The organism is Xanthomonas chitinilytica (assembly GCF_026107455.2).
Lineage (GTDB): Bacteria > Pseudomonadota > Gammaproteobacteria > Xanthomonadales > Xanthomonadaceae > Stenotrophomonas > Stenotrophomonas chitinilytica.
In genome coordinates, this window is sequence record NZ_JAPCHY010000003.1 from 168,089 (window position 1) to 279,579 (window position 111,491).

The following is a 111,491-nucleotide window of genomic DNA, read 5'->3' on the forward strand; positions in this document are numbered from 1 at the left end:
GGGCGGATTCGGCATGGGCGCGGGCGGCGTTGTGCTGGCGCGCCTGGCCGATGTTGTCGAATGCGGAAACCGCGGTCACGGCGAGCATGCCGAGCACGGCGACGACCACCGCCAGCTCGACCAGCGAGAAGCCGGCATCGGCGCCTGGCTTGATCGGTGATGGGGGAAACGACCGGCCACGCATGTCATTGCGCCCGTCCCGCTGCCGCGGCGGGCGGGGCAACCGTCACGTCGTAGCGCAGCTGGCCCTGCAGCTGCTGCAGTTCGTTGACGATCTCGGCATGGCGCTGGTGGCGCTGCGGGCTGTCCGGCAGCTGGGTGGATTCGGCCAGTTCGCGTGCCAGCAGCTGCGCGCGCTTGGCGACGACCAGGTTGTTGCGCAGGGCGTCTATCCGCATTTCCGGAGGCGCCTTGCCCGATTTTTCCAGCGCATCGAGCTGCAGCAGCAGGTCGTCCGCCATCCGGATGTTGTGCTGTGACTGCTGGCGGATATCGGCGATCGACTTGCCCACCTCGATCATGGCTGCCGGCGGCGGCGCCCCGCCGGCAACGGCTTGCGCCAGCGCCGTGCCGGTCGCCGCCGGCGCGGCGTCGTGCTGCATCCACGGCGGCGTTTCGGCAGCGGCGTGGGGAGCGGCCGCTGCCGGATCTTCGGCGGCGGCGGCGACGGCAGCAGCGGTGGAAAGTGTCTGGGGCGCAACGGCGCCGGCGTCGTCGTTGCCGACGCTGCGCACGGCCATGAGCACCAGGATGCCGACGGCGATGACGGCCGCGGCCCACAGCAGGGATCTGTATCCGGGCTTCATTGCACTGCTCCGGCGGCCGACTGGTACGGCGAAGGCACCGGGTGGACGACGCGCTCGCCATCCGGACTCTCGATGCGCACCCAGTCGGCACCGATGGCGCCCACGCGCGAGCCGTCGGTCAGCCGTGTGCCGGTGCGGACGTGGCGGCCATCGATGATGGCGCTGCGGCGGCCGTTGGCTTCCAGCACCACCGAGACGGAATGCGCCACCGGCTCGCCGGCGCTGCCGCCGACGTGGGCCGGAAGCGAGCCGGCACCGGCGGCAGCCGGCCGCGGGGAAAGCGCCAGCAGCGGCCGTCCGTCGTCGGAGAAACCGGTCTGGCGCAGCTGTGCGATCCGCTGCTGCATCTGCCGGTTGCGTTCGATGGCGGCGCGCAGTTCGACCATCGCCGCGGTTTCGTCGGCATCGATACCCAGGTGCAGCACCGCAGGCTTGACGATGACCATCGTCGCCAGCCAGCCGGTGACCGCCAACCAGACGGCCAGGGCGATGGCCGCGGTGAATTTCATCTTCATGGGCGGGCCTCCAACGGCTGCGCTGCCGGGCTCTTGAGCAGGTAGGAGAAGAACCCGCCGGCCGAACGGGTGTTGGCCCCGCCGGCCTGTGGATCGATCGGCTGCGGGTCGAACCCGGCCCGACGCAGGCGTTCGACGAAGGTCGGCACCTGCATCCCGGGCGTACCGCGGTAGGAATCGGCCACGCCATCGACGCGCAGGGTGTAACCGCCGTTCCCCGCCGGTTGCGGCTGTGGCGGCGGCATGCCCGGAACCGGGTTGGCGGGCGCTGGTTCCTCGAGGCGTACGCGCAGCACCCGCACCTGGCCGGCGGCGGCGTCGCGCACCAGCGCCAGGCTGGCGCTGGGATCGACGCCGGCCTGCAGCCGCGCGGCGCGTTCGATGAAGGCCTGCGTGGCGGCGAAGTTCTCGGGCATCGCCTCCCGCGTCCGCAGCGCGTCGATGCGCTGCTCGATCGCGGCGATCTCCTCGCCCAGTTGCGCCGAGCGGGCATTGGCTTCGCTGGCGCCCAGCGCCCAGCGCGTGCCCAGCGCACCCAGCGTGATCGCGAATACCAGCGAGGCCGCGCTGGCGATGGGCAGCGCCCATTCGGCGATCCAGGCGATGCGGCTGGCCAGCGGGTTGACCGCGATCGGGGCACCGGCCATCGACTGGATCCAGCCGATGCCGCTGCGGTACTCGTTGCCGTCCTCGTCCACGACCTGTCGCAGCGGGACGCTGGCGACCGGCAGGCCGCTGCGTGCGGAGAAGATCTCGCGCAGGACGTCGTCGGTCCATGGCTCGCCCTCGGCCGGGCGCGGAACCAGCACCGGGCACCACTGCATCGACAGCGGCTCCAGGTTGTCCTCGGCATTGCCCAGGTCCTCGGCGAACCGCTCGGCGAGCGCACCGGCGGTCATCGCCAGATCGCCGGGATCGTCGCTGTAGGCCAGTGCGGTGCGGTACACCATGTCGTGCTTGAGCATGGCCAGCACGCTGATCTGGCGGCCGGACTGCAGCACCATGCCGACGCCGGGCCTGAGCGACTTCCACAGCAGCGAGGTGAACGGGATCAGCAGGCAATGGTCCGGCTGCGCCTCGGCCCAGGCATAGGTCTGCTGCCACACGTCCAGCGGAACCGCGGTGAACAGGGTCTGGTAGCCGGCGCCGACGCTGCGCGTCTTGTGGATCAGGATCTTGCTTTCGCTGTCGATCAGGCCGTCCGAGCGCAGGCGTCTTTCGATCAGCGCCACGGCGTGCGCGGGGCTGCCTTCGAGCGAGATGACGTTGCTGACCGCGTTCTCGAAGTCGCTGACCACCATCGCCGCACGCGACAGCCGCGGTCGGCCGGGGCTGCGCGACACGGTCCGGCCGTCGAACACCAGCCACTGCCCCTGTTGCTGGATGACGTGGAGCAGGCTCATGGTGCGCTGGTTCCCTGGTAGGTGGCGGCATCGCCGGCGGTCTGGAACAGCAGGCTGCCGCGCAACGTCAGCGTCAGCGGCGCGGCCTTCCGGTCGACGCTGTCCGGCGGGTCGAACAGGCCTTCCTCGGGATGGGAGACGGACAGTTCGAACGCCTCGGCACCGAACATGCGGTCGTGGGCGCGCTGCACGGTGGCGAGCAGCGGCAGGGCATCCTCGCGGCTCATCTGGCTCTGCCGCAGGTTGATCAGGCGCTCGCCCCAGGCCTCCGGCGACAGCCCGTGGGAACGGGCTTCGGCCAGCAGCTGGCGCGCCCCCTCGGCATGATCCACGCGCAGCTTCGTCTCCTGCTCGCGCACCCGCATTTCCGACAGCGACTGGTTGCGGTCGCCCAGCCGCTGGTAGGCATCGGCCAGGGCAGAGCGCGCGTTGACGAACCAGATCGCCGCCACCACCAGCGTGGCCAGGGTGACGGCGAACAGCAGCAGCGAGGTGCGCCGCGATTGGCGCAGCCGCGCAAGCAGGACGGAGGGCATCATCGGCTTACTGGTTCATCTTGTAGTTGGCGACCACCGTCATCACTTGGTCGTCGTCGGTGGCGGTGCCGAAGGTCTGTCCGTCCGCGACGTTGGATGCCACCGAACCGGTGTTGTTGCCGCCCCATTCGTTGCCGATGCTGGCCGCCGTGGTTGCCCCGCCGGCGCCGGTGGCGGGACGGGTCTGGATGCCGTACTGGCGGAACGCGCCGTTGGCGGCATCGGCCTTGCCGTCGATCATCTGGTCCAGGGCGCGGGCCAGGTCGGGGGTGAGGCCGGTGATGATCATCGAGTTGCCCGACCCGTGCAGGCTGCCGGGCTTGTTCCAGCTGAAGCAGATGCGGATTTCCTGCGGATTGCCGTTGGTGTCCAGGTAGGCGTAGCGGTCTTCCTTGCCCTCGCCGCGACCGGGCGGCAGGGTGATGCCGGCGCGGCGCACCAAGTCGCGCAGGTCGAACGCGGCGTCGCCTTCCTTGGTGCGGTTGAGGCCGCTGGTGGTGGGCAGCGGGTCCGCACCGGAGCAGATCAGGCTGGGCTCCTGGGCATTGCTCATGTCGCCGCCGGAGAAGCCGGTGGTGTAGTGGGCACCATTCACCATCAGCTGCGGAGCGGACTGGTTGTCGCCGATGGGTGCGCCGTAACGCTGATGGAAACTGTTGTAGGCGACCACCCACTGGTCGACGAACTTCTGCTTGATGCGGGTGTATTCGGCGTTGCGCTGGACGTCGCGGCCGATCATCACCGCGCCCAGGATGACGCCGATGATGACCAGGACGACGGCCATTTCGACCAGCGTGAAGCCGCCTTGCCGGCGATTGGATGGTGCTCGCATGAGTGAAACCCCTGTGGATGAACGGGCGCGCGCCGGTCGCGGAGACCGGGCGGACGGATTGCATCGACATCAATACCCCGCCAACGTAAGAGGCCCGTAAGAGCGCGCTGGTGTTCTTCGCCCCGGCATCGGTATCGTTGGGGTTTCCTCCGGCCGCAGCCCATCGCCATGTCCCCGATCCGACGTACCTGCCTGCTTGCCTTGCCGTTGCTCGCGCTGTTCTGCGCCGCTGCCCCCGCCGCCGACCGCATCACCGGCCACGGCTTCGCCACCCGTTCGGAGGTGATCGCGCCGCACGCGATGGCCGCCACCTCGCACCCGTTGGCCACGCAGATCGCGTTGGATACGATGAAGTCCGGCGGTTCGGCCGTGGATGCGGCGATCGCCGCCAATGCCGCGCTCGGGCTGATGGAGCCGACCGGCAACGGCATCGGCGGCGACCTGTTCGCCATCGTCTGGGACCCGAAGACCAGCAAGCTCTACGGTTACAACGGTTCGGGGCGGTCGCCGAAATCGCTGACGCTGGCCGAGTTCCAGCGCCGCGGGCTGAAGGAGATCCCCGCCCATGGCCCGCTGCCGGTGTCGGTGCCCGGCGCGGTCGACGGCTGGTTCGCATTGCACGAGCGCTTCGGCCGCAAGCCGATGGCCGAGAACCTGGCGCCGACCATCCGCTACGCGCGCGAAGGCCATCCCGTGCACGAAGTGATCGCCTACTACTGGGACCGCTCGGTGCCGCGGCTGTCGCCGTACCCGGGCTTCAAGGAACAGTTCACCATCGACGGGCGCGCGCCGCGCAAGGGCGAGCTGTGGAAGAACCCGAACCTGGCCGACACCCTGCAGAAGATCGCCGACGGCGGCCGCGACGCCTTCTACAAGGGCGAGATCGCCCGCACCATCGGCGACTATTTCAAGGCCAACGGCGGCTTCCTGGGCTACGAGGACATGGCCGCCCACGAAGGCGAGTGGGTCGAGCCGGTGAGCAGCAACTACCGCGGCTACGACGTGTGGGAGCTTCCGCCCAACAGCCAGGGCATCGCCGCGCTGCAGATCCTCAACGTGCTCGAAGGCTACGACTTCTCGAAGATCCCGTTCGGCTCGCCCGAGCACGTGCACCTGTTCGTCGAGGCCAAGAAGCTGGCCTTCGCCGATCGCGCGCGTTTCTACGCCGACCCGGCGTTCCAGCCGGCGCCGGTGGCGAAGCTGGTGTCGAAGGAATACGCCGCCGAGCGGCGCGCGCTGATCTCGATGGACAAGGCCTTGAAGGAAGTGCAGCCGGGCACGCCCAGGCAGCTGGAGGAGGGCGACACCATCTACCTGACGGTGGCCGACGCCGACGGCATGATGGTGTCGCTGATCCAGTCCAACTACCGCGGCATGGGCAGCGGCATGGCGCCGCCGGGACTGGGCTTCATCCTGCAGGACCGCGGCGAGATGTTCGTGCTGCAGAAGGGCCATCCCAACGGCTACGCGCCGGGCAAGCGGCCGTTCCAGACCATCATCCCGGCCTTCGTCAGCAAGGACGGACAGCCGTGGATCAGCTTCGGCGTGATGGGCGGGGCGATGCAGCCGCAGGGCCATGCGCAGATCGTGATGAACCTGATCGATTTCGGCATGAACCTGCAGGAGGCCGGCGATGCGCCGCGCATCCAGCACGAGGGCTCGACCGAGCCGACCGGGCAGGCCACCGCCATGCGCGACGGCGGCGAGGTGAATCTGGAAACCGGCTTCCCGTACGAGACGGTGCGCGCGCTGATGCGCAAGGGCCACCGCGTGGTGTTCGCCGACGGCCCGTACGGCGGCTACCAGGCGATCATGCGCGACCCGCAGACCGGCGTGTACTACGGCGCCTCGGAAAGCCGCAAGGACGGGCAGGCCGCCGGCTACTGAGCCGGCCACCCGCATCGCCCATCAGTCGCGGTCCAGTGCCCGTGCCGCTTCGGCGCGGGTCTGTTCCTGCGCCGCCGTCTCGCGTTCGATCCAGGCCTCGATCATGTGCCGCGCACGCTGCGCCTGGCGGCGCTGGCGGTTGTATTCCTGGTCCAGCACCCGGTACAGCGAGACCATCACCAGCGCCATCAGCAACGCGAACGGCAGCGCGGCGATGGTGATCATGCCCTGCAGCGCATCCAGCCCGCCGGCCAGCAGCAGCGCCGCGGCGATCAGCGCGATCGCCATGCCCCAGACCAGCTTGCGCGCCAGCGGCGGATCGCCGGCCTCGTCGGTGGACATGCTGGCCAACACCAGCACCGCCGAGTCGGCCGAGGTGACGAAGAAGATCATCAGCAGCAACAGCGCGATGCCGGACAGCAGCAGCGGCGCCGGCAGGCTGTCGAACAGGGTGAACAGCACGGTTTCGTAGCCGTTGCCCAGCGCCTGCACCAGATCGACGTGACCGAACAGCTGCGACCACAGTGCGGTGCCGCCGAACACCGAGAACCAGAAGAAGCCCAGCAGGGTCGGCGCCAGCACCACGCCGACGACGAACTCGCGCACGCTGCGGCCGCGCGAGATGCGGGCGATGAACGCGCCGACGAACGGCGCCCAGGCGATCCACCACGCCCAGTAGAAGATGGTCCAGTCGGCGACCCAGGTGCTGCCGGAGAACGGCGACATGCGCAGGCTCATCGTCACCAGCTGGTTGAGGTAGGAGCCGAGCGTGGTGGTGAAGGTATCGAAGATGAAGCCGGTGGGGCCGAGCACCAGCACCGCCGCCAGCAGCAGCGCGGCCAGTGCCAGGTTGAAGTTGGACAGCCACTTGATGCCGCGGTGCACGCCGCTGGTGGTCGAGGCCATGTACAGCACGAAGGCGATGGCGATGATGGTCATCTGCACCGGCACGCTGGCGGTGATGCCGAACACGCGCTGCAGGCCGGCGGCGATCTGGGTCGTGCCGAAGCCCAGCGTGGTGGCCACGCCGATGGCGGTGGCCACCACCGCGGCGATGTTGACCGCCTGGCCGATGACGCCGCGATGGTGGCGGCCGATCACCGGCTGCAGCATGTCGCTGACCAGGCCGCGGCCGTTGCGGTTGAACTGGAACCAGGCCATCGCCAGGCCGATCAGCGCGTAGATCGCCCACGGGTGCAGGCCCCAGTGGAAGAACGCGTAGCGCATCGAGGCGCGGGCCGCCTCCATGCTCTGCGGCGCCAGCCCTTCCGGCGGCTTGACGTAGTGGGAGACCGGCTCGGCCGCGCCCCAGAACACCAGGCCGATGCCCATGCCGGCGGCGAACAGCATCGACATCCAGCTGGCGCGGGAGAAGTCCGGCTCGGCGTCCTCGCCGCCGATGCGCAGGCCGGCGAAGCGGCCGAAGGCCAGGTACAGCAGGAAGGCGAGGGCGAGGAAGACGACCAGCAGGTACATCCAGCCGGCGCCGCGGACGACCTCGGCCAGCACCGTCTGGATCACGTTGTTGAAGGGGCCGGGGGCGAAGCCGGCGATCAGCACCAGTACGGCGACCAGCGCGATGGAAACACGAAACACCATGGAGGAGCTTCTCCGATCAAGGGGGATGAGGGGAGCGAGCCTGGGCTTGCAAACGGCCGCCAGCGGCGCGAAGGCGATGGCTGGGGCAGCGATGCCGGTGCGACCGGCGGGGTAGGGCGGTCGGGACCGCACGAAGCTTGGGAATTTTACTGAACGGGGCGTCATGGTTCCGTTATGCGTGGCCCGCCGCGACGCATGGGCGAGCCCGCGCCTTTGTGGTCTAATGCCGCCCGAAGCGGGGGTACCGCGGTCGCATGGCCACGGTTGAGACAGACCCTTCGAACCTGATCCGGTTGATACCGGCGTAGGGAAGCTTCGCAGATTCAGCGGCATTCACCGGCAGCGCCGGGAAGCCGTGCATCGTGCGCCGCCGCTTCGTCCGCGTCGCGAGACACCTTCCGCCGTCCGGCCGTCCAACGCGCCGCCGTGCGTGGGGAGCCTCGCAAGCCGGGACACCCGCTTCGGGGATCCCATTGCAACCACAGGACGAATGCCATGAATGCCGTGCCTTCCACGCTGCAGCAACAGACCGAACAGCTTTCCGAATCCGTGACCCGGCCCATTCCCGGCTCGCGCAAGATCTTCGTCGAGGGTTCGCGGCCCGACCTGCGCGTGGCCATGCGCGAGATCGCGCAGTCGCGGACGCCGACCCTGTTCGGCGGCGAAGAGAATCCGCCGATCACCGTCTACGATCCGTCCGGCCCGTACACCGATCCGGACGCGCACATCGACCTGCGCGCCGGCCTGGCGCCGCTGCGCGCCGGCTGGATCGCCGAGCGCGGCGACACCGAACTGCTGCCGCAGCTCAGCTCCGAATTCGGCCGCGGCCGCCAGACCGATCCGCGGCTGGATGCGGTGCGCTTCCCGGCCCGCACGCTGCCGCGCGTGGCCAAGGCCGGCGCCAACGTCACCCAGATGCACTATGCGCGTCGCGGCATCGTCACCCCGGAGATGGAGTACGTGGCGATCCGCGAGAACCAGCGGCTGGACGCGGTGCGCGATGCCCTGCTGTCGAGCCAGCATCCGGGCGAGAACTTCGGCGCCAGCATCCAGAGGGTCATCACCCCGGAATTCGTGCGCGACGAGATCGCCCGTGGCCGCGCCATCCTGCCCAACAACATCAACCACCCCGAGAGCGAGCCGATGATCATCGGCCGCAACTTCCTGACCAAGATCAACGCCAACATCGGCAACAGCGCGGTGTCCTCTGGCATCGCCGAGGAAGTGGAAAAACTGGTGTGGGCGATCCGCTGGGGCGGCGACACGGTGATGGACCTGTCCACCGGCAAGCACATCCACGAGACGCGCGAGTGGATCGTCCGCAACTCGCCGGTGCCGATCGGCACCGTGCCGATCTACCAGGCGCTGGAGAAGGTCGACGGCCGCGCCGAGGAACTGACCTGGGAGATCTTCCGCGACACCCTGGTCGAGCAGGCCGAGCAGGGCGTGGACTACTTCACCATCCACGCCGGCGTGCTGCTGCGCTACGTGCCGCTGACCGCCAGGCGCGTCACCGGCATCGTCTCGCGCGGCGGCAGCATCCTCGCCAAATGGTGCCTGGCGCACCACAGGGAGAACTTCCTCTACACCCACTTCGAGGACATCTGCGAGATCATGAAGGCCTACGACGTGGCCTTCTCGCTCGGCGATGGCCTGCGCCCGGGTTGCATCGCCGACGCCAACGATGCCGCCCAGTTCGGCGAACTGGAAACCCTGGGTGAGCTGACGAAGGTCGCCTGGAAGCACGACGTGCAGACCATGATCGAAGGCCCCGGCCACGTGCCGATGCAGCTGATCAAGGAGAACATGGACAAGCAGCTGCGCGAGTGCGGCGAGGCGCCGTTCTACACGCTGGGGCCGCTGACCACCGACATCGCGCCGGGCTACGACCACATCACCAGCGCGATCGGCGCGGCGATGATCGGCTGGTACGGCACCGCGATGCTCTGCTACGTCACGCCGAAAGAACACCTGGGTCTGCCCAACCGCGAGGACGTGCGCGACGGCATCATGGCCTACAAGATCGCCGCGCATGCGGCCGACCTGGCCAAGGGCCACCCGGGCGCGCAGGTGCGCGACAACGCATTGAGCAAGGCGCGCTTCGAGTTCCGCTGGGAGGACCAGTTCCATCTCGGCCTGGACCCGGAGAAGGCCAAGGAATTCCACGACGAGACCCTGCCCAAGGATGCGCACAAGTTGGCCCACTTCTGTTCGATGTGCGGCCCGCATTTCTGCTCGATGAAGATCACCCAGGACGTGCGCGACTATGCCGCCGAGCACGGCGTGGACGAGACCGCGGCATTGGCGGCGGGCATGGCGGAAAAGTCCGAGCAGTTCCGGCGGCAGGGAGCCGAGGTCTACCGGCAGGAGTGAATCCCGCGGGCGGTCCGCTGGCCGGGGTGGGTGTTCTCCCGGCCTCTCCCCCGATCGCGACTGGTGGCCATAGGGCCACCAGTCGCGAGCTTTTCGGGCAGGTCCGGCAGACGTTCCTTCCGCGGATGGGCGATGGACTCCTTGTTCCCCCTGGTTTGACGCGGCGGCATGCAGGCGCGTGCTAGCGTGCTGCCGTCAACTGCCGCGGAGATCCGTCATGTCGCCTGCCAAGGTCGTTTTCCGGCTGTTCCTGCTGATCCTGGTCTGCCTGCCGGCAGCCTGCGCCACCGGGCCACGCATCAGTGCCGAAGCGGACCCGAGCGCCGACTTCCAGCGCTACCGCAGTTTCGCCTTCTATGACCCGTTGGCCATCGAACAGCACGGCTACAGCACCATCACCAGCAATCGCATCCGGGCGGCGGTGACGGCGCAGATGGAGGCGCGCGGCTACGTGTTCGACGAGGCCGATCCCGACCTGTGGGTCAACATCAATGCCTATCTGCAGGAGAAGACCAGCGTCACTTCCATGCCGGAAGTGGACTACGGCTACTACTACAGCTACCGGGCGCGTTCCTACGTCGCCGTGCCGTACTGGCGCGACCGCACCGACGTGCGGAAGTACACCGAAGGGACGCTCAACGTGGACCTGGTCGACGTGAGCAAAAGGCAGCTGGTATGGGAAGGCATCGCGGTGGGAACCGTGGGGCGCCTCGATCCGCAGCGCCGGGACCAGAAGATCGACGAGGCGGTGGCCGGCATCTTCTCCCGCTTCCCCTATCGTGCCGGCACCGGCGGTCCGTGAATGATGTCTGCCGGACAGCGCTGCTTTCCGGGCTATTGGTGAAGTCTGGGCGGAAGGTTGCGGCGACATGACGCCCGGGTAGCTGCCGACCGCAGCTGCCTGCAGCCGGGCCGGACGCCTGTTCCGGGTTTGCCGGTGTGTTCCAGGTTGTCCGTGGCGTAGGTGCTTTCATCACGCGCGGGGCATGGACTGCCGCGTGCGCGTTTCCCGGTGGGCATCGGGAGATCTCGAACCGGCATTCGCATAGGGCGCTTTATCCAAGCTTCAGCTTGCTGTCTGCGCACGTGCCGGAAGACGGGTTCCATCACGACTGCGGACGGGCGTGAAGCCCGGCTGGAGCGGCCTGCAGGTGCGATGTGCATGGCGGCGTCCGGTGCGTGGTGGAGCGCGATGACGCTGGCAAGTCGTCGAAAAGCTGAATGCCAGATAAAAAAATCGCGCCCGAAGGCGCGAATCTTGTCGCAGTTTATGTGAATTCGTCGGCGAGAGAGAGCCTGATGTCGTCCACGCGGGGGCGCAGTTAACAGGTCATAGGCTAGTATTCGCGCGCTTCGAATTTTTTGCCTTTTGCGCTGATGCCTTTTGCGGATTGTGGCGGCTCGTCCTCGGGGCGGGTCGTGGCGAAACGGCACCGGTTTTTTTTGCGCTCCAGCGTTCATGTTCCAGATGGAATGACCAGTATCGAAACAGAACAGCCGACATCCGACCGGGTACAGATCGGCGAATGCATGGTGGTGCTGTCGGCGCGCGAGGTCCATGTACCTGGCGCGCGGCGTCCGCGCCGACTCACGCCCAAGGCGCTGGGTGTGCTGATCGCGTTGATCCGCACGCCGGGGCGGGTGCTGACGCGCGATGAGCTGTTCGCCGAAGTGTGGCCGGATACGCTGCCCACCAACGATGTGCTGACACAGGCCGTCACCCAGCTGCGCAAGGCGTTCGCAACGGCGGACGGCGATGGCGGTACCGTCTATATCGAGACGATCGCCAAGACCGGTTATCGCCTGCTGGCGCCGGTGACTTGGCTGCGGGACGGCAGCGGAGGCGACGGCGAGGCTGCTGTCGAGGCCGGGAAAACACCCGATCCCATCATCGCGGAATCGACGGTTGTGGATATGCCTGCGCCGGAAGCATCAGCGGCGCGGATGTCGTCGATCCGGCGCAGGGTGCGCCGCTACGTGTTGATCGCCATCGGTGCGGTGCTGGTATGCAGCACGCTGGTGATGGCGCTGCTGCTGTTGCAGCGCGCACCACTCTCGGCCGCCGAGGCAGCCATCGACGAAGGTGTACGGGTGATCAGCAGTCCGGAGCGCCCCTACCGGCTGGTGACCGCCACCGCCGGTTTCGAGGTCTACCCGACGGTGTCGCCGGACGGTTCGCAGGTGGCCTATGCCGCCGAAGTACCGGGCCGCGAAGGCAGCGTTATCAAGTTCCAGACCACCGGCACCGCACCGGCACGCCGGTTGGCAACGCCGCCGGATGGTCATTCCGACCGGTTCCCGGCATGGTCGCCGGACGGACGCGAGATCGCGTTCGCCCGCTTCGGCCCGGAAGGAACATGCGAGGTGCTGATCGCCAGTGCCACCGGCGGTTCACTGCGGCGCGCCACACGCTGCGATGGCACCGACATGCTCAGCTTCGACTGGACCCCGGACGGGCACGGCCTGGTGTTCGGTTCGATGACCGGGGTCTACGCCAACCGCGGCATCCGCCGGCTGGACATCGCCACGGGGCGTTGGGAGCCGCTGCGCTACGCGGTGGGCGCCGACGATTTCGACTACGCGCCGCGCTATTCGCCCGATGGCCGCCGGATCGCGTTCGTGCGCAATCCGCAGCTGGGCGATCTGTGGTGGATGCCGGCCGAGGGCGGCGAGGCCGAAGCGCTGACCAACGACGCGGCGGAGATCCGTGGTTGGGCTTGGCAGCCGGACAGTCGCGGCATCGTCTTCGGCCGCCGTATCGACAGCGAATCGCGCTTGTATCGACTGGATGTCGAGACCAGGACGCTGCGCGACCTGGGGGTGGACGATGCACAGATGCCGGCGGTCTCGCGTTCGCACAATCTGCTGGCCTTCGTGCATCGGCGCCCGCAGTTCGGTCTGTACCGGATCGCGCTGGCGGATGCGTCGCAACCGCCGCAGGCGACCCGGTTGCTGGCGTCTTCCGGTCGCGACGGTCAACCAATGGTGGCCCCCGATGGACGGCAGCTGGTCTTTACTTCCGACCGTTCGGGCACCTTCTCGCTATGGTGGGTGGATCTGGAACAACCGGAGTCGGTGCGCCCGATCGAAGGAATACGGCCGGAGGCCCGGCAGGCGCCGGCCTGGTCGGCGGACAGCAGCCACTTGCTGGTGGTGGGGCGCGACGAGCATGGGGAGGCATCGATCCATGAGATCACGCCCGAAAGTGGCCAGGCCACGCGCCTGCCGGTGCCGTCGCGACAGCCGTTGCAGGTGCTGTATGGAGCCGACGACAACCACCTGCTGGTGATCGAGCGCGATGAAGACGAGCGTACGCGGCTGGTGCTGTTCGACCGCGGCGCGACACCGTGGCGCGAGCTGGCGGCGATCGAGGGGGTTTCGCAGGCGCGTTACGACGCCACCGGCGAGCGGGTACTGTTCACCCGGCTGTCCGGCGGCGGCCTGTGGGCGGCCGATCCCTCGCTGGCGGAGAACAGTGTCCGGTCGCTGGATCCGCAGGTGCCGTCGCGCTGGCGCTACCGGACCTGGACAGTGATGCCGGGGGGCGAGGTGGGCTATCTATCCACGCAGACGGACTGCGCCAGCGTATTCAGCCTTATCGGCAACGCGATGTCCGGGCGTTGCCTGGATGAGGATCGGCTCAGTTCCAGCAACGGTTTCAGCGCAGCGCCGGATGGCAGCGCCCTGTATGCCGCATTGGCGGTGGCCGATGGCACCGATATCGCGGTGATGGAGCTGCCGTCGGTCTCCCCGAAACAGCTGTTCGGCATCTCCAAGTTGTTGCCATTGCTGGAAAAAGACCCTTCGTGATTCCTTCGTTGCGGCCTCGGTGCGAATTCGTGGCTTTCTCGTGAAGACGTCCTGACCGCTGCTGCCCGATTTGGCAAAACCATCGGCCACTCATGGCAAAACGATGGTGTATGCAATGCGTCAGTTGTCCTGGGCCGATCGCGGCCAGTCGGTGTCTCTCGACAAGCCAGGCGAGGAAGGTCTGCTTCCTGCCTGCCTGGGCGTGGCGCGGCTGGGCAGCCTGCAAACGCCGGGAACCACGTTCACGGTGTGGATGCAGTTGCGCGGAAGCGCCTGGGTCGAGGCCAAGGAGGGCAAGTTCCGGCTGCGCCAGCGCGAATGGATCGCCTTCGAGAAGGAATCGAGGCCGCTGGTGCAGGCGGGTCGCGACGGCCTGTGCATCGGCCTGAGCCTGGATGCGCAGGCGCTGCGTGCGCTCGGCCAGCTGGCCGACTGCGGTCTGTATGCCGGCCACGGCCGCATGTCGCGTGGCGAAGCGCGGGTGGCGTTGCGGTTGTGGCGCGAAGCGTTGGACGACAGCCAGGCCATGCAGCGGCTGCGCCCGGTACTGCTGCACCTGGCCTCGCTGCAGCGCGAGCTGTCCGATGGCGTGCAGCGCTGCCCGGGGCGATCGCGCAGCCGCAAGCGCCAGGTATTCGGGCGCATGCAGCGTGCGCGCCTGTACCTGGAAGGCAACAGCCACCGCGTGGTGCGCATCGGCGAACTGGCGGAACTGACCAACTTCTCCAGCTGGTACCTGTCCAAGACCTTCCAGAGCCTGTACGAGGAAAGCCCGCAGTCGCTGTCGGCGCGGCTGCGGCTGGAGCGCGCCGCGCTGCTGCTGCGCGATACCGACATGATGATCGGCGAGGTCGCCGCCGCCAGCGGATTCGACAACTGCTGCAGCTTCGCGCGGGCGTTTCGCGCCCGTTTCGGTACTTCGGCCACGCGCTACCGCGAGTCGGCCGTGAACCTTCCGCCAGATTCGGCAAAGTCTCCGGGCGTGTCGCGCAAACCCATCGCTTCAGTGTGAACGTAACGTTCAGAGGCGTTTAACACGCCACTAACGTAACTGGAGAGATTGATGAAATTTCGTACTCCCGCAGTGCGGCTGGGCCTTCTGCCCGCCGGCATCGCGATCGCGTTGACGCCGGCATTTGCGTCGGCGCAGGAAGCAGGCGGCACCACCGATCTGGACCGTATCGAGGTCACCGGCTCGCGTATCCGCGGCGCCAACATGGAAACCCAGCAGCCGATCCTCACGCTGAGCCGTGAGAACCTGGAAAAGCAGGGCTTCACCAGCGTCGCCGACGTGTTGCAGAACCTGACCTCGGCCGGCTCGCCGGCGATCTCCCGTTCCGAAGCCCTGGCTTCGGGCGAGAACGTGGGTGGCTACTACATCGACATCCGCAATCTGGGCGCCACCCGCACCCTGGTGCTGATGAACGGTAAGCGTCTGGGCGCCACCACGGGCGGCTACCAGGACCTGAGCCAGATCCCGATGGCGGCGATCGAGCGCATCGAGATCCTGAAGGACGGCGCTTCGGCCATCTACGGTTCGGACGCCATTGCCGGTGTGGTCAACGTGATCACCCGCAAGCGCTTCGACGGTGCTGAAGCCAGCGTCTACGTCGGCCAGTACGGCGAAGGCGACGGCGACACCACGCAGTATTCGTTCACCCTGGGTGCCGAAGGCGAGCGTGGTGGCGTGACCCTGTCTGCCGAATACTCGAAGCAGGATCCGGTGTGGGCGAAGGACCGCTGGTACTCGAAGGATGGCGGCCTGGGCCCGAACAGCACCAGCGACAGCTGGAGCCCGGTCAGCCAGAACGGTTCGTGGTTCGGCCCTTGCGGTCCGGGCGGCGCCGATGCGTGGTGCACCCTGAACAAGGGTGGGGATCCGACCAATGTCGCCGATTACCACCCGATCACCACCGACGAGTACGCCAATTCCAACCAGCAGATGATGCTGCAGACCGGCATCGAGCGTAAGTCGGTCTATATCAACGGCAACTACGATGTCACCGATTCGGTGACCTTCAATGCCGACCTGCTGTACAACGAGCGCACCACCAACCAGCAGATCGCCGGTTATCCGTACCAGTCGGGTTCCTTCGAAACGCCGCTGTCGGCTGACAGTGCGTTCAACCCGATCGGTGAGGAAGTCGATTTCCGCCGTCGCCTGTGGGATGTGCCGCGCACCACCGAGAGCAAGCTGAAGACCTTGCGCTTCGCTCCCAGCCTGAGCGGCTACTTCGAGTTCGCCGGCAAGACCTTCGACTGGAACGTCGGCGCCCTCTGGAACCGCAACGAAGTCACCAAGACCAACCACGGCGACATGAGCCTGATCGCCGCGCGCCAGGCGCTCGGTCCGTCGTTCATCAACGCCGATGGCGTCGCTCAGTGCGGTACTGCAGCCGACCCGGTCGACCTGACCGCTTGCCGTCCGTGGAATCCGCTGCTGCCGTATGGCGTGGATGGCCCGGGGTCGCTGGCCGACCCGGATACCGCTGCGTTCCTGTTCCCGTACTACACCTCGACGGGTACCACCAAGACCACCAGCTTCAACGCCGACCTGTCGGGTTCGATCGTGACCCTGCCGGCGGGTGAGCTTGGCTTCGCCATTGGTGTGGAGCACCGCGAAGAAGAAGGCCGCTTCGTTCCGGATGCGTTCGCGCAATCGGGTGAGTACACCGGTCTGGCTTCGACCACCACCAACGGCAAGTACGACCTGGATGAGCTGTACCTGGAGTTGAACATCCCGGTGCTGGCCGATGTCGCTTTCGCCAAGGAACTGACCGTCAACATTGCCGGCCGTTACTCGGACTACAGCAACTTCGGTGACACCACCAACGGCAAGTTCGGCATTACCTGGCGTCCGGTGGAGGAGCTGCTGGTCCGCGGCACCTATGCCGAGGGCTTCCGCGCACCGTCGATCGACAACCTCTACGGCGGTATCGGCTCCTCGTTCGAGAAGTACGTGGATCCGTGCAGCGTGGGCGTCGCTGGCAGCGTCGCCGGCAATCCGGCCTGCACCGCCGCGGGCGTGCCTGCCGATTACCTGCAGCTGGGCCAGGGTCTGGAACCCTGCTCGGCGTGGCCGTGCCAGACGCCGGATCAGTTCATCTCCGGCTCGAACCCGAACTTGCTGCCGGAAACCTCCAAGAGCAAGACCGCCGGTCTGGTGTGGAGCCCGCGCTGGGTGGAAGGCCTGGACATCTCGCTTGACTGGTACAACTACCAGATCAAGAACATGATCATCTCCGACAGCGTCGACCGCATCCTGCGCGACTGCTACGTGCTGGGCAATTCCAGCCGTTGCGAAGGTATCGTGCGTGCCGCCGACGGCCATATCAGCCAGCTGTTCTACGGTCTGGCCAACCTGGGCCAGATGGAGACCGAAGGCTACGATCTGGGTATCAGGTACCGTCTGCCGGAACTGTCCATCGGCCAGTTCAGCATCGATTGGCAGACCAGCTATACCGCCAAGTACGATGAAGTGGGCGAGAACGCTGCCGGCGAGAGCATCATCATCGGCAACGTGGGTTCCCCGGGTATCTTCCGCGTCCGTTCGAACGTGGGCGTGAACTGGGAGCTGGGTGACTTCGGTGTGAACTACACCGCGCGTTACTACTCCGGCATGAAGGAAAGCTGCATCGATCTGGATCAGTTCTGGTGCGACAAACCGGATCACATCGCCAATGGCGAGACCGATCCGCTGCGCACGACCGGTTCGAACACCTTCCATGACCTGCAGGTCAACTGGAAGGCGCCGTGGGATGCCACCATTGCCATCGGTGCGAACAACGTGTTCAACCACCGTGCTTCGCTGCAGTACTCGGCACCGAACAGCGATTACGCCTACTACGGCGGTTTCGACATCGGTCGCTTCCTCTACATGAAGTACACCCAGCGCTTCTGATCATCGAAGCGTGAAGTGATGTAACCGGAAGGGCGGGCCGCAAGGCCCGCCCTTCTTGTTTGCGTGGTGCCTGGAAGAATGCGGTGGCGGGCGTCCCGTCGGCCAGGTCTGGAACGCAAACCATGTTTGCCGCCGCTCGCTGCAGTCTCGAACATATTTCGGCAGTCGCTCATCGACCGGGCCATCCATTGGCGATGGGCCTGGAATGTGCCGATCAAGCAGGAACTGCGGATGAGCGGAGCATCCGGGGGAATGGCCGAGGTGGCCGCGGCGACATCCGCAGCCGGCGACTGGCACTGCAACCGGGGGTGCCATCGGCAGGGAGGCATGGATCGCACGCACGACAAGGCGTACGCGCCCCCGTCTCGGACCGGCTGTCAGGCCCGAACCCGGGAAGGTGTAATCCTGTAGTTCCGACCAGGCGCGCCCTGGGCACGCCTACAGGAAACGGAAGCCGTCAGGCCTCGATGCTGAGGCCCATCAGCGCGTTGGCGTGCTCCCGCCAGCCTTCCAGCTTCGGCAGTGCACCCACCCTGGCCAGGTATTCCTCGTTCACCGGCGTGCCGCCGGCCAGCGCGGTGGCCACGTGCACGGCGCCGGTCACCCAGAAGCTGCGCAGGTTGGAGCGTTGCGGCTGCAGGTGGAAGCCGACCGCCTCGATGATCGGCATCGGCAGGCCCCACAGGCCCAGCAGGTAGGCGCCGGCCTCGGCATGTCCGGGGCGCTCGTCGCCCTCGAGCAGCGGCTCGCGCTCGTTGCGCACGCCGGGCAACAGCAGGCCGATATCGGCCAGCAACGCGGCGGTGGCGCCCAGTTCGGCGCTGGAGGCGGGCAGCATCTTGGCGGCCAGCCGCGAGGCGGTCAGCGCCCGCAGCTGCAATGCGTTGCGCTCGGCGTTGGACAGCGACTGGCCGGAAAACACTTCGCTGGCCAGCACCAGGTCGCGCAGGGTCGACAGCCCGAGCCGGGTCACCGCGCCGCGCAGGTCGGAAATGGAGCGTCCGCTGTTGAAGAAGGCCGAGTTGGACAGCTGCAGCACCTTGGCGGCGATGGCCGGGTCGCCGGCGATCAGCTTGGCGATGTCGGCGCTGTCGGCGCCCTCGTCCTCTTCCAGGGCGTGCTTCAGGCTCAGGTACAGGTGCGGCGGCGAGGGCAGCTTCTCGATCCGGCCGATGGCCGAACGCAGGCGCGGGCTGTCGAGCAGCTCGCGCAGTTCCTCGAGGCTGGTCAGCGCGTCCAGCAGCACTTCCGGGGTCAGCGGCAGCGGCAGGAAGCGATGCGCCACGCCGATGATGCGGGCCGGTGGCGGGCGATGGCTGGTATCGGCATCGATCAGCGCGATGCGGATCGTCTCCGGGCGCAGGGTACGGATCTGGCCGAGCAGGGTGGCCGCGGTCAGGTCGGGCAGCGCCGGTGCGGCGATGACCGCGTCGACCGGGCTCGAAGCGATCGTGGCGATGGCGCTGTTGCCGTCGCCGACGGTCTGGACCTGCCACTCGTCGCCCAGATCCCCGATGTAATCGACCAGCTCAGCCGGCAGGCTGGCCTCGTCCCCGACAAGCAGAATACGCAAGACACTTTCCCCGAGATCGTCCGGCCCCTGTTCCGGGCCGGAATGCAGGCTGCAATGTAGCCAATGCCCGTCATCGGGTCATCGGCATCACTCTTGAAACGTGACCGTCGTCTCCCCGAGGGCGGGCCGGTGGCCTGCCCCCGAAGCGCATCAGGCCTGGTTGGCGAGATAGGCGGCGGTGGCTTCGTTCAGGATGCGCTTGGCCTCCTCGGCGCCGCCCCAACCGTCGAGCTTGACCCACTTGCCCTTCTCCAGGTCCTTGTAGTGCTCGAAGAAGTGGCCGATGCGCTCCAGCCAGTGGCTGGACACCTGGCCGATGTCCTCGACATGGGCGTAGCCGTTGAAGATCTTGGCGACCGGCACGGCCAGGATCTTCTCGTCGCTGCCGGCCTCGTCGCTCATCTTCAGCACGCCCACCGGACGGCAGCGCACCACCGAGCCGGGTACCAGCGGCAGCGGCAGCACCACCAGCACGTCGGCCGGATCGCCGTCGCCGCACAGGGTGTTGGGCACGTAGCCGTAGTTGCAGGGGTAGCGCATCGGCGTGGAGAGGATGCGGTCGACGAAGATCGCTCCCGATTCCTTGTCCACCTCGTACTTCACCGGCTCCGAGTCCTTCGGGATCTCGATGATGACGTTGATTTCTTCCGGCGGGTTCTTGCCCGACGAAACGAGTTCCAGACCCATGCGCTAGCTCCGAATCTTGCAATTGGAAAAGTGCGCCATTCTACGCCGAGGAGTATTGCGGCGCACCAAAGCGGGGCCGGGGGCCAGGCCGGAAGGGCCGGCCGTGTTCAGCTTCGGCCGGCCCCGGGGGTCACAGCAGCGGTACCAGCAGCAGCGCGACGATGTTGATGATCTTGATCAGCGGGTTGATCGCCGGGCCGGCGGTGTCCTTGTACGGGTCGCCGACGGTGTCGCCGGTGACCGCGGCCTTGTGCGCCTCGCTGCCCTTGCCGCCGTGGTGGCCGTCCTCGATGTACTTCTTGGCGTTGTCCCAAGCGCCGCCGCCGGTGGTCATCGAGATCGCCACGAACAGGCCGGTGACGATGGTGCCGATCAGCAACCCGCCCAGCGCCTTCGGCCCCAGCAGCAGGCCGACCACGATCGGCACCGCCACCGGCAGCAGCGAGGGCACGATCATCTCGCGGATCGCCGAGCGGGTGAGCATGTCCACCGCGCGCGAGTAATCCGGCTTGCCGGTGCCCTGCATGATCCCGGGGATCTCGCGGAACTGCCGGCGCACCTCCTCCACCACCGCGCCGGCGGCGCGGCCCACCGCCTCCATCGCCATCGCGCCGAACAGGTAGGGGATCAGGCCGCCGATCAGCAGGCCGATGATCACGGTGTGGTCGGACAGGTCGAAGGCGAACGTCTCGCCGGGATTGGCCGCCTGCAGGTTGTGGGTGTAGTCGGCGAACAGCACCAGCGCCGCCAGCGCCGCCGAGCCGATGGCATAACCCTTGGTCACCGCCTTGGTGGTGTTGCCGACCGCATCCAGCGGATCGGTGATGTCGCGGATCTCCGGCGGCAGCTCGGCCATCTCGGCGATGCCGCCGGCGTTGTCGGTGATCGGGCCGTAGGCGTCCAGCGCGACGATCATGCCGGCCATCGACAGCATCGCGGTGGCGGCGATGGCGATGCCGTACAGCCCGCCGAAGTGGAATGCGCCCCAGATCGCCGCGCACACCGCGATGACCGGCAGCGCGGTGGATTTCATCGATACCCCCAGGCCGGCGATGATGTTGGTGCCGTGGCCGGTGGTGGACGCGGCGGCCACGTGCTGCACCGGCTTGTACTGGGTGCCGGTGTAGTACTCGGTGATCCATACGATCAGCCCGGTCAGCACCAGCCCGATCAGCGCGCAGACATAAAGGTTGGCGGCGCCATACGGCGAATCGGCCATCAGCCCGGTGGTGACCGGCCAGAAGGCGATGGCCGCCAGCACGCCGGAGACGATCACGCCCTTGTACAGCGCACCCATGATCGAGCCGCCCGCCTTCACCTTGACGAAGAATGCACCGACGATCGAGGCGATGATCGACACCCCGCCCAGCACCAGCGGGTACAGCACCGCGTTGCGGCCCACCTCGGCCACCATCAAGCCGCCCAGCAGCATGGTGGCGATCACGGTGACCGCGTAGGTCTCGAACAGGTCAGCAGCCATGCCGGCGCAGTCGCCGACGTTGTCGCCGACGTTGTCGGCGATCACCGCCGGGTTGCGCGGGTCGTCCTCGGGGATGCCGGCCTCGACCTTGCCGACCAGGTCGGCGCCCACGTCCGCACCCTTGGTGAAGATGCCGCCGCCCAGGCGCGCGAAGATCGAGATCAGCGAGCTGCCGAACGCCAGCCCGACCAGCGCATGCAGCGTATCGCCGCTGCTCAGGCCCAGCCGCAGCAGCAGCCAGTAGTAGCCGGCCACGCCCAGCAGGCCCAGCCCGACCACCAGCATGCCGGTGATCGCGCCGCCGCGGAACGCCACGTCCATCGCCGCGCCCAGGCCGTTGCGCGCCGCCTCGGCGGTGCGCACGTTGGCGCGCACCGATACGTTCATGCCGATGTAGCCGGCCGCGCCGGACAGTACCGCGCCGATCGCGAAGCCCACTGCGGTGTACCAGCTCAGGAACACCCCCACCAGCACGAACAGCACCGCGCCGGCGATGGCGATGGTCAGGTATTGGCGGTTGAGGTAGGCGCGTGCGCCTTCCTGGATGGCGGCGGCGATTTCCTGCATGCGTGCGTTGCCGGCAGGCTGCCGCAGGATCCAGCGTGCCGAAATGATGCCGTAGAGAATCGCGAGCGCGGCGCAGACCAGCGCCAGACCAAGACCGTAGTGTTCCAGCATGACCCCTCCCAAGGTTGATGGATGCCATCCAGCGAATGGATGAACGGGAGGACACGCCGGGCGGAGCGGAAGCACTGGAACAGACCCGGGGTCGCGTGGGCGGCCGTGGTACGTGTCGTGGTGTTCAACAATCCCTGGAGCGGCCCGAGTATGACCGGCGCATGCCCGCACCGCCACCGGCGCGTCTTGCCGTCCGGTTCAGGGCGGTGCTGGCAGCCTGCGTCGCACCTGCCTGCCGGAGTCCTGCAATGGCCCTTCGAACCATGCTTCCGCTGTTCCTCCTGCTGCCGCTGCCGGTTGCGCTGGCCGCGCCGCCCAGGGCCGAGATCGAGCGGCCGGCCGCCACGCCGCAGGCCGATGGCGCCGTCCACACGGTGCGGCAGATCCCCGAAGCCTGCACCCGCATCGAGGGCCGCTTCACCGGCGCGGCGGCAGCGCCCTACGACATGCAGCTGGTGCGCACCAGCCCGCAATGCCAGCCGCGCGCGGCGTTCCTGGACTACGCCAGGGTCGAGCCGTCCGCAGCCGCGGGCTGGAAACTCAACGAAGTGATCCGCATTCCTTCCGCCGCATGCAGTGGCCGGCAGGCGGTGGTCGAGGTATGGCGCAAGCCGGCCGGGCAGGCGGTGACGCTGGACGGGCAGGGCCAGAACCGGGTCTATCTGGAGGAAGCCAAGGCACAGGCGGCAGCGGGCAGGCTGGCGGCGCTGCCGGCGTTCGCCGCGCGGCTGAGGATGGAGGGCAAGGCCTGCCGTTGAAGCCGCTCGAAAAGCTCGCGACTGACGTCGCTCCTACAAGGAGTAGGAAGCCGTTGTAGGAGCGACGTCAGTCGCGACCGGTGGGGCGCCGGTTGCCATAATGATGCCGCAGGTCATGGGCGCTCCGGGACAATTCCTGGAAGCCGCCCACCACCAAAAGACAGAAGCAGTGACGGGGCTCCCAAGGGCGTGCATCTGGAAATCTCGATGCCGGTCGTTGCCGCCCGAAAAGCTCGCGACTGACGTCGCTCCTACAACGGCATCCTGGTCGTTGTAGGAGTCAGTTGCGACCGATGGGATGCCGGTTGCCATAGCGATGCCCCCAGGTCTTGGGCGCCCCGGAGCATTTCCTGGAAGCCATCCACCATCAAAGGCAGAAGCGGTGATGGGCCTTTCTGAGCCGCTCATCAGGCAACCGGCACCGGACTTCCGCACATCGAGGTGGTGCCTGCCGGAGGCATGATTGCGAGGTCACCGCCGCTGGTCAACATCGCCCCGTCAGCGCCGGTCCACGGTGACGAGCAGCGGCGATTCGAAGATGGCCGCGGGAGACACCACCGGCTCGTCCAGCGGCACCCGCTGGCCGTAGCGTTCGCGCAGCTTCGCCCGCACCGGCGCTGCATTGAGGTCGAAGCTGCCGAGCCGGGCCAGCGGCGCCAGTTCGATCCCCGCGGCCGACTTGTAGAGCTTCCAGACCAGTTCGGAGCAGTAGATGCGCTCGTCCGACCATTCGAACGTGAGGTCGTAGGGCTTGCCGACGTGGCGCGCCGCCTCCGCCTGGAGCGCGGCGGAAGCCTGCGTGGAGAGCGGGGAACGCAGGCGCTTCACGACGTAGTGCCCGTGCTTGCCGCGGTCGAGCCAGGCCTGCAGCGGCGTGTACTGGACCGGCTGCACGGCTTCGAGCACATAAGGGCTGCCGTTGCGGAACAGGACGATGCCCATGTGGCTGTAGCGCGAACGGGTAGCCGCCTGCACCGCCAGGCTCTGGCTGGACGTGGAGGTGTGGAAGACGATGTCCCCGGCTTGCGGCTCGTAGGCCGAAGCGAGCGGACTGAGCAGCAGCCCGAGGATCAGCGCGGTCATCGTTCTCAACGAAGACTCCTTGCGGCGCATCTGCGCTCCCTTCGCGGGAGCGCAGCGTGGAGAGTATGTGGCGCCAGGTGTCGCTGCGCTGCAGGGAAGGGGGCGCCGATGCCCTGCTGCGGAAACCCTATGCGCGGCATGAAGCGGAAGGACGGCAAGGCGGCGAACCTTGCAGGCGTCGCTGGCCGGGACTCCCGTTTCCCGGAGTCCCGGCGCCATCCGCAGGTTCAGGCCGGTGCTCAGCCTTCCCAGGCCGGCAGCTTCTTCTTCACCGCCACGTTCTTCAGCGTCACGTATTTCGGCAGTCCGTCGCGGCCATAGGGCAGCGGCGCCTCGCCGCGGATCAGCGGCTGCAGGTAGCGGCGGGCCTTGTCGGTGATGCCGAAGCCGTCCTTGCGGATGAAGCCGGCCGGCATCTTCTTCTCGTGGTTGGCCACCTTGCTCAACGGTGCCGCTTCGATCTTCCAGCGATAGGGCGCGTCGGAGGTGCGCACGATCACCGGCATCACCGCGTTCTGGCCCTTGAGCGCGAACTGCACCGCGGCCTTGCCGACCGCCTGCGCCTGTTCCCAGTCGGTCCGGGAGGCGATGTGGCGGGCCGAGCGCTGCAGGTAGTCGGGCAGGGTCCAGTGCACCTTGAAGCCGAGCTGGTCCTTGACCCGCCCGGCCAGGTACGACGCCACGCCGCCGAGCTGGGTATGTCCGAACGAATCGGTGCCGCCGCCGGCATCGGCGACGAACCTGCCGTCGGCGGTCTGGATGCCCTCGCTGGCCACCACCACGCACCAGCCGACCTTGGCCACCACCTGCTTCACCCGTGCCAGGAACGCGGCCTCGTCGTAGGCGCGCTCGGGCAGCAGGATCACCTGCGGCGCATCGTCCGCGCCTTCGCCGGCCAGGCCCGCCGCGGCGGCCAGCCAGCCGGCATGGCGGCCCATCGCCTCGTAGACGAACACCTTGGTCGAGGTCTCGGCCATGGCCGCCACGTCCAGCGCCGCCTCGCGCACCGAGACCGCGGTGTACTTGGCGGCCGAGCCGAAGCCGGGGCAGGTGTCGGTCACCGCCAGGTCGTTGTCGATGGTCTTCGGCACGCCGATGCAGGTCAGCGGATAACCGAACGCCTCGGCCAGCTGCGAGACCTTCCATGCGGTATCGGCCGAATCGTTGCCGCCGTTGTAGAGGAACCAGCGCACGTCGTGCGCCTGGAACACTTCCAGCAGCCGCTCGTACTTGCCGCGGTCGGCCTCCAGCGACTTGAGCTTGTAGCGGCAGGAGCCGAACGCGCCGCCCGGGGTATGCGCCAGCGCCGCGATCGCCGCCGCCGATTCCTTCGAGGTGTCGATCAGGTCCTCGCGCAGCGCGCCGAGGATGCCGTTGCGCGCAGCCAGTACCTTGACCTTGCGCGCGCGCGCCTGCCCGATCACGGCGGCGGCGGTGGCGTTGATGACGGCGGTGACGCCGCCGGACTGGGCATACAGCAGGGTGCCTTGGCTCATCGGGGTTTCCACGGGACAGGGGGACATTTCCGGGACAATATCCGGATGCGGTAAGCTGCGCTTATTGCGGTGCAGCGTGAATCGGCCCTGGAGTCTAACGCCGCTGGCCGTCCGGTTTTTTCAACATTGGGAGTCAGGAATGCGATTGGTTCTGTTGGGACCGCCCGGTTCGGGCAAGGGGACACAGGCGACCCGTCTTAAGGAAAAGCTGCAGATTCCGCACATTTCCACCGGCGACCTGCTGCGCGCCGAGGTGGCCGCCGGCACCGAGCTGGGCCTGCAGGCCAAGGAAGTGATGGCCCGCGGCGATCTGGTATCCGACGACATCCTGCTGGGCATGCTGGAATCGCGCCTGGGTCGCGACGACGTGGCCAACGGTTTCATCCTCGACGGCTACCCGCGCAACGTCGCCCAGGCCAACGCGCTGGACGGCCTGCTGGCCAAGATCGAGCAGCCGCTCGATGCGGTGGTGCAGCTGGACGTGGCCACCGAGCTGCTGGTCGAGCGCATCGCCGGCCGCGCCAAGGCCGAAGGCCGCGAGGACGACAATCCCGAGTCGGTGCGCAAGCGCCTGCAGGTCTACAACGACTCCACCGCGCCGGTGATCGGCTTCTACGAGGGCCGCGGCAAGCTGGCGCGCGTGGATGGCGTCGGTTCGCTGGACGAGGTGCTGTCGCGCATCCTGGCGGCGATCGGTCGCTGAGGGAATCTGGCCCGCGCCGCCGCAACGGCGGTGCGGGCATGGCGGCTGGCGGTGTCGCGGGCATATCCCGTCCGGGCCGCCCTGCGAGGGCGGACGCAGATCTTCCAGGTCCCGTGCGTTGACGGGACCTGGAAGAGGTGCATCTCTGCGTGATACCAGCAGTAGGGCTTGCTCAAGGCCCCGCAGCATGAGCTCCCGGGGGATGGCCTCTTGGGGAGTAGGACCGGCGGGATACTGCGGCTGGCGTGGGGAACATTGTCCATGACGCCGGAGAGGGCCGCCATCGGGTTTTCCCCGACATCGGGGCAGGATTATTCCTACCCGCCGCCGCATGCGGGACAGGTCGCGGCTCCCGTAATGGGCGTGCATCGGCGACAATCGCCGGCATGAGCAAGATCCACATCCTCGGCATTGCCGGCACCTTCATGGGCGGCGTGGCCGCCCTGGCACGCGAACTGGGACATCAGGTAGAAGGCAGCGACCAGGCGGTGTATCCGCCGATGTCGACCCAACTGGAAAAGCTGGGGATCGCGCTCGCGCAGGGCTACGCGGCGGAGAACATCTCGGCCGACTGCGACGAGGTGGTGGTGGGCAATGCGCTCTCGCGCGGCAATGCAGCGGTCGAGGCCGTGCTGGACGCGGGCCGGCGCTATACCTCCGGTGCGCAATGGCTGTCCGAGCGGGTACTGCCGGGACGCGACACGCTGGCGGTCGCCGGCACCCACGGCAAGACCACCACCACCACCATCCTGACCTGGCTGCTGCAGGCCGCCGGTCGCGAGCCGGGCTTCCTGATCGGCGGCGTGGCCGAGGATTTCGGGGTGTCGGCGCGGGTCGGCGGCGGCAGGGAATTCGTGGTCGAGGCCGACGAGTACGACACCGCGTTCTTCGACAAGCGCAGCAAGTTCGTGCACTACCGGCCGCTGGTGGCGATCCTCAACAACCTCGAGTACGACCACGCCGACATCTTTCCCGACGTGGCGGCGATCCAGCGCCAGTTCCACCACCTGGTGCGCACGGTGCCGCGTCGTGGCCGGCTGATCGTCAACGGCGAGGACGCGCATCTGGCCGAAGTGCTGGCGATGGGGTGCTGGACGCCGGTGGAGCGTTTCGGCTTCGACGCCTCGCTGGAATGGAGCGCGCAGCTGCTGCGCGAGGACGGCAGCGCCTTCGTCGTGCTGCACGACGGCCAGCCGCTGGGCGAGGTGCATTGGCCGCTGCTGGGCCGGCACAACGTGCTCAATGGCCTGGCGGCGCTGGCCGCGGCCCATGCCGTCGGCGTGGACGTGGCCACGGTGTTGCCGGCGCTGGCGCGGTTCCGCAGCGTCAAGCGGCGGCTGGAGCTGATCGGTCAGGCGCAGGGCATCACCCTCTACGACGACTTCGCCCACCATCCCACCGCGATCCGCACCACGCTGGAGGGCCTGCGCGCGCGGGTCGGCGACGCCCGCATCGTGGTGGCGATGGAACCGCGCAGCAACTCGATGCGGCTGGGCGCGCATGCCGATGCGCTGGCGCCCTCGCTGGACGATGCCGATGCGGTGCTGTTCCTGCAGCGGCCCGAATTGCCGTGGGATGCGGGCAAGGTGATCGCCGCGGTACGCGGACAGGCGCGGGCGGTGCCCGATACCGGGGCGTTGCTGCGCGCGCTGGGTGAGGTGGCGCAGCCGGGCGACCATGTGGTGTTCATGTCCAACGGCGGTTTCGACGGTGCCCCGCGCCGGTTCCTGGCGCAGTTGCAGGGGTAGCAACGCGGGGACGGACGGGCCGCGTCCGGCGCCGGTTCCGACGCTGTCCCGCCGCACGTGGCGAAAGCGGCCGGACAGGGCTGCGGTACCATCGCCGGCAGGATTCAGATGCGGGCGGCTGCCCGCCGTCACGCCACGATGACTTCGACCGTTACCCTGCCGTTGTTCCCCTTGCATGGCGCGCTGCTGCCCGGCGCCGCCGTGGGCCTGCGCGTGTTCGAGCGCCGCTACCTGGATCTGGTGCGCGAATGCGGCCGCCAGGGCTGCGGTTTCGGGATCTGCCTGATTCTCGATGGCGAAGAGGTGGGCGAGCCGGCCACGCCGGCGGCATGGGGCGTGGAAGCGCGGATCGAGGACTTCGACGTCGGTGCGGATGGCGTGCTGGTACTGCGCCTGCGCGGTGCGCGCCGCTTCCACGTCGAACGCACGCGGGTGCGCGACAACGGCCTGGTGGTGGGCGACGTGCACTGGTGCGAGCCGGACAGCGACGACGAGCTGCGGCCGGAGCACGCGCTGCTGGGAACGGTGCTGGAGCGGATCCTGGAACAGGCCGGTGGCGAGTTCGCCTCGGCCGGCCCGGCACAGCTGGAGCAGGCGGCCTGGGTGGGCTGGCGCCTGGCCGAACTGCTGCCGCTGGACGAAGAGCAGCGGCTGCTGCTGCTGCAGGAGGACGATCCGCACCAGCGCCTGGAACACCTGCTGGGGTGGATGCCCGGCTGAGCGCCGGGCGCGGCCGACCGGCGCGGAGCGGAACTCAGCCGGCCGGCGGCACCGGCTCGCTGCGGACCAGCAGCATCGGCATCCGCGTATCGGGATGGAGCTCGCTGCGATTGGGCAGCGGCCCCAGCGACTCCTTGACCGCATTGAGCGCAGGGTCGATGCCGCGCAGCGGTCGCCACAGTCCGAACAGGCGGAAGTGCCGCTGGTAGCGCAGGGTCTGGGCGCTGCCCAGCCACAGCGGCGCGGCCTGCGGCGCCAGCTGCGCCGGGGCCGGCCACAGCCGCAGCGCATGCAGTTCGCCCGGGGCATCGCCGGGGCGCAGCATCAGCAGCGACTCCACGTGGGTATCCAGCGTGGCCGGCAACACCGGCACCTCGTCGGCGTCGGCGCTCACGTCCAGCATCAGCAAGGCCTGTTCCCAGCCGGCCTGCGGCTGCGCCCGCCAGCCCCGGCTTTCGAGCTGGCGCTGCAACGGCGCCAGCGGGCCGGCCACCTGCACGTCCAGCGGCCAGCGCTGGTCGTCGTCGAATTCGTTGCGGCGCGAAGGCAGGTGGCGCCAGTCCTGCTCCCACCATTGGCTGGCGTCGAGCTGCATCATCACCGGCGGCGCCGGCTCGAACTTGGCCAGCTTCAGCGGAATGTTGCGCGGCGCATACCAGAACGCGGCCAGCGCGAAGCTGCCGTAGAACAGCCATGCCACCGGCTTGACCCAGAACGAGCGGTTGAAGCGGCGGCGGTAGGCGATGCCCAGCACCAGCAGCCAGAACAGGCCGAACAGCATCCCGCCGATGACGTCGCTGAGCCAGTGCGCGCCCAGGTAGATGCGGGCGAAGCCGATGCTGGTGACGATGATGCCCGAGACCAGGTAGGGCCATACCCGCGTGCGCCCGGGCAGTTCGCGCGCGATCAGCACTGCGAAGAAGCCGAAGGTGATGGTGGCCATGGTCACCGCCACCGACGGGAAGCCGAAGCCGCTGCTGGCCGCCGGCGGCCGCACCACGTGCATGGTGGCGCCGAGCAGCTTGGTCAGGGCCAGGCCGAAGGCCAGCGCGGCCAGCCAGTGCGCGGCGGCCATCCAGCGCCGCCGCCACATCAGGTAGCCCATGCCGGCGCCGATCGCCGGCAGCAGCACCTGCCAGTCGCCCAGCGAGGCCAGTGCGGCCAGCGGGTAGTCGGCCAGCGGGTTGCGCAGCGCCAGCATCGCCTCGTGCACCGCCAGGTCCAGGCGCAGCGGCTCGCCATGGGCCATCACTGCCATCAGCAGCGCGAACCAGCCCCAGCCCAGCAGCAGCAACATCGCCGCCAGCATCGCCAGCGGCACCGATTCGCGCCGCTGCGGGTCGAACACCGCCACCGAGTAGCGGCCCAGCAGCGGATGCCGCTGCGACCAGCCCAGCAGCCGCGCCAGCCAGATGTCGATGCGCGCGGCCGACCAGCGGTAGCCGTACAGCACCAGGGCCCATACCAGGCCCAGGATCACGCCCAGCAGCGCCACCACCACGAACAGGCGCCCGGCCACCGCGGCCACCGCGTCGTAGGCCTGGCCCAGCATCCAGCCGGGCAGCAGGAACAGCACCGCCCACGACAGGCAGGCCGCGCCGCTGGCCTGGGCGTAGCGATGCAGCGGCATGTGCGCCATGCCGGCGATGGCCGGCACGAACGGGCGGATGGCGCCGACGTAGCGCGCCACCAGGATGCTCTTGAAGGCGTTGCGGCGGAACATCGTCTCGCCGCGGTCCAGCAGCTGCGGGTAGCGGCTGAACGGCCATACCCCGCGCAGGCGGTTGCCCCAGCGGCGCCCGACCCAGTAGCTCAGGCCGTCGCCGACGAAGGCGCCGAGCGCCGCGCAGGCCACCGCGTAGGGACCGGAGATCTGGTCGAGCCCGATCAGCACGCCCACCGCGATCATCAGCGGCAGCGCCGGCACGATGGCGCCGAGCACGATGACCGCATCGCAGAAGGCGATGGCGAAGATGACCGCGCCGGCGAGCACGGGATGAGCGGCGATCCACGCGAGCGTGGCGTCGATCCAGGATGAATTCATCGGCGGATTATAGAGGGCGGAAAGTGCGCGATCGGCTATCGGGCAACGATCACCGGCGATGCCGGCGCAGTTGCGGTTCAGCGGCCGGCCCGGCGGCGCACGCCGGGATCGCGCCTAGAATGATGCGATGGAAGATACCCGCGATACCGGCAGCCAAGCGCTCAAGTCCGACAGTTTCGGCCGCATCCTGCTGGTGCAGCAGGCGGACGGCCGCTTCGTGCGGCGCGATCTCACCGCCACCCCGTGGTGGCTGCGGCTGCCGGCGTGGTGGCTGGCGCGGCGCGAGGCGCGCGCGCTGCGCCAGCTCGACGGCATGCCGGCCACCCCGCGGCTGCTGCGCTGGGACGGGCGCTGGCTGGACCGCAGCTTCATGGCCGGCGATGCCATGTACCAGCGCCCGCCGCGCGGCGACCTGGCCTATTTCCGTGCCGCGCGGCGGCTGCTGCAGCAGGTGCACCGGCGCGGCATCGCCCACAACGACCTGGCCAAGGAAGCCAACTGGCTGGTGCTGGAGAATGGCCGCCCGGCATTGATCGACTTCCAGCTGGCGGTGCGCGGCGATCCGCGCTCGCGCTGGATGCGGCTGCTGGCGCGCGAGGACCTGCGCCATCTGCTCAAGCACAAGCGCACGTACTGCCCGCAGGCGCTGACGCCGGTGGAAAAGCGCCTGCTCAAGCGGCACTCGTGGGTGCGCGACCTCTGGTTCCGCACCGGCAAGCCGGTCTACCGCTTCGTCACCCGCCGCATCCTGCACTGGGAAGACAACGAGGGGCAGGGCCCCAAGGCGTGACACGGCCCGCACAGCGGGCCGTGCCCCCAAGGTTTTGCGGAGCAAAACCTTGGGCCCCGACTTCTGCCTTGCCTATCCCCCGCGCCTTCGGCGCGCCCCCAGAGGCTGGGGCGGGGGTGTAGGAGCGACGTGAGTCGCGACCGGGCATTGCCGGGAAACCCCCGGTCGCGACTCACGTCGCTCCTACGAGGCGTTACCCTTCCATTCCCTGTCGCCACACTTTCCATTCCCATGTCCCTGACCGGCAAGACCCTGTTCATCACCGGCGCCTCGCGCGGCATCGGCCTGGCCATCGCCCTGCGCGCGGCGCGCGACGGCGCCAACGTGGCGATCGCCGCCAAGTCGGCGGTGCCCAATCCCAAGCTGGCCGGCACCATCCACAGCGCGGCCGAGGCGGTGAACGCAGCCGGCGGCCGCGGGCTGGCGCTGAAGTGCGACATCCGCGACGAGGACCAGGTCCGCGCCGCGGTGGCGGCCACCGTCGATGCCTTCGGCGGCATCGACATCCTGGTCAACAACGCCAGCGCGATCTGGCTGCGCGGCACGTTGGATACGCCGATGAAACGTTTCGACCTGATGCAGCAGGTCAATTCGCGCGGCAGTTTCCTGTGCGCGCAGGCCTGCCTGCCCTACCTGCTGCAGGCGCCGAACCCGCACATCCTGACCCTTGCGCCGCCGCCCTCGCTGGACCCGAAGTGGTGGGGGCCGCACACCGGCTACACCCTGGCCAAGATGGGCATGAGCCTGGTCACGCTGGGGCTGGCCGCCGAGTTCGGCCCGCAGGGCGTGGCGGTCAACGCGCTGTGGCCGCGCACGGTGATCGCCACCGACGCGATCAACATGATCCCCGGCGTGGACGCGGCCGGCTGCCGCAAGCCGGAGATCCTGGCCGACGCCGCGCATGCGGTGCTGGTGCGGCCGGCGGCTGGATTCAGCGGCCAGTTCCTGCTCGACGACGAGGTGCTGGCGCAGGCCGGCGTCACCGACCTGTCCGGCTATGCGGTGGACCCGACGCAGCCGCTGCTGCCGGACCTGTTCCTCGACTGAGGGCGCGCCCGCGGCCCGCCATGATCCCGCGCCGGCCGCCGCTGCCGCCGGCGCGGCGAATGCGCGAGAATGCGCCTTTCTTCCTCTGCGATGCCGCCATGACCGCTGCCGATCCCTTGCTGTCACTTTCCCACTACTACCTGCCGGTCTACCGCCCGCGCCAGCTGGTGCTGGAACGCGGCCAGGGCGCGCGCGTGTGGGACATCGAGGGGCGCGAGTTCATCGATCTTTCCGCCGGCATCGCGGTGTGCGGGCTGGGCCACAACGACCCCGACCTGAAGGCGGCGCTGGTCGAGCAGGCCGGCAAGCTGTGGCACACCAGCAACGTGTTCTACAGCGAGCCGCCGCTGCGCCTGGCCGAGGAGCTGGTCACCGCCTCGCGTTTCGCCGAGCGCGTGTTCCTGTGCAACTCCGGCGCCGAGGCCAACGAGGTGGCGATCAAGCTGGTGCGCAAATGGGCGGCCTCGCAGGGGCGCGGCCCCGACAAGCGGGTGATCGTGACCTTCCGCGGCAGCTTCCACGGCCGCACCCTGGCGGCGGTGACGGCCACCGCCCAGCCCAAGTACCAGGAAGGCTACGAACCGCTGCCCGGCGGCTTCCGCTACGTCGACTACAACGACGAGGTGCAGCTGGAAACGGCGATGGCCGCCGGCGACGTGGCCGCGGTGATGCTCGAGCCGGTGCAGGGCGAGGGCGGCGTGACCCCGGCCAAGCCCGGTTTCCTCAAGCGCATCCGCGAGCTGTGCGACCACCACGGCGCGCTGCTGGTGCTGGACGAGATCCAGGCCGGCATGGGCCGCACCGGTACCCTGTTCGCGTTCTGGCAGGACGACGTGACCCCGGACATCGTCACCCTGGCCAAGGCGCTGGGCGGCGGTTTCCCGATCGGCGCGATGCTGGCCGGGCCCAAGGTCGCCGGAACGATGCAGTTCGGCGCGCACGGCACCACCTTCGGCGGCAACCCGCTGGCGGCCGCGGTGGCGCGGGTGTCGCTGCGCAAGCTGTCCTCGCCGCAGGTGGCCGCCAACGTCACCCGCCAGGCGCAGGCGCTGCGCGACGGCCTGGCGAAGATCAACGACGAGTTCCACGTGTTCTCGCAGGTGCGCGGCCGCGGCCTGATGCTGGGCGCGGTGCTGCACAAGGACTACGCCGGGCAGGCGGCGGCCATCCTCGACCTGGCGGCCGAGCACGGCCTGCTGACCCTGCAGGCCGGCCCGGACGTGCTGCGCTTCGTGCCGGCGCTGAACATCAGCGACGAGGAAGTGGCCGAAGGGCTGAAGCGGCTGCGCGCGGCGATCGCCGCGTTCGTCGCCGCGCACTGAGTGATGGACGGCTGCGTCTTCTGCGCCATCGTGGCGGGCCGGGTGCCGGCCAGCGTGGTGTGGGAAGACCCGCTGGCCGTGGCCTTCATGGACCTGCGCCAGGCGGTGCCGGGGCACGTGCTGGTGGTGCCGCGCCGGCATGCCGCGACCCTGTACGACCTGGACGAGGACGCCGCCGCGCACACGATGCGCATCGCCCATCGCGTGGCCTCGGCGCTGCGCACCGCGCATGCCCCGGAAGGGCTCAACCTGTGGCAGTCCAACGGCGAGGCCGGCGGCCAGGAAGTGCCGCACTTCCACCTGCACGTGCATCCGCGCCGGCCGGGCGATGGCGTGCTGGCGCTGTACCGGGACGGATTGCCGGAGCCCGCGGCACGCAGCCGGCTCGACACCATCGCCGCCCGGTTGCGCGCGGCACTGGCCGGATCGCTGCCGGCTCAGGCCAGCCGGTAACGCTTCAGCACCTTGCGCAGCGAAGGCGCGTCCTTCGCGGTTTCGGCCTGCAGGCCGGCCGCGCGGGCGCCGCGCACGTTGGCGAACAGGTCGTCGACGAACAGCGTCCGGCCGGGAGCGGTGTCGAAGTGCGCCAGCGCACGGGCGAAGGCCTCGGCCGTGGGCTTGCGCGCCCCCAGCATTCCGCTGCACAGCACGCGTCCGTGCAGCAGCGGGAACAGTTCCGGCACGATCCGCGGCATCGCCTCGGCCATCAACGCGCCGTTGTTGCTCAGGATGCCGACCGGCATCCGTTGCGCCATCCGCCGCACCAGCTCCACCACCGGCGGCTGCGCGCGGCAGGAGGCCACGCGCGCGGCGATCCAGGTCTCGGCATCGAGCCGGCAATGCAGCGCCTGCCCGATCCGGTCCAGGTAGTCGCCGGTGTCGATCAGTCCGCTGTCGTAGGCCGTTTCCAGGCCGGAGGCGAAGACCGCCTGCGCCACCTGCTGCGGGTCGGCGTCGCAGCTGCGCGCCAGATGCGCGATCCGCACCGGGTGCGAGTAGCCGGCCAGCAGGCCGTCGAAATCGAGCAGCAGCAGACGGGGCGGGAGGGCATGCATGGTCAGCCGGGCCGCCCGCCCGGGACGTGGGCCAGCCATTGGCCGACGATGGCCTGGATTTCCGCGCGCCTGGCGGAAACCGGGCCGGCGTCGGCGAAATCGATGCAGGCGCGGTCGGGAGCGAGCCAGCTGAGCAGGCCGCCGGGGTCCTGGATGGCCTGCCTGGGCAGGGCGTGCTTGCTGGTGCCCAGATGCAGGATGAGTTGCAGGGTGGGCGCCTTCCCGAACAACCGCATCGTCGCGAAATGCTCCGACGTGAAGAAGCTGGGGGCGTTCCACTTGATCGACTCGCCGATGGATGCGTCCACCCCGAGGATGATCGCCCTCAGTTCGCGGATCTCGGCCAGCCGCGGGTGCTCGAGCGCTGCCAGGAAATCCTCGACCGGAACGGGGGCGGAAGCGGCTTTGCGGGCGGGCATGGGACGTTCCTCCGGCGGGCTGCCGACGATGCGATCATGTCGCGTCGAAGCCGGGCGTGGCTACTCGTGCTGCAGGATGTTGACGAGCCTGCCCAGCGGGTCCCTCACGTAGAACCGCCTGACCCCCCACGGTTCGCTGGCCGGGCCGTATTCCAGCGGCAGTTTGGCGTCCCGGACCCGGCGCAGGGCCTCGGAAAGATCGTCGACCTCGATCGAAAGATCGGGCACCGGCGTATCGGAGCCGCCCTGGCTGGCGAAGCTGACCTGGACGGCCATCGTGGCGGTGCCGGCGTAGCTGCGGATCCAGCCGTGGTCCATGGCAAGTTCCAGCCCAAGGATGTTCCGGTAGAAGTCGTCCGCCCGGGAAGGTTCCGGTGCCGGGATGTTGGCGACGATGCGTTTGACCTTCATGAGCCCTCCGGGCGTGTGGTGTGCGTGTTCCGGCATCCGGGGCGTGTCAGGCGCCTTGCCCGTACCGGGCCAGGGCCAGGAGAACCAGCGCCGCGGCGGCGGGGAAGGTCTGCACGAAGAGGATCTTCCGGTTCGCGGTGGCGGCGCCATAGATGCCGGCAATGGCGACGCAGGCGAGGAAGAACGCCTTGAACTCGGTGCCGTCGCTGCCCTTGATCAGGCCGTAGCAGAGCCCCGCTGCCAGGAATCCGTTGTAGAGGCCCTGGTTGGCCGCAAGGACCCGGGTCTGCTGCGCGAACTCCCGGGACAGCCCGAACGCCCGCATCCCGGCCGGCTTCGTCCACAGCGCCGCCTCGAGGACGAAGATGTAGACGTGTATCAGCGCGACCAGGCCGGTGACGATATCTGCGGCGAGTTGCATGGAGTTCTCCAGAAGGCGTTGTTGCCGGGGTGGGCCGATCCGCGAAACGGCATCGGCTTGAACGAAGCGTCAGTCCTTGTACCGCCAGCGATGGCCGCAGGCCGCGCAGCGCATCCGGGACGCGCTGGTGGGGAAGGGGGCCGACGCCAGCAGGAATGCGGCAGTGGTCAGCAGCCGTTGCCCGAGCGGGACGGAGCCGGCCACCTCCACCGACCCGCAGGCCGGGCACTGGTCGGCGGCTTCGGGATGCGCCGCGATCAGGTCCCGCTCGAGGGCGCCCGCACGGTAGGCGGCAACGATCTCCCCGGCCTGCTCCAGGCATGCATGGGGAACCTGCAACGCGGCCCCGCCCAGCGCCACGGACAGCGGCCAGTTGGCGATGATGTGCTGGTCGCCGGCGACGCTTGCGGGAATGCCCTCGGCTTCGAGGCGGGCGCGCAGGATATGCGCTTCCCAGGGGTCGAAATAGCGTCCAACGGTGGTGAGCATGGTCGAAAGGGCTTGCGTTTGGGTTGGGCCGTGTCGCAGGCGGTATCGGCTTGAACGACCGGTGCCCGGACGCGCACGGCATGGGCATGAGTATGGTCGATGGAGAGCGGGGGCGCCTCATGGGCTGTCCGGGGCATGGGAAACCATGACGCTAAGCGGCCCCGGATGGATCGCTAGCCTGCGTACCCGAATCGTTCCCGCAGCTTGAGCACGTTCTCGCGGGACCTGGCCGCCGCCGCACGTATGCAGGCGATGCCGGGCTTCCACGGCGTCAGTCTGCGGGTTTCATGGTGCCAGTGGCAGGCCTGCGCTTCGGCACGGCCCGAAACGACCTTCAGCACGAGCTGGTTTCCGGTGCCGTTGTCCGCGATCGACACGAGTCCCTCCGCCATCGCCTCGCGCCCCCATGCGCCCTTGAGGTTCTCATGGACGACGCTGCCGCAGGTCTTCCCTGGATTGGCCGGATCGAACACCGGGAAGATGCGCCAGCCGCCGCGGAGTTCGTTGCAGTTGTAGAGCTTCCATGCCTCGCGAAGCTCATCGGGGAAGCGGACGCCCAGCTCCGATTCGGCGGCGGCGATCATCTCCCCGGTGACGCCGAGCGAAGGTTGTCTGTGCATGGGGCCTGCGTCCGGGTCGAGCGGGTCTGCTGGAGGGGGGATGGATTGCCAGGGAGATCAGTCGCCCGAACCGCTTCCACCCGCATCCCCGCCGGTTGCGTCATTGCAGCCGCATGGTCCGAATCCCGAACCGTCCGGTCCGCCGCCATCGGACGGCAGGTAAAGCGGATCGAATGCGCTGGACGATCGGGGGCCGGGCGTTTGCGATCTTGCGAAGACCGCGCAGACGATGGCCCCTGCCAGCGGAATGAGCCAGACGACGGCAACCTGGAGCATGCGCTGGCTCGGCGAAAACACCCGCGCGCGAAGGACCAGCAGCGAAGCGATGGCGTTGACCACTACCAGGGCGGCCAACAGTGGAAACCACACGTTCATGCCCCGGGACCTCTGCTGCGGGAATCGGGCCGGCCTGCGCGGCGGGCCGGGCGGGAATGGATTTTCATGGCGCCGTCAGCAACCGCACGTGCCGGTTCCGGAGTATTGCGTGGTGCCGTGCGGGCCGTTGATCCGCACCTGGGCACGGATGTCGAAATACTCGCATTCCTCGCCCTGCACGAGCTTGGGGCAGGTGTCGGGGCCGGGAGAGTAACTGATCTCCACGCTGCCGCCGGGGTGGCGGTAGGTTTCCGTCCACGAGTCGCCGGGGCCGGGGCTGAAGACATTCGTCCGCCCACGGGGCGGGATGGCCGTGACCAGGCCCTGGCCCAGGTCGAACCGCAGCGGCGCGCCATCGCCCAGTTCGCGGAAGAAGTGCGCGCCGCCATGGGGGCAGCGGTCGCCGGACACGACGATCCGGCAACCGCACGAATCGTCGGGGATGCAGGACGGTCGCGATGCGGCGGGCTCCGCGGCCGTGGAGCATGCGGCAATCGCCATGCTGGCGAGGAGCGGGCCGAGGCGGTTCATGATCCGTCCTGCGGTATCCGCTGCCGGGCGTTGTTCGCGGGTCATCGACGTTCCTGCGGATGCCATGTCATTGCGGTCCGGCTTGCTGGATCTGGGCCAGCATCAGGACGTAGCCGTCCGGGTCCTCGAGCCTGAACTCGCCGCCGGGCAGGTAGAACGGGTACTTGATCCCGCCCGGGGCATGGCCGAGTTCCGCCAGGGCGGCATGCACCTGTTCGATGTCGTCGTAGTACAGGTAGAAGAGTATGGCCTGCCGGGACGGTTCGACCGGCCCGGAGGCCAGCCCGACCATCAGGTTCGCCTTTTCGCTCTCCAGCCATGCCCACACGGGCGCCGAACGGCCTGCCGGGACGACGCGGTTGGCCACCCTGAAACCGAGGTCGGCATAGAACGCGATGCTGCGTTCGACGTCGGAGACATGGGCGAAGGCGACGAGCGATCTTGTCTGGACTGCCATGTACCCTCCAATGCTTCTGTTGCCCGGGACCGACCGCATTGCCGCGTCGGCTTGAACGAACGGCCGGCCATCATTCCATGGGTTGGCGGATGATGGTCTTCCACCTGGCAGGGGCGGCGCACCGGATATCGCTCAGGTAGATCTCATGGTGCTTTCCGGCAAGAGCGGAGCGGGCACCGATGAAGTCGTGGACCCGCTGGATCGTCGGTCCCTCCTCGCTGAAGGGACCGATGTGAAGCGTCTGCGCGCACAAGCCTTCGGTGAAGTCCTCCAGCCGCAGCGCATCGACTGCGGGAAGCGCCTTCTTCCGCTTCACCTCCGCAACGGCCGCCCGGATCACCGCCTCCTCCACGAAGTGGGGCTGCATGATCATCATCGTCCATCTCCATTTCGACCTGTCGTTGGCGCTGAAGGCGGACATGTCTTCGGACCACCACAGGCCTTCGAGCGGCATGACCGCATAGTCGATCCCCTGCGCCCCCTTCTTCACCATGAACTTCGCCGTGTAGGAGACGGAGAACAGCGCTTCCACCGCCTTGGCGTACGCTTCCGACGTATTGGGATCGCCCTTGCCGTCGATCATGAGGAACCGGAAGCCCGGTACCTCGACCTGGACCACCTCCTTGGCCGGGGTCCGGTAGAGCTGCTTCAGCTCCTTCTTGAGATCTACTTTCGACACGAATGCTCCCGATGATGGCTGCCGCCGGGGCCAGGCCGGCCTGCGAAGCGATGGCCGCTTGATTGGATGTCAGGCGAGTGGCATCTGCATGATGTGCTGGGGGCCACAGGGGCCGCCGAAATAGAGCAATCCGTCATCGCGAAAGCCCTGTTTCCGGTAAAGCGCGGCTGCCGCCGCGTTCCGGCAGTTCACTGTCAGGAACACCTTTCCCGCCTCGATGTGCTGGGCTACGAGGTATTGGCCGAGTTCCCGCAGGGCGCGCCTGGCGAGTCCCTTTCCTTGGTGGGGCGCGGCGATGAAGAACGATCGCAGGCCGACCGATCCCTTGTCCGCGAAGTCACGCTGCTCCGGATAGTCGAGGTCGATGATGAAGAATCCGGCAGGCTGTCCGTCATGCAGGATCACATGCCCCGTGAACCTGTCGGATACCTTGTTCAATGTCGAGGAAAGGTCGCCGATGAACTCCCGTTGTGCGTCTTCCACGTCCAGGTTCGCGACGAACTTCGCAAGCTCCTCGTTGAGCGGCACGATGAAGCTCATCCAGTCCACCTCATGCCTGAACCAGGCCCGCCGCGAAGCGGCGTCGGACTGGATGGATCGCCGGAGCGCATGACTATGGACTGCACGACCGGCACCTGCTGCTGAAGGATCCGTCTGGCCGGCCACCCTCGTCGCGGGCGTAGTCTTGCAGGGCGGCAAGCGAGTCGGAACAGACCTTGATGTAGCGACGCTCGGTGAAACCGCCCGGACGGGCCATCCGCGTGTAGGTTCGGATCCGCTCGCAGGTGGCACGGTGGAGGACAAGATAGTCGTCCGATCTGCCCCGGCGGCGCGTGAGCACGTGGCCCCCGGGATGCCCGTGCAGCCAGGCGAGGTAGGGGCCATCGCCGCCATCGAATATTTCGGTTCCAGCCGTGCCCATGTGGAGATCCGATGCCTGGTTGGAGCCGCGCTGCGGGGCGGCGTTGGCTTGAATGGATTATCAGGGAGCAGTCCCGGGGCACGAGGCAACCGGGAGCGGGCCATAGATGGTGCGGAAGCCGGCAAACCCACCCTGCTGCACCACGTATGCTGCCCGGGACGCCGTATCCACGTGCAAGGTCTGGCTGTAACCGTCGGCGATGTTGCCCTGGTCCGAAAGCAGCGCTCCGGGACCATTGGCCAGATGCGAGGGCAGTTCCTGAATCACGGGCCAGGACTGATGGACGCCCGTGGGGCCGGCAAAGGGCCGCAGGCGCTGCGCGGTGCACGCCAGGAGGGAGGGCGGTTCTGCGGCATCCGTTGCAGAAGCTCCCATCGTCACTGCGAGTGCGAGAAGAAGTGGGCCCACATTGGCCTCCGGCGCAGGATGGATCCCGGAATCGGGGTGTTGCGCGGGATGTTCAGTCGCACCGGAGCCGGCTGTCAATCCAATCGATTGGCCAGGTCTGGCTTTCCACGAAGTTGCCGATGGGATTTCCCCCCGAAGTGCTTCGCCTTCGCCGGCGCCCGCGGCGAGCCTGCCAAAGCAGCGGCGCAGAGCATGGAAAGGTGCTTGAAACATGGTCTGCCAGGAGCGCCTGGGAAAGAGCGTGCGGGCGCGTGGCTCCCTGGTCGTGGCCCCGGGGGTGGATCCGCTTCGCCAGCATCCCGCCGGTTGCCGAGGCCAGCCATGCGCCGGGAGAAGCGGTGCGACATCCGGTCGCATCCGCCGCAACGGGGCGATCAATAGAATTGATTCGTCCCCACCGACTGCAGGAGTGCCTCTTGAAACTGTTCGCCGTGATGCTGGTCGTGGCCGCGAGCCTGTTCGCGCCGTCGGCGCTGGCGCGCACGTGTGCGGTCACCATCGAAAGCAACGATCGCATGCAGTTCTCGCTGTCGACGATCCAGGTGGCGGCCGACTGCAAGGAGGTCAGCCTGACCCTGAAGCACAGCGGCCGGCTCGCGGCGGCGGCGATGGGCCACAACTGGGTGCTGACCCGCACCGCGGATTTCCAGCCGGTGGCCACCGCCGGCATGCGCTCGACGCTGGCCGACAGCTACCTGCCGAAGAACGATGCGCGGGTGCTGGCCCATACCAAGGTGATAGGCGGCGGCGAGTCCACCACGATCCGGTTCTCCACCGCCAAGCTGGCCAAGGGCGGCGACTACACCTTCTTCTGCTCGTTCCCCGGCCACTGGGGAATGATGAAGGGCAAGCTGGTCTTCGCCTGAGCCGCTGTCCGCGCACGGCGCCGCGCCCTCTCCACGGCGCCGCGCGGGCAGGGGCACCGGGTCAGCCGGCGGCCACCGCCTTGAAGGCGTCGCGGGCGGCGGCCAGGGTCGCTTCGATCACCGCCTCGTCGTGCGCGCTGGACAGGAAGCCGGCCTCGTAGGCCGAGGGTGCCAGGAACACGCCGCGTTCGAGCATGGCGTGGAAGAAGCGGTTGAATGCCGCGGTATCGCAGGCGGTCGCCTGGGCGTAGGTTTCCACCTTCTGGTCGGTGAAGAACAGGCCGAACATGCCGCCGACGCGGTTGCTGGTGACGGCCACGCCGGCCTCGCGGGCGGCCGCTTCCAGCCCGTCGCACAGCGCGGCGGTGGCGGCCGCAAGGCGGTCGTGGAAACCGGGCTGCTGGATCAGTTCCAGCATCGCCAGGCCGGCGGCCATTGCCACCGGGTTGCCGCTGAGCGTGCCGGCCTGGTAGATCGGGCCGGCCGGGGAAATCTGCGACAGCAGCTCGCGGCGGCCGCCGTAGGCACCCACCGGCATGCCGCCGCCGATGATCTTGCCGAACGTGGTCAGGTCCGGGGTAATGCCGTAGTACGCCTGCGCGCCGCCCAGCGCCACGCGGAAGCCGGTCATCACCTCGTCGAAGATCAGCAGCGTGCCGTGCTGCGTGCACAGCTGGCGCAGGTGCTGCAGGTAGCCCTCGCACGGCGGAATGCAGTTGGCGTTGCCGACCACCGGTTCGATGATCAGGCCGGCGATTTCCCCGCCCTGTTCGGCGAACAGCGCGGTGGCGGCGTCGAAGTCGTTGTAGGGCAGGGTGAGGGTGAGCTCGCTCAGGCCGGCCGGCACGCCCGGCGAGGTGGGCACGCCGAGGGTCAGCATGCCGCTGCCGGCCTTGACCAGGAACGAATCGCCGTGGCCGTGGTAGCAGCCTTCGAACTTGACGATCTTCGCGCGCCCGGTGGCGCCGCGCGCCAGTCGGATCGCCGACAGCGTGGCCTCGGTGCCGGAGTTGACCATGCGCACCATCTCGCATGAAGGCACCAGCCGGGTGATGGTCTCGGCCATGGTCACTTCGGCCGGGCACGGCGCGCCGAACGACAGGCCGTCGCCGATGGCGCGCTTGACCGCCTGGCGCACGTCGGGATGGTTGTGGCCGACGATCATCGGTCCCCACGAGCCGACGTAGTCGATGTAGCGGTTGCCGTCCACGTCGTACAGGTAGGCGCCGTCGGCGCGCTGCACGAAGAACGGCTCGCCGCCCACCGACTTGAACGCCCGTACCGGCGAATTGACGCCGCCGGGCAGCAGCTGCCGGGCGCGTTCGAACAGGGCGTGGGACTGGGCGTGGTTCATGCGTAAAACTCCCGGAACGTTGGGGGGCGATGGGTAGGAGCGACGTGAGTCGCGACGGGCCTTGCCTGCAATGCCGGGTCGCGACTCACGTCGCTCCTACGGCTGCCCGGGTTCGAAGCAACGGCGGTAGGCGTGCAGCGCGGCGACGGGATCGGGTTCGGCGAATACGCCGCTGATCACCGCCAGCAGGTCGGCGCCCGCGGCCACCAGTGGTGCCGCATTGTCCGGGGTGATGCCGCCGATGGCCACCCGCGGCACGCCCAGTGCGGCACTTTGTCGCAGCAGGTCCGGGTGCGCGCGGCGGGTGTTGGCCTTGCTGCGGCTGGGAAAGAACGCGCCGAAGGCGACATAGCTGGCGCCGGCGGCCACGGCGCGCTGCGCCCGCGGCAACTGGTCGTAGCAGGAGGCGCCGACGATCGCATCCGGCCCGAGCAGGGCGCGGGCCGCGGCGATGTCGCCGTCGTCCTCGCCCAGGTGGACGCCGGCCGCGCCCACGGCGCGCGCCAGGGCGGGGTCGTCGTTGACGATCAGCGGCACCCCGGCCGCGGCGCACAGCGCCTGCAGCGCCGCGGCCTGCTCATGGCGCAGCGCGGCATCGGCCTGTTTGTTGCGGTACTGCAGCCAGGCGGCGCCGGCCGCCAGCAGCGGCTGGACCTGCGCCAGCAGGCGTGCGCTGTCGTTGTCGTCGGGGGTGATCAGGTAGACGCCGCGGTTGTTCCCGGACGAATGTGAAGCGGTGGTCATCGATGGCTACCGGTGTGGCGGCGGGGGTGGGACAATGCCTGCAGCCAGACCTGACCCAGCCGTGATTATCCGATGACCGATGCCACCGCCACCACTTTCCGCACCTGGATGTGCGTCGTCTGCGGCTTCATCTACCGCGAAGCCGACGGCCTGCCGGAAGAGGGCATCGCCCCGGGGACGCGCTGGGAAGACGTGCCGGACACCTGGACCTGTCCGGACTGCGGCGTGACCAAGGACGACTTCGAGATGGTCGAGCTGGACTGACGTCCGGCAAGGTCGTCGTCCCCCGTTTGGCGGAAAGCGCCCCGCAACGGCCCGTGGAGGGGTTGCCTGGCGGTTTTCTTCTCCGCGGTGGAGAGGCACCGGGCCCCGCCTGCGCGGGGGCGACGGTAGTCGGAGAGCGTGCCGCCAAGCCCGTCAATACGGCCCCCGCCTGTGCGGCGACGGCGGTGGGCGTTCCGTTCGTGGCGCGTCGGGCGTCCGGCTCCCCGCCTATTCGCTGTTGCGGTTGGCGTGGAAGAACTTCAGCGAGCACAGCGTGGCCGCCGCGCCCAGGAACAGGGTGATGGCCACCAGCAGCGGTTTGGTCGCCGGCGCGATGCCGAAGATCAGAGCCAGTGCCGACAGTACGCCGATCAGTACCGAGGCCAGTGCGGTGGCCAGCGCCGCCTTGTTGAGCAGGTCGAACAGGCTGGAAGTGCGCTCCATGGATATCGCCAGCAGATGGGGAAGCCCGCCAAATAGCAGGGCGCCGATGCCGGACGCAAGCGCCAGGCCGATGCCGATGCCGGCAATGGCCCGCGGATCGGGCCGCAGCGGCTGTCCGGCCTCGCGCGCCATCAGCACGAACAACAGCGTGCAGGCGGCGTAGACCGTCGCAGCGATGCCGCCGGCGGCCAGCAGTCGCCGCCGCAGCGGGCGCGGCGGTTGGTCGATGGGGAGGGGGCGCACCGGGTGCTGCCTTCAGTGCAGGCGCGAACGCTGGCTGCCCAGCGCCACCAGCTGCTCGCGCACCGAGGCGGCGTCCTCGGCCTGCGGATGCTGCTGCAGGTAGCGCGACAGGTCGTGGCGGGCACCGGCCAGGTGCTCCAGCTGCAGGTAGGCCAGGCCGCGGTCGCGCAACGCGTCGGCCTGGTCCGGCGCCAGCTTCAGCACGCGGTCGGCGCTGCGTGCGGCGCGGTCCCACTCGCCGCGTTCGGCGTACACGCCGTGCAGGTTGCGCAGCATCCGCACCAGGATGGCACGGTGCGGAGCGGGGTCGAGGATCTGCGCCAGCACGCGGTCGTCCGGGGTCTCGCCGCCCAGGTGCGGACGGGCGCGCTCGCGCAGTTCGTCCACGCCCAGCGGGCGCCCGCCGTTGAACGGGTCCATCACCAGCACGCCGTCGTCCACCGGCAGTCGTACCAGGAAATGGCCGGGGAAGGAGATGCCATCCAGCGGGATGCCGAGCCGGCGCGAGACCTCCATCTGCACCAGCGCCAGCGAGATCGGGTTGCCCAGCCGGCGGTCGAACACCTGGTTGAGATAGCTGTTGCGCGGGTCGTAGTACTCGTCGTGGTTGCCGCTGTAGCCCAGTTCGTCGAACAGGTGGCGGTTGATCGCGGCCACCTTCAGCGGCCAGGCGTCGATGGCGCCCACCTCGATGCGCAGGTGGTCGGCATGGCTCTGCGCCAGCGCGTCGTAGTGGGCCGGGTCCAGGTCGGGATATTCGTCGCGGGCGATCAGCAGCGCGGTCGGCAGCAGCGGCAGCGCGTCGTTGTCCAGCCCGGCCAGCGCATCCCACGCCGGCAATGTCAGTTGCGGTTGCGGCATGCCCCAAGACTGGCGGCAAAGCCGGCGCGGTTCAAGCCGGGGGCTGCGCCGGCGCGGGTGCCGCCGTTCAGTCCAGGGTCGGGATGCCGGGGCCGAAGCCGAGTTCGGCGCCGTTGCGCAGGCCCAGTTTCTCCGCCTGCCCGGCGTTGAGTTCCAGCACGTAGCGCGCCGGCCGGTGGCTGGGATAGGGCGGGCAGGCGTTGCCGGCCGAGCACGGCGGCACGTCGCGCTGCTGCGACACCAGTTTGCGCTGGCTGTCGAAGTACAGGATGTCCAGCGCGATCTTGGTGTTCTTCATCCAGTACGCCTGCGGTTCCTCGCGGTCGTGGATGAACAGCATGCCGTGGTCGAGCGGCATGCTGTCGCGGAACATCAGCCCGCGCGAGCGACTGGCGTCGTCCTGCGCCAGCTCCACCCGGTAGCGCTCGCCGGCCAGTTCCACCCAATGGCTGGCGCCGGTGCTGACGCAGCCGCCGAGCAGCAGGAGCAGGGTCAGGAAGCTGGCGCGGCGCAGGAGGGTCATCGCTGGTGTCCGGAAGGGGTGAAGGCGTTGCGCACCTTCGGGGATGCAACGCGCTTCGTCAAGGCAGGCGAGCATGGGCGTCCCGGCCGCGCGCCCGCGCTGGTGACTGCGATGGCATTCCTCGGCGTGCGGTTGCCGCAGGGCATGTCTTTGCGCCTGGCCTTCCTTCCGCTTGCCCGGCGCTGTCGGGCACATGCGGGGAGCGGCATGGCGTTGTTGTGCATGGCGGCGTGATCGCCGCGCGTCCGGGATGGCCTGCGCAAAGCCAGACAGGTCGCGGTCCATTTTCCGGCGCCGGTGCTGGACGCCCCGAAGCGGCTGGGGCAGCCGTTTGCGTGCTAGGCAGCGCACGCGTGGGATAGCGCGGCGAACAACTGCTGGGTTTGCGCCTGCAGCCGGGCCAGGATTGCGGGTGGTGTCTGCACGAACAACTGGCAGGACAATGCCAGCGAGGCGGCATCCAGTCCCAGCGGGTCGTCGGCGTTGCGGCCGAGGGTGAAGAAGCGGTCGTACAGGTCGAAGCGGCTTTCCACCAGTTGCTCGATCCTGCTCCCCAGCTCGAACTCGATGTCATGGCCACCGGCCTGCAGCGGCAGTGGCCATCCACGCGGCGGCCGCAGGCGCGCGCCGCCGGTGTCCGCATCGATGCCGTCCGGAGCGGCCGCGTGGCGATGGACGCGGCAGGCCAGCCAGAAGCGGAACAGGCACAGTTCGGCGATGGCCACCGGCGGCGAGGGATGGAGTCGCAGCACCTCGGCGTAGTGGCAGCGGTAGTCCACCTGCACATGGTTCCGCACCACGTCGAAGGGGATGTCGGCATCGATGGAGGGATGAGCCTGCGAAGGGGCCATGGCTGCATTTCCTTATGGTGGCGTACGCGTGGCCGAAGCGTGCGGATCGGCGTGATATCCTCGTAATGAAAGCAATAAGTTGATGTAAATGGAAGCAATAGGTGAATCGTCCGCGGGCGCGCTCCGTAACGTTGCGCGCCATGAACGACGAACGCCATGAATTCTCCCGACGCTTGGCGCAGGCGATGAGCGCGGCCGGTTACGAGCCGCGCCCGGCGGTGCTGTTCCGCCTGTTCAATGCGCGCTATACGGGTCGTTCGGTAAGTTTCCAGAGCGCCTCGCGCTGGCTTGGCGGACGTTCCATTCCCGAGCAGGACAAGCTGCAGGTGCTGGCCGGCCTGTTCGCCGTGGAGCCGCAACGGCTGCGCTTTGGCGGCGGCAAGCGGGTGGCCGAGCCGCGCAGTGCATGGCCGGGTGTGGGCGTGCGCGAACGCGAGGTGGTCGAGGCCTTCCTCGCGCTGCCGGCGCGGCAGCGCGAACTGGTCGGCGAACTGGTGAAGGCGCTGGCCGCGAAGGGTTGAGCGCGGTACCGCGATGCTGCCGTCGCCGCGCGTGCGGCTTCAGCGCGTCACAGCACCCGCGGCGGTTCGCCGCCGACGATCACCACGTCGGCCGGGCGCCGCGCGAACAGGCCGACGCTGACCACGCCGGGGATCTGGTTGAGTTCGCGTTCCAGCTTGACCGGGTCGGTGATGGACAGGTTGTGCACGTCCAGCACCACGTTGCCGTTGTCGGTGACCACGCCGTCGCGCCACACCGGCTGGCCGCCGGTCAGGGCGAGGATCTCGCGCGCCACCAGGCTGCGCGCCATCGGGATCACTTCCACCGGCAGCGGGAACCTGCCCAGCACCGGCACCTGCTTGCTCGGGTCGACGATGCAGACGAACTGCTTGCTGGCCTCGGCGATGATCTTCTCGCGGGTGAGCGCGGCGCCGCCGCCCTTGATCAGGTACTTGTTCGGGTCGCACTCGTCGGCGCCGTCCACGTACAGCGACAGGGTGCCGGTGTGGTTGAGGTCCAGCACCTCGATGCCGTGCTGCTTCAGCCGCGCGGTGCTCTGCTCGGAGCTGGAGACGGCGCCTTGGATGCGGTCCTTGATCCGGGCCAGGGCATCGATGAAATAGGCGACGGTGGAACCGGTGCCGACGCCGACGATCATGCCGTCCTCGACGTACTCGATGGCTTTTTCGGCGGCCAGGCGCTTGGCTTCGGACATGGTTGACTCGCTGGATGGGGAAGAGGGGGTGTAGGAGCGACGTAAGTCGCGACGGAGCTTTACCGGGAAGGCCCGGTCGCGACTTACGTCGCTCCTACCGGGATTCGGGTTCAGGCCGGCTTCTTTTCCAGCGACAGCAGCAGCTTCCACTGCGCCGCGGTCACCGGGAACACCGACAGCCGGTTGCCGCGCGCGGTCAGCGGGAAGCCTTCGCCCAGTTCGTCGGCGTGCTGCTTGATCTCGTCGAGCGGGATGACCTGCGCCAGCTTGCGCTCGAACGCCACGTCCACCAGGTACCAGCGCGGCTGTTCGCGGCTGGCCTTGGGGTCGTGGTAGTCGGATTTCGGGTCGAACTGGGTGTCGTCCGGATAGGCCTCGCTGGCCACCGTGGCCAGGCCGACGATGCCGGGCACCTTGGTGTTGGAGTGGTAGAACAGGATGCCGTCGCCGACCTTCATGCCGTCGCGCATGAAGTTGCGCGCCTGGTAGTTGCGCACGCCGTTCCACGGTTCGGTGCCTACCCGTTGCAGGTCGTCGATGGAAAAGGCGTCCGGTTCGGACTTCATCAGCCAGTAGCGCTTGCGGGCGGTCATGCGGTCAGCGGTTCGGGAAAGAGGGTGGCCTGTTCGGTGCAGATCGCGTCCACCGCCACGTCCCAGCCCTCGACCGGAAGCGCGGGCACCTGTTGGGCGGCGAAACCGACGCCGACCAGCCAGGGCGGCGCGCCTTGCCGGTGGCGGAAAGCGAAGCTGCGATCATACCAGCCGCCCCCCATGCCCAGCCGCCGGCCACGTGCGTCGAAGCCCACCAGCGGCGCCACCACCAGCGTCATCGCCTCGGCCGGCAGCGCGTCGGCCGGGTCGATGTCCGGTTCGGGAATGCCGTAGCGGTTGCTGGTCAGCGGCTGGCCGGGACGCCAGGGCGCGAAGCGCAGCAGCTGGCCGTGCAGCACCGGCAGGCAGTAGCTCTGGGTGGCGGGCAGCTGCATCTGCCAGCGGTGCAGGGCGATCTCGCCGTCCATCGCCCAGTAGCCGGCCACCGGCCCCGGCGCGTGGGCGAACGGCAGCGCCAGCAAGCGCGTGGCCAGCGCCTCGGCGGCGGCGATGCGGCCGGCGGCGGGGATGTCGCGGCGGCGCTGGCGCAGCTGCTGCCGCAGTTCGGCGCGGTCGCTGCTCATGGCGCGTGGGTGCTGCCGGGTGTGGGCGGGCAGGCTGGAGCAGCTTCGCCGTGGATGCCGGTACCCGTTGCCGTTCCCTTACGGGCGGGAGAAGCCCCACGACCGCGCAGGGCGCGGGCCACCCGGCGCCTGCCGACAGGATGGCAGTGCGGGTCGCGGGGCACCCGCCTGCACGGGAGCGACGGTGGGAGCACCGGGTACCCGGTTCGGGAACATTCTGGCGGGGAAGCGGAGCGGACGGGCATCGGCGGACTCGCGGGCGGGACGGGGCAGGCCCGGGCGGGGCCGTGGCGTCCATTGAAGCCGGTTCGCGGGGCCGGTGCACGTGCGGGCATTTCCGGGAGGCGCTCCCGGCGTTGTCCTGGCGGGGTTCCGCAACGGCAGGTGCCGTGGAGCGCGGCCACAAAAAGCAGGAGCGGCGTCCGGGGACGCCGCTCCTGCGGGAAAAATTGCATTCTCCGCCATGACGATGCGTGCGAAACGACCTTGAACCCGGGGTTCAAGTGGGAACGCTGGGGAACCATCGGGCTTCCCGCTACAAGGCGGACTTGCACACCCGGCGCCGTCGCGCCTCCGTGGTCGTCATTAAGGGACAAGGCGAATGTTTGCACACGCCGTCGTTCACGGCAGAGAACGCAGCGCAAGTATAGCCATGTTGGCGGCCCGCGCCAGTCCGTTCGTCGGCTTGGCGCGAATTCAGTGGCGTGATCGGCCGTGCTCAGCGCGCAGCGTCGAGCGCGCTGTCCAGGCGGCGGTTGAGTTCGGCCAGGGTGCGCTGCAACGCCTCGTTCTGCCGCACCTGTTCGTCGCGCAGCTGCTGCAGTTCGTGGGCCAGGTTCAGCGCCGCCAGTACCGCCACCCGGTCGACCGCGGCCATGCGGTTGCTGCCGCGGATCTCGCGCATCTTGGCATCCAGCGTGCGTGCCGCCGCGTTCAGGCTGTCGCGCTCTTCGGCGCCGACGCCGACGGTGTATTCGCGGTCGAGGATGCGGACGCTGACCGGTTCGGTGTGGCTCATGTGTGCTGCTCCAGCGACTTGAGCCGGGTGATCATCGCTTCCACCCGCGAGCGGGCCTGCTCGTTCTTGGTCAGCAGCTGCGCGCGCTCGCCGATCAGCTGTTCCTGCTGGTGGCGCAGGCTGCGGTTCTCGTCGGCCAGGCGCTGGTTGCGTTCGAGCAGCGACTCGATACGGGCGGCGAGGGCCTGCAACTGGGCGATGGCGTCGGAAGGGTCCATGGACGGCACGATAGGCATGGCGGCAAGGGCCGGTCAAGACGGCGGCGGCGCCTCAGTGGGCTGTCAGCGCGGCCTGCTGCAGGAAGCGCAGGCAGGCGTCCTGTTCCAGCGCCGGGGCAACCAGGTGGCCCTGGATCTCGTCGCAGCCGTTCTCGTGCAGGAACGCCAGCTGTCCATGGCTCTCCACGCCCTCGGCCACCACCTTGAGCGACAGCGAATGGCCCATGGCGATGATGGCGCTGGTGATCGCTTCGTCGTCCGGGTCCAGGGTCAGGTCGCGGACGAACTCGCGGTCGATCTTCAGCGTGGTCAGCGGCAGCCGCTTCAGGTAGGCCAGCGAGGAATAGCCGGTGCCGAAGTCGTCGATCGCCAGGCCCACGCCCTGGTCGCGGCAGGCGCGCAGGATGGCGGCGTTGGCGGCGACATTGCCCATCACCGCGCTTTCGGTCAGTTCCAGCTCCAGCTGGCCGGGGCGCACGCCGGTCTGGCCGAGGATGCGTGCCAGCAGGTCGGGCAGGTCGCCGCGCTGGAGCTGGATGGCCGAGACGTTGACCGACATGCACAGGTCTTCCTGTCCCTGCTCGCGCCAGTCGCGCAGGGTGGCGCAGGCCTGGCGCAGCACCCATTCGCCGATCTCCAGGATCAGCCCGGTCTCCTCGGCCAGCGGAATGAACTGCGAGGGCGAGACCAGGCCGAATTCGGCACTGTGCCAGCGCACCAGCGCTTCGACCCCGACCACGCGGCGGTCGATCAGCGAGTAGCGCGGCTGGTAGACCAGCTTCAGCTCGCGGTCGAACGGGATCTTGCGCAGGGTGCTGGCCAGGGTGGCACGGTGGCGGGTCTGCTCGTCCATGCGCGCCGAGTACACCTGGTAGGTACTGCGGCCGGCGGCCTTGGCCTGGTACATGGCGGTGTCGGCGTGCTTGAGCAGTTCGCTGGGCACCAGCGCGTGCTGCGGGTACAGGCTGATGCCGATGGACGGCGACATCGCCACCTCGCGGCGCTCGTCCAGCTGCAGCGGCGGCTCGAAGGCGGCCAGCACCTGCCGCGCGACTTCTTCGGCCTGGGCCTGCGAAGCGATGTCCTCCAGGATCACGGTGAACTCGTCGCCGCTGAGCCGGGCCACGGTGTGCTGCGGCCCGACCGCCTGCTGCACCCGCTCGGCGGCGGCGCGCAGCACCCGGTCGCCCATCGGATGGCCGAGCGAATCGTTGATGTCCTTGAAGCGGTCCAGGTCCAGGAACAGCACCGCCACCAGCCGCTCCTCGCGCCGCGCGCGGACGATGGCACGGGCCAGCCGCTCGGAGGCGAGCGCGCGGTTGGGCAGGCTGGTCAGGGTGTCGTAGTTGGCCAGGTAGCGCAGTTCCTGCTCGGCGCGCTTCTGTTCGGTGATGTCTTCCAGCACCACCACGTGGAAGCTGCGGCGGCCGTCGATGTCGCGCACCAGGTTGTGGCGCACGTGGCACAGGATCTCCCGGCCGTCCTTGCGGCGCTTCCAGGTATCGCCGTTCCAGTGCCCGCTCTGGCGCAGGGCCTGCAGCAGCTGCGCGCGCTGGGCGGGGGTGTCGGGGCTGTGGTCGAGCATGTGCAGCGGCTGTCCCACCACCTCCGGCTCGCCATAGCCGGTGATGCGGCTGAATGCGGGATTGACCGAGACGAAGCGGAGGTTGCGGTCCAGTACCGCCACCGCCTCGTTCATGCTGTGCAGCACCTCGCTGGCGATGCGGCGCTCGGCATCGGCGCGGCGGTGGGCGGAAATGTCGCGCGCGGTGCCGGCCACCCGCAACGGGCGCCCGTCCGGATCGCGCTCGACCACCCGCCCGCGGACCCGCACCCACAGCCACTGGCCGTTGCCGTCCAGGTCCATCCGGTGCTCGGACAGGAACACCGCGGCGCGGCCTTCGACATGATCGTTCAGGCGGCGCAGCACCTGCGGCAGGTCGCTGCGGTGGATCTTCGGGCCGCTGCCGTCGCGCATGACCATGGTGATCTCGGCCGAGGCCGGGGCCAGTTCGTCGGCACGCATCCAGTGCAGCCGGCGCTGCTGCAGGTCGTAGTCCCAGAATTGTTCGCCCGAGGCCCACAGTGCCAGCTTCAGGTGCTGGTCGCGATGGCGCAGCTTGTGGTTGTGCTGCTGCAGCTGGCGCAACCGCCGGCGCAGCCCCAGTGCCAGGATGGCGGCGGCGATGGCTGCCGCGGCGAGCACGGCCGCGATGATCCAGCCTGCCAGCGCAACGGTATGCGGGGTGACCGATGCGGAGGCGATCGGCATGGCGGATGGAGGGGCCCGAAGGTTGGAATGCCCTGAGTGTAGGCGCGGAAATCGCGCCTTCACAAGCCGGAAATCCATGCCCGGTTGCTACACTGTGGCGCTTGTGCCGTGGTCCATTCGCCGCGGCGGGTTTCCACGTTCCATGCAGGCCAGTGACATGACCGAACTTCCCGACGTCAACGACGTAGCGCAGGCCAGCCGGGCGCTGGGCCTGGCGGCCTCCCCCGCCGAACTGCATGGTGGCCTGTGCGGCTGGTTGGCCGCCGGCGGCGCCGACATCGTGGCCTGGCCAGCCAGCGTGCTGGCCGACGACAGCCTGGCCGCGCCGGCACCGGACAGCACGCTGGACCGCCTGCGCCAGGCCAGCGTGGCGCAGCTGGAAGACCGCGATTTCGCCTTCGAACTGCTGCTCGATGCGCCGGGCGCGTCGCTGCAGCAGCGCACCGATGCGCTGTTCGACTGGTGCCGCGCCTTCCTCGGCGGTTTCGGCATGGGCGCCGGCAAGCGCCCGGCGCTGAGCGAGGAGGGCGAGGAGGCGCTGCAGGACCTGGCGCGGCTGGCGCAGGCCTCCAGCGACCAGTTCGACAGCGGCGACGAGGACGAGGACGCGCTGGCCGAGATCGAGGAGTTCGTGCGGGTGGCGGTGCTGCTGCTGCACGGCGATTGCGTGATGGGACCGCGGCACCGCCAGCGCCTGAACTGAGCCGCCGCTGCATGAAGCAATCGACCGGTATTTCCGCGGCCGAGTACGGCCACCGCCGCCGCCAGCTGATGGAGGCGGCCGGCGACGACGCCATCCTGGTGCTGCCGGCCGCGCCCGAGCGCGTGCGCAGTCTCGATACCCATTACCCGTACCGGCAGGATTCGGACTTCTGGTACCTGAGCGGCTTCCCGGAGCCGGAAGCGGTGCTGGTACTGGTGCCCGGCCGCCGCCACGGCGAGGCGATCCTGTTCTGCCGCGAGCGCGATCCCGAGCGCGAAGCCTGGGATGGCCCGCGTGTCGGGCAGGAAGGCGCGGTCGCCCGCTACGGCATGGACGACGCCTATCCGATCGAGGACCTGGACGACATCCTGCCGGGGCTGCTGGAAGGACGTTCGCGGGTCTACTACCACTTCGGCCGCGATGCCGATTTCGACCTGAAGCTGATCGGCTGGGTCAATCGCGTGCGTTCGCAGGTGCGACACGGCGCGCAGCCGCCGCACGAGTTCCTGGAGCTGGGCCACCTGCTGCACGAGCAGCGGCTGTTCAAGTCGGCCGCGGAGATCGCGCTGATGCAGCGGGCGGCCGACATCAGCGTACAGGCGCACCGGGCGGCGATGCGGGCGACGCGTCCGGGCATCCACGAGTATGGGCTGCAGGCCGAGCTCGAGCGCGAGTTCCGCGCCAGCGACGCCTGGCCGGCCTACGGCAGCATCGTCGGCGCCGGCGCCAACGGCTGCGTGCTGCACTACCGCGACAACAATGCGCAGGCCCGCGATGGCGAGCTGGTGCTGATCGACGCCGGTGCCGAATACCGCGGCTACGCCAGCGACATCACCCGCACCTTCCCGGTGAATGGGCGCTTCAGCAAGGAACAGCGCGCGCTGCACGACCTGGTCGGCGCCGCACAGGCGGCGGCGCTGGCGCAGGCGCGCCCCGGCGTGCCCTACGAAGCCGGGCACCTGGCGGCGGTGGAAACCCTGACCGAGGGCCTGCTGCGGCTGGGGCTGCTCAAGGGCACGCTGGAGCACAACCTGGTCGAGGGCCACTACCAGCGTTTCTACCGGCACAAGACCGGGCACTGGCTGGGGCTGGACGTGCACGACGTCGGCGATTACCGGCTGGCCGGCGATTCGCGCCTGCTCGAGCCGGGGATGGTGTTCACCATCGAGCCGGGACTGTACGTGGCGCCGGACGAGCGCACGGTGGAGCCGCGCTGGCGCGGCATCGGCATCCGCACCGAGGACGACGTGCTGATCACCGGCGAGGGCCATCGGGTGCTGACCGGCGCGCTGGAGCGCAGTGCCGACGAGATCGAGGCGTTCATGGCGGCGCGCTGATGCGCCTGGCATGGATTGGTGTGGCGAGGATGATTCCTGCCGTTGCCGTTGCCGTTGCCGTTGCTGTTGCTCGTGATTCTGCGTTTGCTCCCGGCTTTTGACTTCCCCTGCCGTAGAGCGAGCCGAGCACCGCAGTGGAACGAGGGGCGAAGAGGCGCACGTGTTTGAGCGAAGCGAGTTGTGCACCGCCCCTCGTTCCGCGAGGAGCGCAGGGAACCGGCGGGCGTAGCCCGCCGGATCGCGGCCGGCTGTGCTTTCTTTTTTCAACAGCCGAAGCGTTCTTCAACAGCCGAATGGCTGGTCATGGCGGGTCATGGCAGGTCATGGCAGGTCATGGCAGGTCAAGCACGCCCTGCCTCCGCCCCCCGTACGCTGCGTGCGTGGGGTCCATTCCGCTGCCGGGATTTTTCGACACGACATCCCCGTCGCGTCGAAAAACGACATGCATCCATGCACGCCGCCTGTGTGGGGTCTTGTCCGCCGGCTCCGTCGCTGCGGAAGGGAACCCGAAAGTAAAAGGTCGGGAGCAAACGCAGAATCACGAGCAACAGCAACAGCAACAGCAACAGCAACAGCAACAGCAACCGCAACCGCATTGCAGCCGCGGGCGGGCTGGCGACAGGCCGGCCAACAAACGAAAAGCCCGGCTGCATCACGCAGCCGGGCTTGGGGACGCATCGCAGCGACCGGGATGGAAGCGCTCAGCCCTGCGCCGCGAACACCGGCCGGGTGAGGTTGTCCGGCTCGCCGTCGGTGCACAGCACCTCGTCCTCGATGCGGATGCCGCCGTAGGGGCGGAAGAAATCCACGCGCTTCCAGTCGACGCTGTCGGCGTGGCCGTTCTTCTTCACTTCGTCCAGCAGCATGTCGATGAAGTACACGCCCGGTTCGATGGTCACCACCATGCCGGGTTCCAGCACCCGGGTCATGCGCAGGTAGGGATGGCCCTCGGGGCGCTCGATGCGGCCGCCGCGGTCGGAGGCGGCGAAACCGGCCACGTCGTGCACCTGCAGGCCGATCGGATGGCCCAGGCCATGCGGGAAGAAGGCGAAGCTGACGCCGCTGGCCAGCGCCGCTTCCGGCGTGACCTTGAGCACGCCGAAATCCTTGAGGATCGCCATCAGTTGCAGGTGCGCGTCGATGTGCAGCTGTTTGTAGTCGGCGCCGGCGCGCACCGCCTGGCCCATCTTCACCTGCGCGGCGTCGACCGCGTCGATCAGCGCCTGGAATTCGCCGCCGCGGTCGGCCGCGTAGGTGCGGGTGATGTCGCTGGCATAGCCGCAGGAAGAGGCGCCGGCGTCGATCAGGAAGCTGTGCAGCGGCTGCGGTGCGCTGCGGCCCAGGTCGGTGTAGTGCAGCACCGCGGCGTGTTCGTTGAGCGCGACGATGTTGCCGTAGGGCAGTTCGTTGCTGTCCTGGCCGACGGCGCCGCAATAGGCCATGTGGATGGCGAACTCGCTGGCGCCGGCGCGGAACGCGGCCTCGGCGGCGCGGTGCCCGCGCACCGCCAGCGCCTGCGCCTGGCGCATCAGCGCGATCTCGTACGGGGTCTTGTACGAGCGCTGGTACTCCAGGTAGTCGACCACCGCCTGCGGGTTGTTCGGCACGAATTCGCCCAGCGCGCTCTGCGGCTCGCCCAGGATCGCGCAGCGCGCGGCCGGTTTCGGCAGCAGCGCCAGCGCTTGCTCCGGCTTGCGGATGACGTGGATGTCGAAGTGTTCGACCCACCAGCCGTTGGGCGCGTCCGGCACCACGTGCCAGTAGTCGTGCGGCTGGTAGTAGATCAGCTGCGGGCGCTGTCCCGGGGTGTACACCAGCCAGCTGTACGGCAGCCGGGTCAGCGGCAGCCAGTGCTTGAACGGCGGGCTGACCGCATAGGGGTAGTCGCGGTCGTCGAACACCTGGTAATGCAGCGTGCCGCTGGGGACGACCAGGTGGTCGAAGCCGCCGCGCGCCAGCGCTTCGTCCGCGCGCTGCCGGAGCACGCTCAGGTGGTGGGGATACAGGGCGCCGGGATCGTGCGGATTCATCGCGGAGACTCGTTCGACAGTGCGGGATGCAGGCCTCGATTTTGCCGCAATCGCGCCGTCCCCGCTGTGCCGGAATCGGCGCTCAGGTTGCGGGAAGCACGTGTTCGATCCAGTGCCGCAGCAGTTCCCGGTGTTCGTTGCCCAGCGTCAGGAAGCGGAAGCCCGCCCACGACTGGCCGGGGGCGTGGGCCTGTTCGCTCCACAGCAGGTGCGCGCCCACGTCGATCAGCACTTCGCGGCCGTTGCGGTCCGGGACCGGAAAGCGCAGCTGGTACAGCGCGTCGTCGGTGACCGGCACCGACGCCAGCAGCAGCATGCCGCTTTCGGAGACGTTGCCGAGCCGGCCGATCGGCGCTTCGGTCATCTGGTCGAACACCGGCACTTGTGCCGGTACCGGCCGGCGCGGTGCGCGGCGGGTCTCGTTGATCATGGGGCCTCCGGTCTGGGGCTGTTGCCGGCCAGCGAGCGCAGGGTGCGGATCGTGGCCTGCCAGGCGCGGTCGATGAGCCGCCCCTTGTCCTCGGTGACGATGCGCGCCTGGCCCTGCGCCATCAGCCGCGACAGCGCGTCCAGCGAGAGTTCGGCCACCTTCTGCCCGCGCTGGTTGACGAACAGCGCGTGGTCGGTGATCAGGCTGTACCAGGACAGGCGCTGGCGGCGGGCGTCGCCCTGCTGGTTGGTGACGAACTCGAACCAGGTGCCGAACGGCAGCGTGCGCAGCTGCCGGTAATGCTCCTCTTCGGCCGGGCTGCGCGGCGGCGGCGGTGCCTTGTGCGGGGCGGCCGGGGCTTCCTTGTCGCCCTGTTCGCCGAGCCGGCTGCGGGCCTTGAGCTTGGCGGCCAGCTCGGTACGCGAGGTGACGTCGTCCTCGCCGCCGGGCGTGGACAGGCGGCGGGCGATCGCACCGGCTTCGTCGCGGTGGTAGCCCACCTGCAGCAGCGCTTCCTCCAGCTGGGCGCTGAAACCCGGGTCGGGGTCGCCGCCGACCGGGGCGCAGGTGATCTCGGCAATGCGCCGGGTCGCCTGCTGGCGTTGCTGCCATTCCTCGGACTGTTCGCCCTGGCGCAGCAGGGTGAGGGTGAGCACGTCGGTCCAGGCCTGCTTGAGCAGCGCCTGCACGAACTTGGGCGGCGCGGTTTCCTCGCACAGCCGGTCGATGGTGCGCGCGGACAGCTGCTTGGCCGCTTCCAGCCGTTCGCGGCCGCGCGCGGCTTCCACGTGGCGGCGCTCGGCCACTTCGGCCTTGTGCGCGGCGGTGCGGAAATGCCCCTGGATTTCCTGGTTGGCGGACTCGAACACCGCCTCGTCGCCCTGGTAGTCGGCGACGACCTTTTCCACGGCCTGGTTCAGTTTCTGCAGCAGCGCCGGGTCGGTGTCGTCGTCGCCCAGCCAGGTGGCGCCGGATTCGGCCACCGCATTGAGCAGCTCGCGCGCCGGGTGCTGGTCGCGCACGAAGAACGCCTGGTCGTTGATCGCCGCGCGCACCACCGGCACCTGCAGCTGCACCAGCAGGTCGGCGGCGGGCGCATCGGTGCGCACCTCGCGCTGGATCTGGCTGTACAGCATGCCCAGCAGGTCGAAGGTGTCGGTGTCCTGCGGCGACAGCGTGGCCTGCGGGCCGTGGTCGGCACGCATCTGCGCCAACAGCGCGTTGTGGATGTCGGCGATGCTGCGGCGCTGTCCGCCGCCTGCCGGCGCCGCGACCTGGGTCTGCAGCTTGCCCAGCACGTCCATGACCGCGGCACCGGGCACGGTATGGGCCGGGGCGGCCGGCTGCGAAGCCGCAGCGGCCATGTCCGGCGCTTCGCCTGCCGCGGGGGCGCCTGCCGGAGCAACGCCACGTGCCGCCGAGGCACGCGCCGTGTCCAGCATCTGGTGCAGGGCGGACATGCCGGGAACGGTGCCGGGGGCCGCGCCGGCATCATGCAGGGCATTGGCCGCCGCCGCCGGGGCGTCGCCGCCACTGGCGGGAATGGCGCTACCGGTGCCTTCGGCCGCGACCGGCGTCATTTCGGCCATGACCGACCAGGAGGCGCTGGGGGCCTGACCGCTCCAGCTGGTCAGCGGGCGCCGGCTGGCGCCACGGTTGCCCGGACCGGGGGTGGCTGCCGCCGGTACCGTGGCGCGGCGCGAACCCTGGCGGGCCAGGTAGGGCAGGTAGACCAGGCCGGGAAGGACGCCTTCGTGCGCCAGCAGGATGTTGATGCGGTCGACCAGCTCGCCGTAGCGCTCCATTACCTGGCGTTCGAATACCCGGTACAGCGTCAGCTGTGCGTCCAGCCCCAGCCCCAGCTGCTCGCCGGACTCGCGCAGTACCCGGCACAGCGCATACGGCCCGATCGGCAGCTGCTCCACTTCGTAGGCCGGTTGCGCGGCCAGCACGCCGAAGCGCTGGCCCAGCAGCTGCACGGCGGTGGCCGCGCGCGAGGCTTCGCGGCGCGCGATCTCGTGCAGGACGATGTCGCGGTCGATGTCGGTGTCTTCGACCAGGGTCAGGGTCTGGAACGGGCGCGGGTTGTCGCCGGCCAGCGGAGCTGCCGGCTGCTTCAATGCCGCCAGCGCAGCGGCCAGTGCGTCGAGGAAATGGTTGGCGAACCGTTCGCCCGACTCCTGCAGCTGGCGCATTTCCGCATACAGATCGGCCTGCCGCTGGCTGCTGTGGGCGCGCTCGGCCTGTTTGAACAGCTCGCGCTCGAACTCCACCACGGTCAGCCTGAGCGGATTGGCGAGGGTCTGCACCGCCAGCGCGTGCATGGCTTCGAGCAGCTGGCGGGGCCGGGGCGGTACCGGCGCGGCGGCCAGTGTGGCCAGCGCGGCGCTGGACGATGTTGGTGCGGACGCTGACATCCGATGTGCTTTCCGGCTCCCCTGATAGGGCGGTATTTACCATTTTTACCGATGCCGCCGCCACTGCCGCGATGTCATCGGGGCCGTCGCTCAGGCCAGGAACAGCTCGATCACGTCGTTGGTGAAGCGCCGTCCCAGCGCGGTGGGACGCACACTGCCGGCGTCGGTTTGCAGCCAGCCGCGTTCGCTGGCCGCGGCCAGTGCCGGGGCGATGACATGGCGATCCAGCCCGGTGCGGACCTCGAAGTCGGCCAACGCAAAACCCTCGTGCAACCGCAGCAGGTTGAGCATGTATTCGAACGGCAGGCGGTCGGCGCCGACGATCTCGTCGCCGCCGATGGCCTGGGCGCTGCCGGCGCCGGCCATGTAGGCCTGCGGATGCTTGTGCTTCCAGCGCCGCAGCACGTGCTGGCCGGCGCCGGAGCTGATCTTGCCGTGGGCGCCGGCGCCGATGCCGAGGTAGTCGCCGAAGCGCCAGTAGTTGAGGTTGTGCGCGCACTGCCGGCCCGGCTGCGCGTAGCCGCTGACTTCGTACTGCGCGTAGCCGGCGTCGGCCAGCATCGCCTGGCAGTGTTCCTGGATGTCCCAGGCCGCATCGTCGTCGGGAATGCCCTGCGGCGGCCGCGCGAAGAACAGCGTGTTCGGCTCCAGCGTCAGCTGGTAGTGCGACAGGTGGGCGGGGCGCAGCGCGAAGGCGCGCTCCAGGTCGGCCTCGGCCTGCGCCAGCGTCTGCTGCGGCAGCGCGTACATCAGGTCGATGTTGAAGTTGTCGTAGCCGGCGTCCTGCGCCAGCTTGACCGCGCGTTCGGCCTCGCCGCTGTCGTGGATGCGGCCCAGGCGCTGCAGCGCGGCGTCGTCGAAGCTCTGGATGCCGAAGCTGATGCGGTTGACGCCGGCGGCCAGGTAGCGGTCGAAGCGGCCGTGCTCGGCGGTGCCGGGGTTGGTCTCCAGCGTCACTTCCAGGTTCGGCGCGAAGCGCAGCCGGGCGCTGGCCGCCTGCAGGAAGCGGTCGATCGCCTCCGGCGGGAACAGGCTGGGGGTGCCGCCGCCGAAGAACACGCTGTTGACCACCCGGCCCCAGACCAGTGGCAGGTCGAAGTCGAGGTCGCGGATCAGCGCGTCCACGTAGTCCTCGAACGGCAACACGCCCTTGGCCGCATGCGAGTTGAAATCGCAGTACGGGCATTTGCGCACGCACCAGGGCAGGTGCACGTACAGCGACAGCGGTGGCGGAATCAGCGTGGTCACGGACGGGAGATGGCGGCGATGGAGTGATTCAGCAAGGGTTGCCGGCGCGGTCGACGACCGGCAGGCGCAGGCGTGGCTGGACGCTGGCGACGGCGGCGAGCACGGCCTGGAACAGCGCGCCGTCGCTGCGGTTGAATGGATGGGTATCGATCACCGCGACCCGGTTCCAGCCGCGGTGCGCGGCGGGGCGCAGCTGCAGCACGAGATGTCCGGCCGGACTGCTGCGGACCTGCGGCCACTGCAGCAGGCCCGCGGACTGCACCTCGCCGGCAGCGAAGCCGCGGCGACGGAAACCGGTGCCGACGCCGCGCACCACGATCCGGCCATCGTCATGGATCCGCACCTGCTGGGTGGCGGACAGGCCGGCGACGATCAGCCAGCCCAGCCATGTCAGCCCGGCGATGGCCAGTGCGGCCTGCCACGGCAGCGCGCCCCCGGCATGGGGCAACAGCGCGCCCGCCGCCAGCAGTACGGCAGCCAGGATCGCGGTCACCCGCGTACCCGGCACCAGGAAGGCGCGGTAACTGCTGCGGAAACGGCGTGCCGGTGCGGCCGCCGCGTTCACTGGCCGCCCAGGCGGGCGCGCAGCGCGGCCAGCGCCTTGCCGCGGTGGCTGAGGGTGTTCTTCAGTGCCGGTTCCATCTGCGCGGCGGTCAGGCCGTGGACCGGGTCCAGGAACACCGGGTTGTAGCCGAATCCGTGATGGCCGCGGCGCTCGTCCAGGATCACGCCTTCCCAGCTGCCTTCGCAGATCAGCGGCTGCGGGTCTTCGGCGTGGCGCAGCAGCACGATCACCGCGTAGAAGCGCGCGCTGCGCCGCCCTGCCGGCACCTCGCGCAGCGCCTCCAGCAGCTTGCTGTTGTTGGCGTCGTCGTCGGTGGGCGAACCGGCGTAGCGGGCGCTGTACAGGCCGGGGGCGCCGTCGAGCGCATCGACGATCAGGCCCGAATCGTCGGCCAGCGCCGGCAGACCGGTCACGCGGCAGGCATGACGGGCCTTGATCAGCGCGTTCTCGACGAAGGTCAGCCCGGTCTCGGGCACGTCGTCCACGCCCAGTTCCTTCTGCGGGACGATCGCGTAGGGCAGGCCGGCGAGCATCGCCTGCAGTTCGCGCAGCTTGCCGGCGTTGCCGCTGGCCAGGACGATCCGGTTCATCATTTCGGCTCCAGCAGGTCCCAGGTGTTGCCGTACAGGTCGCGGAACACCGCGACGGTGGCATAGGGCTCCTCGCGCGGGGTTTCCAGGAACTCGACGCCGCGCGCCTGCATCGCCTCGTAGTCGCGCCGGAAATCGTCGGTATGCAGGAAGAAACCGACGCGGCCGCCGGTCTGGTCGCCGATGCGCGCACGCTGCGTGTCGTTGCTGGCGCGCGCCAGCAGCAGTGCCGCGCCGCGGTCGCCGCCCGGGCCGACCACCACCCAGCGCTTGCTGCCCTGGTCGCTGTCCTCGATCAGTTCGAAGCCCAGCATCCCGGTGTACCAGGCAATGGCTTCGTCGTAGTCGGCCACCACCAGCGTGGCCAGGGCCAGGCGTCGCTTCATGGCTGTGCCAGCGCCGCCTGCTGTGCGTCGAACAGTTCGCGGATGCCCTGTTCGGCCAGCGCCAGCAGCGCGTCCAGTTCGTCGCGGCGGAAAGCGTGGCCTTCGGCAGTGCCCTGCAGCTCGATGAAGCCGCCGCCGTCGTTCATCACCACGTTCATGTCGGTGTCGCAGTCGCTGTCCTCGGCATAGTCCAGGTCCAGCACCGGCACGCCCTTGTAGACGCCGACCGACACCGCCGCCACCGCGCCGAAGATCGGGTTGCGCTTGATGTCGCCGCGCTTGAGCAGGTGGTTCACCGCATCGACCAGGGCCACGTAGGCGCCGGTGATGGCGGCGGTGCGGGTGCCGCCGTCGGCCTGCAGCACGTCGCAGTCCAGGGTGATGGTGCGCTCGCCCAGCGCGCTGCGGTCGATGCAGGCGCGCAGGGTGCGGCCGATCAGGCGCTGGATCTCCAGCGTGCGCCCGCCCTGCTTGCCGCGTGCGGCCTCGCGGTCGCTGCGGGTGTGGGTGGAGCGCGGCAGCATGCCGTATTCGGCGGTCACCCAGCCTTCGCCCTTGCCGCGCAGGAAGCCGGGAACCCGGTTCTCGACGCTGGCGGTGCACAGCACGCGGGTATCGCCGAAGCTGACCAGCACCGAGCCTTCGGCATGGCGGGTGAAGGCGCGTTCGATGCGCACCGGGCGCAGTTGTTCGGCCTGGCGGCCGCTGGGACGGGAAAAGGTCATGGGGAAGTCCGGGAGTGCTCGAGGGCGGAACGGGCCGGCCGGGCCGCTGGGCGCCGGTATCCGGGGCGCGCTAGGGTACCATCCGCTCTTTGAAGCGCATCGGAAATCCGCATGATTCGAAGCATGACCGCCTATGCCGGCGGCGAACGCGTGACGCCCTGGGGCACCCTCGGCTGCGAGCTGCGTTCGGTCAACCACCGTTTCCTGGAGGTGGGGGTACGCCTGCCCGAGGACCTGCGCTCGCTGGAGCCGCAACTGCGCGAGCGCATCGCCGCGCGCGTCAGCCGCGGCAAGCTGGACCTGGTGCTGCGCCTGCGCGCGCCGGAAGCGGCCGGCGCGTTGACGGTCAACGAGGCGCTGGTCGAGCAGCTGGGCGAGCTGGCGCTGCGCCTGCACGCGCGCTTTCCGGACATGCGGGTCGGCTTCACCGACCTGCTGCAGTACCCGGGCGTGCTGCAGGCCGAGTCCGCCGACGCGACGGCGCTGCAGGCCGAGGCGCTGGCGCTGCTGGACGAGACGATCGACGGCTTCGTCCAGGCGCGCGAGCGGGAGGGCGGGCAACTGGCCACGGCGATCGGCGAGCGCGTGGACGCGGTCGAGCGCATCGCCGGCGAGGTGCGCACGCTGATCCCGGCGATCCGCGAGGGCCAGCGCGCCAAGCTGGCCGCGCGCCTGGCCGACCTGCCGCACCCGGTCGATCCCGGTCGTGCCGAGCAGGAACTGGTGATGTGGCTGCAGAAACTGGACGTGGACGAGGAGCTGGACCGGCTGAACAGCCACATCGGCGAGATCCGCCGCGTGCTGCACCAGCGCGAGCCGGTCGGGCGCCGGCTGGACTTCCTGCTGCAGGAGTTCAACCGCGAGGCCAACACCCTCGGCTCCAAGTCGGTGGACAGCCGCACCTCCAACGCCGCGGTCGAGCTCAAGGTGCTGATCGACCAGATCCGCGAGCAGGTGCAGAACATCGAGTGACGCCAGCGGCCGGTGCGGCCGCGGCGTTTGCCGCGGCGGCCCCGGCTGGTTATCGTGCGCCGCCCCGAATCCATCGATCCAGAGACCTGAAGCGATGCGTGGCACCCTCTATATCGTCGCGGCCCCGTCCGGTGCCGGCAAAAGCAGCATCGTCAACGCCACCCTGGCGCGCGACCCGCAGATAGCGCTGTCGATCTCCTTCACCTCGCGCGCACCGCGCCCGGGGGAGAAGCAGGGCCAGCACTACCACTTCGTCAGCGCCGAGGAATTCGAGCGGATGATCGCGGTCGGCGACTTCTTCGAGCACGCCTGGGTCCATGGCGACTGGAAGGGCACCGCGCGGCAGTCGGTGGAGCCGCAGCTGGAGGCGGGACACGACGTGCTGCTGGAGATCGACTGGCAGGGCGCGCGCCAGGTGCGCGAGAAGGTGCCCGGCGCGGTCAGCGTGTTCATCCTGCCGCCGTCGCGGCGGGCGCTGGACGAGCGCATGCGCAAGCGCGGCCAGGACAGCGAGGCGGTGATCGCCCAGCGCCTGGCGGCCGCGCGCGAGGAGATGCTGCACTACAACGAGTTCGACTACGTCATCGTCAACGAGGACTTCGACACCGCGGTCTCGGAGATGTGCGCGATCTTCACCGCCAGCCGCCTGCGGCGCGCGGCCCAGCAGGAACGCCACGGCGCCCTGATCGCCGCGCTGCTGGACCCGGAGCCGGAGGCAAATGATTGATTCGAAAGGGCGGGTTCAGGGTCCGGCTTGATTTCCCCCGGCCCCGGCCCGTACAATCCGCGACCTTTCCTCATCCGATCGAGCGGCCGTTGCTGGTCGCCGGGAGCCCGCATGGCCCGCATTACCGTAGAAGATTGCCTGGAAGTCGTTAACAACCGTTTCGAGCTGGTCATGATGGCGTCCAAGCGCGCCCGCCAGCTGGCCAATGGTGTCCAGGCCACCCTCGACAACAGCGAGACCGAGGACAAGCCGACCGTGCTGGCGCTGCGCGAGATCGCCGCCCGCAAGATCGACAACCAGCTGATCGAGGAAGTCGAGAAGGCCGAGCGCGAGCGCGCCGAGCGCGAAGCGCTGGAGTGGGCCGCGGCCGAAGTCGTCGCCGACGAGGACATGTCCAAGAACGACGATTGACCGCGCCTGTCGCGACCATCGACGTGGACCCCGGAACAGCCCGCCCCGTGCGGGCTGTTCCGCATTCCGGGGTTTGCCGTTGTACCTCCGCTGGCATAGTCTTCCGCCATGAACCCAGGCCCTTCCGCCCAGGTAGCCACGCCCGCGGGCGAGGCGGTACCTGACTATGTCCTCCAGCTCGAACGTGCAGCCAGCTATCTGCCCGCCGAGCAGTTGCCGTTGCTGCGCCGCGCCTGGGAAGTGGGAGCGGCCGCGCATGCCGGGCAGACGCGCAAGTCGGGCGAGCCGTACATCACCCATCCGGTGGCGGTGGCGCGGGTGCTGGCCGAACTGGGGCTGGATGTCGAGGCGCTGATCGCGGCGATCCTGCACGACACCATCGAGGACACCCCGCTCACCCGCGAGGAACTGGCCGCCGAGTTCGGCGAAGCGGTGGCCGAGCTGGTCGACGGCGTCACCAAGCTGGACAAGCTCAAGTTCCGCGACCGTCAGGAAGCGGCGGCGGAAAGCTTCCGCAAGATGCTGCTGGCGATGTCGCGCGACCTGCGCGTGATCATGATCAAGCTGGCCGACCGCCTGCACAACATGCGCACCCTGGGCGCGCAGAGTTCGGAGGCGCGCGGCCGCATCGCGCGCGAGACGCTGGAGATCTATGCGCCCATCGCCCAGCGCCTGGGTATGAGCCTGATCAAGTCCGAGCTGCAGAACCTGGGCTTCCGCGCGCTGTACCCGTGGCGCCACGCGATCCTGGAAAAGCACATCCGCAGCCAGCCGGTGGTGCGCCGCGAGGCGATGGCGCAGGTGGAGGTGCAGCTGTCGCAGCGGCTGGCGCGCGAAGGGTTGGAGCACCGCCTGGTCAGCCGCATCAAGACGCCGTGGAGCATCTACAACAAGATGCGCGACGAGAACAAGAGCTTCGACCAGGTGATGGACGTGTTCGGCTTCCGCCTGGTGATGCGCAACGTGCCCAACTGCTACCACGCGCTGGGCGCGGTGCACGCCACGTTCAAGCCGCTGGACGGCCGCTTCCGCGATTTCATCGCCATTCCCAAGGCCAACGGCTACCAGTCGCTGCACACCGTGCTGTTCGGCCCGTACGGCTCGCCGATCGAAGTGCAGATCCGCACCGAGGAAATGGACCTGATCGCCGAGCGCGGCGTGGCCGCGCACTGGACCTACAAGTTCGGCGGCGACACCCCCAACAGCGCGCAGAGCCGCGCGCATGCCTGGATCGTGGAGCTGATCGAGTCGCAGCGCGCCGCCGGCTCCTCGCTGGAGTTCCTGGACAACGTCAAGGTCGACCTGTTCCCGGACGAGGTCTACCTGTTCACGCCCAAGGGCAAGATCCTCGCTTTGCCGAGGAATTCCACCGCGCTGGACTTCGCCTACGCGGTGCATACCGACGTCGGCAACCAGGCCGTGGCCTCGCGCGTGGACAAGAAGCTGGTGCCGCTGCGCACCCGTCTGAGCAGCGGGCAGACGGTGGAGGTCATCACCGCCAAGTCGGCCACGCCCAAGCCGCAGTGGCTGGAATTCGTGGTCAGCAGCAAGGCGCGTACCGCCATCCGCCACCAGCTCAAGCAACTGGAGCACGAGGACGCGGTGCAGCTGGGCCACCGCATGCTCGACCGCGCGCTGGAGGCGATGGACAGCTCGCTGGAGCGTCTGCCCAAGGGCCGGCTGGACGCGTTCCTGGCCGAGCATCGCTATCCGCGGCTGGAAGCGCTGCTGGCCGACGTGGCGCTGGGCAACTGGATGCCGAACCAGGCCGCGCAGGCGCTGATGGCCTATGCCGAACTGCGCGGCGGCGGCCATTCCAAGCATTCGCAGGAAAAGATCCTGATCAACGGCAGCGAGCGCGGCGTGGTCAGCTTCGCCAACTGCTGCCAGCCGATTCCCGGCGACGAGATCATGGGCTACCACACCGCCGGCAAGGGCATCGTGGTGCACCGCCTGGACTGCCCGAACCTGGCCGAGCTGCGCAAGTCGCCCGAGCGCTGGGTGCCGATCGGCTGGGATACCAGCGTCGGCGGCGACTACGACACCTCGCTGGTGGTGGAAGTGGAGAACGGCACCGGCGTGCTGGCGCAGCTGGCGGCGGCGATCGCGCAGAGCCACTCCAACATCGAGCGGGTCGACTACCTGGACCGCGACTTCAACGCCGCGGTGCTGTGCTTCAACATCCAGGTGCGCGACCGCAACCACCTGGCCGAAGTGATGCGGCGCCTGCGACGGTTGTCGGTGGTGCAGTCGGTGCGGCGGCAGTGAGCGCGGCGAACGGGTAGGGCGGGGCTTGCCCCGCTGCTTTCCTGCGGCAGCCCCAGCGCACCAAGATGCGCTCTACCAGCGCACCAAGGTGCGCTCTACACGCTGGGCGGGCACATCCGGCGTGGTTCTCCACAGCCGGTGTGCAGCGCCATGCTGACAAACTGTGGATAACCGCCCGCGCGCATTGCGCGGCGGGCGTTCGCCAATGATGGCGAAAATTTGTCCAGCGCCGTCCCGCGATGGCGTCGCCCGACAGCGCCTGCGATCGGGCTGGACGGGAGCGGACGCTACAATGGCCCGTCTTTTCCCAACCGGAGCTCCCCATGTCCCGCCAGATCATCAACACCGCCAACGCGCCGGCCGCCATCGGCCCGTACTCGCAGGCCGTGCGCGCCGGCAACACCGTGTACTTCTCCGGCCAGATACCGCTGGACCCGGCCACCGGCGAGATCGTCGCCGGCGACGTCGCCGCACAGGCACGGCGCGCGTTCGACAACCTCAAGGCGGTGGCCGAGGAAGCCGGCGGCTCGCTCGACCGGATCGTGCGCCTGGGCCTGTACCTGACCGACCTGGGCGAGTTCGCCAAGGTCAACGCGGTGATGCAGGAGTACTTCCAGGCACCGTTCCCGGCCCGCTCCACCATCGAGGTTTCCGGCCTGCCCAAGGGCGCCGGCTTCGAGGTCGATGCGGTGATGATCCTCGACTGATCCGGCGGCGTGGCGCGGATGCGGGCTCCTGCCCCGGCCCTGGCCGCCATCGGCGAAGCGCCGCTGACGGTGCTGCCCGGAGTCGGCCCGGCGGTCGCGGCCAAGCTGCAGGCGCGCGGGCTGGGCGCCCTGCAGGACCTGTGGCTGCACCTGCCGCTGCGCTACGAGGACCGCACCCGGCTGACCGCGATCGCCGCGCTGCAGCCGGGCGTGGCGGCGCAGGTGGAAGGGCGGGTGGCCGCGGTGGAGCGCGGTTTCCGCTACCGGCCGATGCTGCGGGTGGCGATCGAGGACGACACCCGCGGCACGCTGGTGCTGCGTTTCTTCCATTTCCGCGCGCAGCAGGTGGCGCAGTTCGCCATCGGCGCGCGGGTGCGCTGCTACGGCACGCCCAAGCCCGGCCAGCACGGGCTGGAGATCGTGCACCCCAGCTACCGGATACTCGGCCACGCGGGCGACGACGAACTGGGCGAAAGCCTGGACCCGGTGTATCCGGCGGTGGAGGGCATCGGTCCGGCGAGCCTGCGCCGGCTGATCGGGCAGGCGCTGGAGCGGCTGCCCGACGAGGCCGCGCTGGAACTGCTGCCGCAGGACTGGCTGGCCGGCCTGAGCCTGCCTTCGCTGCGCGAGGCGCTGCTGCTGGCGCACCGGCCGCCGCCGGGCGCCGACCTGGCCGCCTTCGCCGCGGGCACGCATCCGGCGCAGCGGCGGCTGGCGCTGGAGGAACTGCTGGCCCACCACCTGAGCCTGCGCCGCCAGCGCATCGCGCTGCAGCGGCACCACGCGCCTTCGCTGCGCGGGCAGGGCGGACTGGTGCGGCAGCTGCGCGAATCGCTGCCGTTCCGGCTCACCGGCGCGCAGCAGCGCGTGTTCGAACAGATCCGCAAGGACCTGGCCAGGGCCCATCCGATGCTGCGGCTGGTGCAGGGCGACGTCGGCTCCGGCAAGACCGTGGTGGCGGCGCTGGCAGCGATGCTGGCGGTGGAGCGGGGCAAGCAGGTGGCGCTGGCCGCACCCACCGAGCTGCTCGCCGAGCAGCACCTGGTCAACCTGCGCGGCTGGCTCGAACCGCTGGGCGTGCGCATCGCCTGGCTGGCCGGCAAGGTCACCGGCAAGACCCGTGCCCAGGCGCTGGCCGACGTGGCCTCCGGACAGGCACAGGTAGTGGTGGGCACCCATGCGCTGATGCAGGAAAGCGTGGTGTTCCACGATCTGGCGCTGGCCATCATCGACGAACAGCACCGCTTCGGCGTGCACCAGCGGCTGGCGCTGCGCGACAAGGGCGCGACCGGTGGCAGCGTGCCGCACCAGCTGGTGATGACCGCCACGCCGATCCCGCGCACGCTGGCGATGGCGGCGTACTCGGACCTGGACGTATCGGCCATCGACGAACTGCCGCCGGGGCGCACGCCGGTGCAGACCAGCGTGATCAGCGCCGAGCGGCGCCCGGAACTGGTCGAGCGCATCCGCATCGCCTGTGCCGAGGGCCGGCAGGCGTACTGGGTGTGCACCCTGATCGACGAAAGCGACGAGGTCGTGGCCACCGCCGCGCAGAACACCTACGAGGCGCTGTCCGCGCAGCTGCCGGAACTGCGCGTCGGCCTGGTGCACGGGCGCATGAAGGCGGCGGAGAAGCAGGCGGCGATGCGCGCGTTCAAGCAGGGCGAGACCGGCCTGCTGGTCGCCACCACGGTGATCGAGGTCGGCGTGGACGTGCCCAACGCCTCGCTGATGATCATCGAGAACGCCGAGCGCCTGGGGCTGGCGCAGCTGCACCAGTTGCGCGGGCGCGTCGGTCGCGGCGCGGCGGCGTCGCGCTGCGTGCTGATGTACCAGGCGCCATTGTCGGCGATGGCGCGGCAGCGGCTGGAAACCATGCGCCAGACCAGCGACGGCTTCCTGATCGCCGAGAAGGACCTGGAACTGCGCGGCCCGGGCGAACTGCTCGGCACCCGGCAGACCGGGCTGGCGGCGTTCCGGGTGGCGGACCTGGTGCGCGACGCCGCGCTGCTGCCGGATATCCACGCCCTGGGCGAGCGCCTGCTGGTGGAGTCGCCGGCGCTGGCCGAGCGCATCGTCGCGCGCTGGATCGGCGGCGCGGTGCGCTACGCCGCGGCGTGACCGCGGTGGCCGCGCTTCCGTTGTCATGCGGCCGATGCCAGACTCCATGGCCAACCAGAAGCGAAAGAGAAGATGAGCAAGAAGATCCCGTTGCTGATTGATACCGACCCGGGCGTGGACGATGCGCTGGCCCTGCTGATGGCGTTCGCCGACCCGCGCCACGACGTGGTCGGGCTGACGGTGGCGGCCGGCAACGTTGGTCTCGAGCACACCGTGCGCAATGCGTTGAAGCTGTGCGAAGTGGCCGGGCGCGAGGACGTGCCGGTGTTCGCCGGCACCGCCGATCCGCTGCTGCACCCGGCGGTGGACGCGGCGCATGTGCACGGTCGCGACGGCTTCGGCGACGTGGACCTGCCCGCGGCGGCGCGCCAGGCCGAGGCCGAGCACGCGGCGCTGGCGATCCTGCGGCTGTCGCACGAATACGCCGGCGAGCTGTTCCTGGTCGCGCTGGGGCCGCTGACCAACATCGCGCTGGCGCTGAAGCTGGACCCGACCCTGCCGCAGCGGGTGAAGCGCTTCCTGGTGATGGGCGGGGCCATCAACGGCCATGGCAACATCACCCCGGTGGCCGAGTTCAACATCGCGTTCGACCCGGAAGCGGCGCACATCGTGTTCAGCACGTTCCCGCATGTCGAAGTGGCCGACTGGGAAGCCACCGTGGCCCATGGCCTGCTGCACGCCGACGTCGGCCCGTGGCTGGCCGCCGATACCGACAAGGCGCGCTTCTACGAGCTGATCTCGCGCCAGACCCGGCTGTGGTCGGAGGACAGCCGCGGCGAGCGCTGGTACGCGGCCGACGCGCTGGCGATGGCGTGGGCGCTGCAGCCGGAGGGCGCGACCCGGGTCGAGCAGCGTCCGCTGAACGTGGAGTTGAACGGCGGCCACAGCCGTGGTGCCACCGTGGTCGACTGGAACCGGCAGACCGGCCAGGCGGACAACACCACGCTGCTGATCGGCTACGACCAGGCCCGTTTCGAGGCCCAGGTGCGGGCGGCGCTGGGCCTGGCCTGAACGCCCATATCCCGGCTTGCTAATTTCCGCAGGCCGGGACTATAATGCCGCTCTTGACCACCAGCCCACACGGTGCGAGCCCATGAAGGCCGACATTCATCCCGATTACCGCAACGTCGTTTTCCACGACGTCACCTCCGATTTCAAGTTCCTGACCCGTTCGACCATGTCTTCCAAGGAGACGGTCAAGTGGGAGGACGGCGAAGAGTATCCGCTGATCAAGGTCGAAATCTCCTCGGCTTCGCATCCGTTCTATACGGGCAAGCACAAGGTCATCGACACCAGCGGCCGCATCGACAAGTTCCAGAAGCGCTACGCGCGCTGAGTCCTTCGAGCGGAAGCCATCGCAACGGCCGCGCCCTGCGCGGCCGTTGCTTTATGCCGTCCGTTTTTTGCCGGGGTTTCCGGCGGCCGATCGCAACGCCCTGTTGCAGCGGCGGCGCTGGTCTACGACTTCTGTCCTAGCGACGACGAAAATGCTGCTATGCGATAATGGCGCGATCCGTGGCGCGAGCCGCGGACTCCACTTCACGCGTCTGCCCGCTCCCCTCATCAGGACAGGCGCCTTCCACTGAGGAGCGCACACTGTGTCCGATCTCGATCAGGTCACGCTCAACGCCGGCGACAAGTCGGTTGTTCTGCCGGTACTCAAGCCCACGCTGGGCAACGATTGCGTCGATATCTCGAAGCTGACCAAGGAAACCGGTCTCTTCACCTATGACTCCGGCTTCACCGCCACCGCCAGCTGCAAGTCCGGCATCACCTACATCGACGGCGACAAGGGCGTGCTGCTGTATCGCGGCTATCCGATCGAACAGCTGTCGGAGAAGTCCAGCTTCGTCGAAGTGGCCTACCTGCTGGTCAACGGCGAGCTGCCGTCTGCCGCGGAGCTGAAGGCCTTCGCCGACGAGCTGGCCGCCGAAGCCGACGTCGATGCCTCGATCAACACCCTGATCGGCAGCTTCGCCAAGGACGCCCACCCGATGGCCATCCTGGCTGCGGCGATCGCCCAGCTGTCGGCGCAGTACCACGACGCGCTGGACCTGTCCGACGCCGGCCAGCGCCGCCAGGCCGCGCTGCGCCTGATCGCCAAGGTGCCGACCCTGTCGGCGCTGATCTACCGCCATGGCAAGGGTCTGCCGGCCAACAAGCCGGACACCTCGCTGGACTACGTCAGCCGCTTCCTGAAGCAGACCTTCGAGTCGGCCGACGGCCAGTACGAGCTGAACCCCGACGTGGTCAAGGCGCTGGACCTGCTGTTCATCCTGCACGCCGACCACGAGCAGAACGCTTCGACCTCGACCGTGCGCCTGGTCGGCTCCACCGGCGCCAACCCGTACGCCTCGGTCGCCGCCGGCGTCACCGCGCTGTGGGGTCCGGCCCACGGTGGCGCCAACGAAGCCGTGCTGAAGATGCTCGAGGAGATCGGTTCGGCCGACAACGTCGAATCCGCCGTGCTCAAGGCCAAGGACAAGAGCTCCGGCTTCCGCCTGATGGGCTTCGGCCATCGCGTGTACAAGAACTTCGACCCGCGCGCCAAGGTCATCGGCGAGATGACCAGGAAGGTGCTGGGCCAGCTGGGCATCCAGGATCCGCTGCTGGACGTGGCCGTCAAGCTGGAGCAGGCCGCGCTGCAGGACGACTACTTCGTCGCCCGCAAGCTGTATCCGAACGTCGATTTCTACAGCGGCATCATCTACAAGGCGCTGCAGATCCCGACCGAGATGTTCACCGTGATGTTCGCCCTGGGTCGCACCGCCGGCTGGGTGTCGCACTGGCTGGAGCAGCAGGTCGATCCGGAAATGAAGATCGGCCGCCCGCGCCAGATCTACACCGGCAGCGACGTGCGCGACTACGGCAAGTGATGGTCTGCGCCGGGCGTCGTTGATGCTCGCGAGAAGAGAGGACCCCGCTTCGGCGGGGTCTTTTCGTTTGCGCGGCGCGGCTCATTCCGCCGGCGCGGCATGGCGGTCGAGGATGGCCATGAGCGCCTTGCGGAGCGCCGTGCCGGCCGGGGCGTTGTCGGGCTTTTCCAGGTAGGCGCGATATGCCCATGTGCCGTCGATGCAGGCTTCCAGCTGGACGGTCTCGCCGGCCAGGGAGCGTGATCCGCTTTCTGCCCCTTGAGTACCCCACAGCACCGGGTTTCGCCACGCGGTTGCCAAGGGAGCCAGCTCTTCCCGTTGAAGCTGCAGGTGTCTGGCACTGTCCGGGGGATGTCCACCGGGGCCGAAAGGCGCGGGTATGTAAGACGACCTGTATGGGTATGCGTCGCCGCGCCATGCGCGCACGTCGACCGATGGACCGTCCACGGTGAGGATCGCCCACCAGGAGGAGCCGTCCGGGCTTTGCGAATGGGCGAAATAGCGCTCCCGGCCGAACGGGCTCGTCTCGTCGCAGAAGCTCGCCATCGACCATCTGCGGCTGTATGGGTTTCCCAGGAAGTAGCGCAGGGCGGGTTCGCTGGCATCGGTGCCGCCGGGAGGGAGCCCGATCAACGCCGTGCGGGGGTGGGGCGGCCCCTTGCGCGCCTGGGGATGCAGGATCACCGCCATGGCGGTGATGGCGGCCAGCGACAGCGCCATCAACCAGACGGCGACGATGCGGGCCTGTTCCGTGTGCTTCCCGGGTGGGAGCGTGCGGGGTGGAGTGGCGGTATCAGCCATCGACGGCCTCCGCCGCGATGTGCTGGCGCAGCTGCGCCAGCGAGGCGCGCGCCATTGGCCGGTCGTCGAGCGCCTGCAGTGGTGGTTGGCGCAGCGCCGAGCGCGGCAGCACCAGCAGTTCGAACGGCACGCCGTCGGCGTCGAACAGCCAGCACGGCAGCGGCGTGCCGCGGCCGTGCTGCAGGCGCAGGCGGCGGGTGGCCAGGTTGGCCGGGATGCGTTGTTCGTGCAGGAAGCGGGGTACGGCCTCGGGTTCGTCGGTGTGCAGGTGCACGGTCACCGGGGTGTGCGCGCTGGCGGTGCCGTCGAGCACCGGGCCGACCAGGCGCGGTTCGAACGGCTGCAGGAAGGCGAGCGCCTGCAGCGCCGCCTCGCGCTTGATGGACAGCGCCGAGGCGTGCGCAGGGCCGGCGAACAGCGCCTGCTGCTGGCGCAGTGCGGTCTCGATCTCGGCCTGGGTAGGCAGGGCCGCCTCGGCGCGGATACCCAGCCGCGCCGCCGCCTTGCGCCGCGCCTGGAAGGGGGCGCCGGCGGAGCCTTCGCGCAACAGGCGGGCGGCGAGCTCGGCGATGCGGAGACGGTCGCGGCTGTCGGTGCGGTCGCTGCGCATGGTCGGTCGTCCGATGGCGGGCCGGGCTCGAGGATAGCCCGGCCCGGCGCGCGGGGATATGCCCGCGCCGGGTTCAGAAGATGTCGAACGCGGCGTCGTCGGCCTGCTGGTCCTGCTGGTTGAAGTCGAATTCCTGCAGGCGGTCCAGGTCCTCGACCTTCACCCATTCGGTCACGCCGTTGAGGGTGGCCTCGACCATCCCGGCCGGCGGCTCGTTGCGGGCGATCGGCTGGTCCTTCAGCGCCACCCGCATGTAGTCGATCCAGATCGGCAGCGCGGACCTTCCGCCGTATTCGCGGTAGCCGAGCGAGCGGAAATCGTCGCGCCCGACCCACACGGTCGTGACGTAGGGACCGCCGAAACCGGAGAACCAGGCGTCGCGGTGGTCGTTGGTGGAGCCGGTCTTGCCGCCGACATCCTCGCGGCCCAGCGTCTTGGCCGCGGCACCGGTGCCGCGCTGGACCACGTCGCGCATCATCGACACCAGCTGGTAGGCGGTGCGTTCGTCGATGGCGCGCGGCGCCACGCGGGCGTCGGGGTCGACGGGTTCCACGGGCTTGGCCGGCTGCTCGCTCGCCTGCTGCGGCCTGGCCGGGGTGGCGGCGCCGAAGTTGAAGCCATCCACGACCTGGCTGGCCGATGCGGTGGCGCTGCCGCCCTGTCCGCCGCAGCCGCGGCAGGCCATCGCCGGGTTCTCCTTGAAGATGACGTTGCCCTCGCGATCGCTCACCTTGTCGATCAGCCAGGTGTCCACGCGCGAACCGCCATTGGCGAACGCGGCATAGCCGCGCGCCACCGACAGTGGCGTGAGCGAGGCGGTACCCAACGACATCGACAGGTTCGGCGGCAGTTCGGCCTCGTCGAAGCCGAACTGGCTGATGTACTTGCGGGTGAATTCCACGCCGATGCCGTCGAGCAGGCGCACCGAGACCAGGTTGCGCGACTGCACCAGCGCCTCGCGCAGGCGCATGGGGCCGCGGAAGCCGCCGCCGTCGTTCTGCGGCGACCAGGTCTTGCCGCGGCGGTCGCGGAACACGACCGGCGCGTCGAGCACGATCGAGGCCGGGTTGAAGCCCTTGTCGAAGGCCGCCGCGTAGACGAACGGCTTGAAGCTGGAGCCGGGTTGGCGGCGGGCCTGGGTGGCGCGGTTGAACTTGTTGCCGGCAAAGCTGAAACCACCGACCAGGGCGCGCAGCGCGCCGCTGTCGGCATCCAGCGACACCAGTGCGGCCTGACCACGCGGGACCTGGTCGATCAGCCACTCGTCTTCCTTGGCGCCGGCGCGGACGCGGATCATGTCGCCGCGGGTGAGCAGCTTGGCCGGGGTACGGTTGGTCCAGCGGCTGGCGGCGACCGGCAGGGTCAGCTCGGTGCGGTTGGCCAGCACGACCGTGGCGCTGCCGTCGGCATGGGTGGCGGCGACGATGGCCGGCAGCAGTCCCGATTGCGGCGCCACGCCGGTCAGGTGGGCGGCCAGGGCGGCCGCATCCGCGTCGGCCGGCACCTCGAAATGCTGCTCCACGCCGTGCCAGCCGTGGCGGTGGTCGTACAGGAACAGGCCATCGCGCACGGCGGAGTTGGCCGCGGCCTGCAGGTCGCCGTCGATGGTGGTGGTGACGTGGTAACCCCGGTCCAGCACGTCGCCGCCGTAGCGGGCGATCATCTCCTGGCGCACCAGCTCGGCCACGTAGGGCGCGTAGACCTGCACCGGCGGCTCGTGCGGGGCGGCGTGCATCGGTACCGCCTTGGCCGCGTCGGCTTCGGCCTGGGTGATGAAATCCAGGTCGGCCATGCGTTGCAGCACGTAGTTGTCGCGGCGCTGGCGTGCGCGTTCGGGATTGCTGAGCGGGTTGCCGCTGGAGGGGAACTTCGGGATGCCTGCCAGCGAGGCCATCTCGTCCAGGTCCAGCTGGTCGAGCTTCTTGCCGTAGTAGTACTCGGCGGCGGCGCCGATGCCGTAGGCGCGGTTGCCGAAGAAACTCTTGTTCAGATAGAGCTCGAAGATCTCGTCCTTGCTCAGCTCCTGCTCGATCTTGCGCGCAAGCAGGATCTCGGCCAGCTTGCGGGTGTAGCTGACCTCGCGGCTGAGGAAGAACTGGCGGGCCACCTGCTGGGTGATGGTCGAGCCGCCCGGCACGCCTTCCTTGGAGCCGCTCCTGGCGATCAGCCACATCGCGCGGGCGATACCCTTGTAGTCGACCCCGCCGTGCTCGTAGAAACGGGCGTCCTCGGTGGCCAGGAATGCCTGCTTCAGCCGTTCCGGGACCTCCTGCATCTGCACCGGGTAGCGCCGGGTCTCGCCGAACACCGCCATCAGCCGGCCATCGCTGGCGTAGACGTACATCGGCTCCTGCAGCTCCACGTTGCGCAGGGACTGGACGTCCGGCAGCTTGGAGGACACTACGTAATAGAGGGCGCCGGCGGCCACGCCGCCCAGAAGCACAAGTACGACAACAATGGCCAGCATCCAGCGCAGCCAACGGCGAAAACGGGGCATCTAGACAGATTCCGATTGCGAATTTCGTGGCCGCAGAGTATAGATTACGCAAGGGAACGGCTGGGGCCGGATCCCGGGGAGAGCAAGGGGAAACCATCTGGGGCTGCGTGACGTGCTTCTCGGCTTGCACGCGGGATGGTTGCCAATTGCGAAAAACTCGTTATTAATGCGCGGGCGCAACTTGCGCGTCCAAGTGCCCGTCGGCAGGGGAGAATCCGTGGGGCTTATCCCAAAAAGTCAGCCGCCGCTCATCGGCGTCGACATCAGTTCGACTGCGGTAAAGCTCTTGCAGCTTTCCCGCAGCGGTAATCGTTTCCGCGTGGAACATTACGCCGTGGAACCACTTCCGCCCAATGCGGTGGTGGAGAAGAACATCGTCGAGGTCGAGGCGGTCGGTGAAGCCATTCGCCGCGCCGTGACCCGTTCGGGAACCAAGGCCAAGCACGCGGCTGCCGCCGTGGCCGGCTCGGCGGTGATCACCAAGGTGATCCCGATGCCGTCCGACCTGGACGAGAACGACCTGGAAGCCCAGGTCGAGCTCGAGGCGGTCAACTACATCCCGTACCCGATCGAGGAAGTGAACCTCGATTTCGAGGTGCTGGGGGCGGTGCCGAACAATCCGGAGATGGTGCAGGTCCTGCTTGCCGCCTCGCGTTCGGAGAACGTCGAGTTGCGGCAGTCCGCGCTCGAGCTCGGCGGCCTGACCGCCAGGGTGATGGACGTGGAGGCCTTCGCGGTCGAGAACGCCTTTGCCCTGGTGGCCAGCGAACTGCCGATCGCCAGTGACGGCGTCGTCGCCCTGGTCGACATCGGCGCCACCATGACCACCCTCAACGTGCTCCGTGGTGGACGCAGCCTGTACAGCCGCGAACAGGTGTTCGGCGGCAAGCAGCTCACCGACGAGGTCATGCGCCGCTACGGCCTGACCTACGAGGAGGCTGGCCTGGCCAAGCGCCAGGGCGGGTTGCCGGAGAGCTACGAGATCGAGGTGCTGGAGCCGTTCAAGGAAGCGACGGTGCAGCAGATCAGTCGCCTGCTGCAGTTCTTCTATGCGGGTAGCGAGTTCAACCGGGTCGACCACATCGTGCTGGCTGGTGGTTGCGCGGCATTGGCCGGGTTGCCCGAGATGGTGGAAGAGCAGCTGGGTGTGGCGACGGTGGTGGCCAATCCGCTGGCGCAGATGACGCTGGGGCCCAAGGTCCAGGCCCATGCCCTGGCGCAGGATGCCCCGGCGCTGATGATCGCCACCGGCCTTGCCATGAGGAGTTTTGACTGATGGCACGGATCAATCTATTGCCGTGGCGCGCCGAACGGCGCAAACAACGCCAACGCGACTTCTACGGGATGCTGGGCTTCGCCGCCGTGGCGGGCGTAGTGCTGTCGCTGCTGATCTGGTTCTACTACGACCGGCAGGTAAGCGGACAGAACGATCGCAACAGCTTCCTGCAGGCCGAGATCGAGAAGGTCAAGGAGCAGAACAAGGAGATCGACCGCCTCGATCGCCAGAAGGACCGCCTGCTGGCGCGCAAGAAGGTGATCGAGGAGCTGCAGGCCAAGCGTTCGCAGATGGTGCATCTGTTCGACTCGCTGGTGCGCACGATCCCTGACGGCGTGGTGCTGACGACGCTCAAGCAGGAAGGCGACATCCTGACCCTGGAAGGACGCACGCAGTCCAACGCACGGGTCAGCGCCTACATGCGCAACCTCGAAAGCTCGGGCTGGATGACCAATCCGGAGCTGTCGATCATCGAGGCCAAGGCCCAGGAGAAGGCGAATACCGGGCCGGTGCTCGACGTGAAGGCATTGCCGTACGTATTCGTGCTCAAGGTGAAGCTGCCGGCGCCGGGCGAAAACCCGTTTGCCGATAAGGCTGCCGAAGAGGCGGTAGAGGCGCAGGCGGTGGAAGCACCCGCGGAAGCCATTCCGGCGTCGGTTGAGCAGGCGGCACCGGCCGACGCCGCAGCACCTGCTGCGACGGCACAGTCGCAGGAGGGAGCAGCGTCGTGAGCCAGAAGAAGATCAAGATCAGCGAACTGGACTTCAACAACATCGGTGGCTGGCCGCAGCGTGCCAAGGTCGTGTTCTGCGCCTTGCTGGCGGTGTTCATCGTGGTCCTGGCGTGGTTCGTCCTGATCAAGGGCAAGCGCGAGGAACTGCAGGGGCTCGACGCACGCGAGGTCACCCTGCGCGCCGAGTTCGAGAAGGAGCAGGGGCGTGCGGTCAACCTGGAGCCGTTGAAGCAGCAGCTGGCGCAGATGGAGCAGGTATTGCAGCAGATGCTGCGACAGCTGCCGAGCAAGACCGAAATGCCGGACCTGATCATCGACATCTCGCAGACGGCGCTGTCCAGCGGACTGAACAACGAGCTGTTCCAGCCCGGACCGGAATCGCCGAAGGAGTTCTACGCGGAGAAGCCGATCGCACTGCGCATGGTGGGTGGCTATCACCAGTTCGGCGCATTCGTCAGCGGGGTGGCATCGCTGCCGCGCGTGGTGATCCTGACCATGCACGACATCAACCTCAAGCCCAAGGATCCGAAGACGGGCATCACCGCCAGGAGCGGGGCGCTCGAACTGTCCGGTACCGTCAAGACCTACCGTTACCTGGACGATGCCGAGATGGATGAGCAGGAAAGGAAGACGGCGGAAGCGGAAGCAGCGTCCAAGAAAAAGGGCGGTAAGAAGGCATGAGTACGACATCGTCTGGAAAGCTTTGTTGCCTGGTGCTGGTGGCGTTGCTGGCCGGTTGCGCCCGCGGGATCACCAGTACTCCCGGGGAGGCGCCGAACCTGCAGAAGTGGGTGGCCGACGTTCGTGCCCGCCCGGCGCCGCCGCTGGACCCGCTGCCGGTGATGCAACAGTTCGAGACCTTCGAATATGCGGCGCAGGGCCTGCGCGATCCGTTCACCGACGCATGGACCAATCCGGATGGGGGCAGCGGTCTGCGGCCGGATCCCAACCGTCGCAAGGAACCGCTGGAGCAGTTTCCGCTCGACAGCCTCGACATGGTCGGCACGATTGGCGGCGGCGCAGGGGTGGTGGCGCTCGTCATGGCGCCGGACAAGGTCACCTACCGCATTCGCCCGGGCGTTTACATGGGCCAGAGCGATGGCCGTGTGACCAGCGTTGGCGAAGATCGAATCGAACTGATTGAACTGGTGCCGGATGGCGCTGGCGGCTGGCTGGAACGCCCGGCTTCGCTTGCGCTTGACGATCAATGATTGACTAGGGGATAGCACGATGACTTTTTCCAAAGCCCTGAGCCTGCGTCCCGCCCGGCGCCAAGCGATGATCCGTGTGTGCGCATTGGGGTTTGCGCTCGCACTGGCCAACGGCTCACTGATGGCCGCGCCTTCGAGCGCTGTCGACCTCAATGCGCACGATCCGGCCAAGTCGGTGCCGGCGACGATCGCGGTATCGAAGATCGACTTCAAGCGCGGCGATGATGGTGCCGGACGGCTGATCCTGCAGTTCGACGGGCAGGGCGCAAGCCCGGACCTGCGCAACCAGGGCAGCAACGTGGTGATCGACATGGGCAATGCCACGCTGCCGGCGGAGCTGCAGCGTCCATTGAACGTGACCGATTTCGCCACGCCGGTGCAGCGCATCGACGCCAAGCCTTCGGGCAACGGTTCGCAACTGGTGCTGAGCACCAACGTCCCGTTCGAGTCGATGGCCTATCAGACCGGCAACGAGTACGTGGTGGAGATCTCTCCGCGCCAGGCCGAGGTGGCCACCGGAGCGGTGAGCGCCAATACGGTCGCCCAAGCGGCAGCGACGGTCGCCGCGCGCGGTTACAGCGGGCGTCCGGTCACCTTCAACTTCCAGGACGTGCCGGTCCGCACCGTGCTGCAGCTGATCGCCGAGGAATCCAACCTCAACGTGGTCGCATCGGACACGGTGCAGGGCAATGTCACGCTGCGCCTGATCAATGTGCCGTGGGACCAGGCGCTGGACATCGTGCTGCGGGCCAAGGGACTGGACAAGCGTCGCGAGGGCGGCGTGATCTGGGTGGCGCCGCAGCCGGAGCTGGCCAAGTTCGAGCAGGACAAGGAGGACGCACGCATCGCGATCGAGAATCGCGTGGACCTCATCACCGATTACATCCAGATCAACTACCACAACGCCGGTGCGATCTTCAAAGCGCTGACCGAGGCCAAGGGCATCGGTGGTAGCAGTGGAGGCAACGGTGGCAGTGGGCAGAACGAGAACGGTTTCCTGTCGCCGCGTGGCCGCATCGTCGCCGACGACCGTACCAATACCCTGATGATCAGCGACATCCCGAAGAAGGTGTCGCAGATGCGCGAGTTGATCGATGTGATCGACCGCCCGGTCGACCAGGTATTGATCGAGGGCCGTATCGTCATCGCTACCGATACGTTCGCCCGCGACCTGGGTGCGAAGTTCGGTGTCGGCGGCCGCCGCAGCTACAACAACGGCGACAACACCGCGACCATCGGCAGCGGTGCCAGCGGCAACGCGAATGCGACCCGTGGGTTGAATGTGAGCCTGCCGGCGGGTTCGTTCACCAATCCCGGCGCCGCTGGTGCTCCGAGCATCGCTTACACCCTGCTTGGCGCGAACTTCAATCTTGATCTGGAGCTGTCCGCGTTGCAGGAAGAAGGCCGGGGCGAGGTCATTTCCAACCCGCGCATCGTCACCGCCAACCAGCGCGAGGGCGTGATCAAGCAGGGCAAGGAGATCGGTTATGTCACCATTACCGGCGGTGGGAGCGCTGGAGGTGGTCAGGCCACGCCCAACGTGCAGTTCAAGGAAGTGTTGCTGGAACTGAAGGTCACCCCGACCATCACCCAGGACAATCGTGTTTTCCTGAACATGAATGTCAAGAAGGATGAGGTCGATCAGTACCTGGAGCTGGATGGCTACGGCGTAGTTCCGACGATCAACCGCCGCGAGATCAACACCGCGGTGCTGGTCGAGGATGGGCAGACGGTAGTGATCGGTGGCGTGTACGAATTCAGCGACCGCAGCAGCGTCGCCAAGGTACCGTTCCTGGGCGATGTGCCGTTCCTCGGCAACCTGTTCAAGAAGCGCGGCCGCGGCAAGGACAAGGCGGAACTGCTGGTGTTCGTGACGCCGAAGATCCTGCGGGTGGCGAAGGCGAACTGAGTCCTGTCGCAAGCAGCAGTACGAGGGGCCGCCATGTGCGGCCCCTTTCGTTTTGCTCCAGCGCCAAGCCCGCCGATGCGACGGATATCGGGAACCATTTCACGAGCGATGGGTCAGAATGCGTCTATGAACCTGCCACCACAGCTCCCTGCCCACAGCGAAAGCGTCCCCGTACCGGATACCGATCGACTGCATGACGACTTCGTGCAACTGCGCGATGCGCTGTCGTCGGCCATCGTCGGCCAGTCGGCGCTGATCGAACGCCTGTTGATCGCACTGCTGGCCGACGGCCATCTGCTGGTCGAGGGCGCGCCGGGCCTGGCCAAGACCACCGCGATCCGCGCCCTGGCCTCGCGCCTGGAGGCCGATTTCGCGCGGGTGCAGTTCACGCCCGACCTGCTGCCGGCCGACCTGACCGGCACCGAGGTCTGGCGTCCGCAGGAAGGTCGCTTCGAATTCCTGCCCGGGCCGATCTTCCACCCGATCCTGCTGGCCGACGAGATCAACCGCGCGCCGGCCAAGGTGCAGTCGGCCCTGCTGGAAGCGATGGGCGAACGGCAGGTCACCGTCGGCCGCCATACCTATGCGCTGCCGCCGCTGTTCCTGGTGATGGCCACGCAGAACCCGATCGAGCAGGAGGGAACATTCCCGCTGCCGGAGGCGCAGCTGGACCGCTTCCTGATGCACGTGCGGATCGGCTACCCCGACGCCGGCGCCGAAGCGGAGATCCTGCGGCTGGCGCGCGAGCGGGCGATGCAGGACCTGGACCATGCGCCCCCCGCGGCGCGCAAGCTGCCGTTGCAGGCGATCGACGATGCGCGCCGGGCGGTGCTGGGCCTGCACATGGCGCCGCAACTGGAGCGCTACCTGATCGAGCTGGTGTTGGCCTCGCGCGATGCCAGCGCCTACGACCCGGCGCTGGCCAGGCGCATCGCCTGGGGGGCCAGCCCGCGTGGCTCGATCGCGCTGGAGCGCTGCGCGCGGGCCCGCGCCTGGTTGGCGGGGCGCGACTATGTCACGCCTGACGACGTGCGCGCGGTGGCCCCGGACGTGCTGCGGCACCGTGTCCTGCCCAGCTACGAAGCGACGGCCGAAGGCTGGGACGGCGAGCGGCTGGTGGCGGAGTTGCTGGACCGTGTTCCGCTGCCCTGAGCCACGTCGGGCGATGCCGGGACGATGCATATGAAGCGCGCGTCTGCCGATACGGCACGAGGGGCGGCGCCTGGCGACGGCATCCGGCCGACCCTGGCCGAACTGATCGCGTTGCGGCAGCGGGTGCCGCGCTCGCATGCCACCCGCCAGGGCCGGCACGGCGCGAGCGGAACGGCGCCGGCGGCCACGCGCGGACGCGGCATGGAATACGCCGAGTCGCGCGAATACGTGGTCGGCGACGACGCGCGGCATATCGACTGGCGGCTCACCGCCCGCAGCGGGCGTACCCATACCAAGCTCTTCCAGGCCGAGCGCGAACGCCTCACCCTGATCGTGGCCGATACCGCGCCGGCGCTCTATTTCGGTACCCGGGTCCGCTTCAAGTCGGTGCAGGCGGCGCGTGCCGGGGCCGTGGCCGCGTGGCTGGCGCAGCGCCAGGGCGACCGGGTGGCGGCATTGCGCGGCAGCCGCGCCGAAGCGCCGGTGCCGCCGGCGGGCGGACCGCGGGGTGTGTTGAAGGTGCTGGATGCATTGACCCGCTGGTATGCGCAGGCGCCGGCCGACGATGCCGGGCTGGCGGTGGCGCTGGAGCATGCCGCACGCCTGCTGCGGCCGGGATCGCGACTGGTGGTGCTGGCCGATCCGGAGAGCGCGGCGCAGGTTCCGCTGTCGCGCTGGTCGGGGCTGGCGCTGCATCACGAAGTGATCGTGCTGCTGCAGGCGGACCCGCTGGAACTTGCGCCGCCGCACGGGATGCTGTCGTTCCTGGCGCAGGGGCGGCGACTGGAGATCGACCTCGATTCGGAGGCGGCGCGCATGCGCTGGCAGCAGGCCTTCGTCGCGCCGTTGCGGCAGCTGATGGAAGCGCTGCCGGGACGCCGCATCCAGGTGCACAGCCTGGCCTGCGACGACGACAGCGACGCCTGGCTGGCGGCGTCCGGCCGGCCGGTGGCGGCATGATTGCCACCCGGCTCCCCCTGCGCGACGTGTACCTGCCGCCCGCGCCGGGCTGGTGGCCGCCGGCACCGGGCTGGTGGCTGCTGGCGGCGATGCTGGCGCTGGCATTGGCGGTACCGGCATTGTTGCGGTGGCGCCGCAGACGGCGGCGGCAGCGCTGGCAGGCCATGTTCGCCAGTGCCATCGAAGCGGCGGAAGGGCCGTCGGCGCAACTGGCGGCGATGTCCGGGCTGCTGCGGCGCGCGGCCCGGCAGCTCGATGCCGAGGCGGCCACCTTGCAGGGCGAGGCGTGGCTGCGCTTTCTCGATGGCGCGAAGCGACGCGATTTTTCCGAGGGCGATGGCCGCCTGCTGCTCGACGGCGGCTTCCGCCGCGACGCGGACGCCGAGGGCGTTGCCCGGGCGGGTGAGTTGGCGCAGGCGCGTTTCCTCGAACTGATGGCCGGCCGGCGATGAGCGGCTGGGACTGGACAGGGTGGCTGGAGGGCTTCGCCTGGCCCTGGGCGTGGCTGGCGCTGCCGTTGCCCTGGCTGATGCGCTGGTGGCCGCAGCGGACGGGAGCCGCGCCGGCGCTGCGTGTGCCGTACCGGTACGAACAACTGCAGGCAGTGGCTGGCGGCGGCACCGCGTCCGCGCTGCACGGTGGCCGGTGGCTGCTGTGGCTGGCCTGGGCCTGCCTGTGCGCCGCGGCCGCACGGCCGCAGCAACTGGGCGAAGCGGTGGCGCCGCCGCAGCAGGCGCGGCAGATGATGCTGGCGGTGGACCTGTCGGGCAGCATGAGCGAGGCGGACATGCAGCTGGGTGGCCGCGTGGTGGACCGGCTGACCGCGGCCAAGGCGGTACTGGCCGATTTCCTCGAACGCCGCCAGGGCGATCGCGTCGGCCTGCTGGTGTTCGGCCAGCGCGCCTATGCGCTGACGCCGCTGACCACGGACCTCGCCTCCGTGCGCGAACAGCTGCGCGACAGCGTGGTCGGGCTGGCCGGGCGCGAGACCGCGCTGGGCGACGCGATCGCGCTGTCGGTCAAGCGCCTGCGCGAGCAACCCCACGGGCAACGGGTACTGATCCTGTTGACCGACGGCGTCAACACCGCCGGCGTGCTGGAGCCGCTCAAGGCGGCCGAACTGGCCAGGGCCGAAGGCGTGCGCGTGCACACCATCGCCTTCGGCGGCAGCGGCGGCGGCCTCTCGCTGTTCGGCCTGCAGATAGCGACCGGCGAGGATCCGATCGACGAGGAGACACTGGGCAGGATCGCGCAGGAAACCGGCGGACGGTTCTTCCGCGCCCGCGATACCGCCGAACTGGCCGGCATCTACGCCGAGCTGGACCGGCTGGAGCCGATACAGGCGCAGGGGCCCGCGGTGCGGCCGCGGATCGAACGCTACCCGCTGCCCCTGGCGTTGGCGTTGGGCCTGGGGACCCTGGCTTTCGCGTGGCCGAGGCGCTGGCCATGAACGCCTTCTGGCAGTCGCTGCACTTCCTGCGTCCCGAATGGTTGTGGGCGCTGCTGCTGGTACCGCTGGCGGCCGTCGTCTGGTGGCTCCGCCAGCGGCATCGCAACCGCTGGCGCGAGGCGGTGGACCCGCACCTGCTGCCGCATCTGCTGGTCGGCGGCAGCCGGCGTTCGCTGGCCGGGTTCGGGTGGCTGGCGCTGGGCATCGTGCTGGCGGCATTGGCCCTGGCTGGACCGAGCTGGCGGCAGGTCGAGCAGCCCTTGTGGCAGTCGCAGGTACCGCTGGTACTGGCGCTGGACCTGTCCAGCCGTACCGGCGCCACCGACTTGCCGCCGTCGCGCCTGCTGCAGGCACGGGCGAAGCTGGCGACCCTGTTGCGCGAGCGCCGGGGTGGCGAAGTGGCGCTGGTGGTCTATGCCGAGGACGCCTTCACCGTCGCGCCGCTGACCGAAGACACCGCCAACGTGGTCTTGTTCCTCGATGCGCTGGCGCTGGAGGTGATGCCGGTGGATGGCCAGCGTGCCGACCGTGCCATTGCCTGGGCCACCGGACTGCTGCGGCAGACCGGCGCGCGTCGCGGCGACATCGTGCTGCTGACCGACCAGGCCGATGCCGCGGCGCATACCGCGGCGGCGCAGGCACTGGCCTCGGGCTACCGCGTTTCCGTGCTGGGGCTTGGCACGGCGCAAGGCGCGGCCTTCCGCACCCGCAATGGCGGCATCGGCCAGGCACGGTTGGACGAAACATCGCTGCGTGCGCTGGCCAATGCCGGCGGTGGCCGCTATGCGAAGTTGGCCGCTGGCGACGCCGACCTGCAGGCGCTGGACGTGCTGCAGCCGTCGCAGCAGACCGGCGACGTCCGCGACGGAAGCGCGGGCAAGGCCTGGCGCGACGACGGCTATTGGTTGTTGCCGGCCTTGATGCTGCTCGGCCTGCTGGCCTTCCGTCGTCGCGGTGCGCTGGCGGTGCTGGCGCTGGCCTGCCTGCTGCCGGCGTCGCTGCCGGCGCAGGCGGCCGAAACCAGCTTGTGGCGACGTGCCGACCAGGCGCGCCAGGAGCAGCTGGCCGAAGGCGTGGCGGCGTATCGCAAGGGCGATTTCGCCGGCGCGCAGCGGCGCTTCGAAGGAATCGACGATGCCCCGGGCTGGTACAACCTGGGCAATGCCCTCGCGCGACAGGGCCGTTACGACGACGCCATCGACGCCTACGACCGCGCGCTCCAGCACCAGCCGGGCATGCCCGACGCGCTGGCCAATCGCGAAGCCGTGGAAGCGGCACGCCGGCGGCAGTCGCAACAGCCGCAGGGCCAGGGACAACCTTCGTCGCAGGGCGACGGCGATTCGCAGGCCGGTGCGCCGGATGCGCAGCCGCAGGCCGACGAAGGCCAGGATGCGCCGTCGTCGGATGGCAGTTCCCCGGACGATCCGTCCGCACAGGAACGATCTGCCGGACCGGGCCTGGACGAGGACAAAGACAAGGCGCAGCCGCCGCAGGCCGAGGATGCGCAGGCGCAGGAGCAGGCCGACCAGGCCCAGCGCGAGCGCATGCAGCAGGCGATGCAGCAGGGCCAGGACCAGGATGGGCAGCCATCGGACCCGGCGCAGCCGGCCGAGAGCGCCGAGCAGCGCGAACGCCGGCAGGCGGTGGAAGCATGGATGCGGCGGGTGCCGGACGATCCGGGCAGCCTGTTGAAGACCAAGTTCCAGCTCGAACACGAGCGACGCAGGCGGGAAGGGCGATGAGACAGCGATGGCGCATCCGGTTCGGGAGCTGGCTGCTGGCGGTGGCGGCGTTGTGCCCGGTAGCGGCCGTGCAGGCGGAAACCCGCGCCTGGCTGGACCGCGCCACCGTCGGCGATGGCGAAACCGTCACCCTCAACATCGAGAGCGACCAGACCGGCGCCGCGCCGGACTATGCGCCGCTGCAGGCCGACTTCGCCCTGAGCGGACAGACCAGCAGCCGCCAGGTGCGGTGGGACAACGGCAACCTGTCGTCCAAGGCGCTGTTCGGGGTGGCGTTGACCCCGCGCCGCAGCGGAACGCTGGAAATTCCGTCGCTGCGGGTCGGCAACGAGCGCACCGCGCCGTTGCGGCTGCAGGTCCAGGCCGGCGCACCGGCGACCCAGGCGCGCCGCGGCGATGAGGCGGCCTTCATCGAAACCGATGTCGACGATGCCCAGCCCTACGTGCAGCAGAGCGTGGGCGTGGTGGTGCGGCTGTACTTCGCCACCCAGCTGGCGTCGGGCGAACTGGTGCTCGACACCCCGGCCGGCGCCTCGCTGCAGCGCGTGGGCGAGGACCGCAGCCTGGTGCGCGAAGTGGGCGGGCGCCGCTACAACGTGGTCGAGCGCCGCTTCCTGCTGATTCCCGAACGCAGCGGCCCGCTGCAGCTGGACGGCGCCCGCTTCAACGGCCGCGGCGTCGGCGGCTTCTTCGACGATTTCTTCGGCCGCGGCAACGGCCAGCTGAGCGCGCGCGGCCCGGCGCGGACGCTGCAGGTGCAGGCGCAGCCGGACGGCGCGCCGCAGCCGTGGCTGCCGTTGCAGGATCTGCGCCTGCGCTACACCGCCACGCCGCAGGCGGCACGGGTGGGCGAGGCGGCGACGCTGGTGCTGGAAGCGGTGGCGACCGGCGCGACCCGTGCGCAGTTCCCGGAACTGCCGGTGCCGTCGCTGGGCGATGCCGCCCAGGTCTTCGCCGAGCCGGCGCAGTACGACGAGACCTTCGTCGGCGGCAGCCCGCAGCTGAAGCTCACCCGGCGCTACTCGATCGTGCCGCAGCAGGCCGGCACGCTGCGCCTGTCCGGCATCGGCATGGACTGGTGGGACGTGGCCAGCGGGCGCGCGCGCAAGGCCACGGTGCCGGACCTGGAAATCGAGGTCGCCGCCGGCCGCGGCGGCCTGGCGCTGCCACCGCCCGCCTTGCCGGATGCGGCAGCCGCCGGTTCGAGCGTTGTCGACGACTCGCTGACCCTGGCGCCGCATGCGTCCGCGCCGGCATGGCCGTGGATCGCGCTGGCGGCCGGGTTCGCGCTGCTGTGGCTGCTGACCCTGGCCTGGGCGCTGCGCCGCGGCCGTGGCCAACCGGCCCGGGAAGGGGCGCCGACGCAACCGCGCAGCACCTCCCATGGCCTGCCGGACCTGCGGCGCGCGCTGGAGGCCGGCGGCCTGGACGAGGTGGAGCGGATCCTGTGCGACATGGCCGGGGTCGCCGAACTGGATGCGGTGGTCGCGCGATTGCAGGATCCGGCCCAGCGCGAGGCGCTGCAGCGCATGCAGCGGGCACGCTGGGGCGGTGGCGGCGACGTGGCTGCCGCCCGCCGCGCGTTGCGCGAGGCGCTGCGCGACGGTCCGCGCTGGCAGGCGCCGGCGAAGGCGGAAAAAAGCGAGCTGCCGCCCCTGTACCCTGCGGACAGATAGCGCAAAGAGCGGCAAAAGCCGCATTTGTTAAGCTGCACCGCAATTTTTCCGAGGAAGGTCGCCGATGGGGAACGCCGTGAAGTCCAAAGCCAAGATGCCGCTCCATTGGAAGATGGGGATCGGCTTCGGCCTTGGCCTGCTGCTGGGCCTGGTCGCGCACCTGACCAGCGCCGACGGCGAGTGGGTCCGCATCTTCACCACCTACGTCACCACACCGTTCTCCGGCCTGTTCCTCAACCTGATCTTCATGCTGATCGTGCCGCTGCTGTTCTCGGCGCTGGTCATGGGCGTGGCCGAGATGGGCGACATCCGCGCGCTCGGGCGCATCGGCTGGAAGACCCTGGCCTACACGGTGGTGCTGTCGGGCATCGCGGTGGGCTTGGGCCTGGTGCTGGTGAACCTGTTCCAGCCCGGCGCCGGCGTCGACCCGGCGCTGGCCGCGCAGCTGCTGCGGGAGAACGTGGAACGCAGCCGCGAGATCGTGGCCGGGGTCGGCGACCAGCCCCAGGGCATGAACATGCTGCTGTCGATCGTGCCCAGCAACATCGTCGCCGCGGCCTCGGACAACGGTGCGATCCTGTCGCTGATGTTCTTCGCGGTGATGTTCGGCATCGGCATGGTGCTGTCGCCGGAAGAGAAGATCGCCCCGCTGCGCAACATCATCGAGGGCATCTTCGAGATCTCGATGACCCTGATCGGCCTGGTCATCCGCCTGGCGCCGTACGCGGTGGCCTGCTTCATGTTCAACCTGTCGGCGATCTTCGGCTTCGACCTGCTGCTGCGCCTGGGCGCCTACGTCGGCGTGGTGGTGCTGGCGCTGGGCCTGCACATGGTGGTGACCTACGGCATCGCGGTGAAGCTGGCCGGGCGCTCGCCGCTGCGCTTCTTCCGCGAGACCCAGGAAGCCACGGTGATGGCGTTCTCCACCGCCTCCAGCAATGCCACCCTGCCCACCGCGCTGCGCGTGGCCGACCAGATGGGCCTGCCGCAGAAGGTCTCGCGCTTCGTGCTGACCGTGGGCGCCACCGCCAACCAGAACGGCACCGCGCTGTTCGAGGGCGTGACGGTGATCTTCCTGGCGCAGTTCTTCGGCGTGGACCTGAGCGTCGGCCAGCAGTTCATGGTGATGCTGGTGTGCATCCTCGGCGGCATCGGCACCGCCGGCGTGCCGTCCGGTTCGCTGCCGGTGGTGGCGCTGATCTGCGCCATGGTCGGGGTCAACCCGGTCGGCATCGGCCTGATCCTGGGCGTGAACCACTTCCTGGACATGTGCCGCACCGCGCTCAACGTCACCGGCGACCTGGCCCTGACCACGCTGGTGGCCAAGGGCGAGAGCGACCTGGAGCACCCGCCGCGGCCGGCCGCAAGGGACTGAGCCCGCGTTCCCGCTCCCCGCAACGGCCGCGCTCCTGCGCGGCCGTTTGCGTTGTGGCGGCGCCCTCCGCGCGCCGGGAACCGGCGCCGGAGGGCGGTTCCGTGGCCGGGTTTCTGACCGCTCCGGTTGTCTGTGGGACAATGGGCGGCCCGCAGCTCCGCGGGAGCCTCCCGATCCCGACAGAACCATGACGCAGCCCACCCGCCGCCAGTTGGCCAACGCCATCCGCTTCCTTGCCGCCGATGCGGTCGAAACCGCCAAGTCCGGCCACCCCGGCATGCCGATGGGCATGGCCGACATCGCCGAAGTCCTCTGGAACGACTATCTCCGCCACAACCCGAACAACCCGAAGTGGTTCAACCGCGACCGCTTCGTGCTGTCCAACGGCCACGGCTCGATGCTGCAGTACGCGCTGCTGCACCTGAGCGGCTACGACCTGCCGATCGAGCAGCTCAAGGCCTTCCGCCAGCTGGGCAGCAAGACCGCCGGCCACCCGGAGCGCCATGAGACCCCGGGGGTGGAAACCACCACCGGTCCGCTGGGCCAGGGCCTGGCCAACGCCGTCGGTTTCGCGCTGGCCGAGAAGCTGCTGGCGCAGCGCTACAACCGTCCCGAGTTCGAGATCGTCGACCACCGCACCTGGGTATTCCTGGGCGACGGCTGCCTGATGGAAGGCGTGTCGCACGAAGCCGCCTCGCTGGCCGGCACCTGGGGCCTGGGCAAGCTGGTGTGCTTCTGGGACGACAACCGCATCTCCATCGACGGCAACACCGAAGGCTGGTTCACCGACAACACCCCGGAGCGTTTCGAAGCCTATGGCTGGAACGTGATCCGCGGCGTCGACGGGCACGACCCGGACAGCATCAAGGCCGCCATCGACGCGGCGCTGGGCCAGTTCGACAAGCCGACCCTGATCTGCTGCCGCACCACCATCGGTTTCGGTTCGCCGGGCAAGGCCGGCAAGGAATCCAGCCACGGCGCGCCGCTGGGCAAGGACGAGCTGGAAGCCACCCGCAAGGCGCTGGACTGGCCGTATGGCCCGTTCGAGATCCCGGAGGACATCTACGCCGGCTGGCGCGCCGGCGGCACCGGCACCCTGCGCCAGGCCGAATGGGAGCAGCTGTTCGACAAGTACGCCGCGCAGTTCCCCGAACAGGCCGAGGAACTGACCCGCCGCTCGCACGGCGAGCTGCCGGCCGACTTCATCGCCAAGGCCGATGCCTACATCGCCCAGGTGCAGGCCGAAGGCCCGACCATCGCCTCGCGCAAGGCCTCGCAGCTGGCGATCGAGGCGTTCGCGCCGCTGCTGCCGGAAATCGTCGGCGGCTCGGCCGACCTGGCGCATTCCAACCTGACCCTGTGGAAGGCCAGCAAGTCGGTCGCCAGCGACGACCCGAATGCCAACTACGTGTACTACGGCGTGCGCGAGTTCGGCATGACCGCCATCGCCAACGGCCTGGCCCTGCACGGCGGCTTCATCCCGTTCGACGCCACCTTCCTGGTGTTCAGCGACTACGCCCGCAACGGCGTGCGCATGAGCGCGCTGATTCCCGCCCATGCCATCCACGTCTATACCCACGACTCGATCGGCCTGGGCGAGGACGGCCCGACCCACCAGCCGGTGGAGCACCTGGCGAGCTTGCGCTACATCCCCAACAACGACGTGTGGCGCCCGTGCGACGCGGTCGAGTCGGCGGTGAGCTGGAAGGCGGCGATCGTGCGCAAGGATGGCCCCAGCTGCCTGGTGTTCAGCCGCCAGAACCTGCCGCACCAGCCGCGCAGCGCCGAGCAGGTCAAGCAGATCGAGCGCGGCGGCTACGTGCTGGCCGATGCCGAGGGCGGCAACCCGGACGTGATCCTGATCGCCACCGGCTCGGAAGTGGCGCTGGCCACCGCGGCCAAGGCCGAACTGGATGCCGCCGGGCTGAAGACCCGCGTGGTCTCCATGCCGTCCACCGACGTGTTCCTGCGCCAGGACGCCGCCTACCGCGAAGCGGTGCTGCCCAATGCCGTGCGCAAGCGCGTGGCGGTGGAAGCGGGCGTCACCGGCTTCTGGCGCCAGTTCGTCGGCCTGGACGGCGCCGTGGTCGGCATCGATACCTTCGGTGCCTCGGCCCCGGCCGACGCGCTGTTCAAGCATTTCGGCATCACCACCGCGCACGTGGTGGAAGCGGCCAAGGCGCTGTAAGCGCGCGGTACGAAAAGGCCGGCGAAAGCCGGCCTTTTTTTTGTCCGCGATCCCGCGGCTCACAACCGTTCGCGTACTTCCATCAAGGCGAATCCGAGCAGGTTCAATCCGTGCCATGCGGCCGGGTTGCGGGCATCGGCATGGTCCTGCGCCAGGCCAATCCCCCAGATGGAATCCACCGGGCTGGCCTCCACCAGCACCTGGCCGGCGGTGGCGCGAAGGAAATCCCCCAGTGCCGCGTTCTGCGAGAACTTGGCCAGGTTGCCCTCGACCACCAGCGCATAGCGCGCCTGCGTCCACAGCGCTTCGTCGAAGCCCAGGATCCTGCGGCCCAGCGCCTTGGCCTTGTCCGGCGTCGTGCTGCTCAGCACCTGCTCGAGGATCCGCGTGTCGCCGAACAGCCGCGCCTTGCCCGCCATCATGTAGTGCTCGGCCGTGGCGTAGCGCACGCCGTCGATGCTGAAACCGGCGTCGTACCACTGGCTGAAGCAGGAGGCCGACACCCCCGTACGCGGCGGCCGGTGGCCCCAGAAGCAGAGATAGTGAAGGTCATCGCCTGCGGCCTGTCGACGCTGCAGGTCGTGGAGGAAGCGGGAATCGTCGTTCATTGCGAAGGCAGGGTGCCGCATGTCGCGGCAGCGCCGGCCAGCGGCCGGTATTGGCGATGGATGGTCATGCCGTCCGTGCCAGCGCCAACCGCAGCAGCCGCGCATCGAGCCGCTCGCCGAAGTCCTTCGGCGCTTCCAGGCCCATCCGCTGCAGGTACACCGCGTCGCTGTCGCCGGCCCGTTGCCGCAGGGCCGCCCAGACCGTACGCAGCTTGTCGCCGCGCGTCTGCGTGTTGGCCTTCAGCCAGCCCAGTGCCTTCACCAGCGCCTGCTCGACTTCGGTGAAATCGCTGCCCAGCGGGTAGTCCGGCAGGGTGCCGTCGGCGCGGAACGGGGCCAGTGCCGCCGCCAGCGCCTGCGGCGTGTTGCGTCGCCATTCGGCCGGCGCCTGCTCCGCGGCATCCAGCTTGCGCGCGGCCCTGGCCTGTTCCAGCAGGGTGGGCTGGAACGGCGCCTCGGCGATCGCGGCCATGCGCAGCACGCAGTCCTCGTCGGTGAGGCCGCGCAGGTCGGCGATGCCGTACTCGTCGATGTAGATATCGCGCAGGTGGCGCGGGATGGTGGTGTGGCCGTAGTTCCAGCGCACGTTGGATTCGCGCCGGCCGCCGTCGTCGCGTGCGGCGCGGAACATCAGGATGCTGCGCGCTTCCGGCAGCGCGTGCGCCATCGCCACGAAGTTGTACTGGCCGCCGACGCCGGACACCACGCGCCCGTCCTCCAGCGCATCGGACACCGCCGCGCCCAGCGCGGTGGCCATCATGCAGGAGTTGAAGAAGCGCGCGTGGCGGCGTTGCAGGCGCTCGAGCCGCTCGTCGCCGCCGTAGAGCTGGTTGATCTCGCTGATGCGGCGCATGCCGATGGCGCGGCATTCGTCCTCGGGCAGGGTGCGCAGCCATTGGTAGAACTCGGACGAGCCCAGGTAGAACGCGCCATGCAGGTACTCGCCTTCCTCGGCCAGCCGCGCGTGGTCGGCGGTATAGGCGCTGCCGTTCTCCAGCCGCTGCATCAGCGCCAGGTCGTCGTGCACCTTGCGCCTGATCACCCCGGTCTGCACCAGCTTGCGGAAGCCCTCGTTGAGCATCTCGCTGCAGCCGTACAGGCCTTCCTCGAATGGGCCCAGCCCGCCGATCTCCTGCACCAGCGGGTGGTTGGCCAGTTGCGGATCCAGTGCATGCAAGGCGCGCCGGTAGCGTGCGTTGTCGGTATGGCGCAGCACCAGTGCGTGGCTCAGCGCGTCGGCCAGGGTGCCGATGCCGATCTGCAGGGTGCCGCCGTCGCGCACCAGCGCGCTGGCGTAAAGGCCGATGGCGTAGTCGGCATCGCCGACCGGCTGCCGCGGCAGGCCGAACAGCGCCGGATAGGGGCCCGGCGGCGTGACCACCGCATCGAAGAAGCCCGCGTCCACCGTCGCGCTGCCGCCCAGCCATGGCAGCTGCGGGTCGACCTCGGCGACCAGCAACGGCCGCGGCAGGCCGCGCGCGGCCATCGCATCCAGGGTGTCCTGGGTGATGTCGTTGTTGCACGACAGCGACAGCCGGGGGCTGCCCTCGCGGCGCGCCACCTTCTGCACGATGGCATGCGGCGCGCGCTGCGCCACCGCATCGGCGGCGTGGGTGTAGTTGAGGCTGGTATAGCTGCGCTGCGCCTGGGTCGATCGCAGCAGGGCGCCGGACTGCATGTAGAACTCCTCGATCCGGACATGGGCGGGGAGCCGGTCGCGGGCGATCGCGTCGGCATAGGCCAGGCGCGGGAAGTCCTTGCCGAAATGGCGCTCGGCGAACGGTGCCATGAAGCGCGCTTCCAGCCCGTCGCCGTCGGCGCGTGGCGGATTCAACGACAGCGCCGTATACAGCTGCAGCGGACGCGAAGGGTCATTCTCCACGCGCGCATACAGCGCATTGAGCAGCCGGTGCGGCTTGCCCAGCGCCAGCGGCGCGCCGATGCGCAGGGGGCCGTCGACCCGTTGCAGCAGCCAGTCGATGGTGGCGTCCAGGTCGGTGAAATGCTCGGTCATGCGGCGCTGTCCTGCGGAGAATGCGGGCAATTACAGCATTTCCGGCTTGAACAGGCGGCGACGCGAGACTTCGTCGCCGGACACCATGAACTGCCCGTCGCCGCGATAGTGCACGGTGCGCGGCAGTTTCGGCACGCGCGCGACGTGCGCCTTGACGATCTCCCAGACGAAAAGGCCGTGGCGCCCGATCTGGCTGCCGTCGTACAGCCGGCATTCGAAGCTGGAATGGCATTGCGCGATCAACGGCGCGCCGACCGAATGCGCAGGCACGGCCTCCAGGCCGAAGTGCCCGAACTTGTCGATCTCCGCGCCGCTGGTGTTGCCGATGCCGACCACGGTGTCCAGCAGTTCGCGGGTGGGCACGTTGATGACGCATTCGCCGCTGCCCCGGATCAGCCCGAAGCTGTGGTTGGCTTCCCATATGTAGGTCGCCACCAGCGATGGGCTGAAGCCCATCACCATGTGCCAGCCCAGCGTCATGATGTTGCGCTGTTGGCGCCAGGCCGAGCTGACCAGCACGATCGGGCCGGGTTCGAGGAAGCGTCGCGCGTCGGCGACCGGGTAGTCGAGTTTTCGGTAGCGTCGCATCGCGGCCTCCGCGGGGCATGCCGGCGATGCTGGCAGGCGGGCGATGAATCCGTTGTCGAGGGGCTTGACAGTAGTTTCAATTACGTGCGTAATCGATAAACAAATTACAGGTGTAAACGATGATCCAGATCAGCGAGGCCGAAGCGGTGGTGATGGAAGTGCTGTGGCGGCGGCATCCGCTTGCGGCCGAAGAGGTGGTCGCGGCGTTGTCCGGCCGCAGCGACTGGGCCGAACCGACCATCAAGACCCTGCTCAACCGCCTGCTCAACAAGGGCGCGATCGCCGCGGAGAAGGACGGCCGGCGCTACCTGTACTCGCCGCGGGTGGCGCGCGAGGAATGGGTGCTGGAGGAAAGCCAGGGCCTGCTGGAGCGCCTGTTCGATGGACGGGTGGCGCCGCTGGTGGCGCATTTCAGCCAGCGCGGGCAACTGAGCGCGCAGGACATCGCCGAACTGAAGAAGCTGATCCAGGAGCTGGACGATGAGTGACCTGCTTGCCGGATTGACCGCCACCACGTTGGCCGGCACCGCAGCGACGGCGCTGGTGCTGTTGCTGCGCCGCCCCGTGCGTCGCTGGCTGGGAGCGGGGGCGGCCTATGGACTGTGGCTGTGCGTGCCGGTGGCGTTGCTGGCAGTGCTGCTGCCGGCGCCGGTGCTGGAGCCGACATGGGTGCAACCGAGCATCGTGCTGGAGCCGGTCACCACGATCGCCGATGCCGGCAATGCGGGCCTGCTGCACGGACACGCCGGATCGTTGCTGCTGTCGGCATGGGCCGCCGGCGCGCTGGCGATGCTGGCATGGCTGGTGCTGCAGCAGTGGTACTTCCGCCGCTTGCTGGGACCCCTGCGCCGCCGCGCCGACGGCACCTACGAAGCGTCGTCGGTGGCGGGATTGCCGGCGGTGATGGGCCTGCTGCGCCCCCGCGTGCTGCTTCCGCACGGCTTCGAGCAGCGCTACGACCGGCAGGAGCGCGAACTCGTCCTGCACCACGAGCGCATCCATATCCGCCGCGGCGACCTGCATGCCAATGCGCTGGTGGCCGGGCTGCGCTGCCTGTACTGGTTCAACCCGCTTTTCCACCTGGCCGCGCGCCGCTTCCGTTTCGACCAGGAACTGGCCTGCGATGCGCGCGTCGTCGCCGCCTATCCGCAGGCGCGCCGCAGCTACGGCCAGGCCATGCTCAAGACCCAGTTCGACGGAGTCGCATTGCCGATGGGATGCCATTGGCAGATCCACCACCCACTGAAGGAGCGTATCGCCATGTTGAAGCGTCCCACGCCACGACCGGCCCAATGGATGGCCAGCGCACTGCTGGTCGCCGGTCTTTCCGCCACGCTGGGCTATGCCGCCTGGGCGGCGCAGCCGGCCAGGCCGGCCTCGGCCTCGGCCGATGCGGCGGCATCGCAGGACCTGTACCGGATCCGGATGCAGCTGGAGGTCGATGGAGAGCGGCAACAGTTCGAATTGCGCGAACGCGCCGGACAGCCCTTCGCCTTCGACACCACCACCGATGCCGGCCGCCATTGGCAGGCCGAGTTCACGCTGGAGCCGGTTGGCGACAGCGTCCGCTTGTCGGGAACGCTTTCGGAAGGCGGAAAGCAACTGTCGCGGCCAACGCTGCTGGCGCGGCTGGGCACCCCGGCCGAAATCCACGTCGACTCGGCCGATGGCGGTTCGCTCTTCAAGCTGAAGATGCAGGCCCAGGTGATGGATGGCGTATCGGCAACGACTACGGCTTCCGCCATGCAGCAGGAGCAGCGTGATGGCAAGCCTGCCATCAGCGTCGAACCCTATGCCTGGGCCAGCGGTGGGACGGAGGCCGATGCCGAAACCCAGGCGGTGGCCGAGTACATGACGCCGCCGAAGTATCCCGCCGGCGCCTACGAGCAGGGCATCGGCGGCGAGGTGGTACTGCGGGTGGAAGTGGGGGCGGACGGCCGCGCCGGCGACATCACGGTGATCAGCGCACGGCCGCAGGGCGTATTCGAGGAGGACTCCATCGCCGCCGCGCGCCAGTGGACGTTCAAACCGGCGATGAAGGACGGCAGGCCGGTGGCATCGGCGCTGCGCATCCCGCTCACGTTCGAGATGGGCCCGGCCAGCCCATGAGCCGCGCGCTTCCCGTCGCGTTGACGGCGCTGCTTGTCGCCGGCTGTGCAGGCCACGAGCAGCTGCGGGCGGTGGATACCCGCGAAGAGAGCATCGACCATCGACTGCTGGCGCCGCATTCGGGGGGTGAAGGGGCCGGCAGCGTCCAGCCCTACCAGTTGCAACCGGGCGAAGCCTTCCGCATGCCGCGGCTGCAGCACGCGCCGAACCCGGAACTCGGCGCCGCCGAATCGCGACGGGAACTGGCGCCGACCACGGTCTGCCTGCAGCTGGTGGTCGATGCCGAAGGGGCGGTGGAACGCAGCCTGCCGCTGGCCGACCGCCCCGAGTGCATGGGCGGCAGCGCGGCCGGGAACGGCACCCTGCTGCAGGCGGCGCAGCAGGCCGTGCTGCAGTGGCGGTTCGCTCCGGCCGCGCTGTGCCATTTCGCCGCCGGGCAGGCGCCAAGCGACGACGGCGACTGCGCAGGCGCCAGCCGCATCGAACCGGTACCGGTGAGCCTGTTGTACGCCTTCACCTTCGAGATCGTGCACGGCCGCCACTACGTGCGCAGCCAGGGGCGTTGACGCCCGGTCGGAACGGACGGAACCGGCGGCCGGGGATATTCCGTCCTGTTGCCAGGCCCTTCGCCGGGCAATGCCGGCGAAGCGGCTACAGGCTGTGCTGGGCGGACTTCTGATGCTGCTGTTGTTCCTGTGTCCGCTGCTGTTCCATCGCCTGCTCCTGCGAGTGGCGTTGGTTGATGGCTTCCACCTGCCCGAAGCTTTCCTGCACCGGGCGCGCGACTGCCTCCTCGGTCAGCACGCTGGCCCGATGGTGGGCCGGGTTCATCGGGTCGCCCTCCACCGCAAACACGCGGTACGCGGCCGGCAGCGATTCGGATTCCACCGCCCGGCTCAGCAGCACATGGTCCACCCGCTCGAGCTTCCCTTCCTTCGCCGCCGCCAGCAGGCTGGCCGACAGGCATTCGCTGGCCTGGTCGAACGTCCGTCCGTTGGCCTTGTCCAGTTCGGCGACCTTGCCGCGGATCTGCTCCAGCATGGCGTGGTCCGGGTGACGGGGATCGTCCGGGGTAAGCGAAGGCGCCGACGGCGAAGCCAGTCGCGGCGATACCTCATGCCTGTCGGCGCTGGTGAAGTCCATGTAATCGAAGCGCCCCGAACTCTTGTCCAGCACGGTAAGCGACGACAGCTTGCCCAGGTCCACTCCGTTGCGCTGCAACTGCCCGGCATCCAGCCCGAGGGACTCGAGGTCGATGCGGGGCCGGGGCGGCACCTGCCCGGGGGGAAACGCGGCGTAGTCGCGGGCCACCACGTTGATCGCATGGGTCCCGTAGTAGTTGAGGTAGTCCGAATCCTTCTCCCGGCCCAGCGTGGCCTTGCCGTCGTAGAAGCATTGCTCGACGGCATCGGTGAGGGCGCCGGCGCCTTCGGAATAGGGGCGGCGGGTCAGGGCTTCGTAGGTGATGCCTTCGGCAAATCGCGGGGTGGGTGAGTCGCGATCCACGCATCGGGACATGGAGCGCTGCAACAATTCCGACTCCAAGTCCGTAGCCGATGCTCCCGATTGCCCATGAGCGATCCGGTCATTCAATGCGCGGAGCGCGAAGAGTTCCGCCGAGGCTTCGTCCCTCCTGCTCGTCTGTAGATAGGCCCGTACCGGCCCGGTCAGGTCCGCCACGGATTCGCCGGCTTCATAGGCCGTCACCATGGCGTTGTTCACGTCGAGGCGGAGTTTGGCCTGCGCCCTGGTCCGCACGTCCGTCAATGCTCCATGCATTGCCTCATGGCCAAGGACTTCTGTAAGTCGATCAAGCCGACGGGTTTCACGGGACTCGTCAAATAGCTTTTCGCTGATATAGATGGTTCCCGATCGTCCATTTTTACCGTCCTCAAAATGACCTGCGCTGTTGTGGTCATTAGAGATGGCAATGCGCCCGATCTGTCCATCTTTCGCTGCATTGGCGATCACCTTGGACAGAAGGGGCGATTCGGAAATGACCCTGCGGATGTCCTCTTCGGCCCCTTTGGGCATGCGTGGGTCGTCGGCCAGCCCGGCCAGTAACGGTTCAATGCGGAAATCCAGCGAAGCCATTACGTATTTCCTCCATCAAAGATAACGCCATAGACACAATCCCGCCGAACCTCATCCGACCCTACCCGGTAGATCAGAAGGTTCACGCCAAAACCCTGCTTTCCCTCTCCGATGGGGCGCCAATGTGACTGTATCCAGCCACGCTGGAAATCGAACTTGGGGCCCGGCTTGTAACCGATGGCTTCCAGTCGTTTGGAGAACTCGGCTGCTTCCCAGAGGCACACCGAAACCGGCCGTCTCACGGGTCCACGGCCGTCGGGCAGCATGACCCTGACTTCGTTCATCGGAAAGCCCGACGAACTGGGCATCGTCGAGGCAACGAACGAATAGCCATCCGTCATCGGTTGTATGGCGATTTCATACTCGGTCCCTGGCCTTCCAATCACGAAGTCCACCACCCCAAGGGCCGCTGCGAACTTCTCCTTCCCCGCATCGGCCGGCACCTTCAGCGTCTCGGCATGGCGAAGCAGCCGGTCCTGCAACTCGTCCAGGGTCATGGGCGTTGGCGATTGCTTGGGAGACGGGGCGCCTGCAGAAGGATGGGCACAGGCCGTTGTCGTCACAAGCACGAGGGCCAGCGCCAGAAGCAAGCCAGACCGCTTCATGGTTCTTCCTTGCATATCGGGGAAACGAGTGGAACATACCGCCAGTGGCGGCTGTGCTGCTAAGTGAGCGGGCCGATCATTCGTGAAAGTGTGGACTGCCTGGCTTTTTCCTGGTTCTTCGCTCAGTTGGGGGAGAGGTGCACAACCGGCCCAGCCAGGCTCCGGGCTGCATGTCCTGCTGGGGGATTCATGCGGCTCCTGTCGCGACTGACGTCGCTCCTACAACGCACTGCCGCCCCTTGTAGGAGCGACGTCAGTCGCGAGCTTTTCGGACAGCTCCGGGGATGTGTCCTTTCCCGCGGGTGGGCAAAACACTTCCCCTGGAGGAATGGCATGCCGGAACCTTGCTTGCCTGCCTCTCGCGTGATTCCCGATGAGAAGGATGGGCTGGCCGGCGTCCCGCTCAGCTCAACACATGGATGGCGTCGGCGATGCGGCGCACTTCTTCCTGGTGGTGGCTGACGTAGAGCATCGGCAGGCCGCTGGCGTCGCGCAGCCGTTGCAGGTAGGGGATCAGTTCTTCGCGGCGCTCGTGGTCCAGCGCCGACAACGGTTCGTCGAACAGCAGGATCGTCGGGTGCGACAGCAGGGCGCGGCCCATCGCCACGCGCTGCGCCTCGCCGCCGGAAAGATTGCGCGGATGCCGCGCCAGCAGGTGGCCGATGCCGAGCAGTTCGACGATGGCGTCGAAGCCGAAGTGGCCTTCGACATCGTCGTGGCGGCGGCCGTAGCCCAGGTTGCCGCGTACGTCCAGGTGCGGGAACAGCCGCGCGTCCTGGAACACGTAGCCGATGCGGCGGCGATGGGTGGGCAGGTTCACCCGCTGTCCGCTGTCGTACAGGCAGCGCCCGCCGATCTCGATGCGGCCGGACTGCGGCTTCACCAAGCCGGCGATGGCGTTGAGCAAGGTGGTCTTGCCGGCGCCGGACGGGCCGGTGAGCGCCACCACGCGCGCGTCTTCGCGGATGCAGATGTGGCGATGGAAATCGCCGCGCCGCAGGTGGATGTCGATGCGCAGCATCAGCGGCGACTCCCGATGGGCGCCGGCAGGCGGGAAGAGGGCGGGGCCGCTGCGCGCGTCATCGTTCCTCCCGCGTGCGTTGCCGGCGCGCCAGCCATTCCGAGGCCAGCAGCGCCAGTAGCGATATCGCCAGCGCCACGCCGGCCAGCCGCCAGATGCCGGCTTCGCCGCCGGGTACCTGCATCAGCCCGTAGATGGCCGAGGACAGGGTCTGGGTCTGGCCGGGAATGTTGGAGACGAAGGTGATGGTGGCGCCGAATTCGCCCAAGGCCTTGGCGAAGGCCAGCACCAGGCCGGCGACGATGCCCGGCCAGGCCAGTGGCAGGGTGATGCTGAAGAACACCCGCCACGGACCGGCGCCGAGCGTGGCCGCGGCCTGTTCCAGGCGCCGGTCGGTGGCCTCGATCGACAGGCGGATGGCACGCACCATCAGCGGGAATCCCATCACCGCGCAGGCCAGTGCGGCGCCGGTCCAGCGGAAGGCGAACTGCATGTGCAGATGTTCCAGCATCCAGGCGCCGATCGGGCCCTGGGTGCCGAACAGGATCAGCAACGCGTAGCCGGTCACCACCGGCGGCATCACCAGCGGCAGATGCAGCAGCGCATCGAACAGCGACTTGCCGAAGAACCGGCGGCGTGCCAGCAGCCAGCCGCAGGCGATGCCCAGCGGCAGGCTGGCCAGCGCGGCGACGATGGCGACCTTCAGGCTCAGCGCGATCGCGGTCAGCTCTTCCGGGGTGAAGGCGAACAAGGCGATGGCTCAGTCCAGCAGGGTGAAGCCGTGGCGCTCGAAGATCGCCCGCGCCGGCGGTGTCGCCAGCCACGCGACGAACGCGCCGGCATCGGCTTGCCGGCTGCCGTTCAGCGCCGCCACCGGGTAGACGATCGGGGGATGGCTGTCGGCGGGAAAGGTCGCCACCACCCGGACCTTGGGTTCGGCGCGGGCGTCGGAGCCGTAGACGATGCCCAGCGGTACTTCGCCGCGCGCCACCAGCATCAGCGCGGCGCGCACGCTCTCCGCTTCGGCCAGCCGCGACTTCACGCCGTCCCACTGACCGAGCTGCTGCAGCGATGCCTTGGCGTACTTGCCGGCCGGTACGCTGGCGGTCAAGCCCACGGCGAGGCGGCCGTCGCTGCCCAGCGCCCTGGCGATGCTGCCGGGCGCTGCCGGGTCGACCTTCGCCGCGCTTGCGGCCGGCGCCACCAGCACCAGGCGGTTGCCCAGCAGGTTGCGACGCTGCGCGGGGTCCACCCGCTTGCGCTGCTGCAGGTAGTCCATCCATTCCAGGTCGGCGGAGAAGAACACGTCCGCCGGCGCGCCCTGTTCGATCTGCCGCGCCAGCGCCGAGCTGGCGGCATAGGACACCCGCACCTCGGTGCCGCTGGCTTGGCGGTAGGCGCTGGCGGCCTCGTCCAGCGATTCCTTCAGGCTGGCGGCGGCGAACACCGTCAAGGGCGGCTGCGCCGGCGCAGCGAACGGGAGCAGCATCAACGCGAAGGCGACGAGCAGTTTGGGCAGCCGCAACATGGGACGATCCTCGTAGGGGGAGGGAAAGGTCAGGCGACGTCGGTGCGTCCGCCCTGCAGGTTGGCCTCGATCGAGGGCCGCATCAGTCGCGGTTCGGCCAGGGTGGCGTCGCGGGCCTGGCGGGTGGCGACGAACTCGGCTTCGCCGATGCCGTCGTGCAGGTGGATGTTGTGCCGGCGCTGCTCGCCGATGGTGGTCTGGTTGGCGACGGCGCGCCCGCCGGGGCCGTAGTCGTGGCAGATGAATACGCGGGTGGCGTCGGGCAGCTCGAACAACCGCTGCACCGAGCGGAACAGCTGCGCCGCATCGCCGCCGGGGAAGTCGCAGCGCGCGCTGCCGCCATCGGGCATGAACAGCGAGTCGCCGGTGAACAGCGCATCGCCGATCAGGTAGGCGACGCTGTCGCTGGTATGCCCGGGCACCGCGATCACCCGCGCCGGATAGCCGCCCAGCGCGAACGTCTCGCCGTCGTCGAACAGGTGGTCGAACTGCGAACCGTCGGCGCGGAAATCCGCCGGCAGCGCATAGCGCGGGGCCAGCGTGGCCTGCACCCGGGTGATGCCGGCGCCGATGCCCAGCGTGGCCTGCGGCCATTGCTGCCGCAGCCAGCGCGAGGCCGATACGTGGTCGGCATGGGCATGGGTTTCCAGCAGCCAGCGCACCTGCAGGTCGTGGTCGCGCACGTGCGCCATCAATTCCCGTACCGATGCGGTATCGACCTTGCCGCTGTCCGGATCGTAGTCGAGCACCGGGTCGATCGCCGCCGCTTGCCTGCTCTGCGGGTCGACCACCAGGTAACTGAAGGTGTTGCTTGCCGGATGGAAGAAGGAAACGACTTCGACGGACATCGGCCTCTCCTGTCAGGGTGTGCCCAGCACGTCATTGAGCAGCACGGCCAGGCGTTCGCCGGCCAGCCGCAGATGGTTTTCGGCCAATGGACGATAGCGCTCCACGTAATCGTCGGCCAGTACGCGCCGCGGCGGATAGACGCCGGGCTGGATGGCGATGCGGCAACTGGCCTCGGTCCACTGCTCCGGGTCGCGCGGGCTGCGCGCCAGTTCCGCGACCGGCGGCGCCGGCAAGGCCTGCAGTACGGCCAGGTAGGCATCGTCGGCCAGGCGCCGGTCGTAGATCATGCCGCTGTCCCACAGCGCGTGCAGGTTGGTGCCGCGGCCCTTGAACTGCAGCTGGAAGTCGTTGCCGCCCTTGTCGTGGGCATAACCGGCATGCATCGGCTGGTGGATGTCGCCGACCAGGTGCACCACGAACTTCAGCGCCTGCCGCCGTGCGGCCAGCGGCTGGTCGCGGTCGGCCAGCACCGCCGTCTGCGCCCTGAGCGCTTCGGTGACGCAGTTGCCATTGGCGCAATCGCGCTGGCGCAGGTATTGGCAGTCGTGCTCGGCGACGTTGACGTAGTGCCAGCCGGCGGTGCGCTTGCCCAGCACCGGATCGTTGCCGCGCAGTTCATCGGCCCAGGAGGCCACGCCATGCAGGGTGGGGTCGGCTTCGCCGGCCAGCAGTTCGGCGACGGCCTGTTGCGCCGGTGCGTTCAGGCGGGTTTCGGCGATGCGCGCGACCAGGCGATGGCCCTGTGCGCCCCAGGCCGCGGCGTCGAAGGCATGGGTGGAGGCCATCAGCAGGCCGGCGGCGAGCAGCAGAGGAAGTCGTTTCATCGTACCGATTCTACCGGCTGGACCGGCGTGCCCCCATGCGCGCGCCGCGACCGGATGTCGCGGCTGCCGGCGCCGGGAAAGGCGCCGGCAGGTTGCCGCCGGATGCTCAGAACCTGAAGACGTAGGAAACGCCGTAGACCAGCGGGTCGATGGCGACGGTGCCGATCTTCTGTCCGTCGAGCTTGACCTTGCTGTCGATGTCGGCCCAGCGCAGGTCCACGCGCAGCGCGCCGCTGTCGCCCACCGCGAAGTCGATGCCGGCATGCGCCGCCACGCCCCACGAGTCTTCCAGCTTCAGCTTGCTGCCGGCCAGCGCGCCGCCGGTCTCTTCGCTGAAGAAGGTGGTGTAGTTGAGGCCGGCGCCGACGAACGGCGATACCTTGCCCCGGCTGTTGAAGTGGTATTGCAGCGATACCACCGGCGGCAGCTGCTTGGTGCTGCCGACGCGGCCCAGGCCGTCGATGTTGATGTCGTGCTTGAACGGCAGCGCGGCCAGCACTTCGATGCCCAGGTTGTCGGCGATGAAGTATTCGCCGGTGATGGTCGGCTTGATGTCGCTGTCCACGTCCACCGCCAGGGTGCCGCCGGCCAGCTTGCCGTTGTCCGACTTCGGCGCCACCTGGTGGATGCCGGCACCCAGGGTCCAGTCGCCCTTGGACTGGGCCATGGCGGGGGAGGCGGTCAGCGCCAGGGCGGCGGCCAGGCTGGAGAGGATCAGGGGGGAGGTCTTGCACATATCGGTTTTCGCTTCTGCGTTGGGGGTGGGACGCAGTGTCCGCCTGCCTGCACAGTCCCGCTTTGATTCTGATCAACCGTGCCGGCAGCCCCTGCTAGAATGGGCGCCCCTTCACCTTCCCGCCGCGCCGGGCGCGGCCGCAGGAGCTACTGAAAATGGCAATCAAGGTCGGTATCAACGGTTTCGGTCGCATCGGGCGCAATGTGCTGCGTTCGGCGGTGCAGAATTTCGGCAACGACATCGAGATCGTCGCGATCAATGATCTGCTGGAGCCGGACTATCTGGCCTACATGCTGCAGTACGACTCGGTGCACGGCCGCTTCAAGGGCGAGGTCGCCGTCGATGGCGGCAACCTGCTGGTCAACGGCAAGAAGATCCGCCTGACCCAGGAGCGCGACCCGTCCAACCTGAAGTGGGACGAGGTGGGCGTGGACGTGGTGATCGAGTCCACCGGCCTGTTCCTGACCAAGGAAACCGCGCAGAAGCATCTCGATGCAGGTGCCAAGAAGGTGATCCTGTCGGCCCCGTCCAAGGACGACACGCCGATGTTCGTGTTCGGCGTCAACGACAAGACCTACGCCGGCCAGGCGATCATCTCCAACGCCTCGTGCACCACCAACTGCCTGGCACCGCTGGCCAAGGTGATCAACGACAAGTGGGGCATCAAGCGTGGCCTGATGACCACCGTGCACGCCGCCACCGCCACCCAGAAGACCGTCGACGGCCCGTCCAACAAGGACTGGCGCGGTGGCCGCGGCATCCTGGAGAACATCATCCCGTCCTCGACCGGCGCCGCCAAGGCGGTGGGCGTGGTGATCCCGGAACTGAACAAGAAGCTCACCGGCATGAGCTTCCGCGTGCCGACCTCGGACGTGTCGGTGGTCGACCTGACCGTCGAGCTGGAGAAGGAAGCCACCTACGCCGAGATCTGCGCCGAAGTGAAGTCGCAGAGCGAAGGCGCGCTGAAGGGCATCCTCGGCTATACCGAGGACAAGGTCGTGGCCACCGACTTCCGCGGCGAGACCTGCACCTCGGTGTTCGACGCCGAAGCCGGCATCGCGCTGGACGGCACCTTCGTCAAGCTGGTGTCCTGGTACGACAACGAGTGGGGCTACTCCAACAAGTGCCTGGAGATGGTGCGCGTCGTCGCCGCCTGATCCACGCGTTGCATGGATGGAAAGGGCGCCGCAAGGCGCCCTTTTTCTTGCGCTGTCGCCGGGCCCCGGACGGCGACGGCCGTCCGGCCGCATCGCTGCCCGGACGTGCCGCTGCAGCTGGACTGCTACGTCTTGACCGGACGGGGGCAGTCGCTGCGGCAGCCGGTGGATGTGCGGCGGCGGGTATGCCGGCATCCGTCGCGGATGGTGCATGCGCGTGCGGCCTTCGATATCGGCCCGGAGGAAGAGTGCAGCGACCGGGCGGGCGCAGCGCGGTGGAGCGTGATGTGCCTTGTGTTTCCGGCGCATGCCAATAAAGTGGTGCGGCACCTCTCTGCGGACAAGGACGGAAAATGGATGGGGCGTTGGTAATCCTGGGTTTGCTGGTGGTGATCGCGGTGCTGGCGATACCGGTGCTGCTGGCGATGGCGCTGGTATCGGTGTCTTCGCTGAAACGGCGGGTGGCGGCGCTGGAGGCATCGCTCGCGCAGCAGCGCGATGGCGACGTACCGCCGGCGCCTGTCGCAGAGCCGTCTGCGTGGAGCGGACAGGAACGTGCAGGCGGAGCGGCCCGGGACGGGCAGCCGTTTGCCCCGCCACCGGGCCGCGAGCCGGTGCCCATGCCGGCGACGCCGGCCGAGCCGATCATGCCGCCGTTGCCGCCTTTGCCGGAGTGGTCCGGACGCTCGGCCGCCCACGCCGTGCCCGAACCCGCGCGGGAGCCGGTGCGGGAATCGGCATGGCTGCCGCCGCCGGAGCTGAATTTCATCGAGCGCGGTATCGAACGGATCAAGCAGTGGTTCACCACCGGCAACGTGCCGGTGAAGGTCGGCATGCTGGTGTTGCTGGCCGGCGTGGCGGCACTGCTGAAGTACGCCAGCGACCAGGGCTGGCTGAGCATGCCCATCGAGTTCCGCCTGGCCGGCATCAGTGCCGCGGCGCTGGCGGGACTGGTGTTCGCCTGGCGCCAGCGCGAAAGCCACCGCGCCTTCGCGCTGGCCCTGCAGGGCGGCGCGATCGGCGTGCTGCTGTTGACCGTGTTTTCCGCGTTCAAGAACTACGGGTTGATCGATGCGGCGCCGGCGTTCGCGCTCAGCGTGGTGCTGATCGCCGGGCTGGCGGTGATGGCGGTGCTGCAGGAATCGCGCACGTTGGCCATCCTCGGCGTGCTGGCCGGTTTCATGGCGCCGATCTGGCTGTCCGACGGCAGCGGCAACCATGTCGGCCTGTTCTCGTACTACGCGCTGCTCAATGCCGGCATCTTCGCCGTCGCCTGGGTACGGCCGTGGCGCATCCTCAACCTGCTGGGCTTCGTCTTCACCTGGGGCATCGGCACCCTGTGGGGCGTGCTGCAGTATTCGCCGGCCAAGTTCAACAGCACCGAACCGTTCCTGGTGCTGTTCTTCGCGTTCTACCTGCTGTTGCCGTTGCTGTACGCGCGCAAGGCGGTGACACGGGGCAGTGCGCGGATCGATGGCTGCCTGCTGTTCGGCACGCCGCTGGTCGCCTTCTCGCTGCAGGCCGGGCTGCTGCAGGGCGAGCGCATGCCGCTGGCGCTGTGCGCGCTGGGCGTGGCGGCGTTGTATGCGCTGCTGGCGCGGGCGCTGATCAACAAGGAGCGTCTGGATGTGCTGGCGCGCGGTTACGCCATCCTCGCGGTCGGCTTCGCCACGCTGGCGGTACCGCTGGCGCTGTCGGCGCGCGCCACCGCGTCGGTGTTCGCGCTGGAGGGCGCCGGGCTGGTGTGGCTGGGACTGATGCAGCAGCGCCGGTTCGCGCGCTGGACCGGCATCGGCCTGCAGTTGGCGGCCGCGGCGGCAATGGCCATCGGCACCAGCAGGGCGCCCGGTGTCGGGGCGGCGGCCGTGGCCAATGCCGCGTTCATGGGCGCGCTGCTGATCGCGCTGGCGGGTTTCGCCACTGCATGGCTGTACCGTGGCGCCGGACAGATGCGCTTCGCCAGCGCCGCCTATGTGTGGGGCCTGGCCTGGTGGCTGGGCAACATCACCCTGGAGATCGGCGATTTCGTCGAATCCGGCAGTCGTCTGCACGCGGTGCTGGTGATGCTGGGCGTGACCGGCTGGCTGGCGGCGGAGGTGCAGCGTCGCGCGCCGGCATTGGCGCTGTCGTTGACCACGCTGGGCAGCTTCGTGCTGGCGTTCCCTGTGGCGTTCCTGCAGCTGTCCGAGTACGGCCAGCCGTTCGCCGGCCATGGCGCATGGGCGTGGCCGCTGTTCGCGGTACTGGGCGTGCGCAGCCTGTTGTGCCTGCGCGCCGGCAGCGGTGCGGTGGCCGGGCTGGCGCAACTGGCATGGTGGCTGTTGTGGCCGACCGTGTTGTCGCTGCTGGCCTGGCACGTGGGCGAGCGCTTCCATCTGGCCGAGGGTTGGGTGGGCATGCTGCTGGCGCTGCCATGGCTGCTGCTGGCGGCGCTGTCGATGCGTCGCTGGGCCTGGCTGGCACAGCCGCAGGGGGCAGCGTTCGATCGTTATCGCGTCGCGCTGCAGGCGACCGTGTTCGGCGTGCTGGGCCTGTGGTGGCTGGGCTCGCTGTCCAGCGCGGGCGGTGCGGCGCCGCTGCCCTGGATCGTGGTGTTCAATCCGCTGGAGCTGGCCGGGATCGCCGTGCTGGTGCTGGCCGCGATGCGTCTGTGGGAGGGGCGTGGCGAGCGCATCGCGCCCGCGCAGCTGGTGGGCATGGCGGTGGCCGCCCTGGTGCTGGTGACGGTGATGACCCTGCGCGCGGTGCACCACTGGGGCGGCGAGCCATGGAACGAGGCATTGCTGGGCACCAAGCTGGCGCAGACCAGTCTGACGGTGGTGTGGAGCCTGCTGGGCGTGGTGGGCTGGATATCCGGTTCGCGACGCGGACAGTGGGGGCTGTGGTTGGCCGGCGCGATCCTGATGGGGGTGGTGCTGGCCAAGCTGCTGCTGGTGGACCGCGGCAACCTGGGCGACCTGCTCGGCATCGGTGCCTTCATTGCCTACGGCCTGCTGTGCACGCTGGTGGGCTGGCTGGCGCCGGCGCCGCCGCGGCGCACGCCGGCCATCGACAACAACCACGAGGAAGCATCCGCATGATGAAGCATCTGCTGTGGCTGGCCCTGTTGCCGCTGGGTGCACAGGCCGCCGATGATTTCGCCAGGCAATGGCCGTTGCAGTTGTCCCAGCCCGAGGCCGGTGCCTACCGGGTACCGCTGGACGCATCGGTGTATGCCGCCGCGCACTGGCGCGACCTGCGCGACGTGCGGGTGGTCGATGCCGACGGCAAGCCGGTGGCCAGCGCGGTGCATGCGGCGGCGGTGCCGCCGCCCGCGCCGGTGCGGACGGTCGAACTGCGGTGGTTCGCGCTGCCGGTGACGGCGGCGGGCGACGACGACCTGAGCGTGGTGGTGCGGCGCGATGCCGGCGGCAAGGTGCTGTCGATCCGCAATTCCGTCGCCCGTGGTGGAAGCAGCGGCGCGGCCGACCCGGTGTGGCTGGTGGACCTGGGCGAGGACGCGGGCAAGCTGCGCGCGCTGGTCGTGGACTGGGCCGATGCCACGGCGACGCTGGATCTGGGCTACCGGCTGGAAGGCAGCGACGACCTGCGTGGCTGGCAGCTGCTGGACCCGCAGGTACGGCTGGTGCAGCTGCGCAACCAGGGCCGCGAACTACGCAACGACACCATCGAGGTGGCTACCGCGATGCGTTACCTGCGGCTGGTGCCCTTGCAGCGTACGGGCGCGCCAGCGCTGCGCGGGCTGCGCGGCGAAATGGCCGATACGGCCGAGGCCGGCGATTGGCAGTGGCAGGAACTGCAGGCGGCAACGGCGGGCGATGCCAAGGACGGCTACCTGTACCAGCTGCAGGGGCGTTGGCCTGTGCAGCGGCTGGATGTGGTGATGCCGGCCAACAGCACGGCGAGCTGGACGGTGTCCAGCCGCGATCCGGACCGGATGAGCGGTGGCGATGCGACGTCGGCATGGCGGGTGCAGGCCATTGGCTGGAATGCCTGGAACCTGAGCGCGACAGGCCAGCAGCAGCGTTCGGCGCCGCTGCAGTTGCCGGGAGCGGTCAGCGATCGCGAATGGCGATTGCAGGCCGGGCCGGAAGCGGTGTCGGCAGCGGCGCCGGTATTGCGGCTGGGTTACCGGCCGGGCAGCGTGGTGTTCCTTGCGCAGGGGCGGGCGCCGTATCTGCTGGTTGCCGGCAGTGCCAACGTGGCGGAGGCGCAGGCGGCGCTGGATCCGATGCTAGACGCCCTGCGCGCGCGCAACGGCGCGCAATGGCAGCCGGCCGTCGCCAGCCTTGGTGCGGGCGTGCAGCGCGCCGGTGACGCGGCTTACCAGCCGGCCAGGGCGCCGCGCGACTGGAAGAACGTGGTGCTGTGGGCGGTACTGGTGTTGGGCGCGCTGGCGGTGGCCGGCTTCGCCCTGAGCCTGGTGCGAAGCAACCGTGGCTCCCATGGCGGCGGGGGACAGGCGTGATGGAGGGGCACCGACGGGGGCATCCGCAGGTGCTGTGGGCATTGTCGCTGGCAACGATGGGAACGGTGCAGGCCGAGGATTGCAAGGGCGTCGCATCCAACATGGCGCAGTACCGCAGCTGCCTGTCCGATCAGCGGGACCAGTCGCTGCAGGACGAGTACCAGCGCA

106 protein-coding genes, 1 other RNA gene and 1 riboswitch (2 of these 108 running past the window's edge) are annotated in these 111,491 nt (G+C 68.9%); of the genes, 48 read left to right on the forward strand and 59 right to left on the reverse strand.

The window, feature by feature from the left end; genetic code table 11:
• The 6 genes in view from OK345_RS04675 to OK345_RS04700 are tightly spaced (at most 7 nt apart) and all read right to left on the reverse strand, a layout consistent with a single transcriptional unit that may run on beyond the window.
• A protein-coding gene (locus OK345_RS04675) for a prepilin-type N-terminal cleavage/methylation domain-containing protein (RefSeq protein ID WP_265126764.1) crosses the window boundary here: on the reverse strand, positions 1–184 show its start. The gene continues 599 nt to the left of window position 1, outside the view; the window shows 184 of its 783 coding nt (coding positions 1–184); it begins with the start codon at positions 182–184; its stop codon lies beyond the left edge, outside the window.
• 1 nt (position 185) lies between these two features.
• Positions 186–806, reverse strand: coding sequence for a hypothetical protein (locus OK345_RS04680; protein ID WP_265126765.1), 621 nt, complete (start codon positions 804–806; stop codon positions 186–188).
• A complete protein-coding gene (locus tag OK345_RS04685) occupies positions 803–1,321 on the reverse strand; it encodes a hypothetical protein (protein WP_265126766.1) in 519 nt (172 codons plus the stop codon). The genes OK345_RS04680 and OK345_RS04685 overlap by 4 nt, the downstream gene beginning before the upstream one ends.
• The gene (locus OK345_RS04690) at positions 1,318–2,724 is read right to left on the reverse strand and encodes a hypothetical protein (RefSeq protein ID WP_265126767.1); all 1,407 of its coding nucleotides are present in this window, start codon (positions 2,722–2,724) and stop codon (positions 1,318–1,320) included. The genes OK345_RS04685 and OK345_RS04690 overlap by 4 nt, the downstream gene beginning before the upstream one ends.
• Positions 2,721–3,260, reverse strand: coding sequence for a hypothetical protein (locus OK345_RS04695; RefSeq protein WP_265126768.1), 540 nt, complete (start codon positions 3,258–3,260; stop codon positions 2,721–2,723). The genes OK345_RS04690 and OK345_RS04695 overlap by 4 nt, the downstream gene beginning before the upstream one ends.
• A 7-nt stretch (positions 3,261–3,267) precedes the next feature.
• Positions 3,268–4,092, reverse strand: coding sequence for a type II secretion system protein (locus tag OK345_RS04700; RefSeq protein ID WP_265126769.1), 825 nt, complete (start codon positions 4,090–4,092; stop codon positions 3,268–3,270).
• A 168-nt stretch (positions 4,093–4,260) separates the two neighbouring features.
• Here OK345_RS04700 and ggt point away from each other — a divergent pair, with 168 nt between their 5' ends.
• The gene (gene ggt, locus OK345_RS04705; RefSeq protein WP_265126770.1) at positions 4,261–5,979 is read left to right on the forward strand and encodes a gamma-glutamyltransferase; all 1,719 of its coding nucleotides are present in this window, start codon (positions 4,261–4,263) and stop codon (positions 5,977–5,979) included.
• A gap of 21 nt (positions 5,980–6,000) precedes the next feature.
• Here the strand turns inward: ggt and OK345_RS04710 are convergent, their stop codons facing one another.
• The gene (locus tag OK345_RS04710) at positions 6,001–7,578 is read right to left on the reverse strand and encodes a BCCT family transporter (RefSeq protein ID WP_265126771.1); all 1,578 of its coding nucleotides are present in this window, start codon (positions 7,576–7,578) and stop codon (positions 6,001–6,003) included.
• A 227-nt stretch (positions 7,579–7,805) separates the two neighbouring features.
• A riboswitch (TPP riboswitch) is annotated at positions 7,806–7,907 on the forward strand.
• Between the two features lie 166 nt (positions 7,908–8,073).
• On the opposite strand from OK345_RS04710, the gene thiC reads away from it, so the two are divergent.
• The 5 genes from thiC to OK345_RS04735 all read left to right on the forward strand — a co-directional run bounded on the left by thiC (position 8,074) and on the right by OK345_RS04735 (position 17,662).
• On the forward strand, positions 8,074–9,951 hold the full coding sequence (gene thiC / locus OK345_RS04715; RefSeq protein WP_265126772.1) for a phosphomethylpyrimidine synthase ThiC: 1,878 nt from the start codon (positions 8,074–8,076) through the stop codon (positions 9,949–9,951).
• Between the two features lie 217 nt (positions 9,952–10,168).
• Positions 10,169–10,753, forward strand: coding sequence for a DUF4136 domain-containing protein (locus tag OK345_RS04720; protein ID WP_265126773.1), 585 nt, complete (start codon positions 10,169–10,171; stop codon positions 10,751–10,753).
• A 671-nt stretch (positions 10,754–11,424) separates the two neighbouring features.
• Positions 11,425–13,761 carry a winged helix-turn-helix domain-containing protein gene (locus OK345_RS04725; protein WP_265126952.1) on the forward strand — a complete coding sequence of 779 codons (2,337 nt, stop codon included), beginning with the start codon at positions 11,425–11,427 and terminating at the stop codon, positions 13,759–13,761.
• 115 nt (positions 13,762–13,876) lie between these two features.
• Complete coding sequence (locus OK345_RS04730; RefSeq protein WP_265126774.1) at positions 13,877–14,773, forward strand: AraC family transcriptional regulator; 897 nt, start codon at positions 13,877–13,879, stop codon at positions 14,771–14,773.
• 51 nt (positions 14,774–14,824) lie between these two features.
• Positions 14,825–17,662: a TonB-dependent receptor gene (locus tag OK345_RS04735; protein ID WP_265126775.1), complete on the forward strand. Its 2,838-nt coding sequence runs from the start codon at positions 14,825–14,827 to the stop codon at positions 17,660–17,662.
• A gap of 457 nt (positions 17,663–18,119) precedes the next feature.
• On the opposite strand, the gene OK345_RS04740 is transcribed toward OK345_RS04735, so the two are convergent.
• From OK345_RS04740 to OK345_RS04750, 3 genes are all read right to left on the reverse strand, one after another.
• Positions 18,120–19,235 (reverse strand): HDOD domain-containing protein, encoded by a 1,116-nt coding sequence (locus OK345_RS04740; RefSeq protein ID WP_265126776.1) that lies wholly within the window; start codon positions 19,233–19,235, stop codon positions 18,120–18,122.
• A gap of 150 nt (positions 19,236–19,385) precedes the next feature.
• Entirely contained in the window at positions 19,386–19,922 is a 537-nt protein-coding gene (gene ppa, locus OK345_RS04745; RefSeq protein ID WP_265126777.1) for an inorganic diphosphatase, read from the reverse strand.
• A gap of 130 nt (positions 19,923–20,052) precedes the next feature.
• Positions 20,053–22,080, reverse strand: coding sequence for a sodium-translocating pyrophosphatase (locus OK345_RS04750; protein WP_265126778.1), 2,028 nt, complete (start codon positions 22,078–22,080; stop codon positions 20,053–20,055).
• A gap of 248 nt (positions 22,081–22,328) precedes the next feature.
• On the opposite strand from OK345_RS04750, the gene OK345_RS04755 reads away from it, so the two are divergent.
• Positions 22,329–22,838: a hypothetical protein gene (locus tag OK345_RS04755; RefSeq protein WP_265126779.1), complete on the forward strand. Its 510-nt coding sequence runs from the start codon at positions 22,329–22,331 to the stop codon at positions 22,836–22,838.
• Positions 22,839–23,336: 498 nt separating this feature from the next.
• Here OK345_RS04755 and OK345_RS04760 read toward each other — a convergent pair whose 3' ends face one another.
• On the reverse strand, positions 23,337–23,921 hold the full coding sequence (locus tag OK345_RS04760; protein ID WP_265126953.1) for a YiiX family permuted papain-like enzyme: 585 nt from the start codon (positions 23,919–23,921) through the stop codon (positions 23,337–23,339).
• A 239-nt stretch (positions 23,922–24,160) separates the two neighbouring features.
• On the reverse strand, positions 24,161–25,417 hold the full coding sequence (locus tag OK345_RS04765) for a 6-phosphofructokinase (RefSeq protein WP_265126780.1): 1,257 nt from the start codon (positions 25,415–25,417) through the stop codon (positions 24,161–24,163).
• A 139-nt stretch (positions 25,418–25,556) separates the two neighbouring features.
• Between OK345_RS04765 and OK345_RS04770 the strand changes: the two genes are divergently transcribed.
• From OK345_RS04770 to OK345_RS04780, 3 genes are all read left to right on the forward strand, one after another.
• Positions 25,557–26,120 (forward strand): adenylate kinase, encoded by a 564-nt coding sequence (locus OK345_RS04770; protein ID WP_265126781.1) that lies wholly within the window; start codon positions 25,557–25,559, stop codon positions 26,118–26,120.
• A gap of 386 nt (positions 26,121–26,506) precedes the next feature.
• Positions 26,507–27,868, forward strand: coding sequence for a UDP-N-acetylmuramate:L-alanyl-gamma-D-glutamyl-meso-diaminopimelate ligase (gene mpl / locus OK345_RS04775; protein ID WP_265126782.1), 1,362 nt, complete (start codon positions 26,507–26,509; stop codon positions 27,866–27,868).
• 138 nt (positions 27,869–28,006) lie between these two features.
• The gene (locus OK345_RS04780) at positions 28,007–28,588 is read left to right on the forward strand and encodes an LON peptidase substrate-binding domain-containing protein (RefSeq protein ID WP_265126783.1); all 582 of its coding nucleotides are present in this window, start codon (positions 28,007–28,009) and stop codon (positions 28,586–28,588) included.
• Positions 28,589–28,622: 34 nt separating this feature from the next.
• Here the strand turns inward: OK345_RS04780 and OK345_RS04785 are convergent, their stop codons facing one another.
• The gene (locus tag OK345_RS04785) at positions 28,623–30,632 is read right to left on the reverse strand and encodes a bifunctional DedA family/phosphatase PAP2 family protein (protein WP_265126784.1); all 2,010 of its coding nucleotides are present in this window, start codon (positions 30,630–30,632) and stop codon (positions 28,623–28,625) included.
• Positions 30,633–30,759: 127 nt separating this feature from the next.
• Here OK345_RS04785 and OK345_RS04790 point away from each other — a divergent pair, with 127 nt between their 5' ends.
• From OK345_RS04790 to OK345_RS04805, 4 genes are all read left to right on the forward strand, one after another.
• On the forward strand, positions 30,760–31,422 hold the full coding sequence (locus OK345_RS04790) for a serine/threonine-protein kinase (protein ID WP_265126785.1): 663 nt from the start codon (positions 30,760–30,762) through the stop codon (positions 31,420–31,422).
• A 231-nt stretch (positions 31,423–31,653) separates the two neighbouring features.
• Positions 31,654–32,469 carry an SDR family oxidoreductase gene (locus OK345_RS04795; RefSeq protein ID WP_265126786.1) on the forward strand — a complete coding sequence of 272 codons (816 nt, stop codon included), beginning with the start codon at positions 31,654–31,656 and terminating at the stop codon, positions 32,467–32,469.
• A 98-nt stretch (positions 32,470–32,567) separates the two neighbouring features.
• A complete protein-coding gene (locus OK345_RS04800; RefSeq protein WP_265126787.1) occupies positions 32,568–33,791 on the forward strand; it encodes an acetylornithine transaminase in 1,224 nt (407 codons plus the stop codon).
• A 3-nt stretch (positions 33,792–33,794) separates the two neighbouring features.
• Entirely contained in the window at positions 33,795–34,244 is a 450-nt protein-coding gene (locus OK345_RS04805) for an HIT family protein (protein WP_265126788.1), read from the forward strand.
• On the opposite strand, the gene OK345_RS04810 is transcribed toward OK345_RS04805, so the two are convergent.
• From OK345_RS04810 to OK345_RS04860, 11 genes are all read right to left on the reverse strand, one after another.
• Positions 34,229–34,846 carry an HAD-IA family hydrolase gene (locus OK345_RS04810; protein ID WP_265126789.1) on the reverse strand — a complete coding sequence of 206 codons (618 nt, stop codon included), beginning with the start codon at positions 34,844–34,846 and terminating at the stop codon, positions 34,229–34,231. The two genes, OK345_RS04805 and OK345_RS04810, sit on opposite strands and share 16 nt — an antisense overlap.
• A gap of 2 nt (positions 34,847–34,848) precedes the next feature.
• On the reverse strand, positions 34,849–35,265 hold the full coding sequence (locus tag OK345_RS04815; protein ID WP_265126790.1) for a DUF1801 domain-containing protein: 417 nt from the start codon (positions 35,263–35,265) through the stop codon (positions 34,849–34,851).
• A 60-nt stretch (positions 35,266–35,325) separates the two neighbouring features.
• Positions 35,326–35,676: a VOC family protein gene (locus tag OK345_RS04820; RefSeq protein WP_265126791.1), complete on the reverse strand. Its 351-nt coding sequence runs from the start codon at positions 35,674–35,676 to the stop codon at positions 35,326–35,328.
• 46 nt (positions 35,677–35,722) lie between these two features.
• A complete protein-coding gene (locus OK345_RS04825) occupies positions 35,723–36,097 on the reverse strand; it encodes a DUF1304 domain-containing protein (RefSeq protein ID WP_265126792.1) in 375 nt (124 codons plus the stop codon).
• A 69-nt stretch (positions 36,098–36,166) separates the two neighbouring features.
• Positions 36,167–36,586, reverse strand: a complete 420-nt coding sequence (locus OK345_RS04830; RefSeq protein ID WP_265126793.1) for a hypothetical protein — start codon at positions 36,584–36,586, stop codon at positions 36,167–36,169.
• Between the two features lie 173 nt (positions 36,587–36,759).
• A complete protein-coding gene (locus OK345_RS04835) occupies positions 36,760–37,206 on the reverse strand; it encodes an SMI1/KNR4 family protein (protein WP_265126794.1) in 447 nt (148 codons plus the stop codon).
• Positions 37,207–37,263: 57 nt separating this feature from the next.
• Positions 37,264–37,581 carry a hypothetical protein gene (locus OK345_RS04840; RefSeq protein ID WP_265126795.1) on the reverse strand — a complete coding sequence of 106 codons (318 nt, stop codon included), beginning with the start codon at positions 37,579–37,581 and terminating at the stop codon, positions 37,264–37,266.
• Positions 37,582–37,656: 75 nt separating this feature from the next.
• Complete coding sequence (locus OK345_RS04845; RefSeq protein ID WP_265126796.1) at positions 37,657–38,157, reverse strand: hypothetical protein; 501 nt, start codon at positions 38,155–38,157, stop codon at positions 37,657–37,659.
• A gap of 22 nt (positions 38,158–38,179) precedes the next feature.
• Entirely contained in the window at positions 38,180–38,569 is a 390-nt protein-coding gene (locus OK345_RS04850; RefSeq protein ID WP_265126797.1) for a VOC family protein, read from the reverse strand.
• A 70-nt stretch (positions 38,570–38,639) separates the two neighbouring features.
• Positions 38,640–39,248 (reverse strand): GyrI-like domain-containing protein, encoded by a 609-nt coding sequence (locus OK345_RS04855; protein WP_265126798.1) that lies wholly within the window; start codon positions 39,246–39,248, stop codon positions 38,640–38,642.
• Between the two features lie 69 nt (positions 39,249–39,317).
• Positions 39,318–39,788, reverse strand: coding sequence for a GNAT family N-acetyltransferase (locus tag OK345_RS04860; protein ID WP_265126799.1), 471 nt, complete (start codon positions 39,786–39,788; stop codon positions 39,318–39,320).
• A 1,206-nt stretch (positions 39,789–40,994) separates the two neighbouring features.
• On the opposite strand from OK345_RS04860, the gene azu reads away from it, so the two are divergent.
• Positions 40,995–41,444, forward strand: a complete 450-nt coding sequence (gene azu / locus OK345_RS04865; protein WP_265126800.1) for an azurin — start codon at positions 40,995–40,997, stop codon at positions 41,442–41,444.
• 61 nt (positions 41,445–41,505) lie between these two features.
• Here the strand turns inward: azu and hemL are convergent, their stop codons facing one another.
• Positions 41,506–42,798 (reverse strand): glutamate-1-semialdehyde 2,1-aminomutase, encoded by a 1,293-nt coding sequence (hemL, locus tag OK345_RS04870; protein WP_265126801.1) that lies wholly within the window; start codon positions 42,796–42,798, stop codon positions 41,506–41,508.
• A gap of 96 nt (positions 42,799–42,894) precedes the next feature.
• Positions 42,895–43,542 (reverse strand): thiamine phosphate synthase, encoded by a 648-nt coding sequence (gene thiE / locus OK345_RS04875; RefSeq protein WP_265126802.1) that lies wholly within the window; start codon positions 43,540–43,542, stop codon positions 42,895–42,897.
• Between the two features lie 72 nt (positions 43,543–43,614).
• Between thiE and OK345_RS04880 the strand changes: the two genes are divergently transcribed.
• Entirely contained in the window at positions 43,615–43,806 is a 192-nt protein-coding gene (locus tag OK345_RS04880; protein ID WP_265126803.1) for a rubredoxin, read from the forward strand.
• Positions 43,807–44,034: 228 nt separating this feature from the next.
• Here the strand turns inward: OK345_RS04880 and OK345_RS04885 are convergent, their stop codons facing one another.
• From OK345_RS04885 to OK345_RS04900, 4 genes are all read right to left on the reverse strand, one after another.
• The gene (locus tag OK345_RS04885; RefSeq protein ID WP_265126804.1) at positions 44,035–44,493 is read right to left on the reverse strand and encodes a hypothetical protein; all 459 of its coding nucleotides are present in this window, start codon (positions 44,491–44,493) and stop codon (positions 44,035–44,037) included.
• A 12-nt stretch (positions 44,494–44,505) separates the two neighbouring features.
• Positions 44,506–45,354, reverse strand: coding sequence for a SirB1 family protein (locus OK345_RS04890; RefSeq protein ID WP_265126805.1), 849 nt, complete (start codon positions 45,352–45,354; stop codon positions 44,506–44,508).
• Positions 45,355–45,421: 67 nt separating this feature from the next.
• On the reverse strand, positions 45,422–45,877 hold the full coding sequence (locus OK345_RS04895) for a DUF192 domain-containing protein (protein ID WP_265126806.1): 456 nt from the start codon (positions 45,875–45,877) through the stop codon (positions 45,422–45,424).
• 338 nt (positions 45,878–46,215) lie between these two features.
• Positions 46,216–46,728 (reverse strand): hypothetical protein, encoded by a 513-nt coding sequence (locus OK345_RS04900; RefSeq protein ID WP_265126807.1) that lies wholly within the window; start codon positions 46,726–46,728, stop codon positions 46,216–46,218.
• A 140-nt stretch (positions 46,729–46,868) separates the two neighbouring features.
• Here OK345_RS04900 and OK345_RS04905 point away from each other — a divergent pair, with 140 nt between their 5' ends.
• On the forward strand, positions 46,869–47,249 hold the full coding sequence (locus OK345_RS04905; RefSeq protein WP_265126808.1) for a hypothetical protein: 381 nt from the start codon (positions 46,869–46,871) through the stop codon (positions 47,247–47,249).
• Positions 47,250–47,296: 47 nt separating this feature from the next.
• Here OK345_RS04905 and rpiA read toward each other — a convergent pair whose 3' ends face one another.
• The 7 genes from rpiA to OK345_RS04940 form a co-directional block, all read right to left on the reverse strand.
• Positions 47,297–47,944 carry a ribose-5-phosphate isomerase RpiA gene (rpiA, locus tag OK345_RS04910; RefSeq protein WP_265126809.1) on the reverse strand — a complete coding sequence of 216 codons (648 nt, stop codon included), beginning with the start codon at positions 47,942–47,944 and terminating at the stop codon, positions 47,297–47,299.
• 110 nt (positions 47,945–48,054) lie between these two features.
• Positions 48,055–48,537 (reverse strand): EVE domain-containing protein, encoded by a 483-nt coding sequence (locus OK345_RS04915; RefSeq protein ID WP_265126810.1) that lies wholly within the window; start codon positions 48,535–48,537, stop codon positions 48,055–48,057.
• Positions 48,534–49,121 carry a 5-formyltetrahydrofolate cyclo-ligase gene (locus OK345_RS04920; RefSeq protein ID WP_265126811.1) on the reverse strand — a complete coding sequence of 196 codons (588 nt, stop codon included), beginning with the start codon at positions 49,119–49,121 and terminating at the stop codon, positions 48,534–48,536. Before OK345_RS04920 ends, OK345_RS04915 begins: the two co-directional genes overlap by 4 nt.
• Positions 49,122–49,572: 451 nt before the next feature.
• A non-coding RNA gene (ssrS, locus tag OK345_RS04925) (6S RNA) lies at positions 49,573–49,757 on the reverse strand.
• An 82-nt stretch (positions 49,758–49,839) separates the two neighbouring features.
• Positions 49,840–50,139, reverse strand: coding sequence for a cell division protein ZapA (locus tag OK345_RS04930; protein WP_265126812.1), 300 nt, complete (start codon positions 50,137–50,139; stop codon positions 49,840–49,842).
• Positions 50,136–50,357 carry a TIGR02449 family protein gene (locus OK345_RS04935; RefSeq protein WP_265126813.1) on the reverse strand — a complete coding sequence of 74 codons (222 nt, stop codon included), beginning with the start codon at positions 50,355–50,357 and terminating at the stop codon, positions 50,136–50,138. The genes OK345_RS04930 and OK345_RS04935 overlap by 4 nt, the downstream gene beginning before the upstream one ends.
• 52 nt (positions 50,358–50,409) lie before the next feature.
• Positions 50,410–52,629 (reverse strand): putative bifunctional diguanylate cyclase/phosphodiesterase, encoded by a 2,220-nt coding sequence (locus OK345_RS04940; protein ID WP_265126814.1) that lies wholly within the window; start codon positions 52,627–52,629, stop codon positions 50,410–50,412.
• Between the two features lie 157 nt (positions 52,630–52,786).
• Here OK345_RS04940 and OK345_RS04945 point away from each other — a divergent pair, with 157 nt between their 5' ends.
• Positions 52,787–53,332, forward strand: a complete 546-nt coding sequence (locus OK345_RS04945) for a YecA/YgfB family protein (RefSeq protein WP_265126815.1) — start codon at positions 52,787–52,789, stop codon at positions 53,330–53,332.
• Between the two features lie 11 nt (positions 53,333–53,343).
• Positions 53,344–54,669 (forward strand): aminopeptidase P N-terminal domain-containing protein, encoded by a 1,326-nt coding sequence (locus OK345_RS04950; RefSeq protein ID WP_265126816.1) that lies wholly within the window; start codon positions 53,344–53,346, stop codon positions 54,667–54,669.
• Between the two features lie 701 nt (positions 54,670–55,370).
• Here the strand turns inward: OK345_RS04950 and pepQ are convergent.
• From pepQ to rph, 8 genes are all read right to left on the reverse strand, one after another.
• Positions 55,371–56,699, reverse strand: a complete 1,329-nt coding sequence (gene pepQ, locus OK345_RS04955; RefSeq protein ID WP_265126817.1) for a Xaa-Pro dipeptidase — start codon at positions 56,697–56,699, stop codon at positions 55,371–55,373.
• An 82-nt stretch (positions 56,700–56,781) separates the two neighbouring features.
• Positions 56,782–57,129, reverse strand: a complete 348-nt coding sequence (locus OK345_RS04960) for a PilZ domain-containing protein (RefSeq protein WP_265126818.1) — start codon at positions 57,127–57,129, stop codon at positions 56,782–56,784.
• Entirely contained in the window at positions 57,126–59,546 is a 2,421-nt protein-coding gene (locus tag OK345_RS04965; protein WP_265126819.1) for a DUF1631 domain-containing protein, read from the reverse strand. Before OK345_RS04965 ends, OK345_RS04960 begins: the two co-directional genes overlap by 4 nt.
• 90 nt (positions 59,547–59,636) lie before the next feature.
• On the reverse strand, positions 59,637–60,794 hold the full coding sequence (gene hemW / locus OK345_RS04970; protein ID WP_265126820.1) for a radical SAM family heme chaperone HemW: 1,158 nt from the start codon (positions 60,792–60,794) through the stop codon (positions 59,637–59,639).
• A 28-nt stretch (positions 60,795–60,822) separates the two neighbouring features.
• On the reverse strand, positions 60,823–61,359 hold the full coding sequence (locus OK345_RS04975) for a hypothetical protein (protein ID WP_265126821.1): 537 nt from the start codon (positions 61,357–61,359) through the stop codon (positions 60,823–60,825).
• A complete protein-coding gene (gene rdgB, locus OK345_RS04980; protein WP_265126822.1) occupies positions 61,356–61,949 on the reverse strand; it encodes an RdgB/HAM1 family non-canonical purine NTP pyrophosphatase in 594 nt (197 codons plus the stop codon). The genes OK345_RS04975 and rdgB overlap by 4 nt, the downstream gene beginning before the upstream one ends.
• The gene (locus tag OK345_RS04985; protein ID WP_265126823.1) at positions 61,949–62,335 is read right to left on the reverse strand and encodes a VOC family protein; all 387 of its coding nucleotides are present in this window, start codon (positions 62,333–62,335) and stop codon (positions 61,949–61,951) included. Before OK345_RS04985 ends, rdgB begins: the two co-directional genes overlap by 1 nt.
• Positions 62,332–63,060: a ribonuclease PH gene (rph, locus tag OK345_RS04990; RefSeq protein WP_265126824.1), complete on the reverse strand. Its 729-nt coding sequence runs from the start codon at positions 63,058–63,060 to the stop codon at positions 62,332–62,334. The genes OK345_RS04985 and rph overlap by 4 nt, the downstream gene beginning before the upstream one ends.
• A gap of 111 nt (positions 63,061–63,171) precedes the next feature.
• Between rph and OK345_RS04995 the strand changes: the two genes are divergently transcribed.
• The 9 genes from OK345_RS04995 to OK345_RS05035 all read left to right on the forward strand — a co-directional run bounded on the left by OK345_RS04995 (position 63,172) and on the right by OK345_RS05035 (position 73,142).
• The gene (locus tag OK345_RS04995; protein ID WP_265126825.1) at positions 63,172–64,032 is read left to right on the forward strand and encodes a YicC/YloC family endoribonuclease; all 861 of its coding nucleotides are present in this window, start codon (positions 63,172–63,174) and stop codon (positions 64,030–64,032) included.
• 94 nt (positions 64,033–64,126) lie between these two features.
• The gene (gene gmk, locus OK345_RS05000) at positions 64,127–64,759 is read left to right on the forward strand and encodes a guanylate kinase (RefSeq protein WP_265126826.1); all 633 of its coding nucleotides are present in this window, start codon (positions 64,127–64,129) and stop codon (positions 64,757–64,759) included.
• A 111-nt stretch (positions 64,760–64,870) separates the two neighbouring features.
• A complete protein-coding gene (gene rpoZ, locus OK345_RS05005) occupies positions 64,871–65,170 on the forward strand; it encodes a DNA-directed RNA polymerase subunit omega (protein ID WP_265126827.1) in 300 nt (99 codons plus the stop codon).
• Positions 65,171–65,278: 108 nt separating this feature from the next.
• Positions 65,279–67,438 (forward strand): RelA/SpoT family protein, encoded by a 2,160-nt coding sequence (locus OK345_RS05010; RefSeq protein WP_265126828.1) that lies wholly within the window; start codon positions 65,279–65,281, stop codon positions 67,436–67,438.
• 323 nt (positions 67,439–67,761) lie between these two features.
• Positions 67,762–68,145 carry a RidA family protein gene (locus OK345_RS05015; RefSeq protein ID WP_265126829.1) on the forward strand — a complete coding sequence of 128 codons (384 nt, stop codon included), beginning with the start codon at positions 67,762–67,764 and terminating at the stop codon, positions 68,143–68,145.
• Between the two features lie 18 nt (positions 68,146–68,163).
• A complete protein-coding gene (recG, locus tag OK345_RS05020; protein ID WP_265154915.1) occupies positions 68,164–70,266 on the forward strand; it encodes an ATP-dependent DNA helicase RecG in 2,103 nt (700 codons plus the stop codon).
• Positions 70,267–70,338: 72 nt separating this feature from the next.
• On the forward strand, positions 70,339–71,277 hold the full coding sequence (locus OK345_RS05025) for a nucleoside hydrolase (protein ID WP_265126831.1): 939 nt from the start codon (positions 70,339–70,341) through the stop codon (positions 71,275–71,277).
• Between the two features lie 82 nt (positions 71,278–71,359).
• On the forward strand, positions 71,360–71,602 hold the full coding sequence (locus OK345_RS05030) for a type B 50S ribosomal protein L31 (RefSeq protein WP_265126832.1): 243 nt from the start codon (positions 71,360–71,362) through the stop codon (positions 71,600–71,602).
• A gap of 262 nt (positions 71,603–71,864) precedes the next feature.
• The gene (locus OK345_RS05035) at positions 71,865–73,142 is read left to right on the forward strand and encodes a citrate synthase (RefSeq protein ID WP_265126833.1); all 1,278 of its coding nucleotides are present in this window, start codon (positions 71,865–71,867) and stop codon (positions 73,140–73,142) included.
• Between the two features lie 81 nt (positions 73,143–73,223).
• On the opposite strand, the gene OK345_RS05040 is transcribed toward OK345_RS05035, so the two are convergent.
• The 3 genes from OK345_RS05040 to OK345_RS05050 all read right to left on the reverse strand — a co-directional run bounded on the left by OK345_RS05040 (position 73,224) and on the right by OK345_RS05050 (position 77,050).
• The gene (locus OK345_RS05040; protein WP_265126834.1) at positions 73,224–73,943 is read right to left on the reverse strand and encodes a hypothetical protein; all 720 of its coding nucleotides are present in this window, start codon (positions 73,941–73,943) and stop codon (positions 73,224–73,226) included.
• Entirely contained in the window at positions 73,936–74,553 is a 618-nt protein-coding gene (locus tag OK345_RS05045) for a hypothetical protein (RefSeq protein WP_265126835.1), read from the reverse strand. Before OK345_RS05045 ends, OK345_RS05040 begins: the two co-directional genes overlap by 8 nt.
• A 73-nt stretch (positions 74,554–74,626) precedes the next feature.
• Positions 74,627–77,050, reverse strand: a complete 2,424-nt coding sequence (locus OK345_RS05050) for a penicillin-binding protein 1A (protein WP_265126836.1) — start codon at positions 77,048–77,050, stop codon at positions 74,627–74,629.
• Between the two features lie 217 nt (positions 77,051–77,267).
• Between OK345_RS05050 and OK345_RS05055 the strand changes: the two genes are divergently transcribed.
• The 13 genes from OK345_RS05055 to tkt all read left to right on the forward strand — a co-directional run bounded on the left by OK345_RS05055 (position 77,268) and on the right by tkt (position 92,722).
• The gene (locus tag OK345_RS05055; protein WP_265154972.1) at positions 77,268–78,326 is read left to right on the forward strand and encodes a type IV pilus assembly protein PilM; all 1,059 of its coding nucleotides are present in this window, start codon (positions 77,268–77,270) and stop codon (positions 78,324–78,326) included.
• The gene (locus OK345_RS05060) at positions 78,326–79,057 is read left to right on the forward strand and encodes a PilN domain-containing protein (protein WP_265126837.1); all 732 of its coding nucleotides are present in this window, start codon (positions 78,326–78,328) and stop codon (positions 79,055–79,057) included. The genes OK345_RS05055 and OK345_RS05060 overlap by 1 nt, the downstream gene beginning before the upstream one ends.
• On the forward strand, positions 79,054–79,740 hold the full coding sequence (locus OK345_RS05065) for a type IV pilus inner membrane component PilO (RefSeq protein WP_265126838.1): 687 nt from the start codon (positions 79,054–79,056) through the stop codon (positions 79,738–79,740). The genes OK345_RS05060 and OK345_RS05065 overlap by 4 nt, the downstream gene beginning before the upstream one ends.
• Complete coding sequence (locus OK345_RS05070; RefSeq protein WP_265126839.1) at positions 79,737–80,270, forward strand: pilus assembly protein PilP; 534 nt, start codon at positions 79,737–79,739, stop codon at positions 80,268–80,270. The genes OK345_RS05065 and OK345_RS05070 overlap by 4 nt, the downstream gene beginning before the upstream one ends.
• Before the next feature lie 19 nt (positions 80,271–80,289).
• The gene (locus OK345_RS05075) at positions 80,290–82,179 is read left to right on the forward strand and encodes a type IV pilus secretin PilQ (protein WP_265126840.1); all 1,890 of its coding nucleotides are present in this window, start codon (positions 80,290–80,292) and stop codon (positions 82,177–82,179) included.
• A gap of 126 nt (positions 82,180–82,305) precedes the next feature.
• Positions 82,306–83,331, forward strand: coding sequence for an AAA family ATPase (locus tag OK345_RS05080; RefSeq protein WP_265126841.1), 1,026 nt, complete (start codon positions 82,306–82,308; stop codon positions 83,329–83,331).
• 30 nt (positions 83,332–83,361) lie between these two features.
• Positions 83,362–84,291, forward strand: coding sequence for a DUF58 domain-containing protein (locus OK345_RS05085; protein ID WP_265126842.1), 930 nt, complete (start codon positions 83,362–83,364; stop codon positions 84,289–84,291).
• Positions 84,288–84,743: a DUF4381 family protein gene (locus OK345_RS05090; protein WP_265126843.1), complete on the forward strand. Its 456-nt coding sequence runs from the start codon at positions 84,288–84,290 to the stop codon at positions 84,741–84,743. The genes OK345_RS05085 and OK345_RS05090 overlap by 4 nt, the downstream gene beginning before the upstream one ends.
• The gene (locus tag OK345_RS05095; protein ID WP_265126844.1) at positions 84,740–85,741 is read left to right on the forward strand and encodes a vWA domain-containing protein; all 1,002 of its coding nucleotides are present in this window, start codon (positions 84,740–84,742) and stop codon (positions 85,739–85,741) included. The genes OK345_RS05090 and OK345_RS05095 overlap by 4 nt, the downstream gene beginning before the upstream one ends.
• Positions 85,738–87,483: a tetratricopeptide repeat protein gene (locus OK345_RS05100; RefSeq protein ID WP_265126845.1), complete on the forward strand. Its 1,746-nt coding sequence runs from the start codon at positions 85,738–85,740 to the stop codon at positions 87,481–87,483. Before OK345_RS05095 ends, OK345_RS05100 begins: the two co-directional genes overlap by 4 nt.
• The gene (locus OK345_RS05105; protein WP_265126846.1) at positions 87,480–89,159 is read left to right on the forward strand and encodes a BatD family protein; all 1,680 of its coding nucleotides are present in this window, start codon (positions 87,480–87,482) and stop codon (positions 89,157–89,159) included. The genes OK345_RS05100 and OK345_RS05105 overlap by 4 nt, the downstream gene beginning before the upstream one ends.
• A 94-nt stretch (positions 89,160–89,253) precedes the next feature.
• Positions 89,254–90,534, forward strand: a complete 1,281-nt coding sequence (locus tag OK345_RS05110) for a dicarboxylate/amino acid:cation symporter (RefSeq protein WP_425510951.1) — start codon at positions 89,254–89,256, stop codon at positions 90,532–90,534.
• Between the two features lie 187 nt (positions 90,535–90,721).
• Complete coding sequence (gene tkt / locus OK345_RS05115; RefSeq protein ID WP_265126848.1) at positions 90,722–92,722, forward strand: transketolase; 2,001 nt, start codon at positions 90,722–90,724, stop codon at positions 92,720–92,722.
• Between the two features lie 59 nt (positions 92,723–92,781).
• Here the strand turns inward: tkt and ybiA are convergent, their stop codons facing one another.
• The 3 genes from ybiA to OK345_RS05130 form a co-directional block, all read right to left on the reverse strand.
• Positions 92,782–93,330 carry a riboflavin biosynthesis intermediates N-glycosidase gene (gene ybiA, locus OK345_RS05120; RefSeq protein WP_265126849.1) on the reverse strand — a complete coding sequence of 183 codons (549 nt, stop codon included), beginning with the start codon at positions 93,328–93,330 and terminating at the stop codon, positions 92,782–92,784.
• 64 nt (positions 93,331–93,394) lie between these two features.
• A complete protein-coding gene (locus OK345_RS05125; RefSeq protein WP_265126850.1) occupies positions 93,395–95,344 on the reverse strand; it encodes an acetyl-CoA hydrolase/transferase C-terminal domain-containing protein in 1,950 nt (649 codons plus the stop codon).
• A 30-nt stretch (positions 95,345–95,374) separates the two neighbouring features.
• Entirely contained in the window at positions 95,375–95,932 is a 558-nt protein-coding gene (locus OK345_RS05130) for a flavin reductase family protein (RefSeq protein WP_265126851.1), read from the reverse strand.
• Between the two features lie 119 nt (positions 95,933–96,051).
• Here OK345_RS05130 and OK345_RS05135 point away from each other — a divergent pair, with 119 nt between their 5' ends.
• The 3 genes from OK345_RS05135 to OK345_RS05145 are packed head-to-tail and all read left to right on the forward strand — an operon-like array spanning position 96,052 to position 98,607.
• Positions 96,052–96,420, forward strand: a complete 369-nt coding sequence (locus OK345_RS05135; RefSeq protein WP_265126852.1) for a BlaI/MecI/CopY family transcriptional regulator — start codon at positions 96,052–96,054, stop codon at positions 96,418–96,420.
• On the forward strand, positions 96,413–98,041 hold the full coding sequence (locus OK345_RS05140; RefSeq protein WP_265126853.1) for a TonB family protein: 1,629 nt from the start codon (positions 96,413–96,415) through the stop codon (positions 98,039–98,041). Before OK345_RS05135 ends, OK345_RS05140 begins: the two co-directional genes overlap by 8 nt.
• The gene (locus OK345_RS05145) at positions 98,038–98,607 is read left to right on the forward strand and encodes a hypothetical protein (protein ID WP_265126854.1); all 570 of its coding nucleotides are present in this window, start codon (positions 98,038–98,040) and stop codon (positions 98,605–98,607) included. The genes OK345_RS05140 and OK345_RS05145 overlap by 4 nt, the downstream gene beginning before the upstream one ends.
• 85 nt (positions 98,608–98,692) lie before the next feature.
• On the opposite strand, the gene OK345_RS05150 is transcribed toward OK345_RS05145, so the two are convergent.
• From OK345_RS05150 to OK345_RS05185, 8 genes are all read right to left on the reverse strand, one after another.
• Positions 98,693–100,135: an XVIPCD domain-containing protein gene (locus OK345_RS05150; RefSeq protein WP_265126855.1), complete on the reverse strand. Its 1,443-nt coding sequence runs from the start codon at positions 100,133–100,135 to the stop codon at positions 98,693–98,695.
• Positions 100,135–100,632, reverse strand: a complete 498-nt coding sequence (locus OK345_RS05155) for a hypothetical protein (RefSeq protein ID WP_265126856.1) — start codon at positions 100,630–100,632, stop codon at positions 100,135–100,137. The genes OK345_RS05150 and OK345_RS05155 overlap by 1 nt, the downstream gene beginning before the upstream one ends.
• 511 nt (positions 100,633–101,143) lie before the next feature.
• On the reverse strand, positions 101,144–101,761 hold the full coding sequence (locus OK345_RS05160; protein ID WP_265126857.1) for a molybdenum ABC transporter ATP-binding protein: 618 nt from the start codon (positions 101,759–101,761) through the stop codon (positions 101,144–101,146).
• A 58-nt stretch (positions 101,762–101,819) separates the two neighbouring features.
• Positions 101,820–102,512, reverse strand: coding sequence for a molybdate ABC transporter permease subunit (gene modB / locus OK345_RS05165; RefSeq protein ID WP_265126858.1), 693 nt, complete (start codon positions 102,510–102,512; stop codon positions 101,820–101,822).
• A gap of 9 nt (positions 102,513–102,521) precedes the next feature.
• Positions 102,522–103,289, reverse strand: coding sequence for a molybdate ABC transporter substrate-binding protein (gene modA, locus OK345_RS05170; protein ID WP_265154930.1), 768 nt, complete (start codon positions 103,287–103,289; stop codon positions 102,522–102,524).
• Between the two features lie 29 nt (positions 103,290–103,318).
• The gene (locus OK345_RS05175) at positions 103,319–104,137 is read right to left on the reverse strand and encodes an MBL fold metallo-hydrolase (RefSeq protein WP_265126859.1); all 819 of its coding nucleotides are present in this window, start codon (positions 104,135–104,137) and stop codon (positions 103,319–103,321) included.
• A 12-nt stretch (positions 104,138–104,149) separates the two neighbouring features.
• A complete protein-coding gene (locus OK345_RS05180) occupies positions 104,150–104,962 on the reverse strand; it encodes a S1/P1 nuclease (RefSeq protein WP_265154933.1) in 813 nt (270 codons plus the stop codon).
• A gap of 106 nt (positions 104,963–105,068) precedes the next feature.
• On the reverse strand, positions 105,069–105,698 hold the full coding sequence (locus OK345_RS05185; protein WP_265126860.1) for an OmpW/AlkL family protein: 630 nt from the start codon (positions 105,696–105,698) through the stop codon (positions 105,069–105,071).
• 155 nt (positions 105,699–105,853) lie between these two features.
• Here OK345_RS05185 and gap point away from each other — a divergent pair, with 155 nt between their 5' ends.
• From gap to OK345_RS05205, 4 genes are all read left to right on the forward strand, one after another.
• Entirely contained in the window at positions 105,854–106,855 is a 1,002-nt protein-coding gene (gene gap, locus OK345_RS05190; RefSeq protein ID WP_265126861.1) for a type I glyceraldehyde-3-phosphate dehydrogenase, read from the forward strand.
• Between the two features lie 365 nt (positions 106,856–107,220).
• On the forward strand, positions 107,221–109,935 hold the full coding sequence (locus tag OK345_RS05195; RefSeq protein ID WP_265154935.1) for a DUF2339 domain-containing protein: 2,715 nt from the start codon (positions 107,221–107,223) through the stop codon (positions 109,933–109,935).
• Positions 109,932–111,323, forward strand: a complete 1,392-nt coding sequence (locus tag OK345_RS05200; RefSeq protein WP_265126863.1) for a DUF3999 domain-containing protein — start codon at positions 109,932–109,934, stop codon at positions 111,321–111,323. Before OK345_RS05195 ends, OK345_RS05200 begins: the two co-directional genes overlap by 4 nt.
• A 65-nt stretch (positions 111,324–111,388) precedes the next feature.
• On the forward strand, positions 111,389–111,491 hold the start of the coding sequence (locus tag OK345_RS05205) for a lysozyme inhibitor LprI family protein (protein ID WP_265126864.1). The gene runs 224 nt beyond the window's last position; only the first 103 of its 327 coding nucleotides appear in the window; it begins with the start codon at positions 111,389–111,391; its stop codon lies off the right edge, out of view.

What these genes read in the sequence shown, in the direction of transcription:
- OK345_RS04680 (WP_265126765.1), bottom strand. Translation starts at nt 806, where the DNA reads ATGAAGCCCGGATACAGATCCCTGCTGTGGGCCGCGGCCGTCATCGCC.
- OK345_RS04685 (WP_265126766.1), bottom strand. Translation starts at nt 1,321, where the DNA reads ATGAAGATGAAATTCACCGCGGCCATCGCCCTGGCCGTCTGGTTGGCG.
- OK345_RS04690 (WP_265126767.1), bottom strand. Translation starts at nt 2,724, where the DNA reads ATGAGCCTGCTCCACGTCATCCAGCAACAGGGGCAGTGGCTGGTGTTC.
- OK345_RS04695 (WP_265126768.1), bottom strand. Translation starts at nt 3,260, where the DNA reads ATGCCCTCCGTCCTGCTTGCGCGGCTGCGCCAATCGCGGCGCACCTCG.
- OK345_RS04700 (WP_265126769.1), bottom strand. Translation starts at nt 4,092, where the DNA reads ATGCGAGCACCATCCAATCGCCGGCAAGGCGGCTTCACGCTGGTCGAA.
- ggt (WP_265126770.1), top strand. Translation starts at nt 4,261, where the DNA reads ATGTCCCCGATCCGACGTACCTGCCTGCTTGCCTTGCCGTTGCTCGCG.
- OK345_RS04710 (WP_265126771.1), bottom strand. Translation starts at nt 7,578, where the DNA reads ATGGTGTTTCGTGTTTCCATCGCGCTGGTCGCCGTACTGGTGCTGATC.
- thiC (WP_265126772.1), top strand. Translation starts at nt 8,074, where the DNA reads ATGAATGCCGTGCCTTCCACGCTGCAGCAACAGACCGAACAGCTTTCC.
- OK345_RS04720 (WP_265126773.1), top strand. Translation starts at nt 10,169, where the DNA reads ATGTCGCCTGCCAAGGTCGTTTTCCGGCTGTTCCTGCTGATCCTGGTC.
- OK345_RS04725 (WP_265126952.1), top strand. Translation starts at nt 11,425, where the DNA reads ATGACCAGTATCGAAACAGAACAGCCGACATCCGACCGGGTACAGATC.
- OK345_RS04730 (WP_265126774.1), top strand. Translation starts at nt 13,877, where the DNA reads ATGCGTCAGTTGTCCTGGGCCGATCGCGGCCAGTCGGTGTCTCTCGAC.
- OK345_RS04735 (WP_265126775.1), top strand. Translation starts at nt 14,825, where the DNA reads ATGAAATTTCGTACTCCCGCAGTGCGGCTGGGCCTTCTGCCCGCCGGC.
- ppa (WP_265126777.1), bottom strand. Translation starts at nt 19,922, where the DNA reads ATGGGTCTGGAACTCGTTTCGTCGGGCAAGAACCCGCCGGAAGAAATC.
- OK345_RS04750 (WP_265126778.1), bottom strand. Translation starts at nt 22,080, where the DNA reads ATGCTGGAACACTACGGTCTTGGTCTGGCGCTGGTCTGCGCCGCGCTC.
- OK345_RS04755 (WP_265126779.1), top strand. Translation starts at nt 22,329, where the DNA reads ATGGCCCTTCGAACCATGCTTCCGCTGTTCCTCCTGCTGCCGCTGCCG.
- OK345_RS04760 (WP_265126953.1), bottom strand. Translation starts at nt 23,921, where the DNA reads ATGACCGCGCTGATCCTCGGGCTGCTGCTCAGTCCGCTCGCTTCGGCC.
- OK345_RS04765 (WP_265126780.1), bottom strand. Translation starts at nt 25,417, where the DNA reads ATGAGCCAAGGCACCCTGCTGTATGCCCAGTCCGGCGGCGTCACCGCC.
- OK345_RS04770 (WP_265126781.1), top strand. Translation starts at nt 25,557, where the DNA reads ATGCGATTGGTTCTGTTGGGACCGCCCGGTTCGGGCAAGGGGACACAG.
- mpl (WP_265126782.1), top strand. Translation starts at nt 26,507, where the DNA reads ATGAGCAAGATCCACATCCTCGGCATTGCCGGCACCTTCATGGGCGGC.
- OK345_RS04780 (WP_265126783.1), top strand. Translation starts at nt 28,007, where the DNA reads ATGACTTCGACCGTTACCCTGCCGTTGTTCCCCTTGCATGGCGCGCTG.
- OK345_RS04785 (WP_265126784.1), bottom strand. Translation starts at nt 30,632, where the DNA reads ATGAATTCATCCTGGATCGACGCCACGCTCGCGTGGATCGCCGCTCAT.
- OK345_RS04790 (WP_265126785.1), top strand. Translation starts at nt 30,760, where the DNA reads ATGGAAGATACCCGCGATACCGGCAGCCAAGCGCTCAAGTCCGACAGT.
- OK345_RS04795 (WP_265126786.1), top strand. Translation starts at nt 31,654, where the DNA reads ATGTCCCTGACCGGCAAGACCCTGTTCATCACCGGCGCCTCGCGCGGC.
- OK345_RS04800 (WP_265126787.1), top strand. Translation starts at nt 32,568, where the DNA reads ATGACCGCTGCCGATCCCTTGCTGTCACTTTCCCACTACTACCTGCCG.
- OK345_RS04805 (WP_265126788.1), top strand. Translation starts at nt 33,795, where the DNA reads ATGGACGGCTGCGTCTTCTGCGCCATCGTGGCGGGCCGGGTGCCGGCC.
- OK345_RS04810 (WP_265126789.1), bottom strand. Translation starts at nt 34,846, where the DNA reads ATGCATGCCCTCCCGCCCCGTCTGCTGCTGCTCGATTTCGACGGCCTG.
- OK345_RS04815 (WP_265126790.1), bottom strand. Translation starts at nt 35,265, where the DNA reads ATGCCCGCCCGCAAAGCCGCTTCCGCCCCCGTTCCGGTCGAGGATTTC.
- OK345_RS04820 (WP_265126791.1), bottom strand. Translation starts at nt 35,676, where the DNA reads ATGAAGGTCAAACGCATCGTCGCCAACATCCCGGCACCGGAACCTTCC.
- OK345_RS04825 (WP_265126792.1), bottom strand. Translation starts at nt 36,097, where the DNA reads ATGCAACTCGCCGCAGATATCGTCACCGGCCTGGTCGCGCTGATACAC.
- OK345_RS04830 (WP_265126793.1), bottom strand. Translation starts at nt 36,586, where the DNA reads ATGCTCACCACCGTTGGACGCTATTTCGACCCCTGGGAAGCGCATATC.
- OK345_RS04835 (WP_265126794.1), bottom strand. Translation starts at nt 37,206, where the DNA reads ATGCACAGACAACCTTCGCTCGGCGTCACCGGGGAGATGATCGCCGCC.
- OK345_RS04840 (WP_265126795.1), bottom strand. Translation starts at nt 37,581, where the DNA reads ATGAACGTGTGGTTTCCACTGTTGGCCGCCCTGGTAGTGGTCAACGCC.
- OK345_RS04845 (WP_265126796.1), bottom strand. Translation starts at nt 38,157, where the DNA reads ATGACCCGCGAACAACGCCCGGCAGCGGATACCGCAGGACGGATCATG.
- OK345_RS04850 (WP_265126797.1), bottom strand. Translation starts at nt 38,569, where the DNA reads ATGGCAGTCCAGACAAGATCGCTCGTCGCCTTCGCCCATGTCTCCGAC.
- OK345_RS04860 (WP_265126799.1), bottom strand. Translation starts at nt 39,788, where the DNA reads ATGAGCTTCATCGTGCCGCTCAACGAGGAGCTTGCGAAGTTCGTCGCG.
- hemL (WP_265126801.1), bottom strand. Translation starts at nt 42,798, where the DNA reads ATGAACCACGCCCAGTCCCACGCCCTGTTCGAACGCGCCCGGCAGCTG.
- thiE (WP_265126802.1), bottom strand. Translation starts at nt 43,542, where the DNA reads ATGACCACCGCTTCACATTCGTCCGGGAACAACCGCGGCGTCTACCTG.
- OK345_RS04880 (WP_265126803.1), top strand. Translation starts at nt 43,615, where the DNA reads ATGACCGATGCCACCGCCACCACTTTCCGCACCTGGATGTGCGTCGTC.
- OK345_RS04890 (WP_265126805.1), bottom strand. Translation starts at nt 45,354, where the DNA reads ATGCCGCAACCGCAACTGACATTGCCGGCGTGGGATGCGCTGGCCGGG.
- OK345_RS04895 (WP_265126806.1), bottom strand. Translation starts at nt 45,877, where the DNA reads ATGACCCTCCTGCGCCGCGCCAGCTTCCTGACCCTGCTCCTGCTGCTC.
- OK345_RS04900 (WP_265126807.1), bottom strand. Translation starts at nt 46,728, where the DNA reads ATGGCCCCTTCGCAGGCTCATCCCTCCATCGATGCCGACATCCCCTTC.
- OK345_RS04905 (WP_265126808.1), top strand. Translation starts at nt 46,869, where the DNA reads ATGAACGACGAACGCCATGAATTCTCCCGACGCTTGGCGCAGGCGATG.
- rpiA (WP_265126809.1), bottom strand. Translation starts at nt 47,944, where the DNA reads ATGTCCGAAGCCAAGCGCCTGGCCGCCGAAAAAGCCATCGAGTACGTC.
- OK345_RS04915 (WP_265126810.1), bottom strand. Translation starts at nt 48,537, where the DNA reads ATGACCGCCCGCAAGCGCTACTGGCTGATGAAGTCCGAACCGGACGCC.
- OK345_RS04920 (WP_265126811.1), bottom strand. Translation starts at nt 49,121, where the DNA reads ATGAGCAGCGACCGCGCCGAACTGCGGCAGCAGCTGCGCCAGCGCCGC.
- OK345_RS04930 (WP_265126812.1), bottom strand. Translation starts at nt 50,139, where the DNA reads ATGAGCCACACCGAACCGGTCAGCGTCCGCATCCTCGACCGCGAATAC.
- OK345_RS04935 (WP_265126813.1), bottom strand. Translation starts at nt 50,357, where the DNA reads ATGGACCCTTCCGACGCCATCGCCCAGTTGCAGGCCCTCGCCGCCCGT.
- OK345_RS04940 (WP_265126814.1), bottom strand. Translation starts at nt 52,629, where the DNA reads ATGCCGATCGCCTCCGCATCGGTCACCCCGCATACCGTTGCGCTGGCA.
- OK345_RS04945 (WP_265126815.1), top strand. Translation starts at nt 52,787, where the DNA reads ATGACCGAACTTCCCGACGTCAACGACGTAGCGCAGGCCAGCCGGGCG.
- OK345_RS04950 (WP_265126816.1), top strand. Translation starts at nt 53,344, where the DNA reads ATGAAGCAATCGACCGGTATTTCCGCGGCCGAGTACGGCCACCGCCGC.
- pepQ (WP_265126817.1), bottom strand. Translation starts at nt 56,699, where the DNA reads ATGAATCCGCACGATCCCGGCGCCCTGTATCCCCACCACCTGAGCGTG.
- OK345_RS04960 (WP_265126818.1), bottom strand. Translation starts at nt 57,129, where the DNA reads ATGATCAACGAGACCCGCCGCGCACCGCGCCGGCCGGTACCGGCACAA.
- OK345_RS04965 (WP_265126819.1), bottom strand. Translation starts at nt 59,546, where the DNA reads ATGTCAGCGTCCGCACCAACATCGTCCAGCGCCGCGCTGGCCACACTG.
- rdgB (WP_265126822.1), bottom strand. Translation starts at nt 61,949, where the DNA reads ATGAACCGGATCGTCCTGGCCAGCGGCAACGCCGGCAAGCTGCGCGAA.
- OK345_RS04985 (WP_265126823.1), bottom strand. Translation starts at nt 62,335, where the DNA reads ATGAAGCGACGCCTGGCCCTGGCCACGCTGGTGGTGGCCGACTACGAC.
- rph (WP_265126824.1), bottom strand. Translation starts at nt 63,060, where the DNA reads ATGACCTTTTCCCGTCCCAGCGGCCGCCAGGCCGAACAACTGCGCCCG.
- OK345_RS04995 (WP_265126825.1), top strand. Translation starts at nt 63,172, where the DNA reads ATGATTCGAAGCATGACCGCCTATGCCGGCGGCGAACGCGTGACGCCC.
- gmk (WP_265126826.1), top strand. Translation starts at nt 64,127, where the DNA reads ATGCGTGGCACCCTCTATATCGTCGCGGCCCCGTCCGGTGCCGGCAAA.
- rpoZ (WP_265126827.1), top strand. Translation starts at nt 64,871, where the DNA reads ATGGCCCGCATTACCGTAGAAGATTGCCTGGAAGTCGTTAACAACCGT.
- OK345_RS05010 (WP_265126828.1), top strand. Translation starts at nt 65,279, where the DNA reads ATGAACCCAGGCCCTTCCGCCCAGGTAGCCACGCCCGCGGGCGAGGCG.
- OK345_RS05015 (WP_265126829.1), top strand. Translation starts at nt 67,762, where the DNA reads ATGTCCCGCCAGATCATCAACACCGCCAACGCGCCGGCCGCCATCGGC.
- recG (WP_265154915.1), top strand. Translation starts at nt 68,164, where the DNA reads ATGCGGGCTCCTGCCCCGGCCCTGGCCGCCATCGGCGAAGCGCCGCTG.
- OK345_RS05025 (WP_265126831.1), top strand. Translation starts at nt 70,339, where the DNA reads ATGAGCAAGAAGATCCCGTTGCTGATTGATACCGACCCGGGCGTGGAC.
- OK345_RS05030 (WP_265126832.1), top strand. Translation starts at nt 71,360, where the DNA reads ATGAAGGCCGACATTCATCCCGATTACCGCAACGTCGTTTTCCACGAC.
- OK345_RS05040 (WP_265126834.1), bottom strand. Translation starts at nt 73,943, where the DNA reads ATGGCTGATACCGCCACTCCACCCCGCACGCTCCCACCCGGGAAGCAC.
- OK345_RS05045 (WP_265126835.1), bottom strand. Translation starts at nt 74,553, where the DNA reads ATGCGCAGCGACCGCACCGACAGCCGCGACCGTCTCCGCATCGCCGAG.
- OK345_RS05050 (WP_265126836.1), bottom strand. Translation starts at nt 77,050, where the DNA reads ATGCCCCGTTTTCGCCGTTGGCTGCGCTGGATGCTGGCCATTGTTGTC.
- OK345_RS05060 (WP_265126837.1), top strand. Translation starts at nt 78,326, where the DNA reads ATGGCACGGATCAATCTATTGCCGTGGCGCGCCGAACGGCGCAAACAA.
- OK345_RS05070 (WP_265126839.1), top strand. Translation starts at nt 79,737, where the DNA reads ATGAGTACGACATCGTCTGGAAAGCTTTGTTGCCTGGTGCTGGTGGCG.
- OK345_RS05075 (WP_265126840.1), top strand. Translation starts at nt 80,290, where the DNA reads ATGACTTTTTCCAAAGCCCTGAGCCTGCGTCCCGCCCGGCGCCAAGCG.
- OK345_RS05080 (WP_265126841.1), top strand. Translation starts at nt 82,306, where the DNA reads ATGAACCTGCCACCACAGCTCCCTGCCCACAGCGAAAGCGTCCCCGTA.
- OK345_RS05085 (WP_265126842.1), top strand. Translation starts at nt 83,362, where the DNA reads ATGAAGCGCGCGTCTGCCGATACGGCACGAGGGGCGGCGCCTGGCGAC.
- OK345_RS05090 (WP_265126843.1), top strand. Translation starts at nt 84,288, where the DNA reads ATGATTGCCACCCGGCTCCCCCTGCGCGACGTGTACCTGCCGCCCGCG.
- OK345_RS05095 (WP_265126844.1), top strand. Translation starts at nt 84,740, where the DNA reads ATGAGCGGCTGGGACTGGACAGGGTGGCTGGAGGGCTTCGCCTGGCCC.
- OK345_RS05100 (WP_265126845.1), top strand. Translation starts at nt 85,738, where the DNA reads ATGAACGCCTTCTGGCAGTCGCTGCACTTCCTGCGTCCCGAATGGTTG.
- OK345_RS05105 (WP_265126846.1), top strand. Translation starts at nt 87,480, where the DNA reads ATGAGACAGCGATGGCGCATCCGGTTCGGGAGCTGGCTGCTGGCGGTG.
- OK345_RS05110 (WP_425510951.1), top strand. Translation starts at nt 89,254, where the DNA reads ATGCCGCTCCATTGGAAGATGGGGATCGGCTTCGGCCTTGGCCTGCTG.
- tkt (WP_265126848.1), top strand. Translation starts at nt 90,722, where the DNA reads ATGACGCAGCCCACCCGCCGCCAGTTGGCCAACGCCATCCGCTTCCTT.
- ybiA (WP_265126849.1), bottom strand. Translation starts at nt 93,330, where the DNA reads ATGAACGACGATTCCCGCTTCCTCCACGACCTGCAGCGTCGACAGGCC.
- OK345_RS05125 (WP_265126850.1), bottom strand. Translation starts at nt 95,344, where the DNA reads ATGACCGAGCATTTCACCGACCTGGACGCCACCATCGACTGGCTGCTG.
- OK345_RS05130 (WP_265126851.1), bottom strand. Translation starts at nt 95,932, where the DNA reads ATGCGACGCTACCGAAAACTCGACTACCCGGTCGCCGACGCGCGACGC.
- OK345_RS05135 (WP_265126852.1), top strand. Translation starts at nt 96,052, where the DNA reads ATGATCCAGATCAGCGAGGCCGAAGCGGTGGTGATGGAAGTGCTGTGG.
- OK345_RS05140 (WP_265126853.1), top strand. Translation starts at nt 96,413, where the DNA reads ATGAGTGACCTGCTTGCCGGATTGACCGCCACCACGTTGGCCGGCACC.
- OK345_RS05145 (WP_265126854.1), top strand. Translation starts at nt 98,038, where the DNA reads ATGAGCCGCGCGCTTCCCGTCGCGTTGACGGCGCTGCTTGTCGCCGGC.
- OK345_RS05150 (WP_265126855.1), bottom strand. Translation starts at nt 100,135, where the DNA reads ATGGCTTCGCTGGATTTCCGCATTGAACCGTTACTGGCCGGGCTGGCC.
- OK345_RS05155 (WP_265126856.1), bottom strand. Translation starts at nt 100,632, where the DNA reads ATGACCCTGGACGAGTTGCAGGACCGGCTGCTTCGCCATGCCGAGACG.
- OK345_RS05160 (WP_265126857.1), bottom strand. Translation starts at nt 101,761, where the DNA reads ATGCTGCGCATCGACATCCACCTGCGGCGCGGCGATTTCCATCGCCAC.
- modA (WP_265154930.1), bottom strand. Translation starts at nt 103,289, where the DNA reads ATGTTGCGGCTGCCCAAACTGCTCGTCGCCTTCGCGTTGATGCTGCTC.
- OK345_RS05175 (WP_265126859.1), bottom strand. Translation starts at nt 104,137, where the DNA reads ATGTCCGTCGAAGTCGTTTCCTTCTTCCATCCGGCAAGCAACACCTTC.
- OK345_RS05180 (WP_265154933.1), bottom strand. Translation starts at nt 104,962, where the DNA reads ATGAAACGACTTCCTCTGCTGCTCGCCGCCGGCCTGCTGATGGCCTCC.
- OK345_RS05185 (WP_265126860.1), bottom strand. Translation starts at nt 105,698, where the DNA reads ATGTGCAAGACCTCCCCCCTGATCCTCTCCAGCCTGGCCGCCGCCCTG.
- gap (WP_265126861.1), top strand. Translation starts at nt 105,854, where the DNA reads ATGGCAATCAAGGTCGGTATCAACGGTTTCGGTCGCATCGGGCGCAAT.
- OK345_RS05200 (WP_265126863.1), top strand. Translation starts at nt 109,932, where the DNA reads ATGATGAAGCATCTGCTGTGGCTGGCCCTGTTGCCGCTGGGTGCACAG.